108 protein-coding genes, 7 tRNA genes and 1 riboswitch (1 of these 116 only partly in view) are annotated in these 113726 nt (G+C 65.8%); of the genes, 69 read left to right on the forward strand and 46 right to left on the reverse strand.

The genetic code is table 11. The annotated features are described in order from the left end of the window. Both ACZY1F_RS16575 and ACZY1F_RS16580 read left to right on the forward strand, forming a co-directional pair. On the forward strand, positions 1-284 hold the final stretch of the coding sequence (locus ACZY1F_RS16575; RefSeq protein WP_463943128.1) for a DUF4192 domain-containing protein. Its footprint begins 943 nt before the window's first position; only the last 284 of its 1227 coding nucleotides appear in the window; its start codon lies beyond the left edge, outside the window; the stop codon is at positions 282-284. A 274-nt stretch (positions 285-558) separates the two neighbouring features. Then, positions 559-1845: an RNA polymerase sigma factor gene (locus tag ACZY1F_RS16580; RefSeq protein ID WP_463943131.1), complete on the forward strand. Its 1287-nt coding sequence runs from the start codon at positions 559-561 to the stop codon at positions 1843-1845. Positions 1846-2021: 176 nt separating this feature from the next. On the opposite strand, the gene ACZY1F_RS16585 is transcribed toward ACZY1F_RS16580, so the two are convergent. After that, positions 2022-2243: a DUF7455 domain-containing protein gene (locus ACZY1F_RS16585; RefSeq protein WP_463913381.1), complete on the reverse strand. Its 222-nt coding sequence runs from the start codon at positions 2241-2243 to the stop codon at positions 2022-2024. A 256-nt stretch (positions 2244-2499) separates the two neighbouring features. Here ACZY1F_RS16585 and ACZY1F_RS16590 point away from each other — a divergent pair, with 256 nt between their 5' ends. Beyond that, the gene (locus ACZY1F_RS16590; RefSeq protein WP_463913384.1) at positions 2500-4608 is read left to right on the forward strand and encodes a DNA gyrase/topoisomerase IV subunit B; all 2109 of its coding nucleotides are present in this window, start codon (positions 2500-2502) and stop codon (positions 4606-4608) included. Positions 4609-4722: 114 nt separating this feature from the next. Here ACZY1F_RS16590 and ACZY1F_RS16595 read toward each other — a convergent pair whose 3' ends face one another. Together ACZY1F_RS16595 and ACZY1F_RS16600 are read right to left on the reverse strand one after the other, a co-directional pair. After that, the gene (locus tag ACZY1F_RS16595; RefSeq protein WP_463943133.1) at positions 4723-5745 is read right to left on the reverse strand and encodes a M56 family metallopeptidase; all 1023 of its coding nucleotides are present in this window, start codon (positions 5743-5745) and stop codon (positions 4723-4725) included. Between the two features lie 6 nt (positions 5746-5751). Further along, positions 5752-6138: a BlaI/MecI/CopY family transcriptional regulator gene (locus ACZY1F_RS16600; protein ID WP_463943135.1), complete on the reverse strand. Its 387-nt coding sequence runs from the start codon at positions 6136-6138 to the stop codon at positions 5752-5754. A 264-nt stretch (positions 6139-6402) separates the two neighbouring features. Here ACZY1F_RS16600 and ACZY1F_RS16605 point away from each other — a divergent pair, with 264 nt between their 5' ends. Genes ACZY1F_RS16605 through cydD form a run of 3 tightly spaced genes read left to right on the forward strand, consistent with a single transcriptional unit; the run spans position 6403 to position 12592 of the window. After that, positions 6403-8004: a cytochrome ubiquinol oxidase subunit I gene (locus ACZY1F_RS16605; RefSeq protein ID WP_463943137.1), complete on the forward strand. Its 1602-nt coding sequence runs from the start codon at positions 6403-6405 to the stop codon at positions 8002-8004. Between the two features lie 22 nt (positions 8005-8026). After that, a complete protein-coding gene (gene cydB, locus ACZY1F_RS16610) occupies positions 8027-9076 on the forward strand; it encodes a cytochrome d ubiquinol oxidase subunit II (protein WP_463943139.1) in 1050 nt (349 codons plus the stop codon). A 6-nt stretch (positions 9077-9082) separates the two neighbouring features. After that, complete coding sequence (gene cydD, locus ACZY1F_RS16615) at positions 9083-12592, forward strand: thiol reductant ABC exporter subunit CydD (RefSeq protein ID WP_463943140.1); 3510 nt, start codon at positions 9083-9085, stop codon at positions 12590-12592. Positions 12593-12668: 76 nt separating this feature from the next. Here cydD and ACZY1F_RS16620 read toward each other — a convergent pair whose 3' ends face one another. Together ACZY1F_RS16620 and ACZY1F_RS16625 are read right to left on the reverse strand one after the other, a co-directional pair. After that, positions 12669-13187, reverse strand: a complete 519-nt coding sequence (locus ACZY1F_RS16620; RefSeq protein WP_463943142.1) for a DinB family protein — start codon at positions 13185-13187, stop codon at positions 12669-12671. Between the two features lie 9 nt (positions 13188-13196). Then, positions 13197-15707, reverse strand: a complete 2511-nt coding sequence (locus ACZY1F_RS16625) for a DNA gyrase/topoisomerase IV subunit A (RefSeq protein WP_463943144.1) — start codon at positions 15705-15707, stop codon at positions 13197-13199. Positions 15708-15820: 113 nt separating this feature from the next. On the opposite strand from ACZY1F_RS16625, the gene ACZY1F_RS16630 reads away from it, so the two are divergent. The 3 genes from ACZY1F_RS16630 to ACZY1F_RS16640 are packed head-to-tail and all read left to right on the forward strand — an operon-like array spanning position 15821 to position 20540. Next, entirely contained in the window at positions 15821-18505 is a 2685-nt protein-coding gene (locus ACZY1F_RS16630; protein WP_463943146.1) for a bifunctional acetate--CoA ligase family protein/GNAT family N-acetyltransferase, read from the forward strand. A gap of 42 nt (positions 18506-18547) precedes the next feature. Continuing rightward, positions 18548-19294, forward strand: a complete 747-nt coding sequence (locus ACZY1F_RS16635; RefSeq protein WP_463943148.1) for a DUF5998 family protein — start codon at positions 18548-18550, stop codon at positions 19292-19294. 1 nt (position 19295) lies between these two features. Further along, entirely contained in the window at positions 19296-20540 is a 1245-nt protein-coding gene (locus ACZY1F_RS16640; RefSeq protein ID WP_463943150.1) for an alkaline phosphatase family protein, read from the forward strand. A 4-nt stretch (positions 20541-20544) separates the two neighbouring features. Here the strand turns inward: ACZY1F_RS16640 and sepH are convergent, their stop codons facing one another. Next, entirely contained in the window at positions 20545-21921 is a 1377-nt protein-coding gene (gene sepH, locus ACZY1F_RS16645) for a septation protein SepH (protein WP_463943151.1), read from the reverse strand. A gap of 331 nt (positions 21922-22252) precedes the next feature. Then, positions 22253-22741 carry a DUF3093 domain-containing protein gene (locus tag ACZY1F_RS16650; protein WP_463943152.1) on the reverse strand — a complete coding sequence of 163 codons (489 nt, stop codon included), beginning with the start codon at positions 22739-22741 and terminating at the stop codon, positions 22253-22255. A gap of 113 nt (positions 22742-22854) precedes the next feature. On the opposite strand from ACZY1F_RS16650, the gene dut reads away from it, so the two are divergent. The 4 genes from dut to ACZY1F_RS16670 all read left to right on the forward strand — a co-directional run bounded on the left by dut (position 22855) and on the right by ACZY1F_RS16670 (position 25344). Then, on the forward strand, positions 22855-23397 hold the full coding sequence (gene dut, locus ACZY1F_RS16655; protein ID WP_463943154.1) for a dUTP diphosphatase: 543 nt from the start codon (positions 22855-22857) through the stop codon (positions 23395-23397). 105 nt (positions 23398-23502) lie between these two features. Next, positions 23503-24240: a DUF3710 domain-containing protein gene (locus tag ACZY1F_RS16660; protein ID WP_463943155.1), complete on the forward strand. Its 738-nt coding sequence runs from the start codon at positions 23503-23505 to the stop codon at positions 24238-24240. Positions 24241-24280: 40 nt separating this feature from the next. After that, entirely contained in the window at positions 24281-24595 is a 315-nt protein-coding gene (locus ACZY1F_RS16665; RefSeq protein ID WP_463943156.1) for a single stranded DNA-binding domain-containing protein, read from the forward strand. Next, positions 24592-25344, forward strand: a complete 753-nt coding sequence (locus tag ACZY1F_RS16670; RefSeq protein WP_463943158.1) for a DUF3159 domain-containing protein — start codon at positions 24592-24594, stop codon at positions 25342-25344. Before ACZY1F_RS16665 ends, ACZY1F_RS16670 begins: the two co-directional genes overlap by 4 nt. Here the strand turns inward: ACZY1F_RS16670 and ACZY1F_RS16675 are convergent. Together ACZY1F_RS16675 and ACZY1F_RS16680 are read right to left on the reverse strand one after the other, a co-directional pair. Beyond that, positions 25311-26063 carry a potassium channel family protein gene (locus ACZY1F_RS16675; RefSeq protein ID WP_463943160.1) on the reverse strand — a complete coding sequence of 251 codons (753 nt, stop codon included), beginning with the start codon at positions 26061-26063 and terminating at the stop codon, positions 25311-25313. The two genes, ACZY1F_RS16670 and ACZY1F_RS16675, sit on opposite strands and share 34 nt — an antisense overlap. Further along, positions 26063-26734, reverse strand: coding sequence for a potassium channel family protein (locus tag ACZY1F_RS16680; protein WP_252569179.1), 672 nt, complete (start codon positions 26732-26734; stop codon positions 26063-26065). Before ACZY1F_RS16680 ends, ACZY1F_RS16675 begins: the two co-directional genes overlap by 1 nt. A gap of 118 nt (positions 26735-26852) precedes the next feature. Between ACZY1F_RS16680 and ACZY1F_RS16685 the strand changes: the two genes are divergently transcribed. The 8 genes from ACZY1F_RS16685 (at position 26853) to ACZY1F_RS16720 (ending at position 38529) form a co-directional block, all read left to right on the forward strand. After that, positions 26853-28829 (forward strand): APC family permease, encoded by a 1977-nt coding sequence (locus tag ACZY1F_RS16685; protein WP_463943162.1) that lies wholly within the window; start codon positions 26853-26855, stop codon positions 28827-28829. Next, on the forward strand, positions 28826-30253 hold the full coding sequence (locus ACZY1F_RS16690; RefSeq protein WP_463943164.1) for a class I SAM-dependent RNA methyltransferase: 1428 nt from the start codon (positions 28826-28828) through the stop codon (positions 30251-30253). The genes ACZY1F_RS16685 and ACZY1F_RS16690 overlap by 4 nt, the downstream gene beginning before the upstream one ends. 166 nt (positions 30254-30419) lie before the next feature. Then, positions 30420-33230 (forward strand): aconitate hydratase AcnA, encoded by a 2811-nt coding sequence (acnA, locus tag ACZY1F_RS16695; protein WP_463943166.1) that lies wholly within the window; start codon positions 30420-30422, stop codon positions 33228-33230. Between the two features lie 129 nt (positions 33231-33359). Further along, positions 33360-35333: a 1-deoxy-D-xylulose-5-phosphate synthase gene (gene dxs / locus ACZY1F_RS16700; protein WP_463943168.1), complete on the forward strand. Its 1974-nt coding sequence runs from the start codon at positions 33360-33362 to the stop codon at positions 35331-35333. Continuing rightward, positions 35330-35947 carry a DUF402 domain-containing protein gene (locus ACZY1F_RS16705; protein ID WP_463943169.1) on the forward strand — a complete coding sequence of 206 codons (618 nt, stop codon included), beginning with the start codon at positions 35330-35332 and terminating at the stop codon, positions 35945-35947. The genes dxs and ACZY1F_RS16705 overlap by 4 nt, the downstream gene beginning before the upstream one ends. Next, complete coding sequence (locus ACZY1F_RS16710) at positions 35944-36504, forward strand: hypothetical protein (protein ID WP_463943170.1); 561 nt, start codon at positions 35944-35946, stop codon at positions 36502-36504. Before ACZY1F_RS16705 ends, ACZY1F_RS16710 begins: the two co-directional genes overlap by 4 nt. Before the next feature lie 10 nt (positions 36505-36514). Beyond that, a complete protein-coding gene (locus ACZY1F_RS16715; protein WP_463943172.1) occupies positions 36515-37492 on the forward strand; it encodes an aldo/keto reductase in 978 nt (325 codons plus the stop codon). 11 nt (positions 37493-37503) lie between these two features. Further along, positions 37504-38529: a nucleoside hydrolase gene (locus tag ACZY1F_RS16720; RefSeq protein WP_463943173.1), complete on the forward strand. Its 1026-nt coding sequence runs from the start codon at positions 37504-37506 to the stop codon at positions 38527-38529. Between the two features lie 9 nt (positions 38530-38538). Here ACZY1F_RS16720 and ACZY1F_RS16725 read toward each other — a convergent pair whose 3' ends face one another. After that, a complete protein-coding gene (locus tag ACZY1F_RS16725; RefSeq protein WP_463943175.1) occupies positions 38539-39963 on the reverse strand; it encodes a mycothione reductase in 1425 nt (474 codons plus the stop codon). A gap of 277 nt (positions 39964-40240) precedes the next feature. Here ACZY1F_RS16725 and ACZY1F_RS16730 point away from each other — a divergent pair, with 277 nt between their 5' ends. Genes ACZY1F_RS16730 through ACZY1F_RS16740 form a run of 3 tightly spaced genes read left to right on the forward strand, consistent with a single transcriptional unit; the run spans position 40241 to position 43390 of the window. Further along, positions 40241-41107: an ECF transporter S component gene (locus ACZY1F_RS16730; protein WP_463943176.1), complete on the forward strand. Its 867-nt coding sequence runs from the start codon at positions 40241-40243 to the stop codon at positions 41105-41107. Between the two features lie 10 nt (positions 41108-41117). Further along, positions 41118-41861 (forward strand): energy-coupling factor transporter transmembrane component T, encoded by a 744-nt coding sequence (locus ACZY1F_RS16735; RefSeq protein WP_463943178.1) that lies wholly within the window; start codon positions 41118-41120, stop codon positions 41859-41861. Between the two features lie 2 nt (positions 41862-41863). Then, complete coding sequence (locus ACZY1F_RS16740) at positions 41864-43390, forward strand: ABC transporter ATP-binding protein (protein ID WP_463943180.1); 1527 nt, start codon at positions 41864-41866, stop codon at positions 43388-43390. Here the strand turns inward: ACZY1F_RS16740 and ACZY1F_RS16745 are convergent. The 9 genes from ACZY1F_RS16745 to ACZY1F_RS16785 all read right to left on the reverse strand — a co-directional run bounded on the left by ACZY1F_RS16745 (position 43376) and on the right by ACZY1F_RS16785 (position 53589). Next, positions 43376-45592 (reverse strand): 3-hydroxyacyl-CoA dehydrogenase NAD-binding domain-containing protein, encoded by a 2217-nt coding sequence (locus ACZY1F_RS16745; RefSeq protein ID WP_463943182.1) that lies wholly within the window; start codon positions 45590-45592, stop codon positions 43376-43378. The two genes, ACZY1F_RS16740 and ACZY1F_RS16745, sit on opposite strands and share 15 nt — an antisense overlap. Continuing rightward, complete coding sequence (locus tag ACZY1F_RS16750; RefSeq protein ID WP_463943184.1) at positions 45589-46893, reverse strand: thiolase family protein; 1305 nt, start codon at positions 46891-46893, stop codon at positions 45589-45591. The genes ACZY1F_RS16745 and ACZY1F_RS16750 overlap by 4 nt, the downstream gene beginning before the upstream one ends. A 121-nt stretch (positions 46894-47014) precedes the next feature. Next, positions 47015-48343, reverse strand: a complete 1329-nt coding sequence (locus ACZY1F_RS16755) for an HRDC domain-containing protein (RefSeq protein ID WP_463943186.1) — start codon at positions 48341-48343, stop codon at positions 47015-47017. 31 nt (positions 48344-48374) lie between these two features. Next, positions 48375-49025 carry a DUF3000 domain-containing protein gene (locus ACZY1F_RS16760; protein WP_463943188.1) on the reverse strand — a complete coding sequence of 217 codons (651 nt, stop codon included), beginning with the start codon at positions 49023-49025 and terminating at the stop codon, positions 48375-48377. Between the two features lie 61 nt (positions 49026-49086). Further along, the gene (locus tag ACZY1F_RS16765) at positions 49087-50202 is read right to left on the reverse strand and encodes a threonine aldolase family protein (RefSeq protein ID WP_463943295.1); all 1116 of its coding nucleotides are present in this window, start codon (positions 50200-50202) and stop codon (positions 49087-49089) included. A 91-nt stretch (positions 50203-50293) separates the two neighbouring features. Continuing rightward, complete coding sequence (locus ACZY1F_RS16770) at positions 50294-51055, reverse strand: SDR family oxidoreductase (RefSeq protein ID WP_463943189.1); 762 nt, start codon at positions 51053-51055, stop codon at positions 50294-50296. Beyond that, positions 51052-52419 carry a DUF6421 family protein gene (locus ACZY1F_RS16775; RefSeq protein WP_463943191.1) on the reverse strand — a complete coding sequence of 456 codons (1368 nt, stop codon included), beginning with the start codon at positions 52417-52419 and terminating at the stop codon, positions 51052-51054. The genes ACZY1F_RS16770 and ACZY1F_RS16775 overlap by 4 nt, the downstream gene beginning before the upstream one ends. A 154-nt stretch (positions 52420-52573) precedes the next feature. After that, entirely contained in the window at positions 52574-53083 is a 510-nt protein-coding gene (gene msrB, locus ACZY1F_RS16780; RefSeq protein ID WP_463943193.1) for a peptide-methionine (R)-S-oxide reductase MsrB, read from the reverse strand. Positions 53084-53097: 14 nt separating this feature from the next. Then, the gene (locus tag ACZY1F_RS16785) at positions 53098-53589 is read right to left on the reverse strand and encodes a hypothetical protein (protein ID WP_463943195.1); all 492 of its coding nucleotides are present in this window, start codon (positions 53587-53589) and stop codon (positions 53098-53100) included. Between the two features lie 154 nt (positions 53590-53743). Here ACZY1F_RS16785 and ACZY1F_RS16790 point away from each other — a divergent pair, with 154 nt between their 5' ends. Further along, positions 53744-55033: an alpha/beta hydrolase family protein gene (locus ACZY1F_RS16790; protein WP_463943197.1), complete on the forward strand. Its 1290-nt coding sequence runs from the start codon at positions 53744-53746 to the stop codon at positions 55031-55033. On the opposite strand, the gene ybaK is transcribed toward ACZY1F_RS16790, so the two are convergent. The 3 genes from ybaK to ACZY1F_RS16805 are packed head-to-tail and all read right to left on the reverse strand — an operon-like array spanning position 55034 to position 56946. Further along, positions 55034-55531, reverse strand: a complete 498-nt coding sequence (ybaK, locus tag ACZY1F_RS16795) for a Cys-tRNA(Pro) deacylase (protein ID WP_463943199.1) — start codon at positions 55529-55531, stop codon at positions 55034-55036. A 31-nt stretch (positions 55532-55562) separates the two neighbouring features. Next, positions 55563-56024 (reverse strand): SufE family protein, encoded by a 462-nt coding sequence (locus ACZY1F_RS16800; protein WP_463943200.1) that lies wholly within the window; start codon positions 56022-56024, stop codon positions 55563-55565. Between the two features lie 10 nt (positions 56025-56034). After that, a complete protein-coding gene (locus tag ACZY1F_RS16805; protein WP_463943201.1) occupies positions 56035-56946 on the reverse strand; it encodes a sulfurtransferase in 912 nt (303 codons plus the stop codon). A 216-nt stretch (positions 56947-57162) separates the two neighbouring features. On the opposite strand from ACZY1F_RS16805, the gene zapE reads away from it, so the two are divergent. Next, the gene (zapE, locus tag ACZY1F_RS16810) at positions 57163-58203 is read left to right on the forward strand and encodes a cell division protein ZapE (RefSeq protein ID WP_463943297.1); all 1041 of its coding nucleotides are present in this window, start codon (positions 57163-57165) and stop codon (positions 58201-58203) included. Positions 58204-58376: 173 nt separating this feature from the next. On the opposite strand, the gene ACZY1F_RS16815 is transcribed toward zapE, so the two are convergent. From ACZY1F_RS16815 to ACZY1F_RS16840, 6 genes are all read right to left on the reverse strand, one after another. Continuing rightward, entirely contained in the window at positions 58377-58634 is a 258-nt protein-coding gene (locus ACZY1F_RS16815; RefSeq protein ID WP_463943202.1) for an antitoxin, read from the reverse strand. Between the two features lie 171 nt (positions 58635-58805). Continuing rightward, positions 58806-58877 (reverse strand) — tRNA-Val (locus tag ACZY1F_RS16820). A 44-nt stretch (positions 58878-58921) separates the two neighbouring features. Next, a tRNA-Gly gene (locus ACZY1F_RS16825) sits at positions 58922-58994 on the reverse strand. Between the two features lie 58 nt (positions 58995-59052). Next, positions 59053-59127 (reverse strand) — tRNA-Val (locus tag ACZY1F_RS16830). A gap of 39 nt (positions 59128-59166) precedes the next feature. Continuing rightward, positions 59167-59237: transfer RNA gene (locus ACZY1F_RS16835), tRNA-Cys, on the reverse strand. Between the two features lie 47 nt (positions 59238-59284). Then, a tRNA-Gly gene (locus ACZY1F_RS16840) sits at positions 59285-59357 on the reverse strand. A gap of 228 nt (positions 59358-59585) precedes the next feature. On the opposite strand from ACZY1F_RS16840, the gene ACZY1F_RS16845 reads away from it, so the two are divergent. From ACZY1F_RS16845 to hisF, 14 genes are all read left to right on the forward strand, one after another. Then, a tRNA-Val gene (locus ACZY1F_RS16845) sits at positions 59586-59657 on the forward strand. Positions 59658-59751: 94 nt separating this feature from the next. After that, a complete protein-coding gene (locus ACZY1F_RS16850) occupies positions 59752-60612 on the forward strand; it encodes a cytochrome (protein WP_463943203.1) in 861 nt (286 codons plus the stop codon). 63 nt (positions 60613-60675) lie between these two features. Next, positions 60676-61284, forward strand: a complete 609-nt coding sequence (def, locus tag ACZY1F_RS16855; RefSeq protein WP_463943205.1) for a peptide deformylase — start codon at positions 60676-60678, stop codon at positions 61282-61284. Further along, on the forward strand, positions 61281-62201 hold the full coding sequence (gene fmt, locus ACZY1F_RS16860; protein ID WP_463943206.1) for a methionyl-tRNA formyltransferase: 921 nt from the start codon (positions 61281-61283) through the stop codon (positions 62199-62201). The genes def and fmt overlap by 4 nt, the downstream gene beginning before the upstream one ends. Further along, the gene (locus ACZY1F_RS16865; RefSeq protein ID WP_463943208.1) at positions 62198-63787 is read left to right on the forward strand and encodes an RsmB/NOP family class I SAM-dependent RNA methyltransferase; all 1590 of its coding nucleotides are present in this window, start codon (positions 62198-62200) and stop codon (positions 63785-63787) included. The genes fmt and ACZY1F_RS16865 overlap by 4 nt, the downstream gene beginning before the upstream one ends. Before the next feature lie 18 nt (positions 63788-63805). Further along, positions 63806-64486, forward strand: a complete 681-nt coding sequence (gene rpe / locus ACZY1F_RS16870) for a ribulose-phosphate 3-epimerase (protein ID WP_463943298.1) — start codon at positions 63806-63808, stop codon at positions 64484-64486. 40 nt (positions 64487-64526) lie between these two features. Further along, positions 64527-64680: riboswitch (FMN riboswitch) on the forward strand. Between the two features lie 174 nt (positions 64681-64854). Further along, the gene (ribD, locus tag ACZY1F_RS16875; protein ID WP_463943210.1) at positions 64855-65973 is read left to right on the forward strand and encodes a bifunctional diaminohydroxyphosphoribosylaminopyrimidine deaminase/5-amino-6-(5-phosphoribosylamino)uracil reductase RibD; all 1119 of its coding nucleotides are present in this window, start codon (positions 64855-64857) and stop codon (positions 65971-65973) included. Next, on the forward strand, positions 65973-66608 hold the full coding sequence (locus ACZY1F_RS16880) for a riboflavin synthase (protein WP_463943211.1): 636 nt from the start codon (positions 65973-65975) through the stop codon (positions 66606-66608). Before ribD ends, ACZY1F_RS16880 begins: the two co-directional genes overlap by 1 nt. Beyond that, positions 66605-67321: a 3,4-dihydroxy-2-butanone-4-phosphate synthase gene (gene ribB / locus ACZY1F_RS16885; RefSeq protein WP_463943213.1), complete on the forward strand. Its 717-nt coding sequence runs from the start codon at positions 66605-66607 to the stop codon at positions 67319-67321. The genes ACZY1F_RS16880 and ribB overlap by 4 nt, the downstream gene beginning before the upstream one ends. Positions 67322-67331: 10 nt before the next feature. Beyond that, the gene (ribA, locus tag ACZY1F_RS16890) at positions 67332-68063 is read left to right on the forward strand and encodes a GTP cyclohydrolase II (protein WP_463943214.1); all 732 of its coding nucleotides are present in this window, start codon (positions 67332-67334) and stop codon (positions 68061-68063) included. A 17-nt stretch (positions 68064-68080) separates the two neighbouring features. Beyond that, on the forward strand, positions 68081-68566 hold the full coding sequence (gene ribH / locus ACZY1F_RS16895) for a 6,7-dimethyl-8-ribityllumazine synthase (protein ID WP_463913522.1): 486 nt from the start codon (positions 68081-68083) through the stop codon (positions 68564-68566). A 112-nt stretch (positions 68567-68678) separates the two neighbouring features. Beyond that, a complete protein-coding gene (locus ACZY1F_RS16900) occupies positions 68679-68942 on the forward strand; it encodes a phosphoribosyl-ATP diphosphatase (protein WP_056345618.1) in 264 nt (87 codons plus the stop codon). Between the two features lie 93 nt (positions 68943-69035). After that, complete coding sequence (hisG, locus tag ACZY1F_RS16905) at positions 69036-69896, forward strand: ATP phosphoribosyltransferase (RefSeq protein ID WP_058929289.1); 861 nt, start codon at positions 69036-69038, stop codon at positions 69894-69896. A 58-nt stretch (positions 69897-69954) separates the two neighbouring features. Beyond that, on the forward strand, positions 69955-70731 hold the full coding sequence (gene hisF, locus ACZY1F_RS16910; protein ID WP_141140182.1) for an imidazole glycerol phosphate synthase subunit HisF: 777 nt from the start codon (positions 69955-69957) through the stop codon (positions 70729-70731). Positions 70732-70803: 72 nt separating this feature from the next. Here the strand turns inward: hisF and ACZY1F_RS16915 are convergent, their stop codons facing one another. After that, positions 70804-71448 carry a TIGR03085 family metal-binding protein gene (locus ACZY1F_RS16915; RefSeq protein ID WP_463862463.1) on the reverse strand — a complete coding sequence of 215 codons (645 nt, stop codon included), beginning with the start codon at positions 71446-71448 and terminating at the stop codon, positions 70804-70806. A gap of 136 nt (positions 71449-71584) precedes the next feature. Here ACZY1F_RS16915 and hisI point away from each other — a divergent pair, with 136 nt between their 5' ends. The 11 genes from hisI to pyk all read left to right on the forward strand — a co-directional run bounded on the left by hisI (position 71585) and on the right by pyk (position 86763). After that, positions 71585-71998 carry a phosphoribosyl-AMP cyclohydrolase gene (hisI, locus tag ACZY1F_RS16920; protein ID WP_463943216.1) on the forward strand — a complete coding sequence of 138 codons (414 nt, stop codon included), beginning with the start codon at positions 71585-71587 and terminating at the stop codon, positions 71996-71998. Between the two features lie 2 nt (positions 71999-72000). After that, the gene (locus ACZY1F_RS16925) at positions 72001-73605 is read left to right on the forward strand and encodes an anthranilate synthase component I (RefSeq protein ID WP_463943217.1); all 1605 of its coding nucleotides are present in this window, start codon (positions 72001-72003) and stop codon (positions 73603-73605) included. Next, positions 73602-74204 (forward strand): Trp biosynthesis-associated membrane protein, encoded by a 603-nt coding sequence (locus tag ACZY1F_RS16930; RefSeq protein WP_463943219.1) that lies wholly within the window; start codon positions 73602-73604, stop codon positions 74202-74204. The genes ACZY1F_RS16925 and ACZY1F_RS16930 overlap by 4 nt, the downstream gene beginning before the upstream one ends. A 119-nt stretch (positions 74205-74323) precedes the next feature. Beyond that, entirely contained in the window at positions 74324-74611 is a 288-nt protein-coding gene (locus ACZY1F_RS16935) for an HGxxPAAW family protein (RefSeq protein WP_463943221.1), read from the forward strand. Next, positions 74611-75432, forward strand: a complete 822-nt coding sequence (gene trpC, locus ACZY1F_RS16940) for an indole-3-glycerol phosphate synthase TrpC (RefSeq protein WP_463943223.1) — start codon at positions 74611-74613, stop codon at positions 75430-75432. Before ACZY1F_RS16935 ends, trpC begins: the two co-directional genes overlap by 1 nt. 75 nt (positions 75433-75507) lie before the next feature. Continuing rightward, positions 75508-76914 carry a tryptophan synthase subunit beta gene (trpB, locus tag ACZY1F_RS16945; RefSeq protein ID WP_463943225.1) on the forward strand — a complete coding sequence of 469 codons (1407 nt, stop codon included), beginning with the start codon at positions 75508-75510 and terminating at the stop codon, positions 76912-76914. Next, positions 76914-77720 (forward strand): tryptophan synthase subunit alpha, encoded by an 807-nt coding sequence (trpA, locus tag ACZY1F_RS16950; protein ID WP_463943226.1) that lies wholly within the window; start codon positions 76914-76916, stop codon positions 77718-77720. The genes trpB and trpA overlap by 1 nt, the downstream gene beginning before the upstream one ends. Before the next feature lie 5 nt (positions 77721-77725). After that, on the forward strand, positions 77726-78880 hold the full coding sequence (gene lgt, locus ACZY1F_RS16955; RefSeq protein ID WP_463943228.1) for a prolipoprotein diacylglyceryl transferase: 1155 nt from the start codon (positions 77726-77728) through the stop codon (positions 78878-78880). A 263-nt stretch (positions 78881-79143) separates the two neighbouring features. Next, the gene (gltB, locus tag ACZY1F_RS16960; protein ID WP_463943230.1) at positions 79144-83757 is read left to right on the forward strand and encodes a glutamate synthase large subunit; all 4614 of its coding nucleotides are present in this window, start codon (positions 79144-79146) and stop codon (positions 83755-83757) included. Then, positions 83750-85207, forward strand: a complete 1458-nt coding sequence (locus tag ACZY1F_RS16965) for a glutamate synthase subunit beta (RefSeq protein ID WP_463943232.1) — start codon at positions 83750-83752, stop codon at positions 85205-85207. Before gltB ends, ACZY1F_RS16965 begins: the two co-directional genes overlap by 8 nt. Positions 85208-85278: 71 nt before the next feature. Beyond that, the gene (gene pyk, locus ACZY1F_RS16970; RefSeq protein WP_463913554.1) at positions 85279-86763 is read left to right on the forward strand and encodes a pyruvate kinase; all 1485 of its coding nucleotides are present in this window, start codon (positions 85279-85281) and stop codon (positions 86761-86763) included. Positions 86764-86900: 137 nt separating this feature from the next. Here pyk and ACZY1F_RS16975 read toward each other — a convergent pair whose 3' ends face one another. Continuing rightward, a complete protein-coding gene (locus ACZY1F_RS16975; RefSeq protein ID WP_463913557.1) occupies positions 86901-87506 on the reverse strand; it encodes an ANTAR domain-containing response regulator in 606 nt (201 codons plus the stop codon). A gap of 204 nt (positions 87507-87710) precedes the next feature. Between ACZY1F_RS16975 and ACZY1F_RS16980 the strand changes: the two genes are divergently transcribed. Further along, a tRNA-Leu gene (locus ACZY1F_RS16980) sits at positions 87711-87792 on the forward strand. A 531-nt stretch (positions 87793-88323) separates the two neighbouring features. Here ACZY1F_RS16980 and ACZY1F_RS16985 read toward each other — a convergent pair. Continuing rightward, positions 88324-88839 (reverse strand): hypothetical protein, encoded by a 516-nt coding sequence (locus tag ACZY1F_RS16985; protein WP_463943234.1) that lies wholly within the window; start codon positions 88837-88839, stop codon positions 88324-88326. Between the two features lie 71 nt (positions 88840-88910). Further along, entirely contained in the window at positions 88911-89153 is a 243-nt protein-coding gene (locus ACZY1F_RS16990; protein WP_463943299.1) for an alpha/beta fold hydrolase, read from the reverse strand. A 622-nt stretch (positions 89154-89775) separates the two neighbouring features. Between ACZY1F_RS16990 and ACZY1F_RS16995 the strand changes: the two genes are divergently transcribed. Beyond that, complete coding sequence (locus tag ACZY1F_RS16995; RefSeq protein ID WP_463943235.1) at positions 89776-90000, forward strand: hypothetical protein; 225 nt, start codon at positions 89776-89778, stop codon at positions 89998-90000. A gap of 399 nt (positions 90001-90399) precedes the next feature. Then, positions 90400-91014, forward strand: a complete 615-nt coding sequence (locus tag ACZY1F_RS17000) for a carbonic anhydrase (protein ID WP_463943237.1) — start codon at positions 90400-90402, stop codon at positions 91012-91014. A 528-nt stretch (positions 91015-91542) separates the two neighbouring features. On the opposite strand, the gene ACZY1F_RS17005 is transcribed toward ACZY1F_RS17000, so the two are convergent. Further along, positions 91543-92481 (reverse strand): IclR family transcriptional regulator, encoded by a 939-nt coding sequence (locus ACZY1F_RS17005; RefSeq protein WP_463943238.1) that lies wholly within the window; start codon positions 92479-92481, stop codon positions 91543-91545. Positions 92482-92621: 140 nt separating this feature from the next. Between ACZY1F_RS17005 and ACZY1F_RS17010 the strand changes: the two genes are divergently transcribed. The 12 genes from ACZY1F_RS17010 (at position 92622) to ACZY1F_RS17065 (ending at position 104883) form a co-directional block, all read left to right on the forward strand. Further along, a complete protein-coding gene (locus tag ACZY1F_RS17010; protein ID WP_463943239.1) occupies positions 92622-93287 on the forward strand; it encodes an ABC transporter permease in 666 nt (221 codons plus the stop codon). Beyond that, complete coding sequence (locus ACZY1F_RS17015; RefSeq protein WP_463943241.1) at positions 93280-94317, forward strand: ABC transporter ATP-binding protein; 1038 nt, start codon at positions 93280-93282, stop codon at positions 94315-94317. Before ACZY1F_RS17010 ends, ACZY1F_RS17015 begins: the two co-directional genes overlap by 8 nt. After that, entirely contained in the window at positions 94314-95099 is a 786-nt protein-coding gene (locus ACZY1F_RS17020; protein ID WP_463943243.1) for an ABC transporter permease, read from the forward strand. Before ACZY1F_RS17015 ends, ACZY1F_RS17020 begins: the two co-directional genes overlap by 4 nt. A 32-nt stretch (positions 95100-95131) precedes the next feature. Continuing rightward, positions 95132-96067, forward strand: a complete 936-nt coding sequence (locus ACZY1F_RS17025; RefSeq protein ID WP_463943244.1) for a glycine betaine ABC transporter substrate-binding protein — start codon at positions 95132-95134, stop codon at positions 96065-96067. A 2-nt stretch (positions 96068-96069) separates the two neighbouring features. After that, complete coding sequence (gene fae / locus ACZY1F_RS17030) at positions 96070-96627, forward strand: formaldehyde-activating enzyme (protein WP_463943245.1); 558 nt, start codon at positions 96070-96072, stop codon at positions 96625-96627. A gap of 5 nt (positions 96628-96632) precedes the next feature. Further along, positions 96633-97736 (forward strand): mandelate racemase/muconate lactonizing enzyme family protein, encoded by a 1104-nt coding sequence (locus tag ACZY1F_RS17035; RefSeq protein WP_463943247.1) that lies wholly within the window; start codon positions 96633-96635, stop codon positions 97734-97736. A gap of 11 nt (positions 97737-97747) precedes the next feature. After that, entirely contained in the window at positions 97748-99268 is a 1521-nt protein-coding gene (locus tag ACZY1F_RS17040) for an aldehyde dehydrogenase (protein WP_463943249.1), read from the forward strand. A 24-nt stretch (positions 99269-99292) separates the two neighbouring features. Beyond that, positions 99293-100282, forward strand: a complete 990-nt coding sequence (locus ACZY1F_RS17045; protein ID WP_463943251.1) for an NAD(P)-dependent oxidoreductase — start codon at positions 99293-99295, stop codon at positions 100280-100282. Between the two features lies 1 nt (position 100283). After that, complete coding sequence (locus tag ACZY1F_RS17050; RefSeq protein WP_463943252.1) at positions 100284-101471, forward strand: iron-containing alcohol dehydrogenase family protein; 1188 nt, start codon at positions 100284-100286, stop codon at positions 101469-101471. A gap of 24 nt (positions 101472-101495) precedes the next feature. Beyond that, positions 101496-102977, forward strand: a complete 1482-nt coding sequence (locus ACZY1F_RS17055) for an NAD-dependent succinate-semialdehyde dehydrogenase (RefSeq protein WP_463943301.1) — start codon at positions 101496-101498, stop codon at positions 102975-102977. Continuing rightward, the gene (locus ACZY1F_RS17060; RefSeq protein ID WP_463943254.1) at positions 102977-103657 is read left to right on the forward strand and encodes an SDR family oxidoreductase; all 681 of its coding nucleotides are present in this window, start codon (positions 102977-102979) and stop codon (positions 103655-103657) included. The genes ACZY1F_RS17055 and ACZY1F_RS17060 overlap by 1 nt, the downstream gene beginning before the upstream one ends. Before the next feature lie 629 nt (positions 103658-104286). Then, positions 104287-104883 carry an NAD(P)-dependent oxidoreductase gene (locus ACZY1F_RS17065; RefSeq protein WP_463943256.1) on the forward strand — a complete coding sequence of 199 codons (597 nt, stop codon included), beginning with the start codon at positions 104287-104289 and terminating at the stop codon, positions 104881-104883. Positions 104884-105542: 659 nt separating this feature from the next. Here ACZY1F_RS17065 and ACZY1F_RS17070 read toward each other — a convergent pair. Then, a complete protein-coding gene (locus tag ACZY1F_RS17070) occupies positions 105543-105716 on the reverse strand; it encodes a CsbD family protein (protein WP_463943258.1) in 174 nt (57 codons plus the stop codon). Between the two features lie 152 nt (positions 105717-105868). Here ACZY1F_RS17070 and ACZY1F_RS17075 point away from each other — a divergent pair, with 152 nt between their 5' ends. The 3 genes from ACZY1F_RS17075 to ACZY1F_RS17085 all read left to right on the forward strand — a co-directional run bounded on the left by ACZY1F_RS17075 (position 105869) and on the right by ACZY1F_RS17085 (position 107967). Then, positions 105869-106132 carry a GlsB/YeaQ/YmgE family stress response membrane protein gene (locus ACZY1F_RS17075; RefSeq protein ID WP_463916005.1) on the forward strand — a complete coding sequence of 88 codons (264 nt, stop codon included), beginning with the start codon at positions 105869-105871 and terminating at the stop codon, positions 106130-106132. A gap of 242 nt (positions 106133-106374) precedes the next feature. Further along, positions 106375-106818, forward strand: a complete 444-nt coding sequence (locus tag ACZY1F_RS17080; RefSeq protein WP_463943260.1) for an Hsp20/alpha crystallin family protein — start codon at positions 106375-106377, stop codon at positions 106816-106818. Between the two features lie 810 nt (positions 106819-107628). Beyond that, positions 107629-107967 (forward strand): hypothetical protein, encoded by a 339-nt coding sequence (locus ACZY1F_RS17085; protein WP_463943262.1) that lies wholly within the window; start codon positions 107629-107631, stop codon positions 107965-107967. A gap of 189 nt (positions 107968-108156) precedes the next feature. Here ACZY1F_RS17085 and ACZY1F_RS17090 read toward each other — a convergent pair whose 3' ends face one another. The 12 genes from ACZY1F_RS17090 to ACZY1F_RS17145 form a co-directional block, all read right to left on the reverse strand. Continuing rightward, positions 108157-108477 carry a hypothetical protein gene (locus ACZY1F_RS17090; RefSeq protein WP_463943264.1) on the reverse strand — a complete coding sequence of 107 codons (321 nt, stop codon included), beginning with the start codon at positions 108475-108477 and terminating at the stop codon, positions 108157-108159. Positions 108478-108533: 56 nt separating this feature from the next. After that, positions 108534-108734, reverse strand: a complete 201-nt coding sequence (locus tag ACZY1F_RS17095; protein WP_463943265.1) for a hypothetical protein — start codon at positions 108732-108734, stop codon at positions 108534-108536. Positions 108735-108740: 6 nt separating this feature from the next. Continuing rightward, positions 108741-108941 carry an Lsr2 family DNA-binding protein gene (locus ACZY1F_RS17100; protein WP_463943267.1) on the reverse strand — a complete coding sequence of 67 codons (201 nt, stop codon included), beginning with the start codon at positions 108939-108941 and terminating at the stop codon, positions 108741-108743. A 198-nt stretch (positions 108942-109139) separates the two neighbouring features. Continuing rightward, positions 109140-109478: a hypothetical protein gene (locus tag ACZY1F_RS17105; protein WP_463943269.1), complete on the reverse strand. Its 339-nt coding sequence runs from the start codon at positions 109476-109478 to the stop codon at positions 109140-109142. Next, on the reverse strand, positions 109475-110068 hold the full coding sequence (locus tag ACZY1F_RS17110) for an Asp23/Gls24 family envelope stress response protein (RefSeq protein ID WP_463943270.1): 594 nt from the start codon (positions 110066-110068) through the stop codon (positions 109475-109477). Before ACZY1F_RS17110 ends, ACZY1F_RS17105 begins: the two co-directional genes overlap by 4 nt. Then, positions 110065-110634: an RNA polymerase sigma factor gene (locus ACZY1F_RS17115; RefSeq protein WP_463943271.1), complete on the reverse strand. Its 570-nt coding sequence runs from the start codon at positions 110632-110634 to the stop codon at positions 110065-110067. Before ACZY1F_RS17115 ends, ACZY1F_RS17110 begins: the two co-directional genes overlap by 4 nt. Before the next feature lie 110 nt (positions 110635-110744). After that, a complete protein-coding gene (locus tag ACZY1F_RS17120; RefSeq protein WP_463943272.1) occupies positions 110745-111017 on the reverse strand; it encodes a GlsB/YeaQ/YmgE family stress response membrane protein in 273 nt (90 codons plus the stop codon). 406 nt (positions 111018-111423) lie between these two features. Further along, positions 111424-112029, reverse strand: coding sequence for a hypothetical protein (locus ACZY1F_RS17125; protein ID WP_463943274.1), 606 nt, complete (start codon positions 112027-112029; stop codon positions 111424-111426). Next, the gene (locus ACZY1F_RS17130) at positions 112026-112607 is read right to left on the reverse strand and encodes a hypothetical protein (RefSeq protein ID WP_463943276.1); all 582 of its coding nucleotides are present in this window, start codon (positions 112605-112607) and stop codon (positions 112026-112028) included. The genes ACZY1F_RS17125 and ACZY1F_RS17130 overlap by 4 nt, the downstream gene beginning before the upstream one ends. After that, entirely contained in the window at positions 112604-113005 is a 402-nt protein-coding gene (locus ACZY1F_RS17135; protein WP_463943278.1) for a hypothetical protein, read from the reverse strand. The genes ACZY1F_RS17130 and ACZY1F_RS17135 overlap by 4 nt, the downstream gene beginning before the upstream one ends. Continuing rightward, the gene (locus tag ACZY1F_RS17140; protein WP_463943280.1) at positions 113002-113193 is read right to left on the reverse strand and encodes a DUF2273 domain-containing protein; all 192 of its coding nucleotides are present in this window, start codon (positions 113191-113193) and stop codon (positions 113002-113004) included. Before ACZY1F_RS17140 ends, ACZY1F_RS17135 begins: the two co-directional genes overlap by 4 nt. Then, the gene (locus ACZY1F_RS17145) at positions 113190-113711 is read right to left on the reverse strand and encodes an Asp23/Gls24 family envelope stress response protein (RefSeq protein ID WP_463943282.1); all 522 of its coding nucleotides are present in this window, start codon (positions 113709-113711) and stop codon (positions 113190-113192) included. The genes ACZY1F_RS17140 and ACZY1F_RS17145 overlap by 4 nt, the downstream gene beginning before the upstream one ends. Positions 113712-113726 lie beyond the last annotated feature (15 nt).

Here is a 113726-nt window from a genome sequence, read left to right on the forward strand (position 1 = left end):
CCTTGCCGGACTGGACCAGCATGAACAACCTGGACCGTGTCCTGGAGCTGTTGGCTGCCGGGGGAGGACAGGCCGCGGCAGCGGCGCTGTCTGGACGAGGCTGGATTTCGTGGTGCCGTGGACGTGGCTCGTATGCTGCAGCGCACCTGGGGCAGGCGCTGGACGAGGAACCTGGCTACCGGCTCGCCGAACTCCTGCTCGAACTTGTCCGGCGCGGCACCCTCTGCGGCTGGGCAGCACGCAAGGAAGCCGCCTGGCGGAAATTCGAACCGGATGCGGCCTGAGCAGTTGCAGCCTTACCAATGGGGGGACCGGGGATGGGGCAGCACTGAGGTCGGGTTTGGGAAAACCATGAGACAATGGTTGCCGAGACCCGGTTGGGTCCGTGAATCAAGTGCACGTAATGAGGCCCAGTCGGGAACATTATGGCCGCCCCGGCAGTTCTACTTGTAGACTCTGCCGGCCGTGGTTGCACCTGATATTCATCACGGACTTGACAGGGTCATAGTGGTGTTGCCCGTATGGTGATTCCACAGACCGCCGCTAGAAAGGTTTTCTGTGACCCCGTCTTCCGCGAAGAAGGATCCCGCCGCCCAGGACGATTTGTCCCCTGAGGCGAAGCAGGCTGCAACGAACGCCAAGCGAGCAGCGACGCGGGCAGCCAACAAAGCCATCAAGGATGCCACCGGCGACACCGGTTTGGACGGCAAGCCTGAGCCCAAGAAGCGCGGGCCCAAGCCCGGCGCCAAAGCCGCTGCCGAAGCAGCCGGAAACGATGATGAGGACGTTGAGGAGGACCTCGACGACATCAACATCGCCGATGACAGCGAGATCATCGCAGCCAAGGCCGCCTCAGCAGCCACGGGCAAGGGCTTTGTCTACTCGGATGCCGATGACGATGATGCCCCTGTCCAGCAGGTAATGTCGGCCGGCGCCACGGCTGACCCCGTCAAGGACTACCTGAAGCAGATCGGTAAGGTTGCGCTGCTCAATGCCGAGCAGGAAGTCGACCTCGCCCTCCGGATCGAAGCCGGCCTCTTCGCCGAAGAGAAGATCAACGCCGACGACGGCTCGATGGACCCCAAGTTCAAGCGTGAACTTGAGTTCGTCATCCACGACGGCAAGCGCGCCAAGAACCACCTGCTCGAAGCGAACCTCCGTCTGGTGGTCTCGCTGGCCAAGCGCTACACCGGACGCGGCATGCTGTTCCTGGACCTGATCCAGGAAGGCAACCTGGGCCTGATCCGCGCTGTCGAGAAGTTCGACTACACCAAGGGCTTCAAGTTCTCCACGTACGCCACGTGGTGGATCCGCCAGGCCATTACCCGCGCCATGGCAGACCAGGCCCGCACCATCCGTATCCCGGTGCACATGGTCGAAGTCATCAACAAGCTGGCCCGCGTGCAGCGCCAGATGCTTCAGGACCTGGGCCGCGAACCCACACCCGAAGAGCTGGCCCTCGAACTGGACATGACTCCTGAGAAGGTCGTTGAGGTCCAGAAGTATGGCCGCGAACCGATCTCCCTGCACACCCCGCTGGGTGAAGACGGCGACTCCGAGTTCGGCGACCTCATCGAGGACTCCGAGGCCGTCGTGCCCGCTGATGCGGTGAGCTTTACGCTCCTGCAGGAACAGCTGCACTCCGTCCTGGACACCCTGTCCGAGCGCGAAGCCGGCGTTGTGGCCATGCGTTTCGGCCTGACCGACGGCCAGCCGAAGACTTTAGACGAAATCGGCAAGGTCTACGGTGTTACGCGTGAGCGTATCCGCCAGATCGAATCCAAGACCATGTCCAAGCTCCGCCATCCGTCACGGTCCCAGGTACTGCGGGACTACCTGGACTAAGTCGGGACTCAGCAAGCGCGGGTCACCTTCCGCCCATTATCTTCGGATCGATGGATGGGAAGGGGGGCCCGCGTTTCCTGTTTGGGATTCAGCGCTAGGTCTTCATAACAAAGAAGAGGACCCCTCCGGCTGGAGGGGTCCTCTTCGAGGTGTATTAGGTTGCGCGATGCGCCTGGTTAGTCGACGGCTACGGGAGCCTTCTCGTGAAGCCTGCCAGTCTCGTCGTGCCAGTCGGAGCTCAACGGCCTCAGCTTAGCCTCGATTGCACGGGCATGGTGGCCGCAGAACAGCAGCTCACCGCCGGAGGACTCGAGTACAACGCGGACGTATGCCTGAGCTCCGCAGCGATCGCACCGGTCCAGTGCGTTGAGTGTGCGGTCTGCCACTGCTGTTGTCATGTCGGCCTCCTTAGTAGATCTGTATGTCTATATAACCAGCATTCGTACCAATCCCATCGCAAGGACGGGTCAAGTTCGCTGTCCGCGTAGCCACAAGAATTGATCAAGGTGCAGGTTTCCGTCACGGAAGGATAACGAGTGGCCCCGGCCACAGCCTCCGGCAGGTGTGGCAGCCACCCGTCAGCTGCCGCGCGGACTAGGCTTGATGGAGCGCCCGCAGCGCCAGCTGTTCCGTCACTGAAGGAGTTCACAACCCGTGGCACCAAGTTCTGATTACACCGCCCGGCACCTTTCTGTCCTGGAGGGCCTCGAAGCCGTCCGCAAGCGCCCCGGCATGTACATCGGTTCCACCGATTCGCGCGGGCTGATGCACTGCCTGTGGGAGATCATCGACAACTCGGTGGACGAAGCGCTTGCCGGATTTGGGCACGACATCAAGATCATCCTGCACGCGGACAACTCGGTGGAAATTCACGACGACGGCCGCGGCATCCCCGTGGACGTGGAACCCAAGACAGGCCTCACCGGCGTCGAGGTGGTCTTCACCAAACTCCATGCGGGCGGCAAGTTCGGCGGGGGGTCCTACACGGCCTCCGGCGGCCTGCACGGCGTGGGCGCCTCGGTGGTGAACGCCTTGTCGGCTCGCCTGGACGTGGAAGTGGACCGTGGCAGCAAGACCTACAAAATGTCATTCCGGCGCGGCGAGCCGGGACGCTTCAAGGACCAGGGATCCAAGCTGGACCCCTCGGCCGTGTTCGCCCCGTTTGTGGACGGCTCCGTGCTGGACGTGGTGGGCAAGGCGAAGCGTGGTGTGACCGGCACCCGGATCCGCTACTGGGCAGACCGCCAGATTTTCACACCGGACGCCAAGTTCTCCTATGACGAACTGGCCGCACGGGCACGGCAGACCTCCTTCCTGGTGCCCGGGCTTAAGCTCACCGTCCGCGATGAGCGCAGGCTGGCAGGGACCCCCGGTGAAGTGGCGGGCCACGAAGAGGTGTTCCACCACGACGGCGGTCTGTCAGAGTTCGTCGAGTTCCTCGCCGCCGATCCCGCCGTTACCGACGTCTGGCGGCTGCACGGCTCAGGCAAATTCAAGGAAACTGTGCCGGTGCTCGACGAACGCGGGCACAGCCAGCTCGCCGAGGTTGAACGCGACTGTGAAGTGGACGTGGCGCTCCGCTGGGGCATCGGCTATGACAGCACCGTCCGGAGCTTCGTGAACATCATCGCCACGCCCAAGGGCGGAACCCACCAGTCAGGCTTCGAACAGGCGCTGGTCAAAACGTTCCGGAAAGCAGTGGAGGCCAACGCCCGCAAGCTCAAGGCCGGCAACGACAAAATTGAGAAGGACGACATCTTCGCCGGGCTGACGGCTGTGCTGACGGTCCGGTTGGCCGAGCCGCAGTTCGAGGGCCAGACCAAGGAAATCCTGGGCACCTCCGCCGTCCGAGCCATCGTCGCGAAGGTGGTGGAGCAGGAGATCACCGCGAAGCTGAACTCAGCCAACCGGAACGACAAGGCGCACTCCGCGCTGCTGCTGGAAAAAATCGTCAGCGAAATGAAGTCCCGGATCTCCGCGCGGGTGCACAAGGAGACCCAGCGGCGCAAGAATGCCCTGGAAACTTCGTCCATGCCCACCAAGCTCGCCGACTGCCGGACGGACGACGTCGACCGTTCCGAACTGTTCATCGTGGAAGGCGACTCCGCACTGGGAACTGCCAAGCTGGCGCGCTCCTCCGACTTCCAGGCGCTGCTGCCCATCCGCGGCAAGATCCTGAACGTGCAGAAGGCGTCCGTGGGAGACATGCTGTCCAACGCGGAGTGCGCTGCGCTGATCCAGGTGGTTGGCGCCGGTTCGGGCCGCAGCTTCGACATCAACGCGGCCCGGTACGGCAAGGTCATCCTGATGACCGACGCCGACGTGGATGGCGCCCACATCCGGACGCTGCTGCTGACGCTGTTCTTCCGGTACATGCGCCCCATGATCGACGCCGGACGGGTCTATGCTGCCGTGCCGCCGTTGCACCGGGTGGAGGTCATCAACGCCGGCCAGAAGGCCAACGACATGATCTACACGTACTCGGAGGCGGAACTGCACGTGCTCCTGGCCCGGCTGGCCAAGGAAGGCAAGCGCTACAAGGAGCCGATCCAGCGGTACAAGGGCCTGGGCGAGATGGACGCCGGGCAGCTGGCAGAAACCACTATGGATCCGCGGCACCGGACACTGCGCAAGGTGGGCATCGAGAACGCCAAGCACGCGGAGGACACGTTCGACCTGCTGATGGGATCCGATGTTGCCCCCCGTAAAGATTTCATCATCGCCGGCGCCTCCAGCCTGGACCGGGAGCGGATCGACGCCTGACGTCCGGGGCGGCGCAGTCCGGTGACGGCTCGGCCCAGGACGGCACGGCCCACTGCCGGGACTCAGTCCGCGACGGCATTCAGGGACGCCGGGGCATCAGCGGACACACCGGCTTCAGCCCAGCAGGCCCGGCACGATCAGCAGGGCGGTGGGCAGGGCCAGGAGCAGGGCGCAGCCGGCAAGCACCATCCCGCGGGCGGCGGCAGGCAGCTGCGGCTGAGGGGAAAGCAGCCGGCTGACCCGGGACATAGTGGTCCGGGCAGAACCTGAGACGGTGCCGGCAGGCGCCTCGAGCCCGTCCAGGGCAAGGCCTGGGTGCGCGGATGGCACGGCGGCGGCCACGCTTCCGGCAAGGCCCGGCCCCCGGCCTGGCACCGTACCTCCGGTGGGGCCGCTGGCCACGATGGCTATCGCTTTGATGAGCGTGGCTTTGCTTTCGGTCTTCAGCGCAAAATCGTCCGCCAGCATTTCGATGAGCGAGTTCACCGCCTCCTGCGCGAGCCGGGTGGTGGGCAGCCAGGGGAGCGCCTGGCGCCACGCGGCAAACGCCCAGAGCAGGAGATGGTGGCGCTGGTTAAGGTGGGCATTCTCGTGGCTCAGGACGGCCCGTAGTTCAGCCGGCTCCAGGGCCGCCATCAGGCCGTCCGAGAGCACGGTGACGGAGCGGGCCCCGCCCGGCAGGCAATAGGCAACAGGTGAATCGTGGCTGATGACTACTGTGCGGGCCGCATCGACGGACGGGGCGGCCAACAGGGCCAGGAGCTCCCGGTGCCGACGCCGCTGCCGTTCGATCTTGTAGTACGTCAGCAAGAGGGTGAAGACCAGGTGGGCGGTGAGCAGCGTCGCGGCGGACAGGGCGAAAAGATGCCAGAAGCCCAGTGCCGTGGTGGGAGCGTTAAAGAGGACCATGGCCGCCAACCCGCGGAGCCCTGAGATGAGGTTGTCACCGATCGGTTCGAGCCCATAGACCAGCATCGCGCCGATCATGGACAGTCCGCCTGCAAGGGCTATTGCCTGCCACAGCAACATGGCCGTGAACGGTGACCGGGCAGGCCACGAGGCACGGGAAAGCAGGATAGGCACTGGCCATGCCAGGACTATCGCGAGGACCGCCAGCAGGTACGAGGTCCAGAACATGGTCCGCTAGATGTGGCCAAGGAGTTTGCGCAGTGTTTCCGCTTCACTGTCCGTCACGGAGCCGATGAACCGTGCCAGCACGGCTTCGCGGTCAGGCGCCGAGCCCAGCACTTCATGCATCAGCTCCGCCGTGTGGTCTTCCCGGCTCGAAACAGCCTGGTAGCGGTGCGGTCGCGTACCGCGTTCGCGCTCCACCAGGCCCTTCTTCTCAAGCCGTGAGAGGACGGTCAGGACTGTGGTGACGGCAAGCTCCTTGCCCTCATGCCCGGCGGCATCCCCGCTTGCCTCGGTGGTGGTTGCAAGTTTGTCGCGCAGGGTATTCGCGGTAGCTGCTTCGTGGCCCGCCCAGAGCAGATCCATCACTGCCCGTTCCAGTTCGCCAAGACTTGCCATTGCGATACATCCTTCGATTTCCCCGCACCGGGCCGTTGGCGGCCGCGGTGACTGCTCCAGCCATACATATATACAAGAACAAATTTACCTGTTTTTCGCCAGAGTTTCTACGTACGGTAGAACACTCGGCGCGCCGCGGCCTTGTGGGCGCCACTTTCACATGGAACTGTTGGTTTACAGTGCCCGCCGCATTGTTCTACACTCTGTAGAAGTCAAAGTTCTACGAATCGTAGAAAAGTTGCACCGCCAACCCGAGGGACTGCTGTGGAAGCTCTGGAAATCGCACGATGGCAATTCGGCATCACCACCGTTTATCACTTCATGATGGTGCCCCTCACCATCGGGCTGGGTCTGGTGGTGGCCGTGATGCAGACACTCTGGCACCGCACCGGCAAGGTGGAATACCTCCGGATGACCAAGTTCTGGGGCAAGCTCTTCCTGATCAACTTCATCATGGGCGTGGCCACCGGCATTGTGCAGGAATTCCAGTTCGGCATGGCCTGGAGCGAGTACAGCCGCTTTGTTGGAGACGTCTTCGGGGCGCCGCTGGCGCTGGAGTCGCTGCTGGCCTTCTTCGTTGAGTCCACGTTCCTGGGCCTGTGGATCTTCGGCTGGAAGCAGCTGAAGCCGGGCATCCACCTGGCCTGCCTCTGGGTGGCGGTGGTGGGATCGGTGTTCTCCGCGTACTTCATCATCGTGGCCAACAGCTGGATGCAGCATCCGGTGGGCGCGAAGATTATCGACGGCCGGCCGGTCATGACGGACGCCTGGGCCGTCTTCACCAATAACACCGCACTCGTGGCCTTCCCGCACACCCTGATGGGCGCACTGGCCGTTGCCGGCGGCTTCCTCCTCGGCATTGCCTGGTACCACCTCTGGCGCAGGCGGACCGACGGCATCGACACAATCGGCACCGACGGGAAGGTGATTCCCGGCGAAGCAGCCATCCCCGGCCGTGACCGGACCGATTACAAAGTCTGGATCCGCTCGTTACGGATCGGCGCCGTCGTCGCCATGATTTCGTTCGCCGGCACCGCCCTCACCGGCGACCTGCAGGGGAAGCTGATGTTTGAGCAGCAACCCATGAAGATGGCCGCCGCCGAGGCCGCCTGCCACGACGGCACCGGTTTCTCCGTGCTCAGTGTCGGGAACCTTGGCTCCAAGAACTGCGATGAGATTGTTGCCCTGATCGAGGTCCCGGGCATCCTCTCCTTCCTCGCCAAGGGAGATTTCACTACCGAAGTCAAGGGCGTCAACAGCCTCCTGGACCAGTACAAGGCCGACTACGGAACCCACCTCCCCGACAACCCGATCTACGGCGAGCGGGCCGGCCAGGAGATCCAGTACGTCCCGGTTATGGAAGTCACCTACTGGGGCTTCCGGATGATGATCGGCTTCGGCGGTGTTGCGGCGCTGGCTGCGCTTCTCGCGCTCTGGGTGACGCGGAAGGGCACCGTACCCGCGTCCCGCTGGCTGATGCGCCTCGCAGTGTTCGGCATCCTTGCCCCGTTCGGCGCCAACGCGGCCGGCTGGATCTTCACCGAGATGGGGCGGCAGCCCTTTGTGGTGGCCCCCAACCCTGACCTGAACGGCATCGACCAGGTGTTTATGTTCACGGCGGCCGCAGTCTCACCCGGAGTGTCGGCCGGTGAGCTGCTGACATCACTGATCGTCCTGACCGCCGTCTACGCCGTGCTGCTGGTGGTTGAGGTCAAACTCCTCGTCAAGTTCATCCGGGGCGGCGTGGTGTCCGCGATGCCGGAACTTGCCCACACCCCGGCCCAGGACAACGACGAGCACGGGGACGCCAACAAGGGCCCCGGCACTGGCAAGCCTGCCGACGACGTCCTGGCATTCGCCTACTAAGAAGAGCAGAGGATACTCGAGCATGGAACTGCTGCCCACCATCTGGTTCATCGTCATCGCCGTGCTTTGGACCGGTTACCTCTTCCTTGAAGGCTTTGACCTCGGCGTCGGAATGCTGATGAAGCTGTTTGCGCGGAACAACACCGAGCGCCGGTTGCTGTTGAGCACCGTTGGCCCGGTCTGGGACGGGAACGAAGTCTGGCTGATCACGGCCGGAGCCGCAACGTTCGCGGCGTTCCCACTGTGGTACGCCTCGCTGTTTTCCGCCCTTTACCTCCCGCTCCTGGTGGTGCTGGTGGCCCTCATCTTCCGCGCCGTGGCATTCGAATACCGCGGCAAGGGTGACACGGACAAATGGCGGGCGCGCTGGGACTGGGCCATCGCCCTGGGCTCCTTCTTTGCCGCTTTCGGCGTCGGCGCTGCCTTGGCCTTGACCACCACCGGCCTGCCGCTGAACGCGAACGGTGACCGCGAAGGCGGTGCGTTCGCGTGGTTCAGCGGCTACGCCGTGCTGGGCGGATTGGCAGTGGTGGGATTCTCCTTGCTGCACGCTCTGGCGTTCCTGGCACTGAAGACCGACGGCGACATCCGCCACCGTGCGCGCCGCTGGTTCGTCCGGCTGCTTCCGGTCCTGCTGCTGCCCCTGGCCGGCTGGGCACTGATCCTCCAGTTCCTGGAGGGCAAGCCGTGCACCTGGGCAGCGGTGATCGTGGCCGTGGTGGCCGCAGCAGCCGCATGGCTCCTTGCCCGGCGGGGATCCGAAGGCAAGGCGTTTATGGCAATGGGAGTCTTCCTCCTCCTCGGCAGCGCGTCAATCTTCGGTGCAGTGTTCCCGGTAGTGCTGCCCTCCACCCTGGACCCTGCGTTTGATCTCACGGTTGCCAACGCGTCCTCCTCCGATTACACGCTCGGGCTCATGAGTGTGGTGGCAGCCGTTGGCCTGCCCCTCGTGATCACCTACCAGGCGTGGACCTACTGGGTGTTCCGGCGCCGTGTCAGCGCGTCCCAGATCCCCGCGGCCCACAGCTTCCTGCCGGCCATTGCCGTCAGGGCGTTCACCACGAAGGGCTGACCGGCCGTGCGCCCGGATTTTCCGGCCGGACCGGCCACCCGCTCCGCCATTTACTGGCTTGGGCTGCTGGCAGCGATGAGGGCGCTGTCGCTGGTCCTGATGGGGCAGGCCGTGGCTGCCATGCTGGCGGGCCTGGCGACCGGGAACGGGTCCTGGCCCGAGCAATTGCCCTGGGGCCTGGCGGGCATTGTCCTGAGGTCCGCCACCGTGTGGGCCCAGGGCATCGCCGCGCGCCGCGCCGCACTGGGCATCAAGGAGGAGATCCGCTCCGAACTGCTGGCCCGGGCCCTGCGGAACGGTGCACGCAGCACCGGCCCGGCCGACGGCGGGCTGGCCGTGCTGGCCACGCGCGGACTGGATGCGCTGGACAGCTACTACACGCAGTTCCTGCCCGCCCTCGTGAACTGTGCCGTGATCCCGCTGCTGCTCGGCGCGCGCATCCTGTTCACCGACTGGGTCAGCGCGGTGGTGATTGTCCTGACGGTTCCGCTGGTCCCGCTGTTTATGGTGCTGATCGGCCGGTACACCGAGGACCATGTCCGTGAGGCCCAGGAGACCCTGACCCGGCTGTCCGCCCACATGCTGGAGCTGGCGAAGGGCCTGCCGGTCCTGGTGGGACTGGGCCGCGCCACCGCGCAGCGCAAGGCCCTTGAGGAGATTTCGGAGGAATACCGCGCCAGGACCATGGGGACATTGCGCACCGCATTCCTGTCCGCACTGGCGCTGGAACTGATCGCTACGATTTCCGTCGCAGTGGTTGCCGTGTTCATCGGCGTCCGCCTGGTGCACGGCGAGATGCCGCTCGAAGCAGGCCTCCTGGCCCTGATCCTCGCACCGGACTGCTACCTGCCGCTCCGGGAGCTGGGCACGGCCCATCACGCCAGTGATGACGGCCGGGCGGCCCTGGCCGCGACCAGGAATGTCACTGAAGCACACGAGCCGCAGCCGTTGCCCGCACCGCGACGCGAGGCTGCCGCGTCCGACGGCGGCAGCCGGGGTTCCGTGCCCGGGTCCGGGGGAGTGAGAGTCACCGGCCTCACCGTCACCTATTCCGGACGCTCCGCTCCCGCCGTCGGGCCCTTGACCTTCACTGCCCCGCACGGGCTGATCACCGCCCTGGACGGCCCCAGCGGCGCCGGCAAGAGCACTGTCCTTGGCGCGCTGGCCGGGACCGTCGGGGACGGCGGCGGAGCCACGGTGTCCGGCCGCCTCTCCGGACTGGAGCGCGACGCCATCGCCTGGGTTCCACAGCATCCGGTGATGGTGGCGGACTCCGTGCTCGACGAGGTCCTGCTGTACCTCAGCGGCGCAATGGACACTGACACTCAGGCGGCATCCGTTGCGGCAAGGGATTGCCTGGCCGCTGCTGCTGCCGGGCACCTCGCCAGCCACCATCCGGCCGAACTGAGCCCGGGCGAACTGCGGCGCGTTGCATTGGCGCGCGGCCTGGCCCGCATCAGGACCGGTGCCACCGTTCTGCTGCTCGACGAGCCCACAGCACACCTTGACGCGGTATCGGCGGCCCTCGTGCAGGACTCGATCCGTGCGCTCCGGGGCCAGGTGACCGTCATCCTGGTGGCCCACGACCAACAGACCCGGGAGCTGGCCGACCACCTGGTGCCTGTATCCGCCCGCGGCATCACCGCTCCGACGGACGCCTCAGCGGTGACTCGAACTGGCGCCGGGACCGAGGCTGTCATGAAGCCAGAGCATGCCCCGGAAACCGTCGGGCTTGATCCGGCGAGGACGCGCAAGTCCGCGGCCGGAGGTCGCCGGCCAAGCCGCACTGCCCGTCTCCTGGCCGGCCTGCTCTCACCAGTGGCCGGCCGGTTCACCGGGGCTGCGGTGGTGGGCACTTTTGCCGCCGTTTTCGCCGTGGCCCTGTCCGGCCTGTCCGGCTGGCTCATCATCCGGGCGAGCGAACAGCCGCCCATCCTGTACTTGCTCACCGCCATCGTCGGGGTGCGTTTCTTCGGTATCGGGCGCGCCGTCCTCCGCTACTGGGAACGGCTCCTGCTCCACGACGCCGTGTTCGGCGCCCTCACCCGGCTCCGCGGCCGGCTCTGGGAATCACTGAGCCGCAGGGCTCTTTCGCTTCGGCGGCTCCTGCAGGGCGGCAACATCCTCGGCACGGTGATTGACGACGTCGACACCGTCCGGGACCTGTTGCCGCGCGTTGTGCTGCCGCCCGTCACGGCGCTTGCCGTGGCCGCTTCGGCGCTGCTGGCAACCGGCCTGGTGGCGCCTGCCGCGCTGCCGGCCGTGGCCTTCGCAGCCGCGCTCAGCCTGCTCCTGGCTCCGGCTGCCGCCCTGTGGGGGGACCGCCGCTCAGCCACAGCCGAGCAGAGCCTGCGGGCAGGCGTCCTGCGGCGCGCGTCGGCGGCGCTGGATGCCCGGGCAGAGCTGCACGTGAACGGCATCGCGGGAACCGTCCTGGACGCGCTGCGCTCCGAGGACCGCCTGGCCACACGTGCATCGCAGCGTTCCGCGTGGGCCGAAGGCCTCGGCCAAGCCATTACCGTCGCTGCCTGCGGAAGCGCCGCCTTGGCCGCTGCCGTGCTGGCCGCACCCCAGGTGCTGGCAGGAACCCTGGCGCCTGCCACTGCCGCCGTTGTTGTGCTGCTGCAGCTGGCGCTCGTGGAACCGTACGCAGCAATGACGACGGCGGTGCGCCAGTACCCGGCACTTCGAAGCGTGATGCGCCGGATCAGTGAGTCTGGCGTGCTGGAGGGCGGCGCCACGGACATTGGGGACGGCGACGGGCTGCATGTTGTCCCCGCCCGTTCCGGAGGCGCCGCGGGCGTTGAACTGGAAAGCGTCGGGGCGGCGTGGCCCGGCGGGAAACCTGTGTTCTCCGAGGTTTCCGCAACGGCCGCACCGGGGACCTGGCTGGCGGTCACCGGACCGTCCGGCGCGGGGAAATCCACGTTGCTCGCCGTCCTGCTGGGATTCCTGCCGGCCGCCAGCGGCCGCGCAGCGCTGACCGGGACGGCGGCCTGGTGCCCACAGGAGGCCCACCTGTTCGATTCGACGCTGCGGGGCAACCTGATGCTGGGCGCACCCGCCGCCGAGGCGGTGCCGGGTGTTTCCGCTGCTCACGGCGATGGCGCGCCTGCCGTCGGTGAGCCGGCTGCCGCCCGTACGCCTGCCGCCGTTGACGCCGAGCTGCAAGCGGCACTGGCCGCCGTCGGCCTCAGCGCCCTGGTGTCGCGGTTACCGGCCGGGCTCGATACCCGGATCGGGCCGGGCGGTTCCTTCCTCAGCGGCGGCGAGCGGCAACGGCTGGCCGTGGCGCGGACCCTGCTGACGGGGGCCGAGGTCATCCTTCTCGACGAGCCCACGGCTCATCTGGACGCTCAGTCGGGACGGGAAATGCTGGCTGACCTCCGCACCGGCCTGAAGGACCGCACGGTGGTCATGGTCACCCACAATCCTGCGGACATCCAACCGGATGACGCCCGGCTGGAGCTCCCGGCAGCAGCCCGGGCGGGCACGGCTGCCTCGCTGGTGGGGTGAGTTTGGCACGTTCTCAGGCAGGCGTGCGCTGCGCGGAGGCCCCGGCCCAGGCGTGCCGGGCGCGGCCGCCTAGTACTTAGCCGTCCACATCGTGGAGGTGATGGACGACGTCGTGCAGGAAGTACTGGGCCAGCGTCAGGACGGTAAATTCGGAACCGTTGCTGCGCAGGCCCCGCCGCCCCCACTCTGCCTCCCGGACGCCGGCGAAGGACTCGGCGATCTGTTCACCCTCCGCCGTCAGTTCTGCACTGACCACGGCGGGATCGGTGTTGGCGTAGTCCTTTTCGACGGCGGTCCGGTCCTGGTCCCAGTTCTCAAACTGGGCGTCGTCGACGTCGAGCATGAGGTTCAGCCGCTGGTCGAACAGCGTAAAGACGTCACGGACGTGGCAGGCGTATTCCAGGGCCGACCACGTCCTGTCATCCGGGCGTTCGGCCACCTCGGGCCTGCGGAGGACGGCCCGCCAGCGCGGCAGCATGTTCTCCACAGTGCCCGGCACCGTGGCCGGTGTGGCGGTGGAAGCGTCGAAGGAACACTCGGGGCAGGGCCGGGACAGGACCCAGGTCCAGTCCTTTTCATCAGGAATGATAGGCATGGCAGCAGTCTAGGACGGATCGCTCCAGGCCATGGCCGGACCCACCGCGTCCACGGCCTGGGACAGGGGAATTCCCGAACCGTCCCGCCGGCCGTGCTCCTGCGGCAGCGACCTGGCAATGCCGGCCAGCGATGAGGCCTTCGCGGGTCCGTGCCCCGCCCAAGCCAGCAGCAGCGTGTCTTCGCCCTTGAGGAACCTGTGGGCGCGGACACCTGCTGTTGCACGGCCCTTGGCAGGGTATTCGGCGAAGGACGTCACCTTCGCCGCACCCGGCGCGGTGCCCGGCAGGGCGCCGTTGGTGCCGGCAATGGTGACCACCACGGCGGCGTCGTCGGCGGCGGTGACTGCCCCGAAGAACAGCACCTGGTCCCCGGCACCGAGTTTGATGCCCACCATGCCGCCGGCTGTCCTGCCTTGGGCCCGCACGGTGGCGGCGCTGAAACGGAGCAACTGAGCCTCACGGGTCAGAAACACCAAGTCGGTCTCCTCAGATCCGGCCGGCGCCACACCCACCACCTCGTCCTTGTCCTTGAGCGCAATGACTTCCCAGTCCTCGCGGTTCAGGGGGTAATCGGGCTGAACCCGCTTGACCACGCCCTGGGCGGTGCCGATGGCCAGGACTTCATCCAGCGGGGCGAACGCCACCAGCGCTTCGTTCTTCAGCAGCGTGATGAAGTCCTTGGCCGGGACACCGCCGGCGAGGTTGGGCAGTCCGGACATGGGCGGCAGTACCGGCATGTCCATGACCTGAAGCCGCAGCATCCGGCCCTGTGAAGTGACCGCGGCTATTTCCCCACGGGCCGAGGTCTTGACCACGGAACGGAAAACGTCGTGCTTGGCCCGCGGCCCGGATTCGGCGAGGGGTTCCTGGTTGGACGTGCGCGCGATCTGTCCCGACGCCGTCAGGATGGCCCAACAGGGATCATCCGAGATCTCCAGGGCCAGCGGCGCTGCCTTGCCTTTGCTGTTGGGGGCAGCAGCGAGGGCTGCAGCCACGGTGGGGGACACAGCCTCGGATTCGAGCAGGACGGTCCGCCGCGGCGTGCCGTATTTCTCGGCGATTTCGCCGAGTTCGGAGGACACGAGTCCGCGCAATCGCTCCTCGGAGCCGAGGATGGCTTCCAGCTCCGCAATTTCGCGGCGCAGCTCCTCCTGCTCCTTTTCAAGCTCGATCCGGGAGTACTTGGTCAGCTGCCGCAGCCGCAGTTCCAGGATGTAGTTGGCCTGGATCTCGGAAAGATCGTAGATGGACATCAGCCGGACCCTGGCCGCCGCCACTTCATCCGAGGAACGGATGATCTGGATGACCTCATCGATGTCCACGATGGCGATCAGCAGGCCCTCCACCAGGTGCAGGCGGTCCTTCTTCTTGCCCAGCCGGAACGAGGTCCGCCGGCGCACCACATCGATCCGGTGCTCCACGTAGACGGAGAGCAGCTTCACCAGGCCGAGGGTCTGCGGCTGGCCGTCCACCAGGGTCACGTTGTTGATGCCGAAGGAATCCTCCATCGGCGAGTAGCGGTAGAGCTGCTGGAGCACGGCGTTCGGGTTGAACCCGTTCTTGAGTTCGATGACCAGGCGCAGGCCATGCTGGCGGTCCGTCAGGTCGACGATGTCACTGATCCCGGTCAGTTTCTTGCTGTTGACCGCGTCCTTGATCTTCTCGATTACCTTTTCGGGGCCCACCATGTACGGCAGTTCGGTGACCACCAGGCCGGTGCGACGGGCCGAGAGCTGCTCGATCTCCACCTTCGCCCGGGTCTTGAAGGAACCGCGCCCGGTGGCGTAGGCGTCCCGGATGCCGTCCAGGCCCACGATCCGGCCGCCCGTGGGCAGGTCCGGCCCCGGCACAAAGCGCATCAGGTCATCGAGGGTGGCGTCCGGGTGGGCAATCAGGTGCCGCGCCGCGGAGATGACCTCCACCAGGTTATGCGGGGCCATGTTGGTGGCCATCCCGACGGCGATGCCCGTGGCGCCGTTGACCAGCAGATTGGGGAACGCGGCCGGCAGGACGTCCGGCTGAGTCAGCTGGTTGTCGTAGTTGGGGACAAAGTCCACCACGTCTTCGTCGAGGTGGTCGGTGAGCGTCAGGGCCGCCGCCGCGAGCCTTGCCTCCGTGTACCGGGGTGCCGCGGGACCGTCGTCGAGGGAGCCGAAGTTGCCGTGGCCGTCAATCAATGGCAGACGCAGCGAGAAGTCCTGGGCCATTCGGACCATGGCGTCGTAGATGGCGGTATCGCCGTGGGGGTGGAGCTTGCCCATGACCTCGCCCACTACGCGCGCGCTCTTGACGTGGCCGCGGTCCGGACGCAGGCCCATCTCGCTCATCATGTACAGGATCCGGCGCTGGACCGGCTTGAGCCCGTCCCGGGCATCCGGCAGGGCCCTGGAGTAGATCACCGAGTACGCATACTCCAGGAAGGAGCCTTCCATCTCGGACGTGACATCAATGTCCACGATGTTCTCGACGAAATCCTGGGGAGCGTCCCCGGCAGGGGCTGGGCTTTGGCGGCGGGCCATGGGGCTGGTGGATCCTTCTGCGTGACTGGTGTTGCTGTGGTCTGGGTGCAGGTGTGGAGGGATGATCTCCGGGCACACGGCCTGCGCGGTCAGTTTGTGGTTAGGCTAAGCCTATGGTGGATCAGCCCGGGGACGGCGAATATCCGGAACATTGGGAAGCCGATGTCGTGCTCCGCGACGGTGGCACCGCCCATTTGAGGCCCATCCACCCCAGCGATGCGGACGCGGTCCAGGCTTTCCACGTCGGGCAGTCGCAGAACTCAATCTACATGCGCTTCTTCGCGTTCAAGGCCCGGCTGTCCAGCAAGGAGCTCAAGCGCTTCACCGAAGTGGACTACAAGGACCGGGTTGCCCTGGTGATTACGTTCGGCGGCGAAATCCTGGGGATCGGCCGCTACGACAGGCTGGATGACCCCCTCGAGGCCGAAGTGGCGTTCAACATCGCCGACGCCCACCAGGGCAGGGGCATCGGCTCAATCCTGCTCGAACACCTCGCCACGGCGGCCCACGAAAACGGGATCCGCCGCTTCAGCGCCGAAGTGCTGCCCGAAAACCGCAAAATGCTGATGGTGTTCGCCGACGCCGGCTACGACGTCAAACGCCACTTCGACGACGGCGTGGTCAGCCTGGAGTTCAACATCGACCCCACCGAAAAGTCCCGGGCGGTGATGGAATCACGCGAGCACCGCGCCGAGGCGAGAAGCGTCCGGGACCTGCTGGCGCCGTCGTCCATTGCCGTTATCGGGGCGAGCCGCAAATGGGGGACCGTGGGGTACCAGCTCCTGGAACACATCATCGAAGGCAGCTTCTCCGGACAGGTCTACGCCATCAACCCGGAGGCGCTGGAGCTCGCCGGCATGTTGTCATTCGGCAGGATTTCCGAGGTTCCGGAGCCGGTGGGCCTCGCCGTGATCGCCGTTCCATATGAGGAAGTGGCCACAGTGGTTGACCAGTGCGCCGCGGCGGGGGTCAAGGGGCTGGTGATCGCCTCCGCAGGTTTCGCGGACGACGGCGAACGCGGCCTCGCCCGCCAGCGCAACCTCGTCCGCAAGGCCAGGGCCAACGGCATGAGGGTGATCGGCCCCGCATCCCTGGGGATCGTGAACACCCATCCCGACGTGAGGCTGAACGCCTCCATGGCGCCCTCACTGCCGCGCCGCGGTGGCCTGGGCCTGTTCAGCCAGTCCGCGGCGATCGGTGTTTCCCTCTACGCGGCGTCCCACCGCCGCCGGCTGGGCGTTTCCACGTTTCTGTCGGCCGGCAACCGCGCTGACGTCTCAGGTAACGACATGATGCAGTTCTGGGAGGACGACGCCGACACCACTGCGGTGGGCCTCTACCTGGAGTCGATCGGGAACCCCCGCAAATTCTCCCGGATCGCCCGGCGGCTTGCCCGCACCAAGCCCGTGGTGGTGGCCAAATCGGAAACCATGGGCCTGCGTCTGCCGCCTGGCCACGCCGTCCGGACCACCCAGGCGCCCGCCGGTGCACTGGACGCCATGATGCGCCAGGCCGGCGTCATCCGGGTCGAGACCATCGAACAGCTGATGGACATCACCCAGATAGTGTCCGGCCAGCCGCTCCCGGCGGGGCCCGGACTGGCCATCTTCAGCAACTCCCAGGCGCTGGGCAAAGTGGTGGCGGACAGCGCCGAGGCACACGGCCTGACCGTGGATGGCATCGTCACCGACGTGGATCTCGACGCCGGTATGTCCCTGGCGCTGCCGGCCCTCCGCCGCAGCCTCGAGCACGCCCTCGCGTCCGACGCCGTCCACTCCGTGGTGGCCGCCCTGCTGCCGGTGCGCGGCCTGACGGTGGACCACATCGCCGAGGTTCTGGCCGAATGCTCCGCCGCCGCCGGAAAACCGGTAGTCGCTGCCTTCACCGGCATCCTTGACCCCTCCATCTACGTGGAGGGCATGGTGGGGGCCCAGACGCAGACAGTGCCCTGCTTCTCGAACGCCGGCGCGGCTGTGGCTGCGCTCGCCGCCGTGGTGCGCTACGCGGAATGGGTGGGACGGGACCCAGGCCACTTTGTCCAGCCCGAAGGCTGCGATCCGGAAGGCGCACGGATCCTGCTGGATCAGCTTTTAGGCGATGTCCACGGGGAGCAACTCAAGACCCTGGAACCGGCGTACGCGGCAGAGCTGCTGGCGCACTACGGCATTGCGGTGCTGCCGTCCGCCGGGTTCGACTCAGAAGATGAGGCCGTTGCCGCCGCCGCCAGGCTGGGCTGGCCGGTCGCGCTGAAAACCACGGACCCGGCACTTCGCCACCGCCTCGACCTGGGCGGAGTCCGCCTCGACATCGAGGACCCGGATTCCCTGCGCCGCAACATCGTGCAGATGCGGCGCTCGCTGGCACCTTACGGTTCCCGGGCACTGGAGTTGCAGTCCATGGCTCCCGTGGGGCAGGCGTGCACGTTCCGGGCCATTGAGGATCCGCTGCTGGGGCCGGTGGTCTCCTTCGGCCTGGCCGGGGATGCCGTCAATCTGCTGGATGACTGGGCGCACAGGGTGCCTCCACTGTCCGCCGCCGACGTGAAGGACTTCATCCGTGGACCCCGTGCTGCCCGCAAACTTTTCGGCTACCAAGGCCTTCCCGCCGTGGATATTGACGCCTTGGAGGACGTCGCCGCGCGGCTGGCCTGGATGAAGGACAACCATCCGGAGATAGCGCTGGTGGAATTCAACCCTGTTCTCTGCGGAGTCCAGGGTGTGTCCATCCTGGCCGCAGATATCCGGATCGGCAACGCGGCCCAGCGCACGGACAGTGCCCGCAGGGCCATGCTCGGCTGAGCGCGGTTAGCATGTCCCCGGCCGATCTGTGAAAATGGGGGAATGAGCTCACAGCCTTCCCCGTCGACGCCTTCCCCCTCCGGCAGTGACAACCAGGCAACCCGCCCCCACAGCTCACACAGCCACACGCCCCAGGGCCAGAGCCTGGACGGTGCGCTCCAGAAGGCCGGTTTCTACCCGCGCCTGGTGGCCGACGTCGTTGACGATGCCCTGGACGGCCGCGAATGCATGGCCCACCTGGTGCACCTGGAAACCCACTTTGACCGGGCCGAGGTCCGCCGCCACATCACCGTGCTGGTCCTGACCGCGGACATGCTGGTGATCACCCACGTCGATGACCAGCAGCTGGATGACGCCGGCGAACAGATTGTGGCCCAGATTTCCACCGAATCCGTGCCCGTCGCTCAGATCCGCTCCGTGGTCCTGAGCTACATGTACTCCCAGCCGCAGGACTACAAGCCCTCGGATCCGGTCCGGGAAGTAACCCTCGCCATTGCCTGGTCCGGCGGCCAGCGGCTGGACATGGGGCCCGCGAGCTGCGGAGACCCGCAGTGCGAGGCAGACCACGGGTACAGCGGCACCATTGCCCAGGAGGACATCGTCCTCCGGATCAGCGCTGAAGCCGACGGTCCGCAGGCCGTCCAGGACGCCAAACTCTTCGCCCGCGCCCTGCGGGCCGTGAACACCGGCTCCACCGCTCCGGTGGCGCACGCCGGCCAGACGCTCCCGCCCCGGCCCCGGACAGGTGTGTTCGGAAACAGGCTTAGCCGCGGGCACCAGCAGCGCTGAAATGCCTGACCAAGGGAAAGCAACAGTCTCCTCGGCCGCTTCCGCAGCGGTTTCCCAAGGGGCCGCCGCGCAGCTGGGCATGCCGCCCGCGCCCGCCTTTGGCCGGCGGTCCATCGCGGACGTCCTCACCAGCGCGGCCGCAAGCCTCGGTGTAGAAGGTTTCACTAACACCCTGGGCCTTCCGCCGGCGTCACGCGTCTGCGTGGTCCTGGCCGACGGCCTGGGACGGAACCTGCTGAAACAGAAGTCCGCCCACACCCCGTTCCTGCGCTCCGTTATGCAGTCCGGTCAGGGCGAAGTTCCGGTATGGCTGGACTCCACGTTCCCCTCAACCACGGCCGCTGCCCTGGCCAGCTTCGGCACCGGCCTCCCGCCCGGCCAGCACGGAATGGTGGGCTACGACGTCCTGGACCCGGACCAGGACAAGGTGGTCAACATGCTCGGCAACTGGGATGCCAAGGTGGACCCCGCCGAGTGGCAGCCGTTCCCTACCGTCCTCGAACGGGCCGCCGAATCAGTCAATGTGACCACCGTCAGCCTGCCGCAGTTCGGCGACTCGCCCATGACCCAGGCGGCCCTACGCGGCGGAAATTTCATCCCGGGGGTGACCGCCCACGCCCGCACGGCAGCCGCCGCTGAAGCCATGGATACCGCCGGAAAGTCTCTGATGTACTTCTACGTCAACGAACTGGATAAGGCAGGCCACCGTCACGGCTGCCAGTCTGAACAGTGGGAACACCAGCTCGAAGAACTCGACGCAACCATCAAACGGCTCCACGCCTCGCTTCCGGCCGGGACCACAGTGCTGCTCACGGCGGACCATGGGATGCTCGACGTCCCCGAACAGCAGCGGATCGACTTCTCCGCGGACGCGTCGCTCGTTGACGGTGTGCGGCATACAGCGGGGGAGCCACGGATGGTCCACCTCTACCTCGAGGATCCGGCGGACACCGCAGGCCGGGAGCGCTTGTTGGGCGCGTGGCGTGCCCGTTTCGGCGACAGGATCTGGGCCTTTACCCGGGAGGATGCCATCGCCGCCGGACTGTTCGGAACGCTGCGCCCCGCCGTCGGTCCCCGGATTGGCGACATCATGATTGCCGCGCGAGATGCCCTGGCGCTCTACGACACCCGCCGCGGGCGCCCCGCCGCCATGGAAGTGGTGGGCCAGCACGGCTCGCTGACCAAAGCTGAACGCGAAGTGCCGCTGCTGTGCTTTGCGGCCGAAGGCAGGCCACGGCGACGCTGAGGCGTCAGTCCCGCTTGGTCCCGAAGACGATCTCGTCCCAGCTGGGAACAGTGGAGCGCTTCGGTTTCGCGGGCTGCCGTTCAGGCTGGTCCGCGTCATGGTCGTGGTGCTGGCCGGATCCTGCGTCATCGGGGCCGGCCGTGTAGGCTGCCCGGCGCGGGCTTCCGCCGCCCAGCAGTTCGTCAAGGCCAACGTTCGGCGCGGGACGCCCCGAACCGGACTCGCCGGGGGCACCCTGTCCTGCGGGACGGAGCGGGGACGCCACAATGGTGATTTCCCTCGTGTCGGTACTGACGCCGTCGTGCAGTTTCAGGACGTCATCATCGTCAGAGTCCCGGTGCGGCGGAATGAGGCTCAGCCGGGACAACATTGACGGCCGGGCGTCGCGCTTGCGGGTGAGGGGATCTGGAGTGGCGGCAGGCGCGGCGTCGTCCGGGGCGCTGGACTCGGCGGGAGCTGCCTCGCGGATTTCCGGCTCGCGGTATTTCTGGTCCCTGGATTCCGGTTCCACTTCCGAAGGGCGTGGATGGGCGGCCGGCACGCCGTGGGTCAGCAGCAGTGCCAGGGCGTCGTCCGCGTCTTCGTCGACTCCGAGGCGCTGGCCTCGGCGTGAACGGAGCATATCGAGGAGGCCGTCGGATTCCCTGGCCGGCGGTACGGCTTGCGGACCGGTCGAATTGCGGGCGGCCGCAGCTTCCGCATCGGTTTCGAAGTCGAATGGCCGGTCCGAGACCGCCGTGAGGCGGCGGGCCGGGACGGGACCGTCAAGCGGCTCCAGCTCACTGAGTTGCTGAGCCCAGCGGTTGGCGTTCTGCAGCGACTTGCGGACCGGACTGAACGTCCATTGCGCAGGAGGGTCCTCGCCGATGCCGGCGGTGCCGTCCCTTTTGGTTTCAAAACGGGCCACCACGGTCCAGTTGCCGTCCTGGCGGCGCCAGGAATCCCATTCCACGGTGGAAGGCTCAACCCCGTGGGCGGAGAGCCGGTGGTTGACCATGTCCTGGAGGGACGCCGGGTTGTCGCCAAAAACGGAGCGGTAGGTGTCATGGCCGGGAGAGGGCGAAGCGACTTCGACCTTCCGCGCCTGCTGCGCGACATACTCCCGCTCGGCAAGGACAGGGCCTTCATACCGCTCTACTTTTGCGAGGGGCAGCCCGGAAAGCTCAGCGACGTCCGCTGCGGTGGCGCCGCTGCGGATCCGTGCCTGGATGTCCCGCGGGGACATGGCAATGGGCGCGGCCGCGGAAGCGGTCTTCGCCGAAGACCGGCTGGCCGCCCGCAGTGCTTCATCGACTGGCAGCTGGAACATCTCGCCGCCGGCACCGCTCAACAGGAGATGCTCCCCGTCGTCGTGTACGCCTACAAGCCGTAGATCCTGCATACAAATCCTCCACCCTGGCATTACTATCAATCGAAACTCTGCCACTCGCCGGCACCTATTTGGGTTAGGAGCGAGGGCGCGCCGCGATATTCCGGCACTTTCGGACATCGTTGCGGCCAGCGGCACGCGTTTCAGGAGTACTGGCCGTCCGGACCCGCGCAGAAGTCTGGATATTGGTACCTGCCCGGCGAAAGTTGTGCCCCGCGCGGGCACAAGACCGCACCGAGGAGTCGCTGGAGAATCTGAAAGCCGGCAATCTGAGAACCCGACGGCCGCTACTACTGCAAGGAGTGCGAGGGCTGATCCTGGGCGCCTCTTTCCGCAGGGGTGCCTATTTCCGCGAAAGCGCGGCTGTGAGTTCCTCGGGCCGCTTGGACGACGTCAGCCAATAGGGGGTCCGGTCTGACGGGTCGGTAATTTCGATCCGCACCACCGGGTCGATCCAGCCGCGGATGCACAGATAGGCGAGGCCGTTGAGCCGGGTCCCCCGCTGGGCCGTGGCGTCCTTGCCGCGGAACGGCGCCACTTCGCCGACGAAGCGGCGCTCGATGGTGGCGCGTCCAACCGTCAAGGCGTCAGCGGTGACCAAAATGGTTGGGGTGGACAGCACCAGCAGGACAGCCATGATCGTGAACAGGACGCCGGCGGCCGTGTAGCCGGCAGCCATGCTGATCGGGGCGAAAACGAGGATCCCGGCACCGGAGATGCCCGCCGCGATAACCCAGATCCACACGTTCGGCCACAGCCTCTCCCGGAAAACAGCCGGGGTGCCGGCAGAGGGGGCGTCAGGGATGGGCGCGGTGGAGCTGGATTCGGGCATGCCACCAGCTTTCCACCTTTGGCTGGCTATTTCATCTTGGGCTCACCCTGCCTCGGCCTTCCGTCCCATTGAATCTAGGACGGAACTGCGGCTGGGCGTTAGAGTGAGTGACTGTGACTGACGAACTTGCCACTGTTGAAACCGTTCCTGACAATCAGCTGTCCGGCTCTGCGCCGGATACAGCCGCAGCCTACGGGTCCCCGACGCTTCAGGTGCAGCTGAAAATGCTCGACGTCGGGCTGGAGGCGCCGTCCTACGCCCACCCTGGCGATGCGGGGGCTGACCTGCGGGCCCGCGAAGATGTGGTCCTGGAACCGGGGGAGCGGAAGTTGGTGGCGACGGGCGTTTCCATCGCACTGCCGGACGGCTTTGTTGCCCTGATCCACCCGCGCTCCGGACTGGCCACGAAGCACGGGCTGACCATCGTCAATGCGCCGGGCACCGTGGATGCCGGCTATCGCGGGGAAATTTCCGTGACCCTCCTCAATACCGATTCCAGGAACGCCATCGAGCTCCGGCGCGGCGATAGAATTGCACAGATGGTGATCCAGCGGGTGGAATATGCGCAGTTTGTTCCCGTCAATGAATTGAGCGAATCGGTGCGGGGAGCCGGCGGATTCGGTTCCACCGGCGGCTTTGCCTCGCCAAACGCCTGACACCCGCCGACGACGGCAACCAGCGGTGGTTGCCCGTGGCAGCTACGACTTCCGACGGGACCTCCGGGCCGGCGAGTCACTTTCACAACTAAGGAGACAAACCCCATGGTTTTTGGGCTCGGCAGGAAATCCAAGAAGGACCAATCGGCCAGCCCGGACGAATCCAAGGCTGCGGCGGAATCAACGGATTCCGCTGACGTGGCCTCGGCGGACGCCGGGCGCCGGGCCGCAGGCCCCTTTGATGTTTCCGAGGTCTCCAGCCGCGACGGCTACGTTGACCTCGGTGCGCTGCTGATCACCCCGAGCGAGGGGCTCCAGCTCCGGCTCGAAGTTGAGGAAGCCACCCAGCGCGTGGTCGCCGTGACCATGGACCTGAACGGCTCGAGCCTTCAGCTGCAGGCGTTCGCTGCGCCCAAGACCGAGGGACTGTGGGACGAGATCCGCGAACAGATCGGTCAGTCCGTGGGAAGCCAGGGCGGACAGGTTGAAGAAGTCCAGGGTGGCTTCGGAACCGAACTGATCGCCAAACTGCCTGCCGGTGCGCAGGACGGCAGCCAGGGCTACCGGGTGGCGCGCTTCATCGGCATCGACGGTCCGCGATGGTTCCTGCGTGGCGTCCTGGGCGGCCCGGCAGCGATGGAGCGCGAGGCTGCGGCACCGCTTGAGTCACTGTTCCGCCAGATTGTGGTTATCCGGGGTGACAGCCCCATGCCGCCCCGGGACCTGCTGCAGCTGCGCCTGCCCAAGGACGCCAGCGTCACCCCGCCGCCTGGTGCCCCGGAATTCAATGCCCTCGAATTCAAGGGCCCCGAACGTGGTCCGGAAACCACCCAGATTGGCTGATTCCCGCCTAGGTCCTGCGGAGTCCTCCCCGGTCGGGGGGATGCCGGTCAGCAGACTGCCGGAACGGGGGAGGGTGGTGTGCCACGGGCACATCGAATCGGTCACCTACATGCCCGCGGACCAGAATGCGGCTTTCACCGCCATCGTCTCGGACCCCGACTTTCGCCAGTCCGGCGCCAAGCCGGCCCAGGGAAAAGGCGGCCGCCTGCGTGTTGTTTGGCTGGGGCGGCGAAGGGTGCCGGGCATCGAAGCCGGGACCGAAGTCCGCCTTGAGGGCATGCTGTCCCAAAGCCACGGCCTGCCCACCATGTTCAATCCACGCTATGAAATACTTTCCCGCCAGGAGCACGAATGACCTCGCCCCAGCAGCCTGAGCCTGCCAACCAGCCCGAGCCGTCCACCGTGAAGGGTTTCGCTGAGGGCTACGCGGCCAAAGCCGGCCTGCACCGCACCCATGACGGCCGGATCGATGTCCTCAAAAGCGCCGGCGGACTGCAGGGCATCGCCGAGAGCATTGTCCCCGGCCTGGTTTTCCTGATCGCGTTCACCATTACCCGGGACCTGACACCGTCGCTGGTGGCCGCGCTGGCCTCCGCCGCCGTCTTTACGGTGGTGCGCCTCGTCCAGCGGCGCCCGCTGACCCAGGCCCTCGCCGGAGTGGTGGGGGTGGGCATCTCGGCCTGGCTCGCCAACACCACGGGCAAGGCCGAGGATTTCTACCTCCCGGGCTTCTTCACCAACACTGCCTACATTCTCGCCATGGTCATTTCCATCGCGATCAAGTGGCCGGTGGCCGGCCTGCTGTTCGGGATCATCCGCAACGAAGGGTTGGACTGGCGCAAGGACCCCGCGCGGCTTAAAGCGTACCGCCTGGGCACGTGGGTCATCGTGGCGGTCCTGGTACTTCGGCTGATCGTCCAGGTTCCCCTGTACCTCATGGGCGAGGACGGACTGGCCGCCTTGGCCACCACCCGCCTGATCATGGGGGCGCCGCTGTACATTCTGGGCGTCTGGATCGCTTGGCTTGTCACCCGGCCCGAACCGGCGGACGCAACGGCCCCGCCGTCGGATCAGCCCTCGAAGCCGCCGTCCTCCGACGCCTGAGTTTCGGCAGGCTGCACGCCTTCGGACTCCCCGGCGCGTTCCTCCTCCGACTCCTCTGCTGATTCGGGTGAGAGTAGCGCACGCAACTCGTCCTCAGCCGCGATGGTGGTGACGAAGAACAGTTCGTCGCCGCCATCAATGACATCGTCACGGCTGGGAGTGATGGGCGCGTGGTCCCGGAGGATTGCCACCAGCGTGGCGTCCTCGGGCCAGTGGATGCCGCCGACCGTCACGCCGATGACGTGGGAATCGTGCGGGACCGTGAACTCCACCAGTGAAGCGACGCCGGTCTGCAGAGTCAGGAGCCGGACAAGGTCGCCGATCTCCACCGCTTCCTCCACAAGCGCCGTCATCAGCTGGGGGGTGTTGACAGCGACGTCCACGCCCCAGGAGTCATTGAACATCCAGTCGTTCTTGGGGTTGTTGACCCGGCCCACTGTACGGCCAACCCCGAATTCGGTCTTGGCCAGGAGCGAGACCACCAGGTTCACCTTGTCATCTCCCGTGGCTGAAACAACGACGTCGGCATCCTCCACTTTCGCTCCCTGCAGGGTGCTGAGTTCGCAGGCGTCGCCCACCAGCCAATGCGCGCCGCGCAGCCCGCTGCGGCCGATGACCTCAGGCTTGAGGTCGATCAGCAGGATTTCGTGCTTGTGGGCCAGCAGTTCCCGGGCGATCGATGACCCGACGCTGCCGGCGCCGACGATAACAACTTTCACTACAACTCCTTGGCAGGTGCTTTGGCCAGGATCTGGGCGACCTGGGAACTGCGGTCCACCGGCAGCATGGCATGGACGGTGTCGCCGTCCTGGTAGGAAGTCCCGGTTTCCGGAAGCATGCCTTCGCCGAACCGCGTGAGGTACGCCACCCGGATATCGGCAGCCTTTTCGACCGCGCTGATCCGGTGGCCGATCCAGCCTGCATCCAGGTCCACTTCGGCGAGGACCAGCCGGCCGGAAGGTTCACGGAAATCGCCGGCGAGGTGCTGTTCGGGCAGGATGCGGCGCAAGACCTGGTCCGCGCTCCACCGGACGGCTGCAACGGTGGGGATGCCGAGCCGCTGATAGATTTCTGCGCGGCCGGGGTCGTAGATCCGGGCCACAACGTGGGGGACATGGAACGTCTCGCGCGCCACACGGGTGGCCAGGATGTTGGAGTTATCACCGCTGGAAACGGCGGCGAAGGCGTAAGCCTCGGCCACGCCGGCCTGCTGGAGCGTGTCCCGGTCGAAGCCCACCCCGGTGACTTTGCGTCCGGTGAAGCCCTGCCGAAGCCGGCGGAACGCGCGGTCGTCCTGGTCGATGATGGCGACGGAATGACCGGCGTCCTCCAGCGTATGCGCCAGGGTGGCCCCCACCCGGCCACATCCCATGATCACGAAATGCGCCACCGTGTCTCCCTAACTTCCGTAGCCTGTTGCTGCTCCTAGAACTCTACCGGCAGCGCACGTGCTCCAGCCGCCCGGACGCCGTCATGACATGGGCGGGGAATCAGACTAGCTTTGTGGAGTGCTGACAATATTGAATGCCGTGAAACGGGTCCTGGTGGGCAGGCCCTTCAGGAATGACAGGCTCGCCCATACGCTGCTTCCCAAACGGATAGCACTTCCGGTCTTCGCCTCCGACGCACTGTCCTCCGTGGCCTACGCGCCCGATGAAATCCTGCTCACCCTGGCCCTGGCCGGCGTGAGTGCAGTGGCCTTTTCGCCGTGGGTGGGCCTGGCCGTCATGGTGGTCCTCCTCACGGTGGTGGCCTCTTACCGGCAGAACGTCCACGCATACCCTTCCGGCGGCGGAGACTACGAGATCGCCAACGAAAACCTGGGCAAGTTTTCCGGGCTGACTGTGGCCTCGGCGCTCCTGGTGGACTACGTCCTGACGGTGGCCGTCTCCATGTCCTCCGCGGCCACCTACCTCACCACGGCTGTGCCTGCCCTGCATGGGCAACAGGCCCTGTTCGCCACCATCGGCGTCGTGATCCTGGCCCTTGTTAACCTCCGAGGCATCAAGGAGGCCGGCAGTGTTTTCGCCGTCCCCACCTACATTTTTATGGCCGCGATCCTCGGGATGACACTGGTGGGCATCTTCCAGGCCGCCACCGGCCAGCTGGGCGAAGCGCCGTCGGCGGCCTTCGAGATTGTGCCGGCACCCGGTTTCGATGAAGGGCTGGTGGGCCTGGCCGGCGCCTTCCTCCTGTTGCGGGCGTTCTCCTCCGGCGCTGCCGCCCTGACGGGAGTTGAAGCCATCAGCAACGGTGTGCCCAACTTCAAGGTGCCCAAGAGCAAAAACGCAGCCACAACGCTGCTGCTGCTCGGCGTCATAGGAGCCACCATGCTGGCGGGCATTATGTACCTCGCCAACGCCACCAAGGTCCACATCGTGCTGGACCCGGCCACGGAATTTTTGATGGACGGGCTTCCGCTGCCCGAGGGCTACATCCAGAGCCCGGCCATCAGCCAGATCGCGCAGACTGTTTTCGGGCCGGGGTCCATCGCCTTCTTCATCGTGGTGGCCGCCACGGGTGTGATCCTGGTTTTTGCCTCGAACACCGCTTTCAACGGCTTTCCCGTACTCGGTTCCATCCTCGCCCAGGACGGCTACCTGCCGCGCCAGCTGCGGACCAGGGGGGACCGCCTGGCGTTCAGCAACGGTGTCCTGGCCTTGGCCGCCGGTGCGCTGGTGCTGATCCTCGCGTTCAACGCCGATGTCACCAAACTGATCCAGCTCTACATCGTGGGCGTCTTTATCTCCTTCACCCTCAGCCAGCTGGGCATGATCCGGCACTGGGGGAGGCACCTCAAGCTGGCCAAGGACAAAGCCACCCGACGCCGGATGGTCAAGTCCCGCACCATCAACACCATCGGGTTCGGCATGACGGCCCTCGTGCTGGTGATCGTCCTGATCACCAAGTTCCAGCAAGGCGCGTGGATTGCCCTGCTGGCCATGCTGGTGCTGTTCCTGATCATGTGGAGTATCCGGGCGCACTATGACAATGTGGCCAAGGAGCTGGCCGTGGACGAGGATTCGTCGCCGCGGGCCCTGCCCACCAGGGTGCACGCGGTATTGTTGGTGTCCCACGTGCGCAAGCCTGTGTTGCGGGCCTTGGCCTACGCGCGGGCCTCGCGGCCGTCGCGGCTGGACGCCATCACGGTGGACATCGACGCAGAGGAAACAGCGCACACGGTGGCCGACTGGGAAAAGCTGGAAATCCCCGTGCCGCTGACCGTGCTTGCCAGCCCCTACCGCGAAACCATTACACCCATCATGGAATACGTAAAGAACATGCGCCGTGATTCCCCCCGCGACCTGATCGTGGTCTATATCCCCGAATACGTGGTCGGCAAATGGTGGGAACAGCTGGTTCACAACCAGACAGCATTGCGCATCAAAACCCGGCTGCACTTTGAACCTGGCGTGATGGTGGCCAGTGTCCCGTGGCAGCTGAAATCGTCCGAAGAAGCCAAAAACATGCAGGATATCCGATGAACCCCCAGACCCAGACCCACTCCGCAGCTGCCACGCCAGCCCCCACCGAACTGGTGCTCGACGTCGGTCCGGTGGCCCACGGCGGCCATTGCGTGGCCCGCCACGAGGGCAGGGTGATCTTCGTCCGGCACGGCATCCCCGGCGAAAAAGTACGCGTCCGCCTCACTGACGCGGGGGAGTCGGCCAAGTTCTGGCGCGCCGACGTTGTTGAGGTGCTCGAGGCCTCCCCGGACCGGGTGGAGCACTTCTGGCGTCCGGCGGACTCCCTCCGCGCCTGGGCCCACGGGCATCCGCCGGTGGGCGGCGCCGAATTCGGCCACATCTCACTGACCCGCCAGCGCGCGCTCAAGTCGGCGGTACTGGCCGAACAGCTTCAGCGGCTCGCCGCCGTTGAACGCCTGCCCGGTGGACATGGCCACGGCCAGGACACAGTAAACCTCGTTGAGGCCGTGGACGGGAGCGGGGCGGATTCCGGCCAGGGGACGGAGTCAACTTACGACGCCGGCACTGGACTGGGGTGGCGGACGCGCGCCAGCTTCTCGGTGACCCCGGGCGGCAAGCTTGGCATGCATGCGCACCGATCAGACCACATTATTGCTGTCAGGGAGATGCCGCTCGCAACGGAGGGCATCAACAGGCTGCGCTTGTGGGACCTCGACCTGACAGGCATCGAGCGCGTGGAGGTAGCGGCGCCGTCGAACGGTTCACGCCCACTGGTGCTGCTGGCACCGGCGCCGGGCACCAAGCCCAAGCGGCTCAGCGCCATCGCGGCCCAGCTTCCGGACAACGTTTCGGTGGCCACTTTCGACCCCCTGACCGGGGAGGTTACGCAGCTGCGGGGCCGGACCTGGGTCCAGGAGACCGCGGCCGGCCACGACTACCGGGTCAGCGGCGCAGGTTTCTGGCAGATCCACCGCGACGCGCCCGGGACACTTGTGGGGGCCATCACAGAATTTCTCCACACCGGCGGATTCCTGGAGCCGGGTTCCGTCGTGGCGGACCTCTACGCCGGCGCAGGGCTCTTCACCGCTCCGCTGGCTGACGCGGTGGGGGAGACCGGGTCAGTTCTCTCGGTCGAAGGTGCGCCGGGAACCAGCCGGGACGCCCGCAAGAACCTTCACGGTGCGCCGCAGGTGGAGATCGAGCTCGGCCGGGTGGAACGTGTCCTCCGCCAAAAGCCGCGGAATTTCGACGCCATCGTGCTGGATCCGCCCCGCGCCGGCGCCGGGAAGCCCGTGGTCAGCCAGCTGATCGCGGCCGGCCCCCGCGCCATCGCCTACGTATCCTGTGATCCGGCATCGTTTGCCCGGGATGTTGGGTACTTCCAGCAGGCAGGCTGGTCCCTGGCGGGCCTGCGGGCCTTCGATCTCTATCCGCACACCCACCACTTGGAGACGGTGGCCTTGCTGACGCCGGGTCCGTGATGCTACTAGGATTGCGGTAGTAATCCCCCGTCGCGCACCGTACTCTCGGTTGAGTATTCACGGCTGACCTCCTGCAATTTTTGTGGCCAGCACTAATTAGGCCTGCCTAACTAGAAAGCGGTCTACCGCGCGACAAAGATGAAACTGTTGCGAGAGGAGTCCTGCGATGAGCACTGTGGACAGCTTCGGTTCAAAAGGCAAACTTAATGTAGCCGGAACCGAATACGAAATTTTCCGGTTGAACTCCGTTGAAGGTGCAGAAAACCTTCCGTTCAGCCTCAAGGTATTGCTTGAAAACCTGTTGAGGACCGAGGACGGCGCGAACATCACGGCCGATCACGTGCGTGCCTTGGCTGGCTGGGATCCTAATGCCCAGCCCGATACAGAAATCCAGTTCACGCCTGCCCGCGTGATCATGCAGGACTTCACCGGCGTGCCCTGCGTGGTGGACTTGGCGACAATGCGTGAAGCGGTCAAGGAACTCGGCGGTGACCCCAAGCGGGTTAACCCGCTGGCTCCGGCGGAAATGGTCATTGACCACTCCGTGCAGATCGACGCTTTCGGTAACTCCGGCGCACTGGAGCGCAACATGGAGATCGAATACCAGCGCAACGGCGAGCGATACCAGTTCCTGCGTTGGGGCCAGACCGCATTCGATGACTTCAAGGTTGTTCCTCCGGGAACCGGCATTGTGCACCAGGTCAACATCGAGTACCTGGCGCGCACGGTCATGACCCGTGAAATCGACGGCGTCCTCCGGGCCTACCCGGACACCTGCGTTGGCACCGACTCGCACACCACCATGGTCAACGGCCTGGGAGTCCTGGGCTGGGGCGTTGGCGGCATCGAAGCCGAAGCGGCCATGCTGGGACAGCCCGTTTCGATGCTCATCCCGCGTGTTGTGGGCTTCAAGCTGACCGGGTCCATCCCTGCCGGCGCCACCGCCACCGACGTGGTGCTGACCATCACCGAGCAGCTGCGCAAGCACGGTGTTGTGGGCAAGTTCGTCGAATTCTACGGCGAAGGCGTCGCGGCTGTGCCGCTGGCCAACCGCGCCACCATCGGCAACATGAGCCCGGAATTCGGCTCCACCGCCGCAATGTTCCCCATCGACGACGTCACATTGGACTACCTGCGCCTCACCGGCCGCTCGGACGAAAATGTGGCACTCGTGGAGTCCTACGCCAAGGAACAGGGCCTCTGGCACGATGCTTCCCGCGAGATCAAGTTCTCCGAGTACCTCGAGCTGGACCTGTCCACGGTTGTTCCCTCCATCTCTGGCCCCAAGCGTCCCCAGGACCGCATTGAGCTGACGGATGCCAAGGAACAGTTCCGCAAGGACATCCACAACTACGTCGCCATCGAAGACGGCAGTGTGGACGAGTCCCTGGACGAATCCTTCCCGGCATCGGACGCCCCGTCGTTCACGCACGCCGACTCGCACACCACCGAGACCAGCCGTATTGTGTCCGCAGCGAACGGCGCCCACGGGCGTCCGTCCAACCCGGTGCATATCAAGACTGAAGACGGCCGCGAGTTCGAACTGGACCACGGAGCGGTATCCATCGCCTCGATCACGTCCTGCACCAACACGTCCAACCCCTCGGTGATGCTGGCCGCAGCCCTGCTGGCCCGCAACGCCGTCGACAAGGGCCTGACCTCGAAGCCGTGGGTCAAGACCTCCGTGGCCCCCGGGTCCAAGGTTGTCACCGACTACTACAACAAGTCGGGTCTGACCCCGTACCTGGAGAAGCTTGGCTTCTACATCGTCGGCTACGGCTGCGCCACCTGCATCGGCAACTCCGGCCCGCTGGACGCCGAAATCTCCGAGGCCATCCAGGCCAACGACCTTTCCGTCACCGCGGTGCTTTCCGGTAACCGCAACTTCGAAGGCCGGATCAACCCGGACGTGAAGATGAACTACCTGGCCTCCCCGCCGCTGGTCATCGCTTACGCCCTGGCCGGTTCCATGGACTTCGACTTCGACACCGATTCCCTGGGCAAGGACGAAGCCGGCAACGACGTCTTCCTGAAGGACATCTGGCCCAACCCGGTTGAGGTCCAGCAGGTCATCGATTCCTCGATCGACAAGGACATGTTCGCCCGCGGCTACGAGGGCGTCTTTGAGGGCGACGCGCGCTGGAAGGCGCTCGACACCCCGGCTGGCGACACCTTCGCCTGGGATCCGAACTCCACTTACGTCCGGAAGCCCCCGTACTTCGATGGCATCAAGGCGCAGCCGGAACCCGTCCAGGACATCTCCGGCGCACGCGTGCTGCTGAAGCTGGGCGATTCGGTCACCACCGACCACATCTCCCCGGCCGGTTCCTTCAAGTCGGACACTCCCGCCGGCCAGTACCTGCTGGCCAACGGTGTGGAGCGCAAGGACTTCAACTCCTACGGCTCACGCCGTGGCAACCACGAAGTCATGATCCGCGGCACGTTCGCGAACATCCGCATCAAGAACCAGATCCTGGACGGCGTCGAAGGTGGCTTCACCCGCGACTTCACCCAGGCTGACGGCCCGCAGGCATATGTCTACGACGCCGCCCAGAACTACCAGGCAGCCGGCACCCCGCTGGTGGTCCTGGCGGGCAAGGAATACGGTTCCGGATCCTCGCGTGACTGGGCAGCGAAGGGCACCGCCCTCCTGGGCGTCAAGGCCGTCGTCGCCGAGAGCTACGAGCGTATCCACCGCTCCAACCTGATCGGCATGGGCGTCCTGCCCCTGCAGTTCCCGGCGGGAGAATCCGCGGCGACCCTGGGCCTGACCGGCACGGAAACCTTCGCGGTTGAGGGCGTCACTGCCCTGAACGAAGGCACCACGCCGAAGACCCTCAAGGTCACTGCCACAGCAGAAGACGGCTCCGCCAAGTCCTTCGATGCAGTACTCCGCATCGATACTCCGGGCGAAGCCGACTACTACCGCAACGGCGGCATCCTGCAGTACGTCCTGCGCCAGATCTCCGCTAACTAGCCGGAATCTGAACCCACGCAGCACTCTTTCGAAGCCCCGGCCGGTCACCAACCAGCCGGGGCTTCGGCTTTGCATTTTCTGCGAAGCGTTAGAGTTAACAGGCACGTCTACCACCCGAAGGAGGGGTCATTGGGAATCTTGGACACCATCCGGAATCCGCAGGACCTGAACCAGCTGACACAAGAGCAGCTCGAACAGCTGGCCGCTGAGGTCAGGAGTTTCCTGATCACCAACGTCTCCCAGACAGGTGGACACCTCGGCCCCAACCTCGGTGTTGTGGAACTGACCCTGGCCGTGCACCGCATCTTCGACTCGCCCCGGGACAGCATCGTGTTCGACACGGGCCACCAGTCCTACGTGCACAAGCTCCTCACCGGCCGGCAGGACTTCAGTACCCTGCGCCAGCAGGGCGGCATGTCCGGCTACCCGTCCCGCGCCGAGTCCGAGCACGACATTGTGGAAAGCTCCCATGCTTCCTCTTCCCTCTCCTGGGCGGACGGCATATCCCGCGCCAGGCAGCTCACCGGCGAGTCGGAGCGCTACACCGTCGCCGTCGTCGGAGATGGCGCGCTGACCGGCGGCATGGCCTGGGAAGCCATCAACAACATTGCAGCGGACAAGCGCCGCCGCGTGGTGATCGTTGTCAACGACAACGGCCGCTCCTACGCCCCCACAGTGGGGGGTTTCGCGGACTACCTGGCCTCACTGCGTCCCACCATCGACTCGTTCCGTGCAGCCCCTGCCTATGAGGGCACGCTGGACTGGTGGAAGAAGAAGCTCCAGAACAGCGGCCCCGTGGGCCAGTTCACCTACAAGAGCCTGCATGCCATGAAGAAGGGCATCAAGGACTGGTGGGCCCCGCAGGGCATGTTCGAAGACCTCGGCATGAAGTACATCGGCCCCGTCGACGGCCACAACCTGCAGGCCATGGAGCACGCCCTGTCCACGGCCAGGAACTACGCCGGACCGGTGATTGTCCACGCCATGACCGAAAAGGGCCACGGTTACGCCCCGGCCCGGGCCCATGAAGCGGACCAGTTCCACGCCGTGGGCATTATCGATCCGGAGACGGGTGAACCGACCGGAGTTTCCGGGGCACAGTCCTGGACGTCTGTTTTCGCTGACGAGATCGCGAAGATCGCCGATGAACGCCCCGACATCGTGGGCATTACCGGGGCCATGCTCATTCCCGTGGGCCTGCACAAGTTTGCGGCCAAGCACCCGGACCGGGTGATCGACGTCGGCATCGCCGAGCAGCATGCGCTGACGTCCGCCGCCGGCATGGCGTTCGGCGGGCTCCACCCCGTGGTGGCCGTGTATGCCACTTTCCTGAACCGCGCCTTTGACCAGCTCCTGATGGACGTGGCATTGCACAAAGCCGGCGTCACCATCGTGCTGGACCGAGCCGGCGTCACCGGCCCGGACGGGGCCAGCCACCACGGCATGTGGGACATGGCCATGGTCCAGATCGTGCCCGGACTCCACCTCGCCGCGCCCCGTGACGCCTCCCGGCTGCGCGAAGAACTCCGGGAGGCCGTGGCCATCAACGATGCCCCCACCGTGGTGCGCTTCTCCAAGGGCACCGTGGGCGCCGAAGTGGAAGCCATCGAACGGCTGGGCGACGGTGTTGACGTGCTGGCCCGCCGGCCGGCCGGGTCCACCGAAAACGATGTCCTGATCGTCAGCGTCGGAGCCATGTCCGAACTGGCGCTCGACGTCTCCAACCAACTGGGCGCCCAAGGCATCAGCACCACCGTGGTGGACCCGCGCTGGGTGCTGCCCGTACGGCGTTCCATCATTGCGCTTGCCTCCCACCACCGGCTGGTCATCTGCATCGAGGACGGTGTCCGGGCAGGCGGCGTCGGATCGCGCATCCGCCAGGAAATGCGGGCAGCCGGCGTTGACACCGCGCTGAACGAGGTGGGTCTCCCTGCAGAGTTCCTGGACCACGGCACGCGGAGCCAGGTGCTGGAGCGCGTCGGGCTGACGGCCCAGCAGATCACGCACGACGTCGTCGCCCAGGTTTTGGGCACAAAGGTCCCCTTCGCGCGCCCCCTGCCAGGCCAGGAGCACCCCACCACCGGCAGCCTGCCCATCCTGTGAGGGAAGAAGACGCACTGAAGTATCCGGCCGCCGTCGGGGATTCACACCCGGCGCGGCATACCAGCACCACCCGCGTCCCCGCGGAACTGCAGCCAGGCCAGCTGGTGGTGGCCCGGAACCGGAAATGGAACGGAAAAGCCCATTGGGTGGTCCCAGGCCGGTACCTCGGCGAGGACCGGCACGGCTGGTGGATTTTCCAGGGAACCAACGAATTCTGTTCGCGCCCCGGGGCTGCCTTCTACACCGCATCCGACGCCGTGCTGCTGGTACCGCGATCCGGAGACTGGGTGGCCACGTTCTACGACGACGCCCATCCGGCCGGGGTCAGGGTCTACGTTGACCTCGCCGTCGCCCACGAGTGGACGGACATCCGGCCCGCGGTCACCGAGTTCCACGTGATCGACATGGACCTGGACGTGATCCGCATGGCCGGCCGGGGCGTCTTCATCGATGACCAGGACGAGTTCGCCGAGCACCGCATCGCCATGAATTACCCGGACCGGCTGGTGGATGACATCCAGGCCGCCGCGGATGAGCTATATCAGGCCGTCAAGGCACAACACGCACCATTCGACGGAACAGACGTCGAATGGTTCACGAAGGGACGGTCATGAGCGGAATCATCAGGGTCTACAAACGGGACGACGAAGGAACACTGCACTTCCGTGAAGGCTGGTTCGACGAGGACTACAGCCAGTTTGTGATGAACTACGGCGTGGTGGGGCACCAGAGCAAAACCGAAGAGACCGATGTGGCCGATGCCGCCGCGGTGGAGGGCCTCATGGATGCCTTTGCCGTGCAGTGCGCGGAGGACGGCTTCGCCGAAATCCCCGACGAGGAGCAGTTCTGGGTAGTGGCGCAGTTCGCCCTCAAAACCAAGGAGGGCACCGACCGTGACCGCTACCTTGAGGAAAAGGCGAAAGACGCCCTCATCAGCCACTTGGCCTGGCGCGGCCTGGGAACCGTGGATCGCTCGGAGTTCAGCGACTACAAACTGAACATCTTCTGCCTCTGCCCCGACGTGAACAAGGCCGTCAGCGCCATCAAGGTCTGCAGCCGCGGCGAAGACCTCGACTTCACCAAGCTGAGCATCGGTGCCGCCTCCTACGGCGAACCGGACAACTTCAAGCTCAAGCACTCCGCGAAGCCTGCCAACACCTTCAGCCTCTAGAGGGGAAAACATGCCTGACTACCGACGCCTGGGAAACTCAGGGCTGACCGTCTCCGTCGTGGGGCTCGGCGGCAACAACCTGGGCCGCGCCAACACGGTGACCGAATCGCAGGCGGGGACTGACGCCGTCGTCCATGCCGCCCTCGACGCCGGCGTGACGCTTTTCGACGTCGCCGACAACTACGGGCGCGAGCCCGGACTCAGCGAGACGATGCTGGGCAAGGCGCTGGCCGGCAAGCGGGACGACGCGGTGGTAGCCACCAAATTCGGCATGGATGTCCGGGGTGCCAACGGCAACGACTTCGGAGCCAGAGGGTCCCGGCGCTACATTGTCCGGGCGGTGGAGGCCTCGCTGCGGCGGCTGGGCACGGACTGGATCGACCTTTACCAGTTCCACACGCCGGACTCCCTGACGCCCATCGAGGAGACGCTGAGCGCCCTTGATGACCTCGTCACGAGCGGCAAGGTCCGCTACATCGGACACTCCAACCGCGCCGGCTGGCAGATTGCCGAGGCCGAATTTGTTGCGCGGGCCGCCGGCGGCACGCGGTTCATCTCCACCCAGAACCACTACAACCTTCTGGACCGGCGCGCGGAGCAGGAGGTCACGCCGGCCGCCGAGGCGTACGGTATCGGTGTCCTGCCTTATTTCCCGCTGGCCAACGGCCTGCTGACGGGCAAGTATTCGCCGGGCACGGCTCCCGCCGGCTCGAGGTTGAGCCATACACGCACCAACATGGTGCACGACGCCGACTGGGACCAGCTCCAGCGCTTCAGTTCCTTCGCCGCAGAACGCGACCTGACCGAGATCCAGGTGGCCTTCTCCTGGCTCGCGGCCCAGGCTGCCGTCAGCAGCGTGATCGCCGGGGCCACCAGGCCGGAGCAGATCCGCCAAAATGCGGCTGCTGTCGCCTGGGTGCCGTCGCCGGCGGAGCTCGCGGAACTGGATGCGATCTTCCCGAAGGTCCCCCAAGTGGCTCTCTTCTAGGAACCCCGCCGATGACCAGGCTGCTGCTGGACGTGGATACCGGGATCGACGATGCCCTGGCCCTGGCCTATCTGGCGTCGTTGCCGGAGGTGGAATTCGTGGCCGTGACGGCGTCCCCGGGAAACGTGGATGCCCACCAGGTGGCGAGCAACACCCTCGCGTTGCTGGAGCTGTGCGGCAGGCCCAACGTGGAAGTCGCCGTCGGCGCCGTGGCCCCACTGGGCATCCCGCTGGTGACAACGCCGGAAACCCACGGCCCGCAGGGGCTGGGACATGCAGTCCTGCCTCCGCCGTCGGGTACGGTGTCGGCACGGCACGCCGCCGACGCCTGGGTGGACGCCGCCCGCGCCCATCCGGGGGAGCTCACAGCCCTGATCACGGCACCTCTGACCAATTTCGCCCTCGCCATCCGCCGCGAACCGCGGCTGCCTGAACTGCTGGGCAAGGTGGTCATCATGGGCGGCAGTTTCTTCCACCAGGGGAACACCACACCCACCGCAGAGTGGAACACGCACGTTGATCCGCATGCGGCCAAGGAAGTTTATGCCGCCTACCGGGGTCTTCCGGCGGACCGGCTTCCCATCGTCTGCTCCCTGGACACGACGGAGCGGATGGAGATGCGCCCGGAGCATGTGCGGCGGCTGGCCGCGGCGGCAGGCTGCGCCGTGGAGGAACTTGTGCTGCCGGAACAGGCCGAAGGGCTCAGGAGCGGATCCGATAACACCCTGGTGCGGCACCTGTCCGATGCGCTGCGCTTCTACTTCGAATTCCACCGGCGCTATGACCAGGGCTACCTGGCGCACGTCCACGACTACTTCGCCGCCGGCGTGGCAGCCGGCACCCTGGAATACAGCACCCGGCCGGCCACGGTGGACGTGGAGGTTGAGTCGGCCATGCTGATGGGGACCACCGTGGCGGACTACCGGAACCTGTGGAACCGGCCGCACAATGCCCGGATCGTCTCCGACAACAACCCGGCGCAGGCGTTCGACGAACTGGTGGGTTCCCTCGGGCGCCTGGCCCGGACGGTCGGCTGAGACCCAGCCCTACAGCGGCGCGTCTTCGGGCACCTCAACGTCCAGGGAAAGCAGGGCGTTCTCCACCACTTCGGTCAGGGCCGGGTGGATCCAGTAGGGGCCCCGCGCAAGCTGGTGGACAGACACGTCCGTTGCCATCGCCTGGACCAGCGGCTGGATCAGGAGCGAGGCCTCATGGCCCATGATGTGCGCGCCGAGCAGCCGGCCGGTGGACCGTTCCGCCACAAGCTTGACCACACCTTCGTCGTCCTCCATGGCCCAGCCGTACGCGGTGGAGCCGTAATCCTGGACGGCGGTGACAACGTCCGCCGCTGCTGCGGCCTTCTCCCTGGCTTCATCCTCGGTCAGGCCCACGGAGGCCACCTGGGGATTGCTGAAAACTGCGAACGGCACCGCTGTGTAGTCGATGGTCCGGAGCCGGTCCGGGTTTTCCAGGTTGTGCGCCACCACCCGGGCTTCCCGGTTGGCGACGTGTTTGAGCTGGTAGCTGTTGGCGATGTCGCCCAGGGCATAAACACCGTCAACGGGCCTGCCGCCGGCGAGGACCCTGAGGTTCGTGTCCACGGACAGGGTGTGGTCCTCATTCAGGTCAAAGCCGGCGGCGTCCACACTGAGCCGGTCCGTGTTCGGCACGCGCCCGGTGGCCATCAGGACGATGTCCGCCGCGATGCGCAGCTGTTTGCCGTCGCCGTCAGCGAAGACCACGGTGACGCTGCCGTCGGCGTTGTCCTCCACTGCCTTGAGCAAGTAGCCAAGCTTGAGCTTCCAGCGGCCAGCCGCCGCTGCGGCGAAGCGTCCGGCGATTTCGGCGTCGTTCCCCCGCAGCAGCCGCCGCGAACGGTTCACCTGGGTCACGTCGGCCCCGAAACCGTGGAACACGGCAGCGAACTCGGCGGCGATGTACCCGCCGCCAACCACCACCACCCGTTCGGGCGGACCATCGATGCGCATCACAGTGTCCGACGTGTGCACCTGCGGCAGGCCGATCCCGGGCACGTCGGGGAGCACAGCGCGGGAACCCGCGGCCACCACCACCCGGTCCGCGGTGAGCTCCACGCCCGAATCAGTGCTCAGCGACCGTGGACCGGTGAACCGGACGTGCTCCTGGTACAGGTCCACATGGGCCAGTTCATCGGCCCGGTACCGCCGGCCGGACTCGGAAATCGCGTCGATGCGGCCGAAAATCCTGTCCCGCAGTTCATTCCAGCGCACCTTGTCCAGGCTCAGGTCCACACCCAGCCGGGCGGCCTCCCGGGGCGCGGCGGCTAAGGACGCCGGGTAGACAAACATCTTTGTGGGGATACAGCCGGCGTTCAGGCACGTGCCGCCGAACACGCCGCCGTCGATCATGGCCACCTTCCTGTCGTCCCAGAACGGGGTGATCAGCGAATTGCCGGATCCGGATCCGATGATGGCCAGGTCGTAGTGGGGCATTTGTGCCTTTCGGGAAGTCCAGGCGGGCGGGCGGTCGGTTGACGAGCCCACTCCACATCGTACGACCGGGCTGCTGCCCGCGGATGCAGGGTGGTACCCAACATGTTGGCAGGGTTGCCGGCAAGGACGGGCACGGCGTGCGAACTCTCGGACGGTAGACTGGGCCGCGGACCCGGGCCGGCGCAGACGCCCCCGGCTGCCGCCGAGGTGACATAGGCGGCATTCCGCACCGCCCGGGCTACCGGGCGCCACTGCCTGCATCCCCAGAAGGAACGCCATGTCATCGCCCTCCCTCACGCTGCCGTCACATCCGCCGGCCACTGTCCGGAACCGCCGCCTGCTGGAAACCCTAGGAGCACTGGCCATCGCCGGCACCTATATTTACCTGGTCATGAACCAGCCTGCGGACATCACCGGTGGCCCGGGCAGCGCCTCGGCCCTGATCACCCTGTCGGGCTTCCTCGTGGGTGCGGTGCTGCTGATCCTCGGCGTGCTGCCAACGCTGCCAGTGTCCACGCTGGTGCTGATTCCGGTGGCATTGGTTCTGAATATTGTCCTGGGCCAGTTCGTCGGAAGCACGTTGGTCCCGTTCTACCTTGATGCCATCGGCACGGTCCTGATCGCCGTTCTGGCCGGGCCCGCCGCTGGAGCAGCCACGGGCGCCCTCAGCAGCATCGTCTGGTCATTCTTCAACCCCACCGTCCTGCCGTTCGCCGCCGGTGCCGCCCTGATCGGCTTCCTGGCCGGCATCGCCGCACGCCACGGCCTGTTCCGGCGCTTCTACCTGGCACCGGTGGCGGGCTTCGTGGCCGGCATCATCGGAGGTGTGGTCTCAGCTCCCGTTGCCGCGTTCGTCTTCGGCGGCACCTCCGGCCTGGCCACCGGGGCCATCGTCAGCGCCTTCCGCTCCATGGGTGACACCCTCCTGGCGGCAATCACCAAACAGGCCCTGATCTCGGACCCCATGGACAAGGCCATCGTCTTCACCCTTGTAGCCGTCCTTGTGTACGCACTGCCGCGCCGCACCCGCCTGCAGTTCCCCTTTGTCCGGCGGTACCGCGTGCTCGCGGGAACAGCCATCAGTCAGCCCGCCGGCGAGTCCATGGGCAAGTCCAGCCGCCATTCCATCAGCCAGGGCGCCTGACCCACCCCCGATGCGCCTTCACCCCTTCACCTCGCTGGCCGTTGCCGGCAGCACGGCAGTTATCACGACGGCGGCCGCCAGCTGGCCACTTTCCGTCACGGTGATCGCCGCGGCCGCGGGCTTGTCGGTCGCCGGGGGAGCGGCGCGCCGGATGCTGCCGGCCGCGGCGGTCATCCTGGTTCCGCTGGTGCTGTCGCTGCTTGCCCTGCACGGACTGTTCTTTCCTGAGGGCACCACCGTGCTGGCGCAGTGGGGACCGGCGCGCGTCACCGCCCAGGGCCTGCAGTTTGCGCTCGAGCGGGCGGCGCAGCTTTCCGCAGCCGTGCTCGTGCTGCTGCTGTATTCATTCACAGTCAGCGTTCCGGACCTGGTGGCTGCCCTGTCCACCTGCGGCGCCAACGCGCGGTTCGCGTTTGTCCTCGCCTCCACCCTGACGCTGCTGCCGGCCATCAGCTCACGGCTGGGGCGGATCCGGCAGGCCCAGGAAGCCCGTGGCCTGGTGATCAGGCCTGGAATAGCGGGGCGGGCCGCCGCATTCCGGTGGCAGGCGGTGCCCCTGGTGCTGTCCCTCGTGGAGGAAGCCGGTACCCGCGCGGCGGCCCTGCAGGCCCGCGGATTCGGTAGTGCCGGTCCAATCACCAGTTACCGTCAGGTGCAGGATTCTCCGGTGCAGCGGTGGGTGCGCCTGGTTCTGCTGCTCGCGGCGCTGGCGGCCATCGCCGCCCGCCTCTGGCAGCCGACGGCGGGTGCCTAGCAATGGTGCAGACCCCACCGGCGCTGGCTGCCGGCGTCGAAGAATTTGTCTTCCCCGGCGAAAACGAACCCGTCCTGGCGGGCATAGACCTGACCTTGGCTCCAGGATCACTGACAGCGGTCCTGGGCGGTTCCGGCAGCGGCAAATCAACATTGGGCCGCCTCCTCGCCGGTTGGTTGCTGCCCGGCGACGGCGGGACACTCACGGGTTTTCTTGAGCTTGCCGGCGCGCGCGTGCGGTTCGCCGGGACAGCTGCCGATCCGCGGATCGATGCCGGCAGCTGGGGCCGTCACGTGGGCTATGTGCCGCAGGACCCCGCCGCCGCCTTGTCCACGGTCCGGGCCACCGTAGCCGAGGAACTGGCTTTCGGGCTGGAAAACGCGGGGGTTGACCGTGAGAGTATGGCCGGCGCCGTCCGGCACTCAGCAGTGCTGACCGGCCTGGCCCATCTGCTGGACCGGGATCCTGCCACCCTTTCCGGTGGACAGCTGCGCCGCCTGGCCATCGGCTGCGCGGTCATTTCCCGCCCCGCAGTTATCATCATGGACGAGCCCTCAGCCTCCCTCGACCCGGCCGGAGCCGAAGACCTCGCTGCCCTGGTGCGGAACCTCGTACAGGACGGCACCGCCGTCGTGATCCTGAGCCAGCGGGCCGACGGTTTCCTGCACGACGCCGATACGTGGCTTGTCCTGACCGGCGGTACCGTGGCCGCGGCCGGTATGCCCGCAGAAATCCTGGCTGTCGGTGCCCTTGAACCGGCCGGCGTGGTCCGGCCCCGCCCGCTTACAGGTCGCCGGAGGCCGGCCGAAGCAGGCTACCCAGCCGCCGTCGACAGTCCGCCGGCATTGGAACTGCGTGACGTCTCGTTCGCTTTCCGGGGGACGCAGCCCATAGGTTGGTTCAGGGCACAACCGGGCCCACCGGCCGCCGCGGTACTGCACGGACTCAGCCTTACGCTCCACGCAGGCGAGATCCTGGCGGTGACAGGTCCCAACGGTGCCGGAAAGTCAACGCTGCTAAGGCACCTCAACGGCTTGCTCCAACCAACCGCGGGCAGCGTGCTGGTCAACGGGCGGAACATCGGCGGGCACCCGGCGGGACGAGTGGCCCGCGACGTTGGGCTCCTCTTCCAGCAGCCCCGGGACCAGCTGTTCGAGCGGACCGTGGAACGGGAAGTACGCTTCGGACTCGTCCGCCACGGGCCGGCAGCGGACCATGCGGTGCAGCACGCGCTCGCCGCCGTCGGCCTGGAGCACCTTGCCGGACGGCACCCGGCTGAACTGCCTGCGTCCCAGCAGCGGCTTCTGGCCCTGGCCACAGTGCTGGCCCGGCGTCCCTCAGTGCTTGCACTGGACGAGCCGACCGTTTCGCTGGACGGCCATGGACTGGCCGCGCTGGACCGGGTGGTACGCAGCACGACGGCGGGAGGCACCGCCGTCGTGCTGGTCACCCACGACCTGGACTACGCCCGGTCCATTGCACACCGGCTGCTGCGCCTCGAGGCCGGCCGCCTGCTACCCGCGGACTGATTCCGGGGTAGCTCCATCCGCGCTGACTGATTCGGACGACCCACCCGACAGGCCCGACGCAACACCGGGCGCGAGGAACCGCTTGCCGTTGACACGTTCCGCGGCGCCCACCCGGTCCAGGTACGGCGTGATGCCGCCCAGGAACATCGGCCAGCCGGCGCCGAGGATCATGCAAAGGTCGATGTCTTCAGGACCGGCCACGACGCCCTCATCCAGCATCAGCCCGATCTCCTCGGCCAGGGCATCCTGGACCCGGCGCAGCACCTGGTCGCCGGTGGACGGCGACGTGCCGAAGGACATCAGCGACAGCGTGGAGTCCGGGATCTCCTGGGAGCCGTCGGCGGCCGGGGCCCAGAGCGACTTCACGCCGTTCTCGATCAGTTTCTGCAGGTTTGTGGACACAGCGAAACGGTCCCCGAAGGCAGCGTGCAAGGACTCCTGGACGTGCTGGGCCACCGGCAGGCCCACCATGGCACCCAGCGTGAACGGGGTCATCGGCAGGCCCATGGGGCGCAGCGAGGTGTCGGCAACGTCCGCGGGGGTCCCTTCGTCGAAGGCGGCCGTCACTTCGCCCATCAGCCGCAGCAGGATCCGGTTGACCACAAAGGCCGGCGCATCCTTGACCAGGACCGCAGTCTTTTTCAGGCCCTTGGCGAGCTCAAAAGCGGTGGCCAGCACGGCGTCGTCGGTCTTGGGCGCGCGAACGATTTCGAGCAGCGGCATCAAGGCCACAGGGTTGAAGAAGTGGAAACCCACCAGCCGTTCCGGGTGCGCGAGGTCTTCGGCCATGGCCGTGACGGACAGCGAGGACGTGTTGGTGGCGAGGATGCAGTCCGGCGAGACGATTGCTTCCACCTCGGCGAACACCTGCTTCTTGACGTTCAGCTCCTCGAAGACAGCCTCGATGACAAAATCGGCGTCCGCGAACGCGTCCTTGGAGACCGATCCCGTGACCAGGGCCTTGGTGCGGTTGGCTGCGTCCGGGCTGATCCGTTTTTTGCCGAGGAGCTTGTCCACCTCGGCATGGACGTAGCCCACGCCCTTGTCCACACGGGCCTGGTCGATGTCCGTCATCACCACGGGAACCTTGAGCTGGCGGGCGAACAGGAGGGCAAGCTGGCTGGCCATGAGGCCCGCACCCACAACGCCGATCTTGGTGACCGGACGGGCCAGCTTGCGGTCGGGTGCGCCGGCAGGCCGCTTGGAACGCTTCTGGACCAGGTCCAGGAAGGCGTATACGGTGGCGCGGAACTCGTCTGTCTGCATCAGGCCGGCGAGGGTTTCGCACTCGAGCGCGGCCGATTCGGCCTGGGACATGGTCCGGTTGGCTTCGAGGATGTCCAGGACCTTGGCCGGCGCAGGGGAGGCGTTGGAGGTCTTGGCCTCCACAAAGGCCCGGCCTGCGGCGACCGCTGCAGACCAGCGCCCGGCAACGGCGGAATCAGCCGGGTCAACGGCGTTGGCCCGCTCCGGGACCGACTCGCCGGTGATGACAGTCGCCGCCCAAGCGAGGGACTGTTCCAGGAAGTCTGCCGGCTCGAACAGGGCGTCGGCGACGCCCAGCTCGAAGGCCTGTGGCCCGCTGAGCGTCCGGTTGTTGCTGAGCGGGTTCTCGATCATCACCTTGACCGCGTTCTCGGGTCCGATCAGGCGCGGCAGGATGTAGACGCCGCCCCAGCCGGGGACCAGGCCGATGAAAGCCTCGGGAAGCGCCAGCGCGCCGGCGCCGGTGGACACCGTGCGGTACGTGGACTGCAGGGCGATCTCCAGGCCGCCGCCGAGGGCAACGCCGTTGATGAACGCGAAGCTGGGGACGCCGAGGTTGGCCAGCGTGGCATAAACGTCATGCCCGAGCTGCGCCATCCACAGGCCATGATCACGGTTCTCCAGAGACTTCACCGCGGACAGGTCGGCGCCGGCCACGAGGAAGTACGGCTTGCCCGTCACGCCTACGCCAACGATCTCGCCGCGGGCCGCACGCTCCTTCAGGCTCTCGAGGACCGTGCCCAGTTCGACCAGGGTATTGGGGCCCAACGTGGTGGGTTTGGAATGGTCCAGGCCGTTGTCCAGGGTGATCAGCGCGAACACGCCCGGGCTCTGCTGGCCGGCGGCAGCTGGCAGCTTGATGTCCTGGACGTACGAGTGGGTCACGGTTTCGTCGGGGAAGAGCCCGGCAAGCTTGGTGAAATCAGCGGCGCTCATGCGGCGGCTCCTTCGGTGGTTGCAACTGTGACTGCTTCGGGACCGTCGGCTGCGACGGCACCGCTGTATTTCGAGTGATGCGGGTTTTCCCAGATGACGGTGGCGCCCATGCCCAAGCCTATGCACATGGTGGTGATCCCGTACCGGACGGAGGGGTCTTCTTCGAACTGCCGGGCAAGCTGGTTCATCAGCCTGACCCCGGAGGACGCGAGGGGGTGGCCCACGGCGATGGCGCCGCCGTAGCGGTTGACGCGGGGGTCGTCGTCGGAAATTCCGAAATGGTCCAGGAAACTCAAGACCTGCACGGCGAACGCTTCATTGATCTCGAACAGTCCGATGTCCTCAATGCTGAGGCCGGCGTTCTTCAGGGCCTTTTCGGTGGCGGGCACGGGGCCGATGCCCATGACCTCCGGTTCGACGCCTGCGTACGCAAAGCTGACCAGCCGCATCTTCACCGGCAGGCCCAGTTCGGCCGCAGCTTCCGAGGAAGCCAGGACGGCGGCCGTGGCGCCATCGTTCAGGCCGGCGGCATTGCCAGCCGTCACGCGCCCGTGGGCGCGGAAAGGAGTCCGCAGGGCCGCCAGGTCCTCGAGCGTGGTGCCCGGGCGGGGCGGCTCATCCACGCTGTTAACGGTCCAGCCCTGTCCCGGCTTCAGGGTGGCCACCGGAACAAGATCCGGCTGGATCTGGCCCTGTGCGTAGGCGGCCGCGAGTTTGTCCTGCGAGGCAACGGCGTAGGCGTCCGTCCGTTCCTTGGTGATGGCGGGAAAACGGTCATGCAGGTTTTCGGCGGTGTTACCCATGTTCAAGGCGGCTGGGTCAACCAGGCGCTCGGACATAAAACGCGGGTTCGGATCGGCTCCGGAGCCCATCGGGTGGTTGCCCATGTGCTCGACACCGCCGGCGATCACCACATCGTAGGCGCCGAAACCGATGCCGCTCGCCGTTGTGGTGACTGCCGTCATGGCGCCGGCGCACATGCGGTCGATGGCGAATCCGGGGACGGTGCGGGGGAGTCCGGCCAGGAGGGCAGCCGTGCGGCCGAGGGTCAGGCCCTGGTCGCCGGTCTGGGTGGTGGCGGCGACTGCGACTTCGTCGATCCTGGCTGGGGGCAGGGTGGGGTTGCGGCGCAGAAGTTCGCGGATGCACTTCACCATCAGGTCATCGGCGCGGGTTCCGGCGTAGATGCCTTTCTCGCCGGCCCGGCCGAAGGGTGTGCGGACGCCGTCAACAAAAACGACGTCGCGGACAGTTCGCGGGGATCCGCTGCTGTGTTCTCCGCTGTGGCGGGCTTGGCTCACGTTTACTCCTCATCGAGACGTTGGCGCCGTCCGGAGGCCAAAGGGCAGCACTCGGCGGGACGGCAGTGCACACTATGTTACTCGTCAGTAACTTAGTGTGCAAGGCTCGGTGGCAGGGCGTTTACTCGGTGGCTGCGCTGGCCTTGGTTTCCTTGGCCGGCAGCGGTTTCGGGTTGAGGAAAGCGTCAGTGATGAGCGGCGCGATCAGGCCGATCTGCCATTCGCGGGCACCGAGGGTGCGCAGCTCGGTAGCCACTGCTTCTTCGGTAACGTCCGACGGCGGACGCCACGCCACGCGGCGCAGGTAGTCCGGCGTCAGCAGGTTCTCCATGGGAAGGTTCAGTTCCTCCGCCTTCTCCTGCAGCAGCGGGCGGGCGGTGGACAGGCGTGCCGCGGCCTCGGGGTCGCGGTCGGACCACACCCGCGGCGGGGGCGGTGCGTTGGTGGGCAGGTGCAGCGGTGGAAGGTCCTCAAGGTCGCGGGCAGCGGCGATGCAGCGGAGCCACCGGGGTGCCTCACGCTGAGCCGCACGGCCGTGGAAGCCCTTGGTGCCAAGCAGCTGGGGAACGGTGGACGGCATGGCCTTGGCAGCGGACACCAGGGCGGAATCCGGGATCAGCCGACCCGGCGCCACATCGCGTTTCTGTGCCAGGGAATCGCGCTCCAGCCACATTTCGCGGACCGCGGCCAGCTGGCGCCGGTCGCGGATCTGGTGCAGGCCGGATGTCTTGCGCCAGGGGTCAACCCGGGGAGGGGCAACGCCGGCGGCAAGGATCGCGGCAAATTCCTGCTCGGCGTAGTCCAGCTTGCCGTCGGCCTGAAGCAGTTCGATGAGTTCTTCACGCAGTTCGGTCAGGACTTCCACGTCCAGGGCGGCGTAGCGCAGCCACGGCTCGGGCAGGGGCCGCGTGGACCAGTCGGCGGCTGAATGTTCCTTCGCCAGGCCAAAGCCGAGCAGTTGTTCGATGACGGCGGCCAGGCCAACGCGAGGCAGACCGGCCAACCGGGCGGCGAGTTCCGTGTCGAAGAGCTTGTCCGGCCACATGCCCAGCTCGAGCAGGCAGGGCAGGTCCTGGCTGGCTGCGTGCAGGATCCATTCCACCCCCTGGAGCGCTTCGTTGATGATGGACAGGTTCTCGAACGGTTCAGGATCGATCAGCCAGGTACCGGAGCCTTCGCGCCGGATCTGCACCAGGAACGCGCGCTGGCCGTACCGGAATCCTGAGGCCCGTTCTGCATCAACCCCTGCGGGCCCTGTTCCGGCGGCGATGGCGGCCGCACACCGCTCCAGCCCGGACTGCGATTCGATAACCAGCGGCACGCCGTCGCGCGGAGCATCGAGGTCAATGACTACGGGGACCTGGCTGTCGAAGCCTTCCACCGTGATGTGGGGAGTGGTATCAGCAGCCGGAGCGCCGGCCGTGGTGTTTTCCGGAATATGAGGGGTCATGATGCCTTCAGTTTACCGACAAGGGGCAGTCCTAGTTCCGGCGCCGGCGCGGAAGGGCCGCGACGCCGTCGGGCAGAGGGGGGAGGCCGGCGAACGTGCAGACCATGTCTGACCATGCCTCCAGATGGGCAGCGACGTCCGACGACGCCGGAGTCCAAGAGGCGCGAAGCTCGATATCGATCGACCCGGGCCGGTCAGAAAGTGTTCCAAAGCTCTCCGACAGCACGCGGGTGGCGGTCCCGCCGGCCGCCCGGTAGGGGGCCGCGTGATTCTCCAGTGCCTCCACCAGCCAGGTCCAGGCGACGGTGCCCAGCATTTCGTCGTTGCCCATTTCGGGTTCAAGCTGGGCCCGGATGTATGTGACAATCCGGAATTCGCCGTCCCAGACCGCTGAACCGTCGGGGTCATGCAGCAGGATGAAACGGCCAGTGGCGAGCTCGGTGTCGTCGTCGTCCTCGGTGCCGGACGCCGCGGCCAGGGCCATGGCCGCGGGCCCGTGGACGGGAGTGGTGCCGCTGCCCGTCCCGGACGCCATGACCTCTGCCCCGAGTGCCACCGCAAACGGTGCCAGGCGAGCCGGGGCGGGAATTTCCGCCAGGCGCAGCTCACTGCGGCATTGGGCCTTCCTGAGGGTTCCCAAGGCGTGGAGAAATTCCGGGGGAACCGCGGCTAGTGCGTTCACCTTCGCAGATTACGCAACAGCAGGGGGCGGGCAGTGCAGGCTCGCCGTCGGCCGGTCCATGCTATCCGGCTTGCGTGCCCGCGTGGTGGGCCGCAAGTTCCCGTCGGATCGCGGCCACAAAGGCGTCGACATCGTCTTCGCTTGTGTCGAAGGAGCACATCCAACGGACCTCGCGGGCGGCTTCATCCCAGTCGTAGAACCGGAAAGAGTCCCGCAGCCGGTCAGCTATGCCGGCGGGCAGGACGGCGAACACGCCGTTGGACTCGGTCTTCTGCGTGGGCTCCACACCCTCGATCGTGTCCACAGCGGCGCGGAGGCGGGCGGCCATGGCGTTGGCGTGCGACGCCGAACGGAGCCACAGATCGCCTTCCAGCAGGGCGATGAACTGGGCTGACAGGAAGCGCATTTTCGAGGCGAGCTGCATGTTCATCTTGCGCAGGAATTTCAGGCCGTGGGCCGCTTCAGGATTCAGGGCCACCACCACCTCGCCGTACAGCAGCCCGTTTTTGGTGCCGCCGAAGGAGAGGATGTCCACCCCGGCGTCGCGAGTGAAAGCCCGCAGCGGCACGTTCAGGTGCGCGGCGGCGTTGGCCAGCCGCGCGCCGTCCATGTGGAGTTTCATGCCCTTGGCGTGGGCATGCTCCGCAATGGCCCGGACCTCATCCGGGGTGTAGCACGTGCCAAGCTCGGTGGTCTGGGTAATGGACACGGCCAGCGGCTGGGCCCGGTGTTCATCGCCCCAGCCCCACGCCTCGCGGTCGATCAGTTCCGGCGTCAGCTTGCCGTCGGGGGTGGGGACGTGCAGGAGTTTGATGCCGCCGATCCGTTCCGGAGCGCCGTTTTCGTCCATGTTGATGTGCGCGGTCGAAGCGCACACCACAGCACCCCAGCGCGGGAGCAGCGACTGCAGGGACAGCACGTTGGCACCGGTGCCGTTGAATACGGGGAAGCACTCGATGCCGGCGCCGAAGTGCTCCTCCATCAGCACTTGCAGCCGTGCCGTGTAGTCGTCCTCGCCGTAGGACACCTGATGGCCCTCGTTGGCGGCCGCGAGGGCGGCCAGGACCTCGGGGTGCACACCGGAGTAGTTGTCCGAGGCGAAACCGCGGACGGACGCGTCATGCAGCCGGGCGGCGGGAGTTTCAAGCCGGGGGGCGGCATCTGCCGTTGTTGTCATTGCTTTGCTCACGTTCTCAGTCTAGGGAGGTCGGGTCCGGCCGGTCAGGTGGCCAGTCCGTCAGGGAAGGTGGTGGTCAGGGACTTTGCGGTCAGGGGGTCAGGAGCAGGCGCCGGCCGTTCAGTTCGGCTGCTGTGCGGCTGAACAGTCCGACGACGGCGGCGGCCAGGTCCTCGACGTCGGTGGCGCCGGGGAAGGTCCGTTCCGGGTGCGCCTTCCGGAGTCCCGCGTCCACCAGCGCTTTCACCACCAGGACGACGGCGGCGCCGCGCAAGGCGGTGCCCTCATCCGCGGCCCCGCGGGCCAGTCCCTCCGCCATGGCAAGTGTCCAGGTCTCGGCGGCGGCCTTCACCGCCACGTAGCTGGCCGTCGCGGCAGTGGGCTTGTCCACCGCGGTGGAGGAAACCATGGCAAACCGTCCGGTTCCGGCTGCGGCCAGGTCGGCGTAGAAGGCCCGTGAGACGTTCCTGAGCGTGGTGATGGCGCCGCGCTCCAGGAAGTCCCAGTCGGCGTCGCTCTGGTCCGTAATGCCCTTGGCCCCCCGCCAGCCACCCACGAGGTGGATAACTCCGTCGATCGTTCCGGCGGTGCCCGCCAGGGTTTTCCGGAGGGCCTGAACGTCAGCGGGATCCGTGAGATCGCACACCAGGGGAGTGACGCCGTCGCCCGCCTTGGTTGCGGCGGCTTCGATGCGCGTCCTGTCAGAGCCCACCGTGAACACCCGGAACCCCGCCTCGTGCAATGCCCGGGCCACCGCGACCCCGGACGGTCCGCTACCGCCCGTTACCAGGACCTTCAGTCCTAGGACGAAATCCGGAACAGGAACAGCGGGCGGGCCGCCGGGTTCGCTCACAGCGCGGACGCTCCGGTGATGCCGGCAGTGGATTCGATGACCGGTCGCATTTTCTTCTCCAAGGCTTCGTAGAACATGGACAGCGGAAATTCGTCATCCAGCACCTGGTCCGTCAGGCCGCGCGGCGGACCGGCAACGGGGAGCGCGTCGGGGCCTTTGGCCCAGGCTGATGCGGGGTTGGGCGTGACTGTGGCGGAGATCAGCTGGTACGCGGCAAGCCAATGGGCCATCTTCGGTCGGTCAATGGAGCGCCAGTAGAGCTCGTCGATCGATGCGCCGAGGGCGATCACCGCGTCCGCCACCTGGTCCCAGTCGATGCTGAGCCGGCTATCGGTCCAGTGCAGGACATGGTGCTGGTGCAGCCAGGCGAAGAGCAGCTGTCCGCCGAGGCCGTCGTAGTTGCGCACGCGGTTTCCGGTGATCGCGAAGCGGAAAATCCGGTCGAAGATGATGGCGTACTGGACCAGTTTCGCGTGCCGTCGTGCTTCGGGCCCGGCGTCTTCGTCCTGTTCGATCCGGACAGATTCCCGGAATGCTGTGAGGTCGCAGCGCAGTTCTTCCAGCGAATACAGGAAGTAAGGCATCCGCTGTTTGATCATAAACGGGTCAAAGGGCAGGTCGCCGCGCATGTGGGTCCGGTCATGGATCAGGTCCCACATCACAAACGTGGCCTCGGTCAGTTCCTGGTCGGCCAGGAGTTCCGCGGCACCCGCGGGCAGGTCCAGGGAGGTGATGTCCGCGGCCGCCCGCAGGACCCGGCGGAACCGGGCAGCTTCACGGTCCGCAAAAATGGCGCCCCACGTGAAGGTGGGTGTTTGCCGGACGGCCACGGTTTCGGGGAACAGCACCGCCGAGTTGGTGTTGTAGCCGCGGGTGAAGTCCAGGAACCGGATGGGAACAAAGAGCTTGTTGGAATACTCCCCGGCCTCAAGGCCGGCCACAAAATCGGGCCAGATGACCTCGATCAGTACGGCCTCCACCAGCCGGCTGCTGCTTCCGTTCTGCGTGTACATGGGGAAGATGACAACATGCTGCAGGCCATCCTGGCGCTGCAGCTGCGGCTGGAACGCCAGCAGGGACGCCAGGAAGTCTGGCACACCGAACCCCGCCTTGGCCCACGCCTGGAAATCAGCGACGACGGCGTCAAGGTAGGCCGCGTCGTGCGGGAACAGCGGTGCCAGTTCGGTGAGGGACTCCGTGATCTCGGCAACCGCGGTCGCTGCGGCTGCGTGGTGGCCCGCGTCAGGTACGGAGCCGTCCTGGATCTGCAGCTCCTGCAGGGACTCGGCGGCGCTGCGGAGGCGGAGCCAGGCGGAATTTTCGGCGGTGATCCTTGGTGGGGCGCCGGTCACGGTGACGGTCATGGTGCGACTGCCTTTCTTATTGCTCGGGGCATCTACGGCGAGCGTAGCAAGCAACCAGAGTCCCTAACTCAAATAGCGCCTGAGCATAAGAAACTCTCGGGCTCGAGGCGTCCCGTGGCTCTGCCAGACGTAGGCGGAGCCACGGCTGATGGACCTAGGACTCCGTGGATTCTTCCCCGGCAGCGCCGCGCGGCACCAGCTTCAGGGACACGGAATTTATGCAGAAGCGCTGGTCCGTGGGTGTGCCGTAGCCTTCACCCTCGAATACGTGGCCCAGATGCGAGTCACAGTGCGCGCACCGTACTTCCACCCTCTTCATGCCGAGCGTCCGGTCGTGGATGTAGCGGACGGTGCCTTCGGCGAGCGGTGCCCAGAAGGACGGCCACCCGCAATGCGAGTCGAATTTTTCGTTGCTCCTGAAGAGCTCGGTTCCGCAGGCACGGCATTGGTAGACACCCTCCGTATGGGTGTCCACGTACTCGCCGGTGAAGGGGCGCTCGGTACCCGCCTGCCGCAGCACGTGGTACTCCTCCGGCGTGAGTTCCTGCCGCCACTCGGCGTCGGATTTCCGGTATGCGGGTTCCGCAGCGGCGGCGTCGGCGGCCGGATCCGGGACCGAATCCGCGGCCTTGTTCTCGAAGATGCTCTTACCAAAGATGCTCATAGTCAGCTCAACGCTCAGGAGTCGCCGATAAATCCCGAACCGGCGTACAGGTGGAGAACGGGGAGCCCCAGCTGGTCCTGGGCTTTGTTGGCCCAGTCGGTGTGGAACGTATCCGCTACTGCGTGTGGCCGGGTGATCACCACTGCCTGGGCTGCGCCGAGCTCCTTGACCTTGGCCACGAGGCCTTTGACGGCGCCCCCGTCCACTACCTGGCCCGTGACTCCGGCGCCCAGGCCATCCAGGGCAGCCAGCGAGACGGCCAGTGTCTCTGCAGCCTCGGCCCGTTCAACGGAGGGGTCCGGTGAGTGGGCGGTCAGTTCGCGGAAGGCCTTAACTACGTCCAGGAGGGAGAGATTCTCAAGAAAATCCACCAGCAGATGCCGTTCAGTGTTCCCTGGGACCAGTAGGACAAGGGGCGTGTCCTGCCCGTCCACCAGGCGTTCTATGTTGACGCGGTCGTCCGCGCCCAGGGGTTCTTCGGTCAGGATGACGATTGGATCGCTCATTGCATCAGCCTAGTCGTGCGCACCGTCGCCTGCATCCATTTGGGCACCGCAGCGGTTGCGTCGCGGTGCGCGGTGTACTCGGGGCCGGCAGAATTCCGGCGCCACGTGCCGGACGGAATATGGTCAACCCGCCTGCGGCAGTAAGAATGGTTCCATGGCACCTTCCACGCGCACCCCCACGTTGACGGCGGCAGTTCCGATCCAGGCCGACGGCCGGATGTCGCTGCGCGCCAAATGGGCCCTCGGGGGCGTCATTGGCGGCGGGGCCCTTGCCGGCCTCCTGGCCACAGGCTCCTCCGCGCTGGCGCTGTACTTTGCCAGGCGCGTGATCACTCCCGTCCGGCAGCGGACGTCGGACCAGGAGGTCCTGGCTGTGCTCCGGGAAGGCGGCGGCCGGCAGGTCATCCTGAAAGCAACACCGGAGACCACGGTGGCAGGTGTCTATGGCTTGTTTTTCGACGGCGGCAAGGGGCACGCGCGGATCGGTCGGATCGTGTCCTATGCGCCCGCAGATGGCACTGTCCTGCGCGAAGTGGAAGCAGTCTATGCCGGCGATCTCGATACGGCCCGCCGCGGCTGGTGGAGCGGTGCGCTCTATCCGGATCCCGCCACCGCCGGCTTTGTGGCCGAGGACGTGCTGATCGACGTCGACGGCGGTACGGCACCGGCGTGGTTGGTCCGGGCCGGCGGTACGGCCCGGACCTGGGCAGTCATGGTTCACGGCCGCGGGGCAACCCGCCAGGAGGCTCTCCGGGCGGTCGGACCCGCCCTGGAACTGGGGCTCACCAGCCTGTTGGTTTCATACCGGAACGACGGGTTGGCGCCGTCGGCCGAAGATGGCCGGTACGGCCTGGGATCCACGGAATGGCATGACGTGGAGGCCGCCATCGAGTTCGCCCTGGCCAACGGCGCCGAGGAAATTGTCCTCTTCGGCTGGTCCATGGGCGGCGCCATCTGCCTGCAGACGGCCGATCTCTCGCCGCACCGACACCTGATCCGGGCCATGGTCCTGGACGCGCCCGTCATCAACTGGGTCAATGTCCTGGCCCACCATGCGCAGATCAACCGCATACCCTCCCTCGTGGGCCGCTACGGGCAACTGATGCTGGGCCACCCCGTGGGCCGCAGGCTCACCGGACTCGCCGCGCCCGTGGACCTCAAAGCCATGGACTGGGTGGCGCGCGCCGTGGAAGTCCGGACACCCACCCTGATCATCCACAGCGTTGATGACGAGTACGTTCCCTATGAACCATCCGCCCTGCTGGCGGAGCGGAATCCGGACATGGTCACCTTCGAAACGTTCCACCATGCCCGGCACACCAAGGAATGGAACGTGGATCCCGAGCGCTGGGAGAACCTGATCAAGGCCTGGCTCCGGCCCCAGTTGGCTCCGCGGCTTAACCCCGGCCAGAACCGCCCGGAGGAAACCCAGCCGTCGGGGTAACTAGCGTGTGCGTGTGCCGATCGCGGCCGTCACGGCTGCTGTCAGCCGGATGAGGTCGGCCGGCGCCAGCTCAACGTCCAGCCCGCGCTTGCCACCGGACACCAGCATGGTTCCCAGCTCCAGGGCGCTGCTGTCCACTACCGTGGGTGATGACTGGCGCTGGCCAAGCGGCGAGATTCCGCCAAGGACGTAGCCGGTGCGGCGTTCCGCGGCCACGGGCTCTGCCATCGAGGCCTTCTTGGCGCCCACGGCGGCGGCGAATGCCTTCAGGTCAAGGTTGCCGCTGACCGGCACCACCCCCACAGCCAGCCGTCCTTCCACTTCCACCATGAGGGTCTTGAAGACCTTCTCCGGAGCGATCCCCAAGGCTTCGGCCGCTTCGGTGCCGTAGCTGGCTGCCGAAGGATCGTGGGCATACGGATGCAGCACAAAAGAAACGCCGGCCGCAGCCAGTGCGGCTGTGGCCGGCGTTCCTGTTGAAGAACTCTTGCGTCCCAAAGGGCTCAGTTATCCGATCAGGGAGCGGGAATCAGGACGCGTGCCGGGACGTCGCGGCGACCTTGCGCTTGATCCGTCCCAGCATGGCGGTCATGCCACGCATCCGCAGTGGCGTGATGGCCCGAGTCAAGCCCAGCAGCTCCGGCATATCGTCCGGCACACCCAGGATTTCAGCGGCGCTGAGTCCGTCGAGTCCCTCATGCAGCACGCCGGCGAAACCCCGCGTGGTGGGGGCTTCCGGTGGCGCCTTAAAGTAGAGCCGGAACGCATCGGCCGTGCCGGCGTCGTTCTTTTCCGTCTCGATGGTCAGGAACAGCGGCGACTGGCACTCCACCACCTGCTCCAGGAGCTCGGGGTGGTCCTTCAGCCGGTCCGGCAATTCCGGTAGTTCGCGAGAGAACTCAAGCAGCAACTGAAGCCGGTCAGGTTCGGTCAGGGCCTGGAAGTCATCGACGATTTCCGCCAGCGCGGCGGGCAGGTCATGTGTAGTCATCTGTTCCAGTTTACGCCGGGACCGTGCCGCGTTCCGTGCCCTTGGCGATGGGAACCCGGACGGCGTTGCCCCATTCGGTCCAGGAGCCGTCGTAGTTCCGGACAGTTTCAAAGCCCAGCAGGTACTTGAGCGCGAACCAGGTGTGGCTGGAACGCTCCCCGATGCGGCAGTACGCCACCACGTCATCGCCAACGGTCAGGCCGGCCTCGCCCAGGTAAAGGGCCTCGAGCTCTTCCCGGCTGCGGTAGGTTCCGTCCGGCGCAGCAGCGCGTGCCCAGGGAATGGATGCTGCCGTGGGAATGTGGCCGCCGCGGAGTGCACCTTCTTCCGGGTAGGCCGGCATGTGGGTCCGCTGGCCGGTGTATTCCTCGGGGGAGCGTACGTCGATCAGCGGCTTGCCGAGGTGTGCCAGCACATCATCCTTGAACGCGCGGATGGGGGCGTCGTTGCGCTCCACCAGTGGGTAGTCGCCGGGCACCAGGGCAGTCCGGTCCGTGGTCAGGTCGCGGCCTTCGGCGATCCACTTGTCCCGGCCGCCGTCGAGCAGCCGGACATCCTCGTGCCCGAACAGCGTGAAGACCCAGAGGGCATAGGCGGCCCACCAGTTGGACTTGTCCCCGTAAATGACCACCGTGCTGTCGCGGGAGATGCCCTTGGCCGCTGCCAGGGCGGCGAAGGCCTCGCCGTTGACGTAATCGCGTGTCACTTCATCGTTAAGGTCCGTGTGCCAGTCAATTTTGACGGACCCGGGGATGTGGCCGGTCTCGTAAAGGAGGACGTCCTCGTCGGACTCGACCACCACCAGCTTTCCGTCCCCCAGTGCGCCGGTTTCAAGTGCGGCGGCAAGCCACTCTGTGGATACCAGACGCTCCGGGTTGGCGTAGGCGGCGAACTTCTCGTTTTGTTCAACTGCGTAGGACATGGTGTTGGCCTTTCACTGAGACACAGGGCGGATCTGCTGAAGAAGGAAAACCTGCCTCTCACCCTAGCCACGGCCAGCCGCCCTGTCCGCCTCCTTGTTAACAGTGGGAAATATGGCCTTCGTCACGCAATGGCCCGTGCCGGCTGGATGGCGGGGGAGGCCCGGGCCATTGCCGGTATTCTTTCTGGGGACAACCCACCAGCAGAACGGACCACCTTGGTACAGATCGAACAGCTTGCCGCCCGCACTCCGGCGGTTTCGGTGGATGAACTCCTCAAGGGTTTTTATCCGTCCCCACGGTTTGGCCAGGTTTCCTTTGCCAGCTACCGGCCGGACCCGAACCAGCCGTCCCAGGCAGCGGCGGTCAAGGCACTGGAAGCGTTCGCCGGAGGAGTTGGAGCCGGCGACGGCGACGGCCTGTTCAAGAAGCTCTTCACGAAGAAAAAAGTGGCTACCAGGGCGGGGATCTATCTCGACGGCGGATTCGGCGTCGGCAAAACCCACCTCCTGGCCTCGCTGTGGCATGCCGCGCCGGGCCCCAAAGCCTTCGGTACGTTTGTGGAGTACACCAACCTGGTGGGGGCACTGTCCTTCCGCAAGACAGTTGAGGCACTGAGCCACTACAAGCTGGTCTGCATTGACGAATTCGAACTGGATGATCCGGGCGACACCGTGCTGATGTCCCGTCTGATGCGTGAACTGGCCGACGCCGGCGTCAAGCTTGCTGCGACGTCCAACACCCTGCCGGGTTCGTTGGGTGACGGCCGCTTTGCCGCCGTCGACTTTGCCCGTGAAATCCAGGTCTTGGCGGACCAGTTCGATGTCATCAGGATCGACGGCGAGGATTTCCGCCACCGTGGCCTGCCCGCCGCCCCGGCACCGCTGAAGAACAGCCAGCTCGCTGCACAGATGAAGGCCGAGTTCGACGGCAAGACCGTGGCGGAGGACGAATTCAGTTCACTGATCGGCCACCTTGCCGGTGTCCATCCGAGCCGTTACCGGCAACTCATCGACGGCATCGACGGCGTTGTATGGCGCAACGTGGAGACCATCACCGAACAGGCCGTGGCACTTCGGTTCGTGGTGTTGGCGGACCGCCTGTACGACAAGGACGTGCCCATCCTGGCCAGCGGCGTCCCCTTCGACAAGCTCTTCACGGACGAGATGATGCACGGCGGCTACACCAAGAAGTATTTCCGTGCGGTGTCCCGCCTGACCGCGCTGGCCCGCGAGGGCCAGAACCACGAGCCGTCCTAGGCGCCTAACGCAACGCGGGGTCACATATTGCCCATCCGGAGGTTCCGGAGGGGCAATATGTGACCCCGCGTTTGTTCCTAGTGACGCTTTAAACGCCAAAGGTGCAGGTGCCGCCTCCCGGCGGGACCTGCACCCCCTTGACGTGCTAGGGCAATGCCCTGGCCAAATCCTTGTTACGGAGCCTTGTCAACCGGCGGAACCGGGTTGACTGGCGGAACCTGCCCGGTGGCAGGTGCCGCGCCGGGTGTTCCGTCGTTCTTGTCAACGAGCTTGGAAGCGCCCTCCTGGACTTTGTCCACGTGACCGGCGTACTTGCCGCCAGTCTTTGAGTCGACGAAATCGCCGGCTTTCGTGATGCCGTCCTTGATGGCCTGCTCGTTGCCGTGGATGAGACCCTGAGCCTTGCCCTTAAGATCGTCAATCAGTCCCACGAGCACCTCCCTTCAATCGCGGAGCCAGTTCGCTCCTCCGCAACCGATCCTAGCCCTGTCTGCCGGGCGTGCCAAGGTAATCGGAGGTTCTGCGCGTTCGCCAGCAGCGGATGAGCTAAACCCGATAACAACGCGGAAACAAAAAAGCAGCTCACGGGGAGCTGCTGTGTGTGGGCGATACTGGGATCGAACCAGTGACCTCTTCCGTGTCAGGGAAGCGCGCTACCGCTGCGCCAATCGCCCGGAACCGGAAGTCCGGCCATTTCGGATTTACTACTGGGGTAGAGAGCGGACGACGAGATTCGAACTCGCGACATCCACCTTGGCAAGGTGGTGCTCTACCAGCTGAGCTACGTCCGCGTATGAAGTACAACCTGGCCGGTGGCCTAGCGTACTGCATGAAGCAAGTTTCCTTGCTTGGTGGGCGATACTGGGATCGAACCAGTGACCTCTTCCGTGTCAGGGAAGCGCGCTACCGCTGCGCCAATCGCCCATTTCGTCCGGCGTGAACCGGCATCCATGGTTTTCACCGAGGTGGGTACGGGATTCGAACCCGTGTGAACGGCTTTGCAGGCCGCTGCCTCGCCTCTCGGCCAACCCACCGTGTAAGCTCCGATTTCGAAAAACCGTTGCCGTGACAGTGTCCTGCGAGCGGACGACGAGATTCGAACTCGCGACATCCACCTTGGCAAGGTGGTGCTCTACCAGCTGAGCTACGTCCGCATTTGGACCGCTGAATCCCTGCCGTTTCGGGCATTTCCTCGCGTTCCAACGAGTAAGAACTCTATAGGAGGTTCAGGGATTCTCCAAATCGAACGTGCTTCAACGGCGGCGATGCCCCTGCATCCCTGCAATCTAGGGGATTTTACTAATTACAAGCGTGTAATTTGAGCCTGGTCCCGGCTCGATTTCCATAAACCCCGCCGGGTCGGCTAGCATTCAAAGGCATCGGGGCGATTGGCGCAGTGGTAGCGCGCTTCGTTCACACCGAAGAGGTCACTGGTTCGAACCCAGTATCGCCCACCGAGGAATCTGGTCCGTTTCCGCTCAGCCGAGCGGAAACGGACCTTTTTTGTGTGCCCGTCATTCTGTCAGCCCCTTGTGAAAGAGTCTTTGTATGACTGATCCACTCCTTGCCCACGCCACGGAATACGGCCGCATGTATGCCCGGTCCACCTCCGAGCAGTTCTCCGTTCCGTCCATCACCACCGTCATAGGCCAGCAGCCGCACGGACTGGACGGCTGGTTCGGTTACATGGGCGCCAGCAGCCTGGCGAAGGATCCGCTGCTGGCCGATTCCCTGGGCAGCCCGGCGAAAATCCGGCAGGCCGTCAACCGGGCCTCAAAGGCAGCAGAACTGTACCGGGACGACGCCGCCAAGCGTGGTGACCGCGTCCATAATTACTGCGAGCAGGTCGCGCTCCGGGCCCTGGGCCGGCCGCACACCATGAAGGAAACCCGCGAGGCCCTGGCAGCCAACGGCGAGGAAGGCTTTGCCCTGCGGTTCGATGAGTGGTGGGAGCTCTACGGCGTGCAGCCCATCGCACCGGAAATCACTGTCTGGAACAAATCGGTTGGCTACGCCGGAACGCTGGACCTGGTGGCCAAAATCAACGGCCGGATTTGCATTATTGACTACAAGACCAAGGGCACCACGCGGGACGGCACCGTCAAGCCGCTGGACGACAAGGTGGTGATGCAACTGGTGGCCGGCATGAAGGCCGAAGAAAGCCTGGTGGATGCCGTTGCCGGGGAATGGGAGCCCTGGAAGTACGGTGAGGCCCCGCTCCTGCTGGCCGTGGCCATCGGGGAGACGGAAGTCCGTCCGGTCCGCGCCAACCCCGACGTCCTCAAGCACCACTGGTGGAAGTTCTGCGCCCTGCGCCGGGTCTGGGAACTGTCCGCCGATACGCTTGCCGCCGGTTCTGCGCTTCTTCCGGTTGCTCCGCCTGTCGCCTCGCAGGCCCGCAGCGCCTAGCGTGCCCCTGCACCTAAACTGGATAGGTTCCCCAATAACCCCCACCGTGAGGAAAGACAGCACATGGCCATTCTGAATATCCGCATCATCGGCGATCCTGTGCTCCGCACAGTGGCCGATCCCGTGACGGAATTCGGTCCTGAGCTCGCCAAGCTGATTGCGGACATGATGGAAACCATGGAGGACGTGGACGGCGCCGGCCTCGCAGCCCCCCAGATTGGTGTCAGCCAGCGGGTCTTCACCTACCGGATTGACGGCGTGGAGGGCCACATCATCAATCCGGTCCTGGAAAGCAGCGAGGACTACCAGGCGGACCAGGTTGAGGGTTGCCTGTCCATTCCTGGCCTCGCGTTCCCGGTCCGCCGTTTCCGCGCAACCCGCGCTACCGGCGTCGACCTTAACGGGAATCCTGTCGCTGTGGAGGGGGAAGGCATGCTGGCCCGTTGCTTCCAGCACGAGACGGACCACCTGGACGGCATCCTGTTCACCGACAGGCTGGAAGGCGAGGACCGGAAGACGGCCCTGCGCTCCATCCGCAATGCCAACTATGAGGCCATTACGGAACGCACGACGACGAAGCGCGCCAAGACGGTCGGGTCCAGTTTTGGGGGCGCGAGCTTTGGGGGCACAGGCACCGGGGGCGGCAGCTTCGGCGGCGGCGCCACCACATGAGGGTACTTTTTGCCGGCACCCCCGCCGTGGCCGTCCCGTCCCTTGATGCCCTCGTTGAGGCCGGTTTTGAGATCGTTGCTGTCCTGACCCGTCCCGACGCGCCGATTGGGCGCAAACGGGTGTTGACGCCGTCGCCCGTTGCCGCACGCGCCGCGGAGCTGGGGATCTACATCATCCACGCCACCCGCGTTAACGAGGCCGTGACGGCGAAAATCGCCGCGGCCACGCCGGACGTGGCCGCCATCGTGGCCTACGGCGGACTGATTCCGCGCGCCGCCCTGGATCTTCCCCCGCACGGTTGGATTAACCTGCACTTTTCCCTACTTCCCGCATGGCGTGGCGCTGCCCCCGTGCAGCGGGCCGTGATGGCCGGCGACGACGTCACCGGTGCTGTCACCTTCCTGTTGGAGGAAGGTTTGGACACCGGCCCGGTCTTCGGAACGCTGACCGAGGGCGTTGGCCCGGAAGACACCGCCGGAGCGCTGCTGGAGCGGCTGTCCCACAGCGGGGCTGTACTCCTTGCCCAGACGCTGTCCGCCGTTGAGGCCGGGAGGGCAGCCGCCCAGCCGCAGGTCGGCGATGTTTCGCTGGCCCCCAAGCTGACCATTGATGACGGCCGGCTCGACTGGAAGCAGCCCGCCCTGGCAATCGGCAGGCGCGCCCGTGGTGTAACCCCCGAGCCAGGTGCCTGGACCACCCTGGACGGACAGCGCGTCAAACTCGAACCCGTCCGCCTCCGGCCAGGTGACGCCGACCTGCAGCCCGGCGCGGTGTTCCTCGACGGGAAGAGCGTCCTGGTGGGCACCGGATCCCATGCTGTGGAGCTGACAAGGATCCAGCCTTCGGGCAAAAAGATGATGGCCGCCGCCGACTGGGCGCGTGGCATGGCAACACTGGAAAGCGTGGTCTTCGAATGAGCGAATCCGGCGGAAATGCAGGCGGCAGGGGCGGCAGCGGAAGCGGCGCCGCAGGCGGCGGACGGGGCAACAGCGGGCGGGGCAAGGGCGGGCCACGGGACTCCAGCCAGCGCAACGCCCAGGGACGCGAACGTAACCGCCCCTCCCAGCGGAGCTTCACCGAAAACGCCCCGGCGCAGCGGACCCGCCGGGCGGATCCAGCGCGGCTGGTGGCTTTTGAAGTCCTGCGCGCGGTAGCCGCCGAGGACGCCTATGCCAACCTGGTGCTCCCGTCCCGCATCCGCCATCACGGCCTGGACAAGCGCGACGCCGGCTTCGCCACCGAGCTCAGCTACGGGGCCTTGCGTGGCCAGGGCACTTACGATGCCATCCTGGCCCGCTGCGTTGACCGGCCGCTGGACCAGCTTGACCCGGCCATTCTCGACGCCCTGCGGATCGGCACCCATCAGCTGCTCGCCATGCGCGTCCCGGCCCACGCCGCCCTGGATCAGACGGTTGGCCTGGCCCGCGCCGTCATCGGTGCCGGACCCTCCGCCCTGATCAATGCGGTGCTGCGGAAGGTCACGGCGCACACGCTGGAGGAGTGGCTGGAGGTCCTCGTCGCCGGCGAAAGCGACGAAACCACCATCGCGTCCCTCCGCTACGCCCACCCCGAATGGATCGTGCGGGCGATGCGCCAGTCCCTGGTGGCCCACGGGCGGTCAGCCGCCGAAATCAACGACCTGCTGGAAGCCGATAACGAAGCTCCGGTGGTTAACCTCGTGGCGTTGCCCGGCTTGGGCAGCCTGGATGAAGCCCTGGAAGGCGGGGCCACTTTGGGTGAACTCGTTGAAGGTTCGGCGCTCTCCAGCGGCGGAGACCTGGGCCGCCTCGCCTCCATCCGGGAAGGCAGCACGCGCGTCCAGGATGTCGGCTCCCAGCTGGTGGCCCGTGCTATGGCGGCCGTGGACCTCGATCCCACCGACGGCACTGGAACAGGAAATCGGAACGAGACCTGGCTGGACCTGTGCGCCGGCCCCGGCGGCAAGGCCGCCCTGCTGGGCGCGCTGGCCAACGCCCACGGTGCCACGCTGCTCGCCAATGAACCTGCCCCGCACCGTGCAAAACTCGTGAGCCAGGCCCTTTCCGCCGTGCCCAGGGACGTCTGGCGCGTCCGGACCGGCGACGGCCGAGACCTCGGCACAGAGCAGCCCGAGTCCTTTGACCGGGTCCTCGTGGATGTCCCCTGCAGCGGGCTTGGTGCCCTGCGCCGCAGGCCGGAGTCCCGCTGGCGGCGTACCCCCAAGGACCTCGCGGACCTGGGACCGCTGCAGCGTGCCCTGCTGAAATCGGCGCTGGACGCCGTCCGCCCCGGCGGCGTGGTTGCCTATGTCACCTGTTCGCCCCACCCGGCCGAAACCACGGCAGTGGTCAGCGATGCCCTCCGGAAGCGTGATGACCTGGAACTGCTCGACGCCGGTGCGGTGCTGGACAGCGTGAGCCTGACCGGGAACCTGGGTGCAGGCCACGATTCTACGGCGCAACTCTGGCCGCACATCCACAGCACCGATGCCATGTTCCTGGCCCTCATCCGGAAGAAAGCCTGACCCGTGAAAGGTTCCCCCATGCCGCAATGCTGCATCAACCCCAGCATCCTGTCCGCCGACTTCGTCAACCTCGAAGCCGAACTGCAGCGCATCAGCAACGCTGACGCCGTGCACGTGGATGTTATGGACAACCACTTTGTCCCCAACCTCACCTTGGGCTTGCCCGTGGTCCAGCGGATTCAGGCGGTCAGCCCCATCCCGCTGGACGCCCACCTGATGATCTCCGACGCCGACCGCTGGGCGCCGGGGTTCGCCGACGCCGGGCTGGCCTCCGTGACCTTCCACGCTGAAGCCTCGATTGCACCGGTCAAACTGGCCCGCGAACTGAGGGCCCGCGGCTCCAAAGCCGGCATGGCGTTGCGCCCTGCCACGGCCGTGGAACCCTACCTGGACATGCTCGAGGAACTGGACATGCTCCTGATCATGACCGTCGAGCCGGGCTTCGGCGGCCAGGCGTTCCTGGACTTCACCCTGCCCAAGATCCGCAGGGCCCGGGCAGCCATTGACGGCTCCGGAATCAATGTCGCCATTCAGGTGGACGGCGGCATTACCGAGGAAACCATTCTGCGGGCGGCCGAGGCAGGCGCGAACGTCTTTGTCGCGGGTTCGGCTGTCTACGGCGCGGAAGACCCGGCTGCAGCCATCGGACGGCTCCGCGAAGCCGGCAGCATAAAGTTACGTGCTGCGTCCGCGGAATAGTCTGGGCCCCCTTGTGGTTATGGCACAATAGCAACACACAATACGTGCTCCGGGGTCGGTGTAAGTCCGAACCGGCGGTGATAGTCCGCGACCCGCGAGCCGGCGCTTTCCCCTTCGGGGAAGGAACCGGCGGACGGTTGAACTGGTGAAATTCCGGTACCGACAGTTAAAGTCTGGATGAGAGAAGCACGTACAGCTGTATCTGCGGCGCCCTTTGGCGCTGTGGTCTTCTGCTGTCGTATACCCCCGGAGCCATCGCGGTTCTAGAGGGAAGGAACGACAACACACATGAACCCTTTGCGATGGCTCTTTGAAGCCAGGATTTCCCATGGTCCGGGAACCGAAGCAGCCCAACCGGTGGCTGCCCCATGACCCGGATCGAAAACGTCACGGCGTTCAGCGCCGCCGAAACCGCCGCCATGGAGGCAGCGCTCGAGGCAGCCCTGCAGGGCCCGCGCGGAGCGAATCCGCTGGTGGGCGCCGTCGTCATCGATGCTGCCGGCCACCAGCTGGTGACCGGCTACCACCGCGGCGCCGGCACACCCCACGCGGAAGCGGACGCCATCGCGCAGGCTGAGGCCGCCGGGCTGGACCTGGGCGGCTGCACAATGGTGATCACGCTGGAACCCTGTGACCACAGCGGCCGCACGGGGCCCTGCACCCAGGCGATCATTCGTGCCGGAATCACGGACGTGGTTTACGCCGTCGACGATCCGCATGACCCTGCGGCGGGCGGCGCTGCCACCCTCCGGAACGCAGGAGTGCAGGTCCGCAGCGGGCTCGCTGCCGGTGAGTCGTTCGAGTTGAACCGTCAGTGGTTCCTGGGAGTGGCCGCACAGCGCCCGTTTGTGACGCTGCACATCGCCCAGACGCTGGACAGCCGGATCGCCGCCGAGGACGGCACGAGCCAGTGGATCTCCTCGCCCGAATCGCTTGCTGACAACCACGGGCTCAGGCGGCGGATTGACGCCATCCTCGTGGGGACCCAGACCGTACTGGTGGATAACCCCCGGCTGTCAGCCCGGGACGAGTCCGGTGCGGCATCGGGCAAGCAGCCGCTGCGGGCCGTCATGGGCCTGCGCGACATTCCAGCTGACGCCGCCGTCCGGGGTGATGACGGTAACGTGCTCCACCTCGCCACGCGGGATCCGCGGGAGGCGCTCTCGATCCTTTACGCGGAGGGAGTCCGCCACGTCATGGTGGAAGGCGGCTCACGCATCCTCAGTTCATTCCTGGCCGCCGGGCTTGTGGACGAACTCATTGTCTACGTTGCCCCCACCCTGCTGGGCTCCGGAACCCCCGCCCTCAACGGACTCGGAATCACCACCCTCGCGGATGCCCGGCACTGGGACTGGGACCCCTCCGACGGCGGCGCCGTCCTGACCCTGGGCCGGGACCTGAGGCTGCACCTCCGACCAGAACCAACCGAAACTCTTGAACCACAACTATCCCGCACTGCCGCGGAACCAGCCATGGGAGGCTACTGATGTTTACCGGAATTATTGCCGAGCAGGGACAGGTCCTGTCCGTGGAGCGGGACGGCGATGCCAGCGCAACACTCCGCCTCCGCGCGCCCGGCACCACCGAAGGTCTCGGACTGGGCGGCTCCATCGCCGTCAACGGAGTCTGCCTGACGGCCACCGCAATAGAGGGCAAAGAATTCAGTGTTGATGTGATGGGCGAAACCCTCGTCCGCAGCACCATCGGCGAACTTGCCGCCGGGGACGCGGTGAACCTTGAGCGTTGCGTCCCCGCCGGCGGCCGGCTGGACGGCCACGTCGTCCAGGGCCACGTCGACGGCGTCGGGCAGCTGCTGGAGCGCGAGGCTCTCGGCAACTGGGAGCGGCTCCGCTTCGGTGTGCCGGCCAACCTCGCCCGCTATATCGCAGAGAAGGGCTCCATCGCGATCGACGGCGTCTCGCTCACAGTCACGGCAGTCAGCCCCGCCGCGGAGCTGCTGCCCTGGTTCGAAGTGGGGCTGATCCCCACCACACTGGCCGAGACCGGCCTGGGGGCCAAGACAACCAGCAGCAGGGTCAACCTGGAAGTCGACGTGCTGGCCAAATACACCGAACGCTTGCTGGCATTCAGCACCGGCGCAACCACCGGGGGCGAACGATGAACGCCATCGTCCGGCTGGAACCCGCCGCGGAGGCCGGTCCGGTGCCTGACGCAACCTTCGAACTTGACCCCGTGGAAGATGCCATCCGCGCAATGGCCGCCGGCCGCCCTGTGCTGGTGGTGGACAACGAGGACCGCGAAAACGAGGGCGACATTATCTTCGCCGCACAGCATGCCACCCCCGCGCTCATGGGATGGACCATCCGCTACAGCTCCGGCGTCATCTGCGTCCCCCTGACGGGGGAGCGTGCCGATGCCCTGGCACTGCCGCCCATGGTGGCAGTGAACCAGGACGCGAAAGGTACGGCGTACACCGTTTCCTGCGACGCGGCGGTGGGTGTCAGCACCGGAATCTCCGCGACGGACCGGGCTCTCACGGTCCGCGTCCTTGCAGACCCCGGCGCCGGACCGGCGGCCGTGACCCGCCCCGGGCATATTTTCCCGCTCCGGGCAGTTAACGGAGGAGTGCGTGAACGCCCCGGCCATACCGAAGCAGCCGTGGACCTCTGCCGGCTCGCCGGATTGGAGCCCGTGGGCGTGATCGCCGAGGTTGTGTACGACGACGGTGAAATGATGCGGCTCGACGGGCTGCGGGGATTCGCTGCTGAACACGGGTGCCCCCTGATCTCGATTGAGGATCTGGTGGCCTACCTTGAAGCAGGAGCCGGGACGCCCGCCGACAGTGACACCGGGCCGGACGCCCGGGCGGAGTAGAGGAGTAATGATGACGGCTTCCGGAGTTTCGGACCACAGCCACCAGAATGGCCACCATCAGGGGGCGGCCGGCAACGGCCGGGCCCACCACCCCGTGAGCGGCGGTCCGATTGTGCAGCTGCCCACGGCATTTGGCGATTTCGTTACCCAAGCGTGGACAGACCTGGTCACGGGCGTCGAGCACCTGGCGGTGAGCTCGCCCAACCCGCCCAAGGAGGGTGTTGCTCCGCTGGTCAGGCTGCATTCCGAGTGCCTGACCGGCGATGTCTTCGGCTCCTACCGCTGCGACTGCGGCGAACAGCTGGCCTATGCCCTGGAGCTGATCAACGAGTTCGGCGGCACGCTGCTGTACCTGCGCGGGCAGGAAGGCCGGGGGATCGGGCTGGCCAACAAAATCAAGGCCTACGCCCTCCAGGAAGCGGGCTTTGACACCGTGGAGGCCAACGAACAGCTGGGACTGCCGGTGGACGCCCGCTGCTACAAGGCGGCCGCCCAGATCCTGGCCGAGATGGGCCTCCACGAGATCCGGCTGCTGAGCAACAACCCGGACAAAAAGAACAGGCTCGCCAAAGCCGGCGTGAAGGTGGTGGAAATGGTGCCCACCGAGGTGCCGTCCCGCGACCAGAACATTCGCTACCTTCAGACCAAAAAGGACCGCATGGAGCACCGGCTGACGCTGGACTCACATGTTGTCACGGTGCCAAGCGGCGCCGCCGACGATTTCGACCACGACCAAAACTGAACGGACCAGATTCACGCATGAGCGGACACGGCGCACCAGATATTGACCTCACCACCCTCAACCCGGCGGAAACATCGCAGCTGCGGTTGGCCATTGTCGCAGCCAGCTGGCACACGCAGATCATGGACGGACTCCTGGACGGTGCCCTGCGCGCCGCCAAAGACGCGGGCATCAGCGAACCTACCGTACTGCGCGTTCCCGGCGCCTTTGAGCTCCCCGTCGCTGCCGCGCGGCTGGCACCGCACTTTGACGCAGTGGTGGCGCTCGGCGTCGTGATCCGTGGCGGCACACCGCACTTTGAATACGTCTGCCAGGCGGCGACGTCGGGACTGACGGACGTCAGTGTCTCCACCGGCGTGCCGGTGGGCTTCGGCGTGCTGACCTGCGATACGGAGCAGCAGGGACTGGACCGTGCGGGCCTGCCGGGCTCCAGCGAGGACAAGGGCCACGAAGCAGTGACGGCAGCCTTGGCCACCGCGGTGCTCCTCAAGCCGTACAAGTAGCAGCCGATCCGGGCAGCAAGCCGCCGGGAGCGGTGTGTGTTCGATCACATCGCGCCCGTCATGCAGCGGCCCGAAAGGCGCCCCCGGGCCAGCAGCAAGTAGGCTGTAGGGCGTGAAGAATTTCGAGACGCTGTTCGCTGAACTGAGTGAGAAGGCAGCCACCCGCCCGGCAGGCTCCCGCACCGTCGCTGAATTGGAGTCCGGAGTCCACGGCATTGGCAAGAAAGTCGTGGAGGAAGCAGCCGAAGTCTGGATGGCCGCTGAGTACGAATCCGATGAGGCCACGGCCGAGGAAATCTCCCAGCTGCTCTACCACCTGCAGGTTCTGATGCTCGCTAAAGGCCTGACCCTGGAAGACGTCTACAAGCATCTGTAGCCACTTCGGCACCCGGCGGCCAACAATTGCCCGCCCGTGCCCTGCGTGGCCCGTTTGCCTGATCCATAGACCTCCCAACCAAGAAAGACCCCCATGCTGCGAGTAGCCGTACCCAACAAGGGCTCCCTGTCCGAAGCCGCCTCCGCCATGCTGTCCGAAGCGGGGTACCGCCAACGCCGCGACACCCGCGAACTGGTCATGATGGACCCGGACAACGACATTGAATTCTTCTTCCTCCGCCCGCGCGACATCGCCGTGTATGTCGGACGCGGAACCCTCGACGTCGGCATCACCGGACGCGACCTGCTGCTGGACGCCGAGGTGGAGGCCGAGGAACTGCTGCCCCTGGGCTTCGCTGCGTCCACGTTCCGCTTCGCCGGACCAGTGGGTGACTTCGCCGCGGCAGAAGAGCTGGAAGGCAAGCGCCTCGCCACAAGCTACGACGGCCTGCTCCGCGGCTACCTCGCCGAGCGGGGCATCAACGCCAAGGTGGTCCGGCTCGACGGCGCCGTGGAGTCTTCCGTGCGGCTCGGCGTGGCTGATGCCATCGCCGACGTTGTGGAAACCGGCAACACCCTCAAGGCCGCCGGAATGGAAATCTTCGGCGAGCCGATCCTCAAGTCGGAAGCTGTCCTGATCCGCCGCACCGGCGACGGCGGAGCCGCGAACGGCACCGCCAAGGAGATTGAAGTCCTGATCCGCCGGCTGCAGGGCGTCCTCGTGGCGCGCCAGTACGTGCTGATGGACTACGACATCCGCAAGGAACTCGTGGAACAGGCCGCCGCTCTGACTCCCGGCCTGGAATCACCCACGGTCTCGCCGCTGCGCGACTCCGACTGGGTGGCCGTCCGGTCCATGGTTCCGAAGAAGGAAACCAACCGGATCATGGATGAGCTCTACGACCTCGGCGCCCGCGCCATCCTGGTCAGCAGCATCCACGCCTGCCGTATCTGAGCGTCCCGCCCGGTTCACGCCGCGGCGCAGAATCCACCCGAGAATTCCAGGAGTCCCCATGGCTGTAGCTGTACGAGTCATCCCCTGCCTCGATGTCGACGCCGGCCGCGTTGTGAAGGGCATCAACTTCGAGGGGCTCCGCGACGCGGGGGACCCGGTGGAGCTGGCCCACCGCTACGACAACGCGGGAGCTGACGAACTGACGTTCCTGGATGTCACGGCGTCCTCGGGCAACCGTGAAACCACCTTCGACGTGGTCCGCCGCACCGCCGAGGAAGTTTTCATTCCCCTGACCGTGGGCGGCGGTGTCCGCGGTGTTGCCGAGGTGGACAAGCTCCTGCGGTTCGGCGCGGACAAAGCTTCCATCAACACGGCCGCCGTTGCCCGGCCGGACGTCATCAACGAGATCAGCCGGCACTTCGGTTCGCAGGTGTTGGTCCTGTCCGTGGACGCCCGCCGGACCCGCCCCGGGTCCCAGCCCACGCCGTCGGGGTTTGAAGTGACCACCCACGGTGGCCGTACGGGTACCGGGATCGACGCCATCGAGTGGGCCAGGGAAGCCGCCGACCGTGGCATCGGTGAAATCCTGCTCAACTCCATCGACGCCGACGGCACCAAGGACGGCTTCGACCTGGAACTGATCCGGCTGGTCCGGGCCGCGGTGAAAGTGCCGATCATCGCCTCAGGCGGCGCCGGGGAACCGGCTCATTTCCCGCCGGCCGTTGCCGCAGGAGCGGACGCCGTGCTGGCGGCGTCGATCTTCCACTGGGGACCGGACAACATGATGTCCCAGGTCAAGCAGGCAATCCGCGACGCAGGCTTCGAAGTCCGCTAACGTCCTGGTTTCGAGTTCGGTGGTTGAGCTTGTCGAAACCTGGTTTCGACAAGCTCAACCACCGGAAATGCCCTAGAGGCCGACTTCGGCTGACTGGAGCAGGGCGACGGCGTCGGGCTGGCCTTCAAAGGTGACCAGGGCGTGGCGGGTCCGGCCGTGGGCGTGCATCAGCAGCTCACCCGGCTCACCAACGATCGCCACCGAGACGGGTGCCCGCTTGGCGACGTGCCGCGGTCCGGATGGGCGCACCAGCACAATTCCAAGGTCGACACCGCGGTAAAGTATGGCTGCCCGTTTGATCAGCTCGTCCCAGAGGGCGTCCGAGTAGGCCTCGTCGAGGGCGCGCGGCGCCCAGCGGTCCACGGCCCGGCGGATGTCCTCCGTGTGGACGAAATATTCGATCAGGTTGGAGCTCTCGTCCAATGCCTTGATGTTCATGGGGGAGAGCGCCGGGGGACCGCCGCGGAAAGTGTTCACCAGACCGGTGTAGTCGTCCGCGGTCTTCAGCTTCGCCGCGAGCTTGGCGGTGGCCTTGTCCGAGGCCTTGGAAAGGCTCTTGATGATGAGGCCCAGCCCCACGGCGGCCTTGCGTTCGCGCAGGTAAAGGTGCGCGGCAAGGTCCCTGGTGCGCCAGCCTCTGCAGAGGGTAGGGGCATCAGGACCGGCCGCCAGCAGGGTTTCGGCCAGGACTTCTCGGGACGGTTCGACGAAATGCATCACTTGTGAAACTAGCACGAGAGCAGCGAAGTTGGGCAGCAGAACCGCCAGCCGAAGGGTGCCCTTGTTCACACACTGGTTGTATGCCTGCTAGTGCATATTCGGGGGCCGTTGATCAGGCACTAGACTTGGTCTGATGTCTGAGCAGCCCGCCTCCGCCCCCGTAATTTTCCCGGCCCCCGCCACAAGCCCGCTTCCAGCCGCCGTCGCGGATGCACTGAAGCGTGACGGCGCCGGGCTCGTAGCCGCCGTTGTGCAGCAGTTCGATACGAACGAGGTGCTGATGCTCGGCTGGATGGACGACGAAGCGCTGCACCGCACCATGACCAGCGGCCGCGTCACATTCTATTCGCGCTCCCGCCAGGAGTATTGGCGCAAGGGGGACACCTCCGGCCATGTCCAGTGGGTCAAATCCGTTGCCATGGACTGCGACGGCGATGCCCTCCTGGTCCGCGTGGACCAGGTCGGCGCGGCATGCCACACCGGCACCCGGACCTGCTTCGACGGCAGGAACCTGGAAATCAGCGTAGGAACAGGCGGCGAAGCATAGCCATGCAGGACCTTGGAATCATCAGCCCGGGCCTCGACGAGTTCCGCGAACTCGCCGGCAACAGCCGGGTCATCCCCGTCACGCTCAAAGTGCTGGCGGACGCGGAGACTCCTATCGGCCTCTACCGGAAGCTTGCCCAGGGCCAGCCCGGCACGTTCCTGATGGAGTCCGCGGCAGTTGGCGGCACGTGGTCGCGCTATTCCTTCATCGGCGCGAAGTCCCGTGCAACCCTGACCACCAAGGACGGCCAGGCGCACTGGCTGGGCCAGCCCCCGGCCGGCGTGCCCCTGGACGGCAACCCCGTGGACGCCATCCGCGACACGATCGAAGCTCTGCGCACCAGCAGGTTTGACGGCCTGCCGCCCTTCACCTCAGGACTCGTCGGCTTCCTCGGCTGGGAGACTGTCCGCCACTGGGAACGGCTGACCAGCCCGCCGGAGGATGACCTCCACCTGCCCGAGATGGCGCTGAACCTGGTCACCGACATGGCCGTCCACGACAACCATGACGGCACGGTGCTGCTGATCGCCAACGCCATCAACTTCGACGGCAGCTCCGACCGCGTGGACGAGGCCTGGGAAGATGCCGTGGCACGGGTCAAGGCCCTCCTCACCCGGATCAGCACGCCCGTGGCCCAGCCAGTTTCCGTGCTGGAACCCGCCGCCCTGGATTTCGCCTCCAGCGTTGAGGAACGGTGGGACGAACCCTCCTACCTGGCCGCGCTGGACCGCGGCAAGGAAGCCATCGTGGACGGCGAAGTGTTCCAGGTGGTGATTTCACGCCGCTTCGAGATGGAGTGTGGGGCCTCACCGCTTGACGTGTACCGCGTCCTGCGCAACACCAACCCCAGCCCGTACATGTACATCTTCAGCCTGGAGGACGCCGACGGCCGGGAGTACTCGATCGTGGGGTCCTCGCCCGAGGCCCTGGTGACGGTCACCGGTGAGGAAGTCATCACCCACCCGATCGCCGGTTCACGGCCCCGCGGCAAGACCGTGGAGGGAGACAAAGCCCTCGCCGAGGAACTGCTGGCGGACCAGAAGGAACGCGCCGAGCACCTGATGCTGGTGGACCTGTCCCGCAACGATCTGTCCAAGGTCTGCGTGGCGGGAACCGTGGACGTCACCCAGTTCATGGAGGTTGAGCGGTTCAGCCACATCATGCACTTGGTCTCCACTGTGGTGGGCAAGCTGTCCCCGGACGCCAATGCCTACGACGTCCTGAAAGCAACCTTCCCCGCGGGAACCCTGTCCGGTGCCCCGAAGCCCCGGGCGTTGCGCCTGCTGGACGAGCTTGAACCGCACCGGCGCGGCATCTACGGCGGTGTGGTGGGCTACCTCGACTTCGCCGGCGACATGGATATGGCGATTGCCATCCGCTCGGCCCTCCTCCGCGAAGGACGCGCCTATGTCCAGGCCGGCGGAGGCATCGTGGCGGACTCGGTGAACCCCACTGAAGCGCTGGAGACCGTGAACAAGGCGGCCGCTCCACTCCGGGCCGTGCACACCGCCGGATCACTGCATAACATTGCGGCGGAATCGTTCCCCGGCACCTCTCCGATCAGCGACGCCGGCGTCCCCGCCGTTGAAAGCCAGGGCGCCGAATGACGCCGGCCTGGGCCAGGAAATCCACGCTGGTACTGCTGATCGCCATCCTTGCACTGGCCGTCTTCGGCGCCACCACCCAGACCTGGATCACTGTCAGCCTGGACGCCAACCAGGTGGGCCAGGCCGCGGGGGACCAGAACACCCTCCCGGTCCAGGGCAGCAAAGCCGCCACTGCAGTGACGGCCCTGGCCGTCGTGGCACTGTCGGGCGGACTGGCAGCATCCATCGCGGGAAAGTTCGCGCGGTGGGTCATCACAGCCCTCATCATGTTGGCCTCCGTGGGCATCATTGCCGCGGCCGCCACAGTGCTGGCTGACCCGCTGGGTGCCGCGCAGGGCACCATCGCCGGTGCCACCGGAGTCACCGGAGGGAACGCGGAAGTTACTGTTACTCCTTTCCCTGTCCTCGCCGTCGTCGCCGGTGCCCTGCTGGCGCTGGCCGCCCTGCTGATCATCCCCGCGGGCCGGTATTGGAAGGTGCGGACCAAATATGACGCGGCCGCGTACGGGGCATCATCCGGCAGCGCGACAGCCGCCACCGGGCCTGTGGACGAGATCGACAGCTGGGACCGGCTCTCGCGCGGCGACGACCCCACGTGAACCCCCGCGCGCAGCCAAACCCCGAGCAGCCCGCTAAAACCTGAGCCCGGTTTGCCGATGGGCAGGTCCTGGCCAAAAAATGGCAGAATGTAAGCAGTATTCATCCCGAGGAGATTCACATGAGCAAAGCACCCGCTTCCGTATCGAAATCAGGCACCCGCACCGTTGCCCCCGGCGCCGTTGACCACAGCCAGGAACTTGGCCACGGCAACAGCCCCGCGGCCTGGACCTGCGTGATCGTTATGCTGGTCGGCGCCCTCATCGCGTCCATCGCCTTTGTCATCGCCAACACCCCCATCTTCATCGCCGGCGCGGCCGTGATGGTCCTTGGCCTCATCCTTGGCTTCATCATGCGCAAGGCAGGCTACGGCGTCGAAGGCAGCAAGCTGAAGAGCTCCGGCCACTGATGGCGACTGTTCTCGATGACATCAATGCCGGTGTCAGGGAGGATATGGAGGCCAGGAGGCGTCTCGTTTCGCTGGCGGAACTGAAGGACCTGGCCGCGGCCGCGGTACCTGCCCGGGACGCCTGGTCGGCCCTCGGCGGCACCTCCGTGCAGCGGGGCCAGCTGAAGGTCATCGCGGAAATCAAGCGGCGCAGCCCGTCCAAGGGTGACCTCGCCACCATCGTGGATCCGGCATCGCTGGCAGAGCAGTATGCCGACGGCGGCGCGGCCGTGATCAGCGTCCTCACCGAAAAGCGGCGGTTCAACGGCTCCCTTGCGGACCTGGACGCCGTGCGTGCCCGCGTGGACATTCCGTTGCTCCGCAAGGACTTCACGCTCGACGAGTACCAGATCTGGGAGGCCCGCGCCCACGGCGCGGACCTGATCCTGCTCATCGTGGCGTCGCTTTCCGACAGCGAGCTCCGGGACTTCAGCGCGCTCAGCCGCGAACTCGGCATGAACGTGCTTGTGGAGACGCACACGGAAGAGGAAATCGAACGCGCAGTGGCGGCTGAGGCGCGCATCATCGGCGTCAACGTGCGCAACCTGAAGACGCTCGACGTCGACCGTTCAGTTTTCGCCTCCCTCGCCGGACTGATTCCGGCCGAAGCGCTGGTCATCGCCGAATCCGGTGTTCGCGGCGTGGACGACGTGACGCACTACGCCGCCAACGGTGCCAACGCCATCCTGGTGGGCGAGGCCCTGGTCAGCCACTCAACGCCGCGTGACCGGATCGCCGAATTCTCGGCGGCCGGCGCTGCTGCCATCGCGGCCCGGGCCTAGCCCGGGCACCCGCCGGCCCTGGTGCCGGCGGCACAACACTTCCGAACGATCAACTGGAACAGGACGGTGAGACTGATGGTTGACGCACCCTCAGAAAACGCTGACAACAACGCTGCGGACGCTTTCCTGCAGGGTGGCTCGCTGAAGCACGCCCCGGGGCCATACTTCGGCGGCTACGGCGGGCGCTGGATGCCGGAATCGCTGATCGCCGCACTGGACGAGCTCGAAGACACCTTTGAGAAGGCCAAGGCAGACCCCGAATTCCTGGCCCAGCTCTCCGACCTGAACAAGAACTACTCCGGCCGTCCGTCGCTGCTGACCGAAGCCAAGCGGTTCTCCGAGCACGCTGGTGGAGCCCGGATTTTCCTCAAGCGCGAGGACCTCAACCACACCGGATCCCACAAGATCAACAATGTCCTGGGGCAGGCCCTGCTGGCCAAGCGCATGGGTAAGACCCGCGTTATCGCCGAAACCGGCGCCGGCCAGCACGGCGTTGCCAGCGCCACCGCCGCCGCGCTCCTGGGCCTGGAATGCGTTGTGTACATGGGCGCTGAAGACTGCCGCCGGCAGGCGCTGAATGTCGCCCGGATGCAGCTGCTCGGCGCCACCGTGGTTCCCGTGGTGAACGGCTCCCAGACCCTCAAGGACGCCATCAACGATGCCCTCCGGGACTGGGTCAGCAACGTGGACAACACCCACTACCTGCTGGGCACCGCGGCCGGGGCGCACCCGTTCCCTGCCATGGTCCGTTTCTTCCACGAGGTCATCGGCGAGGAAGCCCGCGCCCAGATCCTGGAGCAGACCGGCAAACTGCCCGACGCCGTCTGCGCCTGCATCGGCGGCGGTTCCAACGCGATCGGCATCTTCCACGGATTCCTGGATGACCCGTCCGTGAAGATCTACGGCTTTGAAGCCGGCGGCGACGGCGTGGACACCGGCCGGCACGCAGCCACCATCACCTTGGGCAAGCCAGGCGTCCTGCACGGCGCACGGTCCTACCTCATGCAGGACGACGACGGTCAGACCATCGAATCGCACTCGATTTCCGCGGGCCTGGACTACCCGGGCGTTGGCCCGGAGCACGCCTACCTGGCCGACATCGGACGCGTCACCTACGAGCCCATCACCGACAGCGAAGCAATGGATGCGTTCAAGCTGCTGTGCCGGACAGAAGGCATCATCCCCGCCATCGAGTCCTCACATGCCCTCGCGGGTGCCATCAAGGTTGGCAAGCGCCTCACCGAAGGTACTGCCGACCCGTCCGAAACGGTGATCATCGTGAACCTTTCTGGCCGCGGCGACAAGGACGTTGAGACCGCCGCGGAATGGTTCGACATGCTCGATGAGGAGGGCAAGGTCAAGGGCACCAACCTGTCCACCCGCAAGCCCAAGGGCCCTGCCGACCGGGCAGAAACTGAAGCCGTTCCCGCCTCAACTGCCCCTGCCGGCGGCGTCGCGGACAACAACGAGGACCAGAACTGATGACTGAACAGACGGCCAGTAAGTCCGCCGCCGCCATCGACCGTGCACGGGATGCCGGGCGCTCAGCGCTCGTCTGCTACCTGCCTGCCGGGTACCCGGACGTCCAGGCCACCATCGACGCCGGGATTGCCATGGCGAAGAACGGTGCCGACCTGATTGAAATCGGCATTCCCTACTCGGATCCGGTCATGGACGGTCCGGTCATCCAGGCCGCCACCACCGAAGCGATCGCCAACGGATTCCGGGTCGAGAGCGTCTTTGACGTGGTCGCCGGCATCACGGCAGCCACAGACGTCGCCGTGCTGGTGATGACCTACTGGAACCCCGTGGTCCGGATGGGCGTGGACGAGTTCTCCCGCCGGCTGGCCGAGGCCGGGGGAGCCGGGCTCATCACGCCCGACCTCATCCCGGACGAAGCATCGGAATGGTTCGCTGCCTCGGACAAGTACGGACTGGACCGCGTGTTCCTCGTGGCGCCGTCCTCCACCCCCGAGCGCCTGGCCATGACGGTCAAGGCAAGCAGGGGCTTTGTGTACGCGGTTTCCATCATGGGCGTGACCGGTACCCGCCAGGCCGTCAGCAGCAGCGCCGAGAAGCTCGTTGCCGACACACATGCCGCCGGTGCCGAACGCGTGTGCGTGGGACTCGGTGTCTCCAACGCCAGCCACGTCCGCGAGATCGCAGCGTACGCAGACGGTGTCATCGTTGGCACCGCGCTCGTTGCCGCCATCCGCGACGGGGGAGTCAATGCCGTCGCGGACCTCACCCGGGACCTGAGCGCCGGACTCGTCAGGGAAGAAGCCTAACCACCATGCAGATCCTCCTTCAGGCCGCCGCCCTGGTGCCGGCCAGCATCCCCAGCCCGGACTGGTCCGGCTTCGATATCCCGCTGCCGTGGGGGACTCTGCGGATCCACGCCTACGCCCTGTGCATTCTCGCCGGGATCATCGCGGGCCTGTGGCTCACGTCCGTCAGGTGGGCCCGCCGCGGTGCGCCTGAAGGCAGTGTTTGGGACATCGTCATTTGGGCTATTCCTTTCGGCATCATCGGCGGCCGCCTCTACCACGTGGTTTCTTCCCCGGACGCCTACTTCGGGCCCGGCTTCGACGGGACCGGGGACCTGGGGCTCATTCCTCAGATCCAGCGCGGCGGCCTCGGAATCTGGGGTGCCGTGGTGCTGGGCGTCCTGGGCGCCTGGATCGGCTGCCGCCGGTCCGGCGTGAAACTCACAGCCTTCCTGGACGCCGCGGCGCCCGGACTGCTGCTGGCCCAGGCTATTGGCCGGTGGGGAAACTACTTCAACCAGGAACTCTTCGGCGGGCCCACCACCCTGCCGTGGGGCCTGCAGATTGATGCGGACAATCCCAACTTCCCCGCCGGCATGCCGGTGGACACCCTCTTCCACCCCACCTTCCTCTATGAGTCGCTCTGGAACATCGCCGGTGTGCTCATCCTGCTGGCACTGGACCGCCGATTCCACTTCCGCCGTGCCCGGCTCTTCTGGCTCTACGCCATGTATTACACCCTGGGCCGGGTCTGGATCGAAGCGATGCGGATCGACGACGCCGAACAGATCAACCTCTTCGGCATCACCACCAGGCTCAACGTCTGGACCAGCATCTTTGTCTTTGTGGCAGCACTTATCGTGTTCGTCCTCCTGGGATTGAAAGGCCGCCCGGAACCGGACACACCGTTCCTGGCGGGCCATGAACCGGCAGCAGACGATGCCATGGACGCCTCTGGAGCAGACAAGGCACCGGTCCGCGATGCGGACTCTTCTGTCTCAGATAGTGAATCGCGTGATAATCTCCCAGATAACCAAAATGGTGCCCGGGTCCCTTCCACTCCAACGGAAGAGGAACCGGCATTCCGGGACGGCGACAAGCCAAATCCGGAGTTGCCGGTAACCGGAACTTCCGGCCACAAGGCAACGGAATCCGCGCCGGAGGCTGGCACGAGCAAGTAGTACGTCAGCACGGCAGGGTAGCAGAGTCAACACTCGGAGCGCCCACACACCACAGCGTCGTGGCAACAGGGCCCATCCGGTCGGCAGACAGCAGCTGGCCGGTCAAGCCCGGGTCAGGGACCTGCGTAACTGTTCAGTCAGCAGGCCGGTCTGGCCTACAATTTCCTGTAAATAACACTTTGTTGTGCCCATCACAGAGGCGCTGACGAGTGGGGCCAACGGTGTCCCTTCCATACGCACGATCAGGAGGAAGGACGTCTCCCATGAGCCAAACTCTTCACACTCCCAGCTGGTCCGAACCGGACCAGCCTGAGGCTGCTATGTCCCCGTTCAAGCGCTTTGCCGCGCTGCCCGAGGCCCGGGGTCTATACAACCCAGAGAACGAAAAAGACGCGTGCGGCCTGGCGATCATCGCCACGCTCCGCGGCGAGCCCGGCTACGACATCGTCGACGCCGCGCTGACCGCGCTCCGCAACCTGGAGCACCGCGGTGCCGTTGGCGCCGACGAGGGAACCGGTGACGGCGCCGGCCTGCTGATGCAGATCCCGGACGAGTTCTTCCGCGCCGTCACAGAATTCGAACTCCCCGCACCGGGCCAGTTCGTTGCCGGTACAGCGTTCCTCCCTGCCGAGCAACGCGAAGCCGACGCCGCCAAGGCCGGCATTGAAGGCCTCGCCGCCGATGAAGGCCTGACAGTGCTCGGCTGGCGCGAAGTGCCCATCGTCGCGGACCTCGTCGGTGCCATGGCCCGCGCCTGCATGCCCTACTTCTCACAGCCTTTCCTTGCCTCGGCAACCGGCGAGGAACTGGACCGCAATGAGCTGGACTCACGTGCCTGGCGGATCCGCAAGCGTGCCCAGAACAAGTTCGGCGTGTACTTCCCGTCGCTGTCCTCGCGCACCATCGTCTACAAGGGCATGCTCACCACGGCGCAGCTGGAGCCCTTCTACCCTGATCTCTCGGACAAGCGTTTCAAGACCAAGCTGGCGATCGTCCACTCGCGCTTCTCCACCAACACGTTCCCGTCCTGGCCGTTGGCCCAGCCCTTCCGCACCATCGCCCACAACGGTGAAATCAACACCGTCAAGGGCAACCGGAACTGGATGCGCGCCCGCCAGTCCCAGCTCGCCAACCCGCTGTTGGGCGACTCGCCGGAAGAGCTATACCCCATCTGCACCCCTGGTGCGTCAGACTCCGCGTCCTTCGACGAAGTCGCCGAGCTGCTTTGGCTCTCCGGCCGCCCCATCACGCACTCGATCATGATGATGATCCCTGAGGCCTGGGAAAACCACGCCACCATGGATCCGGCACGGCGTGCGTTCTACGAGTACCACTCCCTGCTTATGGAGCCGTGGGACGGCCCCGCGGCTGTCTCCTTCACCGATGGCAACCTTGTCGGCGCCACCCTGGACCGCAACGGCCTGCGCCCCGGACGCTACTGGATCACCGAAGACGGGCTGATCATCTTCGCCTCCGAGGTGGGCGTGATCGACGTCGAACCTTCCAAGGTGGTCAAAAAGGGCCGGGTTTCCCCGGGCAAGATGTTCCTGGTGGACACCGAGGCCGGGCGCATCATCGACGACGAAGAGGTCAAGGCCGAGGTTGCTGCCGCGAACCCGTGGTCCGAGTGGGTCAAGGACAACCTGATTGACCTCAAGGACCTCCCCGAGCGCGAGCACGTGGTCCACACCGCCGCGTCCGTGAACATTCGCCAGCGGACCTTCGGGTACACCACCGAAGAACTCAAGATCCTGCTCGGCCCGATGGCCCGCACCGGCGCCGAGCCGCTGGGTGCCATGGGTTCGGACACCCCGATTGCAGTGCTCTCCAAGCGTCCCCGGCTGCTGTTCGACTACTTTGTGCAGTCCTTCGCGCAGGTCACCAACCCGCCGCTGGACGCCATCCGTGAAGAGCTGGTCACGTCACTGACCTGCGCCATCGGCCCGAACGGCAACCTGCTGGACACCAAGCAGGTCCGCCAGCCGCAGGTCATGCTGCCGTTCCCGGTGATCAACAACGACCAGCTCGCCAAGATCGCCAACATCGAAACGCCCGACGGCGACCGCGTGGCCATGAAGGTCCGCGGCCTTTACCGCCCCGAAGGCGGCGAGAACGCGCTGCGTGCCCGGCTCACCGAGATCTGCGAGCAGGTGTCCGGCGCGATCAACCGCGGCGTGCAGTATGTTGTGCTGTCCGACCGTGACTCGAACGCGCAGTGGGCTCCGATTCCTTCCCTGCTGCTGGTCAGCGCCGTGCACCACCACCTGCTGCGCAGCGCCAACCGCACCAAGACCGCCCTGGTGGTCGAGGCCGGCGACGTCCGCGAGACGCACCACGTGGCAGTCCTGATCGGCTACGGTGCTTCTGCCGTGAACCCGTACCTGGCCATGGAGTCCGTGGAGCAGCTCATCACCGCCGGTGACGTTGTTGGGGTCACGCCCCAGGATGGCGTCTACAACCTGATTAAGGGCCTGGGCAAGGGCGTCCTGAAGATCATGTCCAAGATGGGCATTTCCACCGTGGCGTCCTACACCGGCGCGCAGACGTTCGAGGCACTGGGTCTCGGACAGGAACTGGTGGACGAGTTCTTCGCCGGCACGCATTCCCAACTGGGCGGCGTGGGCCTGGACGTTATCGCCGCCGAAGTTTCGGCGCGGCACCAGATGGCCTACCCCGAAGGTGGCATCGAAATGCCCCACCGCCCGCTCCTGGGCGGCGGCGAATACCAGTGGCGCCGCGACGGCGAGCCGCACCTGTTCAACCCGGAGACTGTCTTCCGGCTGCAGCATGCTACGCGTGAGCGCCGCTACGACATTTTCAAGTCCTACACCAAGGGCGTGGATGACCAGTCGGAGAACCTGATGACCCTGCGTGGTCTTCTCAAGTTCAAGAACGACCGTCCGGCTGTCCCGTTGGAGGAAGTGGAGCCCGTCTCCAGCGTTGTGAAGCGCTTCTCCACCGGCGCCATGAGCTACGGCTCCATCTCCAAGGAAGCCCACGAGACCCTCGCGATCGCCATGAACCAGTTGGGCGGCAAGTCCAACACCGGTGAAGGCGGCGAGGACGTGGACCGCCTCCTGGACCCGAAGCGCCGGTCTGCGGTCAAGCAGATTGCGTCGGGCCGGTTCGGTGTCACGAGTCTCTACCTGACCAACGCTGATGACATCCAGATCAAGATGGCGCAGGGTGCCAAGCCCGGCGAAGGCGGCCAGCTGATGGCGCAGAAGGTATACCCCTGGGTTGCCCGGACGCGACACTCGACGCCCGGCGTCGGCCTGATTTCGCCGCCGCCGCACCACGACATCTACTCCATCGAGGACCTCGCGCAGCTCATCTACGATGCAAAGCGCGCCAACCCCTCGGCCCGTGTGCACGTCAAGCTCGTCTCCGAAGTGGGGATCGGCACTGTGGCCTCGGGTGTCACGAAGGCGAAGGCCGACGTCGTACTCGTTTCCGGACACGACGGCGGAACCGGCGCATCCCCGCTGAACTCGCTCAAGCATGCGGGTGTGCCGTGGGAGCTGGGGCTTGCTGAGACCCAGCAGACCCTGATGCTTAACGGCCTGCGTGACCGTGTGGTGGTCCAGGTGGACGGCCAGCTCAAGACCGGCCGCGACGTTGTTATTGCCGCGCTGCTCGGCGGCGAGGAGTTTGGTTTCGCTACCGCCCCGCTGGTGGTGGAAGGCTGCATCATGATGCGCGTCTGCCACCTCGACACTTGCCCGGTGGGCGTCGCAACGCAGAACCCCGAACTGCGGGCCCGCTTCACCGGCAAGCCCGAATTTGTGGTCAACTTCTTCGAATTCCTGGCCGAGGAAGTCCGCGAGATCCTCGCGGAACTCGGCTTCCGGAGCATCGAAGAGGCGATCGGCCACGCCGAGGTGCTGGATGCCCGCGAAGCGATCAACCACTGGAAGGCCGACGGCCTGGACCTGGACCCGATCCTGCACGGGCTCGAGTTCGACGACGACGCTCCGCTGCGCAACATGACCTCGCAGAACCACGAGCTGGACAAGCACTTTGACCAGCGACTGATCACCATGGCCACGGAGGCCCTGACTGACCGCAGCCCGGTGAAGATCGCGGTGGACGTCATCAACACCGACCGCTCGGTGGGCACCATGCTGGGCCACACAGTGACGAAGACGTTCAGCACGGACGTGCTGGCGCCGGACACCATCGACATCACCCTGACCGGTACCGCGGGACAGTCGCTGGGCGCATTCCTGCCTGCCGGCATCACGCTGCGCCTCTTCGGTGACTCGAACGACTACGTGGGCAAGGGCCTTTCCGGCGGGCGGATCATCGTCCGGCCGGACCGCACCAACGTGTTCAAGGCCGAAAGCAACGTCATTGCCGGTAACGTGATCGGCTACGGCGCCACGAGCGGCGAGATGTTCCTGCGTGGACAGGTGGGCGAACGCTTCCTGGTCCGTAACTCCGGGGCCACCGCCGTTGTCGAAGGCATCGGCGACCACGGCTGCGAGTATATGACCGGCGGGCAGACACTGATCATCGGCCGCACCGGACGCAACTTCGGTGCCGGCATGTCCGGCGGCACCGCCTATGTGCTGGACCTGCAGACCACGCAGGTCAACAAGGACGCCCTGCAGTCCGGCGAACTCCAGCTCGTTGAACTTGACGCCGAAGACCGGGACATTGTCCACGGCCTGTTGGTGAAGCATGTCGAGGAAACGGAATCGCTGCATGCTGCCCGGTTGTTGGAGAACTTCGACGACACCGCTGCCCGCATAACCAAAGTGCTGCCGCGCGATTACGCGGCAGTCCTGCAAACCCGACTGGACGCCATCGAAGAGGGCCTCGACCCCGACGGCGAAGAAGTATGGGCTCGAATCCTGGAGGTAACCGGTGGCTGATCCACGCGGATTTCTTAAAGTACGCCAGCGTGAAACCCAGCCACGCCGTCCCGTTCCCGTCCGCATCATGGACTGGAAGGAAGTCTACGAGGCCCAGGAAAAGGGTGTCCTGAAGGCCCAGGCCGGCCGCTGTATGGACTGTGGCGTGCCGTTCTGCCACCAGGGCTGCCCGCTGGGCAACCTGATCCCGGAGTGGAACGACCTCACCTGGCGGGACAAAGGCGAGGAAGCGATTGAGCGGCTGCATGCCACCAACAACTTCCCCGAGTGGACCGGCCGGCTTTGCCCGGCACCCTGTGAGGCGTCCTGCGTGCTGGGGATCAACCAGCCAGCGGTGACCATCAAGCAGGTTGAAGTCTCCATCATCGACGAAGCGTTCGAAAACGGCTGGGTCAACCCCCTGCCTCCGACGCGCCTGACCGGAAAGACCGTTGCCGTCGTCGGCTCCGGCCCTGCCGGCCTGGCCGTGGCGCAGCAGCTGACCCGGGTGGGCCACACCGTTGCGGTGTACGAGCGTGACGACAAGATTGGCGGCCTCCTCCGCTACGGCATCCCCGACTTCAAGATGGAGAAGGAGCAGGTGGACCGCCGCGTCGAGCAGATGAAGGCTGAAGGCACCCGCTTCCGCACCGGCGTCGCCGTGGGCACCGACGTGACGTGGGAGCAGCTGCGACGCCGCTATGACGCCGTTGTGGTTGCCACCGGCGCCACCGTCCCGCGGGACCTGCCCATCCCGGGGCGTGACTTTGAGGGCGTGCACTACGCCATGGATTACCTAGTGTCGGCCAACCGCGTTGTCGCGGGGGAGACTGTGGAGAACCAGATCCATGCGAAGGGCAAGCACGTGGTGATCCTCGGCGGCGGCGATACCGGTGCTGACTGCCTCGGTACTGCGCACCGCCATGGGGCAGCATCGGTGACCACCCTGGCCATCGGCAAGCAGCCGCCGGCCGAACGTGCCGGGCACCAGCCCTGGCCCACGTTCCCCACCCTCTTCGAAATGGCCAGCGCCCACGAGGAAGGCGGCGAACGCACATACCTCGCCTCCACCGTGGAGTTTGTCGGCGAGAACGGCAAGCTCACCGGCGTCAAGGTTGCCGAAACGGAATTCGTTGACGGCAAGCGGCTCCCCAAGGCCGGCACCGAACGGATCGTCCCGGCGGACCTGGTCTTCCTGTCGCTGGGCTTCACCGGAGCGGAGCCTGCGGGCATCACCGAGCAGGTCAGCGCCGAATTCGATGGGCGCGGCAACGTGACCCGCGACGGGTACTACATGACCAACACGGAGGGCATCTTTGTGGCCGGTGACGCCGGCCGCGGGCAGTCGCTCATTGTGTGGGCCATTGCTGAAGGCCGGGCCTGCGCCGCCGCCGTGGACAAGTTCCTCATGGGCAGCACCATCCTGCCGGCGCCGGTGGCTCCGACGGACCGGGCCATCACGGTTCTCTGACACCTGTCAGTTCGCCGCGGATTCACCTCCACAACAACTTAACCAATGCAGGACACTACTAGGGTAGGTATATGAGACGCGCTAAGATTGTGGCCACTTTTGGCCCGGCAATTGCCAGCTTTGAGAACACGCTCGCGGTGTTGGAAGCCGGTGTGGATGTTGCCCGGATGAACATGAGTCACGGTGACTACGCCGTGCACGACAACACCTACGAGAATGTCCGCAAGGCAGCAGCCCAGCTGAGCAAGCCTGTGGCAATCATGGCTGACCTGCAGGGCCCCAAGATCCGTCTTGGTCGTTTTGTGGACGGCCCCCACGCACTGGCCGAAGGTGATGTCTTCACGATCACCACGGAGGACGTTCCGGGCACCAAGGACATCTGCTCCACCACTCTGAAGAGCCTCACCGAGGACGTCAACGTGGGGGATGCGCTGCTGATCGACGACGGCAAGGTGGCCCTGCGGGCGACCGAGGTCGACGACGTCAAGGTTGTCACCGTGGTAACCGTGGGCGGAATGGTGTCCAACAACAAGGGCATCAACCTTCCCGGCGTTGCGGTCAACGTGCCGGCACTGAGCGAAAAGGACGAGGACGATCTCCGCTGGGCCATGCGCCGCGGTGTTGACCTGGTTGCCCTGTCGTTCGTGCGTGACGCCTCCGACATCGTCCGCGTGCACGAGATCATGGACGAAGAAGGCCGCCGCGTGCCCGTCATCGCCAAGATCGAAAAGCCGCAGGCCGTGGAGCAGTTGCACGAAATCATCGACGCCTTCGACGCCATCATGGTGGCCCGTGGCGACCTCGGTGTGGAACTTCCGCTGGAGGAAGTGCCGATCGTGCAGAAGCGCGCCATCGAACTGGCGCGCCGCTGGGCGAAGCCGGTCATCGTGGCCACGCAGGTCCTCGAATCAATGATCGACAACCCGCGCCCCACCCGTGCAGAGGCATCTGACTGCGCCAACGCTGTGCTCGACGGTGCAGATGCCGTTATGCTGTCCGGCGAGACCAGCGTGGGCAAGTACCCGATCGAGACCGTCAAGGTCATGGCCCGGATCATCGAATCCACCGAGGTCCACGGCCTGGAACGCGTTCCGCCGCTGGGCACCAAGCCCAAGACCCGTGGCGGCGCCATCACCCGCGCCGCCGTCGAAATCGCCGACCAGCTGGAAGCAAAGTACATCTGTACTTTCACCCAGTCCGGTGATTCCGCACGCCGCCTGTCACGCCTGCGTCCCATTCGGCCGGTGTTCGCTTTCACTCCGGTGGAGCACGTGTGGAACCAGCTGGCACTGACCTGGGGCATCCAGCCGGTGTTGGTCCCCATGGTGGGCCACACCGACGAGATGACCGCGCAGGTTGACCGTAGCCTGCTCGAAATGAAGCTCGTCGAGGACGGTGACCTGGTGATCATTGCCGCCGGGTCCCCTCCCGGAAAGGCCGGTTCCACCAACTCGCTGAAGGCGCACAGGGTGGGCGACTTTGCAGACGCCGGCAGCCTGGGCGACGCCAGCGAAGGTGCTCCCAGGGAGAAGCTCGGTCCCTGGCCGACGGCATAGCAACTTAAGACGAAGGACCCCTGCCAACTGGCAGGGGTCCTTTTTCGTCCGGTGGTTGGGCTTGTCGCCCGGCTGGTTGAGCTTGCCGTCCGGTGGTTGAGCTTGTCGAAACCTCGACAAGCTCAACCTAGAATCTTCTAGTTGACCTGGTTGATGATGGTCTCGGCAACCTCGCGCATGCTGAGGCGGCGGTCCATGGAGGTCTTCTGGATCCAGCGGAAAGCCTCAGGCTCCGTCAGGCCCATCTTGGTGGTCAGCAGGCTCTTGGCGCGCTCGACGAGCTTGCGGGTGGCGAACTGCTCCTGCAGGTCCGACACTTCGCTTTCGAGGGCCTTGATTTCCTCGTGGCGGGAGAGCGCAATCTCCAGGGCCGGGATGAGGTCAGCCGGGGTGAACGGCTTGACCACGTAGGCCATGGCGCCGGCGTCGCGGGCGCGCTCCACAAGTTCCTTCTGGCTGAAAGCAGTCAACAGCACGACGGGGGCGATACGGGCCTTGACGATCTTCTCGGCCGCGGTGATGCCGTCCATGATGGGCATCTTGACGTCCATCAGGACCAGGTCCGGCTTGAGTTCCTCGGCCAACTGCACGGCCTTCTCGCCGTTGTCGGCTTCGCCCACCACGTCATAACCTTCGCCGCGCAGGATCTCAATGATGTCGAGGCGGATGAGGGTTTCATCCTCGGCCACAATGACGCGGCGCGCCGGCTGGGACGTGGGGTTTGACTCCGTTTGTTCAGTCACGGGATCTCCTTGGAAATGTACGGCGAGGACATCACCATCTTAGGTGCGCCCCCGGCCGTACTTTGATCTGCATGGTCTATTGCGGCGTCAGTGGCGCGATTCTGGAATTCAGCCTATCTGCATGTAGAGTAATTCCGCGTACGTGAAGCGATCGCGTTGCTCACAATCAGCTGTGGGCGTACCGGTTTGCACCACGTATTCCGCGCCCGAGTGGCGGAATTGGCAGACGCGCCGCACTCAAAATGCGGTATCGAAAGGTGTGTGGGTTCGAGTCCCACCTCGGGCACGTTTTCCCACGTCAGAGGCGTTTTTTGCTTCTGATGTGTGTACATTTATCCTCCGGCGGCCCCTTGAGGCCGGCCGCGGACCGTGCCTGGCGGCGCATTCGCCTATGAAATTATGTGGGTGGCGGGTCGGAGCCCTGGCGGGTAGGGCCTCAGTTTGCTGGGATGTGGGGGCTTTTGTGTCTCCTTTCCGGTTGATGTGGAGGCCGTAGTTGGTCTGTCACCTATTCATGTCTCGTGGTTGCGCTGATGACATGACCTGGACGAGATTCCTTGAGATCCTCTCGCTATTTTCGCTCCACCTTGGAGTCTGAGGGAGCGGGAATGTGGCCGGTTGTCCGGCCAAAGGGGTGTGGACAGTGTCCACACCCTGTCCACGGGCGGTCGTTCACGTTGGATTTCCGTCCGTCCTGTAGGTTCTGCCGGCACCACTTCATGCGTCCGGGCGTTCCATGCGACGTGACCTGGAGGAACAGTCCGTGACCCTGGAGTGGCGACTTCGAGGCAACGGGCGAGGTCGGTTTTTCGACAGGTCAGTGCTGCAGGACGTGGTGGCGCCAGCCAGTTGAACGCCCAGCCACACAGGCGCCGGCCACGCCGGCCTGCCCGGTGGGACGTGTGGTTAGGTTGTTGATTGCCCGCACACGCGTGCCAGCCATTCGACCACGAGTGCGCGCACCAGGCCGGGTTGCTCGTGCAGCAGCGCATGGCTGGCGATCGAGCATGGCAAAGGTAGCGCGGGGGTAGTGGTCAAGTAGTTCCAAGGGGCCTGTGTACCCGGCCGTTTCATCCTGGGGTCCCGCAAGGATTAGAACTGGATGGGGATAGGATTTCGCGGCAGCCGGCTCGTCCGCCAGCTCCCAGTGCGAAAAGATCCGCATCAGGCCGTCTTCGTCAACGAGGGACGCAGAGGGAGCCACATCCTCCTGAAACCGGCGCAGTGTTTCCGCCGTTTGCACCACGAAGTAGCTGCGGTACGTGGCTTCGAGATCCGGGTCCAGTTCGCCGGCCGGATCAGCCAACGAAACGAGTTCTTGGTGCTGGGGCACGTCACGCGTATGCGCGCCAACGGGGCAGATGAGCGCGAGCCCGATGGCCCGGCCGTGTCTCCGGTTGGCGATCACTCGGCCAGGTACCCAGCGTATGAATGACCCAATACAAGAAACGGCTCATCACCGATGGTGCTGTCGATCAGGCTCAGCAGAGCGTCCAGCACGTCATTGTTGCTCTTGACCGTCCGTGCGCGGGGGGTGCGGCCCATCCCCGGCAGTTCCGGATACAAGCGCCGAAACCCGGGAATCCTGGTGAATATCGGTTCAAGGGCGTCGGCGACCTCGCGATGATCCACGCCGGCCCCGTGCAGGGCGACAACCGGTGTGCCGCTGCCGTACTCGGCTTAATGCACAGGCACTTCGCTGGCCGTCACCTTCATCCTGACAGTGTAGGCCTCGTCGCCGCCCACCTGCACTCACCCCGCAAGACGCTATTGACCGGCGCCATATTCCCGGCCAATCCCGAGACACGTTTCTGGGTGAGGGCATAAATGGGCGATTCTGATTGAGCTCGGCTGAGCAGATCATGAGATTGCCGTAGAGGTGCGGTCGCTGTGAGGAGATTGGATGCCGGCCGGGTTCTTGTGGGCAGGAGGTGCTGCCTCCGGGCGCGCCTGCTGTCCGATGGTGCAGGTCCGGCTGGAGCCTCGGACTCTTTGTCAGCACAGCAAAGAACCGCACGTCCCATGTGAGGTGCGGTCGGTGGTAGGAAACCTTGAACCGGCCCGATTTGGGTGTCGGACTGCGTCATACGGGCACAGGCACGTAGCGAGCTGTCACAGGCGAAAGCTCGACGGGATCAGAAGTTCCCGGATCTCTCCGAGTCAAACGCCTTCATGCCAGCAAAAGGTTTGCAGGCGAAGTCGCCAAGGCTGCTTTGGAAGGCCTGATCCCTGTGGGCCAGAAGCTCCATCGTTGTCCTCACGGTTCTGATTGGACGTATTGGGCGTGGATTTGGCGGCTCATTCCTCGCGAAGAGCGGCGAAAGCCTTCTTCGTGGTCGCGGTACCAACCCATGCCCTTGATCGGATTCTTCCAGCGGCCCTTCATCGCATCACGGGCCTCTTGATGCGCTGGGTCACCAGCCTGGACGGCTTCCTTGAGGTGCTGGTCCTGTGCGTTGATGATCTCGTCCCGCTGTATTTCCCCGGAATGTGAGGTCGCAGGGGCCACCGAGTTGCTTGCAGGTCATGCTTTTCATGGCTGTTTGCTCTTTAGTCACGCATCGAATTGTGGAGACTCTATGCGGCGAACCTTCCTGACGTGCAAGCTCAACCTTTCGACCGAGGTCCCGGCGTGACTTATCGGAACGGCTCGTACGGCGTGTGGCCCGGATTCGGTGGCTGTCCGGCATAGTCCGCTGGATGACGTCCCGGATCTGCTTGCAGAATGAATGCAAGCGGGCTGACGACCCCGTTTTCGCACCTGAGGGTGCTGACCAGAACAAGCCGCTTGATGGCCATTGGTGGCGTTCCGCGCGCCCGACGAGCGCGTTGTTCGGCTGTCGCCTAAGTGTTCTTTTCTTCGCGCGTCGCTGCGCCCCCTTACAGTAAGGAGGTGAGTAGCAGAATCAGCACATACGAGGCGTGGCATCGCCTGCTTGACGGCAACGAGCGATTCGTGTCGGGAGATTCGCTGCACCCGAACCAGAACGCCTCCCGGCGCAGCGAGCTGGTGAACACCCAAAGTCCGTTCGCAGTCATCTTTGGTTGCGCGGACTCCCGTCTCGCCGCGGAGATCATCTTCGACGTCGGCCTGGGCGACGTCTTCGTGGTGCGCACAGCCGGGCACGTGATCGACGACGCCGTTCTCGGTTCGCTCGAGTACGCGGTCGCGGTGCTCCACGTCCCGTTGATCGTTGTTCTCGGACACGACAATTGCGGCGCCGTCACTGCCGCGAAAGACGCCATGGAAAGCGGGGAGTTGCCCCAGGGCCACATCCGCGATCTGGTTGAACGGATCACGCCATCGGTGCTGAGATCGCTGCGTGAGGGAAAGACGGACGTCAACGACATGGTTGTCGAACACGTCAAGCAGACCGTGCTCCGGCTGCTGGACAGTTCACGGGTGATTTTCGAGGCGGTGGACGGTTACTCCGCCGCGGTGGTCGGCGTTGGTTACCGGCTCGAAGAGGGCCGGGCCCAGCTCGTCTCCACCGCTGGCGTCCTGTAGAACCGAGACATGCGCACCCCTGCGGCCGGATCTGAGGGTCCCGCCGCCCAGGCACCGCGGGGCCCTCAGCGCTAACCGCGATGGCGCGTCCGGCTGCTGCATAGCTGTTGTGCGTTAGGACAGGCTGCTGGCGACTCTGAGTCAGCTATCGGAAGGCCGCGTAGCGCCTTTTGGCTTGGTCACGTGGGTGCCTGCCTTTCCACCGGGCGACAGGGCCCAGAGCGGTCAGGGGGCTGCGGCATGTGTCGGTGCCGCGACTGTATAGGGCTGCCGCGGGAGTCCTTCTGCGTTGTCTATCCGGACCCACCCGTTGCGGTGTCGGATTCGCCGAACAGGAGGAATTCCATGGGAACGTCCAGTTTTGGCGCTCGGCTCCAATTTGCAAACCAGGGGTGGACCTCTCCCAGGTCTCGCTCTGCAGCCACTGAATGGTGCGGTGCGGAGCTAGTGACTTCACACGGACACATCATTAGCGGTGGCGTACCCGGCGACGTAGCCGGTGGCGTCCGATTGCTCCCTGCGCGGCAACTACGGCTTCGGCTGCTGGGAGGTGGTTCTGGCTCCTGGATCAATGGCTGCGCCGAGCGCTACAGAGAACTCCATCGCGACCTTGGCCGCAAGGACCCCGGCCTGTTCGAGGTGCCGGCCGAAGCGTTGCTTTGGTGCGCTGACGTTGAAGGCGGCGACGATTCGTTGTTTGAAGTCGTATACGGGTGCGGATACGCCGACGACGCCCAGTTCAAACTCCTCGTCCACGACGGCATATCCGCGCCGCCGGATAAGTGCGATTTCCTCGCAGAGGTCGTCGAATGTCTTGATCTTAGACGGGATGTGTCCGACTGCCGCTGGGGTTTGGCCGGATTCCAGGGCCAGCGGAGACAACTCCTGCCTTCCCGGCGGCTGGTTCACCGATGTCTCCGCGGCATGGCCGTCGTACCAATCCCGCAGGGCCGGCTTGTCCCAGTCGCTGACCAGGACCCTTCCCGCTGACGTTCCCCATGCGTCCACGCTCACGCCCTCCCACCCCAGCGCCCGGTAGGTGTGGTTGGACATCTCGCTCTTGAGTGTCAGCACCGTTCCACCGCGCAGCACGCAAAGGTGTGTCGTTTCATGTGTCGCGGCCGATACACGTTTCAGGAAGGGGGCTGCGGCGGCCACCATGCGAGCTTCGGCCGTCCTGGCGGCCAAGGCATAGAGCCCGTATCCGAGGCTGTAGAGAAGGCTCTCTGGATCACGATTCACCAAGCCGGCTTCAGCAAGTGTGGCCAAGGTGCGGGAAACCTGGGCCTTGTCCCGGCCGGCAATGTCGGCGACCTTGCTCACACCCAGGCCCGAGGCGGCGGCGGCCTCGGGTGAACCGAGGATTTCCAGCAGTTCCAGGTCGCGCCTGAGTCCGGAAGAGTTGCGGCGCGCGGGGCGGGCAGTCGTTTCAGGGGCGGCGTTTGCGCCGTTCAGAGAGTCAGTCACATGATGACCATAACAACAGTGCGTTGACATATCAACAACTTGCATTGCGCAAAAGGGAACGGCGGATCTACGGTTGTGGCACGGCTCACGCAGATGTGGGCCACGATCCTTGACCCGACGAAGTGAAAAGGAGGATCACGTTGAACGACTCGTTCTTCTCGGACTTCGGTACGTTCCTCACGAAGAGATCGGCAGACATCGCCGAATCCGCCACCGAGCACCTTGTGGTTGTATTGGTTTCCCTGCTGATCGCCACGGTGGTCGGCGTCGGCATCGGAGTTCTTGTCTGGGACAAGCCCATCAGCCGCTCGGTCGCCATCGCCGGCGCCGGCGTGGGCCTGACCATCCCGTCCATGGCCCTGCTGGCACTCCTCATCCCTGTCCTTGGACTCGGCTCGACCCCCACGGTGGTGGGCCTGGCGTTCTACGCGCTGCTGCCCATCATCCGCAACACCGTGGTGGGCCTGCAAGAGGTACCGGCCGCCGTCTCCGAATCCGCACTCGGCATGGGCATGGGCAGGGTCAAAACCCTCGTCCGCGTCCAGCTGCCGATGGCCTGGCCTGTCGTCCTGACCGGTGTGCGCGTCTCGGCCCAGCTTTCCATGGGCATCGCCGCCATCGCCGCCTACGTGGGCGGCCCGGGTCTTGGCGGAATGATCTTCAAGGGCCTGTCCAGCCTGGGCTCCAAGAATGCCATCAGCTTCGCGATCGTCGGCACCGTCGGCGTGATCATCCTTGCCCTCCTGCTGGATGGAGCGTTCGTGCTCATCCGCCGCCTCACTACCTCAAGGGGACTTCGTGTCTGAACCAATCTCCCGTCCGGCCGCAGGCGCCCGGATCATCCTGAACGACATTACCAAGACGTACCCCGGCCAGGCCGGCCCCGCCGTCGACTCCTTCTCCATGGACATCGCCCCCGGCGAACTGATCATGTTCGTGGGACCATCAGGCTGCGGAAAAACCACCACCATGAAGATGATCAACCGCATCATCGAACCGACGTCCGGATCCATCACCATCGACGGGGAAGACATCCTGTCCCTGAACCCGAACGAACTCCGACGCCAGATCGGCTACGTGATCCAGCAGATCGGGCTGTTCCCCCACATGACCATCGCCGAGAACATCTCCGTGGTCCCCAAACTCCTCGGCTGGGACAGGAACAAAACCCAGGCCCGCGTTGAAGAACTCCTCTCAGTGGTCGAACTCGATCCCAAATCGTACGCATCCCGCTACCCCCGGCAGCTCTCCGGCGGCCAGCAGCAGCGCGTCGGAGTGGCGCGCGCCCTCGCCGCCGATCCTCCCGTCATGCTTATGGACGAGCCCTTCGGCGCCACGGACCCCATCACCCGGGAAAAGCTGCAGACCGAATTCCTCCGCCTGCAGGAAAAACTGAGCAAAACCATCGTCTTCGTCACCCACGATTTCGACGAAGCGGTCCGGCTCGGAGACCGCATCGCAGTGCTGTCCGAACGCTCCCAGATCGAGCAGTTCGACACACCGGCGAACATCCTTGCCAACCCGGCCAACGATTACGTCTCCCAGTTCGTGGGCCACGGCGCCGCCCTGAAGCGCCTCGGCCTTATCCCCGTCCATCAGGCAGCCCTGGGACCCAACGTCCCCGTCCGCGGAGCCATCGAAGTCAGCATCAACGATTCCCTCCGCGACGCCCTGGACTCCCTGGTGCTCTCCGGCGGAACCTCGGTGGCCGTGGTTAACGGGCAGGGCCGGGTGGTGGGCTCGATCGACATCGAAAAGATCTCCGCAGTCCTGGGCGCAGAGATCCTTCCGCCGGCACTTGGCGCGGGCGCCCTTGCCGGGGGAGTCCGGCCATGACAGCCCAGGCCACCCGCGACCTTTCCACGGCCTTTGGAACAGCGTCCAACCGCCGCGGGAAGTACTTCTCCTTCAAACGGTTCGGCACCCCGATCGTCATAGCCCTGGCCCTGCTCGCCCTGTTCCTGTGGATCTCTTCGCTCTCCCTGGACTCGATCGAGCTGCGAACCTTGAACTGGCAGTACCTGCAGGACCGGACCTTTGAGCACCTGCGGCTGACGGTGGTGGCTTCGGCGATAGTGGCGGCCATCGCCATCCCTGCCGGCATCGCGCTCAGCCGGATCCACTCCAAAGCCGTCCATGCCGTGGTCTTCGGCATCGCGAATGTGGGACAGTCCACGCCGGCCATCGGCCTGGTGATCCTGTTGGCGATCGTCTGGAAACTCGGTTTCGAAGTGGCCCTCGTGGGACTGGTGGCCTACTCCATCTTGCCCGTGCTGCGGAACACCCTGGTGGGCCTGGAACAGGTCGATTCAAGCCTCACCGAAGCCGCCCGGGGAATGGGCATGCGCCCACTGCAGGTCCTCACCCGGATCGAACTGCCGCTGGCCATCCCCGTGATCGTGGCCGGGCTGCGCACCGCCCTGGTCTTCTGCGTAGGCGTTGCCACCGTTGCCACCTTCATCAACGCCGGCGGCCTGGGCGACATGATCGTCAACGGCCTCAAGCTCCAGCGGTGGCCTGTCCTGATCACCGGAGCCGTGGTGGTCTCCTGCATTGCCCTCACCATCGACTGGCTTGCCGGCCTCGCCGAGGACCTCCTCAAGCCCAAAGGCATCTGACATTGCTTCCCATCACCCTAAAGGACCCCATCATGAAGAAACCCGTTCTCGCCCTCTTGGCCACCGGCGTCGTTGCCGCCATGAGCCTTACCGCCTGCGGCGGTTCCGCGACATCGTCGACCAGCGAGGCGAAAGGGAACGAACTCGAAGGACTGACCGGCGTCTTCGGTGCCAAGGACTTCTCCGAGCAGTTCATCCTCTCCCACATCACCAGCCAGATGCTCAACGCCCACGGCGCCGAAACAACCACCAACACCAGCGTGGTGGGCTCCGCCAATGTCCGCACGGCCTTCGAAACCGGGCAGTTTGCCGGCTACTGGGAGTACACGGGAACGTCCTGGATCACTTACAACAAGCAGACCACGCCACTGAAGGACAAAGCCGAAATGTTCCAGGCCGTGAAGGACGCCGACGCCAAGAAAGGCATCGCTTGGCTGGACCCGGCCCCGCTGAACAACACCTACGCCTTTGCCGTCCGCGAGGACAAAGCCAAGGAACTGAACATCAAGTCCCTCTCCGACGTAGCCAGCCTCCCAGCGAAGGAGCAGACCTTCTGCATGGAGAGTGAATTTTCAACCCGCGACGACGGCTGGCCCGGACTGCAGAAGCAGTACGGACTGAGCCCGGAGGCGAAGGTCTCCATGCTGGACACCGGAGTCATTTACACCGCGACCCAGAAGGGACAGGACTGCAACTTCGGCGAAGTCTTCGAAACGGACGGGCGGATCGCTGCCCTGAAACTCAAGGTCATGGAGGATGACAAGCAGTTCTTCCCCATCTACCAGGGCGCCCTCACCATCAAGGCCGACATCCTCGCAAAGTACCCCGCCATCGCCGACATCATGGCCAAGGTCTCACCGAAACTCACCACCGAGGTCATGCAGCAACTCAACGCCAAAGCCGACGTCGACGGAGACGATCCGGACGAAATCGCTAAGGAATGGCTCGAATCCGAAGGACTGATCTAACCATGACCACTCAAACACAGACCGCCCACGAGGTTCAGGTGCTGCCCGAGGAGCAGGCAGATGTCCAGATCGGCGAATCGTTCATCGGCGACGGCGTCAACGCAGCTCACGTGAACACCGTCCTGGGCCACCGGAATGGTCCCGCCGGCACGGCGTGGGCCACAGCACTGGCCACACCCAGCGAAGGCCACGTCCCCTTCGTCACCGTGCTCCGCCCCTCGCTTCCGGTCAAGCCGCTGACCCTTTTCGTCACCAAAGCGGCTCCCGCCAGCGACCGGCACGGGATCCTGATCTGGGGCGCGGCGCAGGCAGGCATCGCCGCTGGCGTCGCGGACGCCCTGCACAACGGAACCGTCACCGAAGAACAGGCCGACTCACACGTGGTGATCGCAGCCGTGTGGGTCAACCCTGACGCCGATGACGAAGACATCGTCTACCGCAACAACCGCGAATCCGTCCGCACCGCACTCGCCAACGGAGCACACCGGCTGCCCGCAACCGCGGCCGTGATCGACGCACGCAACTCCCCGTCCAACCCCTTCTTCACCCCGCGAGGCTGACAACAATGAAGATCACCGCAATCCGGCTGACCCGCATGGTCCTGCCCCTTGACCCTCCCTTCAGCGCCGCCTGGGATCCGGTACCCCGGACGTCGTTCCCGGCCACTCTGGTGGAGGTGGACACCGACGAAGGCATCACTGGCGTAGGCTCCGGGGACACCATGGACGGCTTCGAAGCCTACGAGCACCTCTTCATCGGCACCGACCCGATGGCCATCCTCAACCAGGTCCGCCGGATCGAAACGATCAACTTCCACGGCGGCCGGTACTGGCCCCTCGAAGCCGCGCTCTGGGACATCATCGGCAAAGTGGCCGGACTCCCGGTTGCAACCCTGTTCGGCGGGGCCCGGGACAAGCTGCTGGCCTACGCCTCTTCCGGGGAACTGAAGGCACCGGCCGCCCGGGCAGAATCCGCACTGGCCGCCAAAGACCGTGGCTTCAAGGCCATGAAGATCCGCATCGCCCGGGACCGGCTCGAGGAAGGCGTGGAATCCGTCCGTGCCGCCCGCGAAGCCGTGGGCAGCGACTTTGACCTGATGGTGGACCTGAACCAGATGTGGCGCATGAGCGGTGACATCGAACCCGCCCTGGAACTGTCCAAAGTGCACAAGCTCGCCTCCCAACTGGCCGAACTGGACGTCCGCTGGCTGGAAGAACCCCTCCCGCAGGCCGACATCAGAGGTGCACAGCGCGTCCGCGAACAGACGGGAATCCAGGTCTCCGGCGGCGAAATGGTTCGCAGCATGGCCGAGATGATGGCACTGATCGAAGCGGACGCCTACGACATCTACCAGCCCGACGTCGCCCTCGCCGTCGGCATGTACCGGGCACGCCAGGTGGCCGAAACCGCCAACCTGAAACACCGCTTCTTCACCCCGCACACCTGGAGCAACGGCCTCGGACTGCTGGCAAACCTCCACGTCGCTGCCGGCGTCGACGCCGGCCCATACCTGGAGTTCCCCTACGACCCGCCGGGCTGGACCCCTGAACGCCGCGACTTCTTCATGGAGCCGCTGGACATCGACGAAGAAGGCGCCCTCCGCGTACCGGACTTGCCGGGCCTGGGCGCCGTCATCGACTACGACGCCGTCAAGAAGTACTCGGTCTAAGGAACAGGGACATGACTGCAACAAAGAACGACTGGATCGCCCGGGCCGCCGCCCAGCGCCCGGCCACGGGCCTGTTCATCAACGGCAGTTTCCGGACCGCCCGCAACGCCGGGACCTTCCCCACAGTGTCGCCGCGGGACGGTTCACTGACCGCCCACGTGGCGGCGGCAGCGGAGCAGGACGTCGACGACGCGGTGCAGGCAGCCCACCGGGCCTTCGAATCCGGGGCATGGTCGAGGACCGACCGGCGCCATCGCCAGCAGGTCCTCACCCGGCTCGCCGACCTGATCCTCGAAAACCTCGAGGAACTGGCATTGTTGGAATCCACGGACAGCGGCCACCCGATCAATGACGCCCTCGGCGTCGACGTCCCCAGCTGCGCCCGCACCTTCCGCTGGTACGCCGAAGCCCTGGACAAGGTCTACGACGACGTCGCACCCACCCCGCGAGACGCCCTCGCCATCATTTCCCGGGAACCGCTCGGCGTCATCGGCGCCGTGGTGCCCTGGAACTACCCACTGATCATCACCGCCTGGAAAGTCGCCCCCGCCCTCGCCGCCGGCAACTCCGTGGTCCTCAAGCCATCCGAGCAGACCAGCCTCAGCGCCCTCCGCCTCGCCGAACTCGCCACTGAGGCCGGCGTCCCCGACGGCGTCTTCAACGTCACCCCCGGCCTCGGCGAAGTGGCCGGCGCCGCCCTGGGCCGCCACCCGCTGGTAGACAAGATCACCTTCACCGGGTCCCCGGAGGTGGGCCGGTACTTCCAGCGCTACGCCTCCGAATCCAACGGCAAGCAAGTGGCCCTGGAACTCGGCGGCAAGTCGCCCCAGGTGGTGCTGCACGACGTCGGCGACATCGCCGCGTGCGCGTCCGCCGTCGCCTGGGGCATCTTCTACAACGCCGGCCAGACCTGCCACGGCGGCTCCCGGCTGCTGGTGGACGAACGCGTCCACGACGAACTGCTCGAAGAGGTCATCAAGGTGGGCCGCTCGCTCCAGCTCGGCGACCCGCTGGACCCTGCCACCCAGATCGGCGCCATCATCGACGACAAACAGCTGGACAGCATCCTGGGCTACTACAAAATCGCCGACGCTGAAGGCATCAGTTTCGCTTCCGGCGGCACCCAAATCCGGCCGGCCGGCGTCGAGAACGGCTACTACCTCGAGCCCACAATCCTGGACCACGTCAATAACGCCGGACGCATCGGCCAGGAGGAAATCTTCGGCCCGGTCCTGGCCGTCAGCACATTCCGCGGTGCCGCCGAGGGGGTCCGGATGGCCAACGACACCAAATACGGGCTCGCCGCGAGCGTCTGGACCCAGGACATCACCAAGGCCCACACCGTGGCCAGGGAACTGCGAGCCGGCACCGTCTGGGTGAATACCTTCGACGTCGCGGACATCATTACACCGTTCGGCGGCTTCAAGGACTCCGGCTTCGGCAGGGACCGCTCCCTGCATGCACTGGATGCCTACTCCGCCCTCAAAACCACGTGGATCAACCTGGGCGACGCAGCCCTGGACGATGCCTGACTCCCCGGAAACGAGACCTCAACCATGACCGCAACAACTCACGCATCCTCCGTCGGCGCGGCCCCATCGCAAGCGCCCCTGCTTCCCGGAACGGCACGCATCGGCTTCATAGGCCTGGGCAACATGGGCTCCGGCATGACCCGGAACCTGCAGGCCGCCGGCTTCCAGCTGATCGTCAACGACGTCCGCAAGGAATCGGCTGCGGAGCTCCTCAACAACGGCGCCGAGTGGGCGGACAGCGCCGCGGCCGTCGCCGCCGGCTCCGACGTCGTCATCACTATGCTGCCCACACCCAAACACGTCGATACGGTGGCCATGGCGCCCGGCGGCATCCTGGACGGACTGCCCGACGGCGGCACCTGGGTGGACATGTCCACGTCGGTCCCAGACGTGGCCAACAGGGTCCGCGAGGCCGGCGCCACCCGTGGCATCCGCGTCCTGGACGCCCCCGTCAGCGGCATGTCCGTCGGCGCCGCCAGCGGGATGCTGCAGATCTTCATCGGCGGCGAGCGTGCCGACGTCGAACGGCTCCGCCCGGTGTTCGAAGCCATGGGCGACCCCGAACGGATACTGCACGTGGGCGGCCACGGTACCGGCTACGCCGTAAAACTGATGATCAACCAACTGTGGTTCTCCCACCTCGTGGCCACCGCCGAGGTCCTGAGCACCGGCGTCAAAGCCGGCGTGGACCTCGAGGTCCTGCGCCAGGCCCTCATCGCCAGCCCGGCCAACTCCAACTTCGTCCAGAACGACGTCCTGTCCATCCTCAATCACGGCGACTACGACGAGGGCTTCGCCATCGCCCTGGCCTGCAAAGACCTCGGACTGTCGGTGGACCTGGCCCGTTCAGTCGGCGTCCCCGTGGAACTGTCCTCCCTCGTGGAACAGCTCTACCGCCGCGCCAAGGCCCTCTACGGCGACAAAGCAGGCGAAATGACCCCCGTGAAACTCTACGAAGACGCCATCGGCATACAGCTGCGCACCAGCACCGGTGCCGCAGCGGAAGGAGCCTGACATGCACACCCGAATGCAGATCCACGCGGAGCTCGCCTCCACCGAACTGACCCTGGACCCCAAACCCACCGCGTACTTCGGCCGCGGCAGAGTGGCCGAAGTGGGCGGGATTGTTGCCTCGCTCGGCGGAAAGTCCGCACTCATCGTCACGGACCAGTTCCTCGCCACCACGGACGTCGTGGCGGCCGTCCGCACCTCACTCGAGGCCGCGGGACTCTCGGTCACCGTGTTCGACGGCGTCACCCCCAACCCCACCACCACGTGCGTGGACGCCGGCTCCGACCTGGCCGCGGGATCCGGCGTGGACGTCCTGGTGCCGGTGGGCGGCGGCTCCTCCATGGATGCGGCGAAGGGGATCTCCCTGGGCGCCGTGAACCCGGCCCGCGGGGCCGGCCTGGACTACAGCAACCACTTCGCCAACCCGGCGCTGCCCATCGTGGCGGTCCCGACCACGGCCGGCACCGGCGCCGAGGTCAACGCCTTCGGTGTGGTCACCGACGTCGAGGCCCACCGCAAGTTCTACGTGGGCCACGAATCCGCGCTGCCCAAGGCCGCGGTCCTGGACCCGGAACTGACCCTGGGCCTGCCGCCGAAAGCCACGGCCGCCACCGGCATGGATGCCCTGACGCACGCGATCGAGTCCTACTCGTCCATCCGGCAGAACCCCTACTCCGACGGCATCGCCCTGCAGGTGGTGTCCATGGTGGCCGAGTTCCTGCCCCGCGCCGTGGCCGACGGCACCGACATCGAAGCCCGGTCCCAGCTGCTTCTGGCCTCGCACATTGCCGGCGTCGGCTTCTCCCACACCGGCCTGGGCCTGGTGCACGCGATCGCCCACCCGCTGGGCGGCCGCTTCAACATCCCGCACGGACTGGCCCTCTGCCTGGTGATCGAGGACGTGCTGCGGCTGAACCTCCGCAACCGCCTGGACCGGACCGCCCGCCTCGCCTTCGCGCTTGGCGTGGGGGACACCGGAGCCACTACGGGGACGAACGCGGAGGCAGCCGTCACCGCCGTCGCCGGCCTGGCCCGCGAAGTGGGCATGACCGCACGGCTGGCCGATTTCGGCGTCACGGCAGCGGACCTCGACTCGCTCGTGGAGGACACACTGGCCGACGCCGTCATCAACAACACCCCGGTGCCGCCCACCGCCGTCGAAATCCGCACGATCCTCGAGAAAGCGCTCTAAGTGGAAAACACCCTAGCCCCCGCCCTGGCCGAAACGTCCGTGACCGACAAAGAGCGCTCCTTCCTCGCGACCCTCCCGACGCAGCTGTTCATCGACGGAGAATGGACGGACGCATCCGACGGTGCCACGTCCGCCGTCGAGGATCCCTCCACCGGCGTCACTTTGGCATGGATCGCGGACGCTTCACCGGCCGACGGCGGCCGTGCCCTCGCCGCCGCGGCCCGGGTCCAGGACTCCTGGGCGGCGACGCCGCCGCGCGAACGCGGTGAGATACTGCGCCGTGCTTTCGAACTGGTCACGTCCAGGGCCGAGGATTTTGCCCTCGCCATGACCCTGGAAATGGGAAAACCACTGGCCGAATCCCGCGGCGAAGTGGCCTACGGGGCCGAGTTTCTGCGTTGGTTTTCCGAGGAAGCCGTTCGTATTTCCGGCCGCTACTCCACGGCACCGGACGGCAAATCGCGGCTGCTGGTCACCAAGCGCCCCGTGGGCCCGTGCCTGTTCATCACGCCGTGGAACTTCCCGCTGGCCATGGCCACGCGCAAGATCGCCCCGGCCATCGCGGCCGGCTGCACCATGATGCTCAAGCCCGCCAACCTGACCCCGCTGACGGCGCTCCTGCTCACTGAAGTCTTCCGGGAAGCCGGCCTGCCTTCCGGCGTCCTGAACGTCATCCCCACCACGCGCCCGGGCGAGGTGACGGGACCCCTGATTCGGGACAGCCGCCTCCGCAAGCTCTCCTTCACGGGGTCCACCGGCGTGGGCCGTCAACTCATCGCCGACTCCGCCCACCAAGTGCTGCGGACCTCCATGGAACTTGGCGGGAACGCGCCGTTCCTGGTGTTCGAGGACGCCGACCTGGATGCCGCCCTGGACGGCGCCATGCTGGCCAAGCTGCGGAACATGGGCGAGGCCTGCACGGCCGCCAACCGCTTCATCGTGCACGAATCGCTGCTCGGCGAGTTCAGCCGTCGCCTCGCGGAACGAATGGCGTCCCTGAAGCTGGGCCGCGGCTCGGTGGAAGGCACCAACATAGGGCCGCTGATCGATGCCAAGAGCCTGGCCAAGGTGGACGAACTGGTCCGCGACGCCGTCGCCGGGGGAGCCATTGCCCTCACCGGCGGAACGCCGTCGGACGGTGGGGGCTACTTCTACCCGCCCACGGTCCTGAGCAACGTGCCCGGCACCGCGCGCATCCTGCAGGAGGAGGTCTTTGGTCCCGTGGCGCCGGTCGTCGGCTTCTGGACCGAAGCCGAGGCGATCGCCTTGGCTAACGACACAGAGTTCGGCCTGGTGGCCTACGCCTACACCCGCGACCTCAACCGCGGGCTGCGGCTCTCGGAAAAGGTGGACGTGGGGATGTTCGGCCTGAACACTGGCATCGTGTCCAACCCGGCGGCTCCGTTCGGCGGCGTCAAGCAGTCCGGCCTGGGCCGCGAAGGCGGGACGGAGGGCATCGAGGAATACCTTGAGACGCGCTACATCGGCATCGCGGACCCGTCCTGATGCTTCGCATACTTGTCACGGGCGGCACCAGCGGGATCGGTGCCGCCCTGGTCCGCGAGTCCCTCCGCGCCGGGCACACCGTGTTCACGACCGGGCGTGAAGCCGGGCGACTGGCGGAGTTCGTCGAGTCGTGTTCGGCTCTGGGGAACGTCGTGGGTGTTGCGGCGGACGCGGGGGACTGGGAGCAGACCCACGGCGTTGTTGCCGATGCCGTCGAGGCGATGGGAGGGCTGGACGTGGCGGTGGCCAATGCCGGCTTCTCGGCTCCCGGCGACCTGGCCGACGGGGACCCGGGACGGTGGCGGGACATGGTGCTCACCAACGTCTACGGCCCGGCAATCCTGGCGAAGGCTGCGCTGCCGGAGCTCACCGCCAACCGCGGCCACTTCGTGCTGATGGGCAGCACGGCCGGCCGCAAGGTGTATCCGGGCAATCTATACACGGCCACGAAGTGGGCGGTGACAGGTTACGCTGAATCGCTCCGCCAGCAGCTCGTGGGCACCGGTGTCCGGGTGCTGCACCTCGCTCCGGGCCACGTGGATACACCCCTGTGGAACGAAGCACCAGACGCCGCTATTGCACCTGAAGCCGTCGCGGAGGCGTTCCTGTGGGCTTTGTCCCAGCCCGCCGGCGTCGACGTCTCAGAAGTGGCGATCCGGGCCACGGGTCAGGCCTTTTAGCTGATCATCAGTAGGATCTGAGCTTCGACATTTTAGCAGACGACGGACTAACGAGATCCGGCGCTGGCGGAGCGGGTGACGGCGCAGCTCTCGTTGTTGGACAGATCGCGGCGGCCGAAGTGCTCCGGCGGCCGGAGCTTGCGAGCAAGCCGATCATAGTCGGCGGTCGGGGCGCCCCCATGGGGGATTGGCACTGACTCATTGACGGTTTCAGTCATGCTTGGACGTCTTTTGTAGATGGTTCGCTCAGCCTTTCACATGCTTCAGGTGCAGCTCAGGAGGCAGCGGCCGCTGCCAGCCTGCTCTGGCGAAGTGTTGTGCGAACCCGCTGCTAGCCCGCTGTCTGCCCGGCACAGCTCAGGGGCGCCAGCTGCTCCTGAAGCGCTTTCCGCGCGGCCTGGGTGGCGCGTGCGGCTGCTGCCTAACTCGGGTGATAGTAGATCGCTGTGGCGCTGTTCGGGTCCAGATCGTTGATGAGGGGGTCAGGTTGCCGATGGGGTTGCTGATCTTCCTGGGATCTTCCAGCACCTAACGGTCACTGTGCTTCACGCAGAAGACATCAACTGCAGTTGGTGGTTCCGCCCAGGAGGCCGCGAAGCGTCACTACCCCTTGGGCTGGGAAGAATCTCATGTCACGCCCCTTGAGCGGCGGGACCATAGGTGCCGAGGAAGGCTGGCTGAGCATCATGGTCGGCGGTCCCCGGGACGCGGTGGAACGCGTGACACCGGCCTTCGAGCTCTACAGCTCCACAGCGATGTGGTACGGCGGAACCGGTGCCGGGTCAACCGTAAAAGCATGCAACCAGATTGTCGTCGCCGCCACAGTGACAGCCGTGGCTGAGGCAATGGTCCTCGCGGCCACAACAGGACTGGACCTGGAGAAAGTCCAGGCAGTGCTGGCCGGCGGCCTGGCGAACTCCGAAGTCCTCGCGCAAAAGGGAAGGCGCTGGATCGACCGGGACTTCGAAGGCGGCGGATCAGCCAAAAACCAACTGAAGGACCTCCGGTTCATCGCCGAAATTGCCGGGCACATAGGGCTGAGGCTCCCGCTGGCGGCGTGCCTTCTAAAACGCGTTCGAAGACATGGTCGCGGCAGGTGTCGGCGACCTGGACCACACAGGGATCTACCGCACCATCCGCACCTAATCTGCATGTGCGACAGTTCTGCGCTGAGATCTCAGCGCAGAACTGTCGCACATCGGTTCTCATCGTCCTTGTTTCGGTAATGCTCTGGGTCGCAATCACCTCGAGCATGCTTGGCCTTCTCGGGCGCGCTGAACGTCGCTCCGGGCTCAGATATCCCTGTAAGGGTCCCGCCGGTCCAAATGGTCGGCATGGGAGTATGAGCCCCAGGAAAGGGAACATACTCAGCGGGCGCCAGCCTCGGCGGGTAGCCCTGCACCGCTAAAAGAGGTACCCGCTACTCGTGTGCGCGCCGCGGGCGGCCGCCTACCGTGAAGACCGGGGCCGGCGGCGAGTGGTGCGGGCATGAGACCGTTCGCACCACCCCCCAGCCGCCGTCGGCCCCCTTTCTTCTGCCGCCTCCAAGCGGAATCCTGACCGGGTAATTCATGAATCGGATGTTGGTCGCCATCGAAAGGGCCGGCGGACCGCCCGCCCGTCGGCCGGCTACCCTGGAGCGCTGACATGAATGATCCGATAGCCGCACCCTGGCCACCTCGGTATCTGATCCCGCTGTTACGTCTGGCATCCATCCCCTCTTTCCAGCGGGTGGACGCCGACATCAGGGACTCCAGCTCCTGGAGCTCGAACACATCAGCAGCTGTCGTCCCGTTCATTCCTGCGCTGCTGCCCGATATGGTCCGGACACGGAGGAAGGGTGCAACCCGCGTTCGGGCTGCACCCTTCCTTTCTCATGGCCGGATCAGTGTTTGAAGGCGTCCTTGACCTTCTCGCCGGCCTGCTTCAGATCAGCTTTGGCCTGGTCGCCCTGGCCTTCGGCTTTCAGGCCCGGATCGCCTTTGGCTTCTCCGGCGGCTTCCTTGCCCTTGCCGCCCAGTTTCTCGGCGGTGTTTTTGATCTTGTCATCCAAACCCACAGTGACACTTCCTCTCGTTGGTTGCCGCCGGCGATCCGCCCGCGGCTCACTCCTCCATCGTAAAACGATCCTTGCCAGTTGATAAGCATGCTGATTAAATCATGCACATAGCGTCATTCCGGCGCTGATGGTCCCTTGGAAGGAAGTGCGTCATGGGAATTCTCGGATTTCTTCTGCTTGGCCTGATTGCGGGAGCCATCGCCAAGGCCATACTGCCCGGCCGGCAGGGCGGGGGCTGGTTGGTCACCCTGGTTCTGGGCGTCGTCGGGGCGATTCTTGGCGGATGGATCGGCTCACTGATCTTCGGCGGGGGCCTTGCCGACTTTTTTGACCTCAGGACTTGGCTGCTGGCCATTCTTGGCGCCGTGATCGTGCTGGGGATCTTCGGGGCCGTGACCCGCAGGAGCCGGGTCTGACGCCGGTCACTTCATGCTCGGGTTCACCTACCTTCCCTCGTTGTCCGGGGCCTCTGACCGCTTACCGGCCGCGGACAGCGGCGGCTTTCCGCCCCGGACGGGATTTATGTCTGCGGCCACGTCCCTGGCGTGGCGGCCGACACCGTTCCAGGCCAGGCTGGGGCCGTACTATCTGGGCCGAGGACAGGCAGACACCGTCACTTCCTCGGGCCCGCACTGGCAAATTCAGCAAGGAGAAAGACATGGAAAACTTCTTCCGCCGCAGTGGCATCGACGTGCCCGAACCAGTCCGGCGCTTCCTTCAGGGTGAGACGGACGATTGGCTGCGAATCGAGGAATTCCGGGACGGAAACACCTTGGTCGTCAGAACCGACCTCCCCGGCATCGACCCCGACACTGACATCGACATCAACGTCTCAGAGGACACCTTGCAGATTACGGCCCGCCGCGCAGAGCCGGCCAGCAAAGATCAGCCGGGCTACCGGAGCGAATTGCGCTACGGCGAATTTTCGCGCAACGTCCCGATACCCCGTGGGCCCAATCCTGACACTGTCGAGGCCAGCTACATCGACGGCGTCCTCGAAATCCGCGTCCAGCTACCGGAGAAATCCGGAACATCCGCCACGAAAGTCCACGTCACCCGCGGCGGCAACCAGTCACCGGATGCACCCACCTATGACGTCTGAAAGCTCCATGCCGGTCAGAATCAAAGGAGATGCCATGACCATCCCTCCGGAGCGCGAACCCGCACCGTTCCCACCCAGCCCTGTCCCCCCGCCCGGTTCCCCGGACCCGACATCCCCATCTCCGACCAGTCCCTTTCCGGACCCGGATCCAGGTCCTGGCTCTCCCGATCCGACGTCCCCCGTTCCACCCCCTCCGGATCCGACCCCGAATCCGATGCCCCTTCCTGATCCCGGATCACCGAACGAGGATCCGACCCGCAGGTCCTGACGCCGACGCCCACCCCTGCTGGAGTCAGGCGAGCTGGGGCACCCATCACTGCGCGTACCTGGACACCCCCGCAGACCATCCGGCAACCCTGAGCGTGGCGACGGTTGAACAGAGAACAGGACAGCCAAGACGCGGAGCCCCTCGGCCAGGCCGGACGCAGGGACATGACATCCTCAACACAGGGAACAACAGACCGTGAGCACAGAACCATTTACAAACCCTGACCCCGACGATGGCCAAGGTCCCGGCAGCCGCAATGCACCAACGTCCGAGATACCAATGTCCGAGGTAGCCTGCACGAGGCTGGTGGTTAGGCGCAGGGCGGGCTCCTTTGTAGCACTCGGTTGCCTTTAGATTTGAGGCGCTAATACCTGACTTCGACATCGAAGTCATTTCTTTGCGCGGATGCGTGCATCCATACCCCACTTTAGAAAACTGCTCGCTGGCACACACACGGGGCAGGGTGATTTCCTGCTGTCTGCCTGATGATCCTTTCCTGGCTTGGTCTTTCTGGAGGGCAGGTCCGGTGAGACGATGCCCTTATGAGCGATAGACGCAAAGGAATGCGGGATGGCCTGCACCAGCATGCCCATGGTGCGGTGCCGACCCCTCAGCAGACCAGGACCGTCGGACAACGCCGACGGGACGCGGAGGTGAAGCTGGAGCATCACCTGGACGAAGCGCGCCACAAAGACGACGACCCTCACATCACCGACCAGGAAACGGGGACGGCCGGCAGTGAGGAAGTGGATGGCGGGGACGTTGCCGCTATCCAGAACGATGACCAGCTTACTGCCGCCGACCGCGTGGACCTGATCGCCAATCAGGTCATCCCCGAACAGGACGACAACGACACACGGCATCCCAACAGCACGCCCTGAACCGGGGTGTAATAAGGATCCTTTACCGGGCACCCTACCGGGCAGCTCGAGCCGTGCCGCACCACATAAGATGCGCGGCCACCTGGCGTACACCATGGCGATTTTTGCACTGGGACCCGATGATCAGCAACTACGAACCGGCCAGAAATCACGACTGGGCAGACGTGGACGCTTGCCTTGTAGGTTCCTTTAACCAGGGGTTTTATCCGGCGGCCGGTCTCCGGGAATGCGCTCGGGGTGCTTGGGGTCCCGGCCCCGCTCGCGCCAGTACTCGTCGCGCTGCCAGAGGGAGAACCTGATGACGGCGACACCGTAGACAATGAGGAAGACAATCTCGACAGCCACCTTCGCAACCACCCAGGGCATCGGTATGTTCGGGAAGAAGTTCAGGACCCCGAAGGTGATCACGAACGGGAGCGACCAGTAAGTAAGGCGGGTGATCTTCCGCCTGGCCGCCTCCTTGGACGCGGGAGGCTGGGCAGCCTTTGGTTCCTCCGCGGATCGTGGCATGACAGAACTGAACCACCACGCCGGGGTTCCACGCAAGGAGCTTGACGGAAATCTTTTCAGGGCGAAGACTCCGGACTCGCGGATTTTCTACGACCTGTCACTACGAACTTGGCGAGCCTGTCCAGTGACTCCGGGCTCACGGCGAGTTCCACCTTGCCCCCGTCCGTCAGTAAGGTCACGGCTTGGAACCCGTATGCCGGCATGTATTTACGCTCCTTGCCGCTGACCTTCCGGCGCTCCGGAAGAACTTCCTGCACTTCAACTCAGTCGGCCGCCCCGACGTCTCCAGGTTGTCGTAGACCGCGGGCTGGATAACTGTAGCCCCGCCAGGGAACCGCGCCGCGATGGGGCTGCGGGTCCTCGCCTCGGGTGTTGGCCGCTTGGAATGCCTCTCTGATGCTGACCGGGATCTTGCCGTAGGAGCTGACTTGATACCCGTTTGCGATAGCCCACGCGCGGATCACGCCGGGCGCCGGAACCCTGTTCGGCAGCCATGCCGCCGGACTTCCTTGCAGCGGCGCGGGCGGTCCCGGTGCTCTTCCGGCCGGCGGCGATGTAGTGCCCAGCAGCGACCTCAGCGAGGAGGCGCTGACCGCTTCTGTTTTCCCTGTCGTCTTGGCGCTCCGGCGGCCATCCCGGGCGGAGGGGCTGCGGGGGCTTGGCTAATGGTGGTGACTGATCAGGCTGATCCGGACGGATATCTCAATGGTGCCTGGGACCGTGGTTGCGGGTGGTGTGGTGGCGAGGTCGTGCCGGATCGCGGCGGCGACCCGGCGTGCCGTGTCCGGTGCCGGGCGGGTGGTGTCGACCCCGACCCGGACGTGGACGCGGGTGGCGCCGTCGGTTGTCCGGACCGCAACGGAGGGGTCCGGAGGGCTTGTTCCGGTCAGGGTGTCGGCGATGCCTGTGGCGGCCTGTTGCCAGGGTGGGTCTGCCGGGTAGAGCGTTGTGACCCCTGGGATGTCCAGGATCAGCCGGTGCAGTCGTTCGGCGGTGCTCATATGCCGGTCCTTTCCGGTTGGCCGGGCCTGATTCGCAGGTCGGAGACTGTGATGTTGATGCTGCGGATCCTCAGTTCGGTGTGGGTGGTAAGCGCTGCTTCGAGTTGGGTGCGCAGCGTCTCCGCCATGGTGTGGAGGCCATAGCCGTAGAAGGCCGAGACGCGGATGTCCAGATCCACCGGGGCTCCGGGCACGGTGAGGTCCCCGTGCAGGCGGCACCTGCCGATGGTGGCTCCTTCGATGGTGTCCCCGATGTTCCGGATCAGTGCGGTGACTGATCCTTCGGTCTCCCAGAGGCTGTCCCCGGGGTGTTCCGTTGCTATCGGGACGGCCCTCCCGGCCCGGGTTTCCAGGCGCAGGTTGGTCAGGATCTCCCGGAGCCAGGGTTCTTCCGGTTGGCTGGCCATCCGGATGTCGTGTGCCAGGAGCTCCCCCGTGAGCTGGCGCAGGCGCGTCAGTGCGGCGAGGCCGGCCTGACACTCTGGGCAGGAGGTAATGTGGGCTGCGTCCGCGGATTGGCCGGTCTCGAGGTAGTCGTTGAGTTCTTCGATGCTGCGTCCGCAGCCCGGGTCGCCTGTCGGGGCGCTCATTGCCAGGGCCTCATGGTCTTGAGCAGGGCTGTCCTGGCGCGGGCCAGTTTTCCTCTGACGCTGGTCGGGGTGGTCCCGAGTTCGTGGGCGATCTCCTGGTAGGACATGCCGCCGATCTCCTTCAGTGCCCAGCACTTGCGCTGGTCTTCGGGCAGGATGGCCAGGGCAATGGACAGCGCGGACATGCCGGCGTTCGTCATGGCTGCCTCCTCGGGTCCGGTCGCGGGATCATATGTCTCCATCTGTGCTGAGCTGAAGGGATAGTATTTTCTGCGCCGGAGGCAGTCGATGCCGCGGCGGCCAGTGATTCGCATCAGCCAGGCCCGGACCGCGCTTTTGTCCCGGAGGGTGTCCAGCTGTTGCCAGGCCTGCAGCAGGGATTCCTGGACCACGTCGTCGGCGTCGGCCATGGATCCGGTGAGCCGCCGGGCGTAGGCCCGCATGACCGTGCCGTATCGGGTGGCCAGGACTTCGAAGGCTGCCACGTCCCCGTCGGCGGCGCGCTCGGCCAGCAGCCCATCCTCCGCGAGCCAGAGCCCGGGGCCCTCACGGGCAGGGTTCATCATGGCCACACCCTACCGCGTCCGCGGAATGAGACGGCCCTGGAATGGACGATGCCCGTAACCGGTGGCCGCACGTGCCAGGATGTACTTCTGCCTATGTGTGCCACGTCGGGTCAGCGGCGCGTTTTGCGCCTGCGGCCCTTCACCGCGCCGTACACGAGAGTGACGATGAATCCGCCGACGATGGCCAGAAGCCAGGTCCGCATTTCAAAGAACGTGCCCAGGCCGACGCCGAGCAATGCCGAGCCGAGCAAGCCGCCCAGGATCGCTCCGAGAACGCCCAGGACCAGGTTGGGTGGCCAGCCCCCGCCGACGCTGCCGGGCAGGACGGCCTTGACAAGGGCCCCGACGATCAGGCCGAGCACGATGAAACCCAGGATACCCATGGGATGCTCCCTAGGAGTTCAGAGTCACTTATTGGGAAACGCGGTTGCGACGCCTCCGGCCCGGGTCGGTGCGCCGTGCCTGCCGGAGGACGGTGCGTTTGTTTATTTGTTGCTGAAGCCTTCCTTGAGTTTGGTTGCTGCGTGTTTGATGTTCGCCCCGATGTCCCCGGCGGCGTCTTCAGCGAGGCTTTTGCCTGGTCCTTTTGACCTCTATGCTCCAGGTCCTGGTCTCCGGTGAGTTTCCCGGCGGGATCCAGCGGCGGTACCGGCCTTGTCCTCGACTGCGTTCCGCGGCTTGTCATTGTTTCCCGTGGTGGTTGTCCTTTCCTGGTTTGTTGATGTTGTGTTGCCGCCGGGGGCGGCCTTGGTTGTTTTCTCCCCGGGTCCGTGCCCCCGCGGAGGATGCCTAGTGGACCCGTTCGGGGTGGGCGAAGCGGGTCCGTGGGCCGGCGCCGATGCGGACGAGGACGGGTATCTGTTCGCCAAGCACGATGTCCAGTCCGGTGATGATCTCTTCGATGGCGGAGGTGATGTCTGCGGGGGAGGCGCCTTTTCGGGTCTGGAGGCTGAGCTTGAGAGTATGGGCGCCTTTGACGTTCCAGGCCGAGACCGCGGTGGAGAGGAGCTGGCGGTTTTCCGCGGTGGCGTCCCTGATGGACTGGGCAGCGAAGGAGGCCTCCACGGTGGTGGTGCCGTGGCTGGCATCCTCGTGTGCGCCGAGGTCGCCGGTGCGCCCTCGGCCCTGGGATGCGATCCAGCACACTAGCAAAATGACGGTCACGATCAGGAGCAGCAGGGCTGCGGCCGTCGACCAGCTGGTACTGGTCCCGGGGATGGGTGCTGCGTTCAGCTGCTGTTGGGTCCGGTCCAGGATGTCCTGGCCGGTGCGGGTCCATTGCCGCGCCATCTTCGGCGCGGCCCCGGCCCACACGGTCAGGGCGCCGGCGGCGAGGAGAACGGCGCCGATCAGGAACAGCAGGAACCGGTTCAATCCGCGGTGGGTGCTGTTCATGCCCCCACGGCTCCCTGGCCGCTGATCCGAAGAGAGAGCCGTGCCGCGGGCACCAGTGCGTACCGTGCCAGTTCGGCTTCGACGGCCTCTCGTACCCCGGCCTCGTCCACGGGCACCCCGGAGGTGGGGCGGATCAGGAGCTCGATCCTGCGCCGTCCCACGATGGTGGTGACCTGCTCCGGGACCAGGCGTGCCTGCTGCTGGGCGACCCGGGAAAGGGATGAGGCGATGACGTCGTCATCGACGATCACCGCAGCCCGGCCACCGGGGATGCGGTGCCGGGATCTGCCGCCCGGAAGCAGCGCCAACCCAATCAGCACCAGCCCAAGCAATGCCAGCACTGCGCCCCCCGCGACCAGCACCGCCGGGGTGGTGGCGGCCGCCACGTGTGCGGCCCAGTTGGCCATGGACAGCGGCGTGGCCAGCAGTGGCTGCCGCCCGGCTGCGGCCACCGCTATTTCTGCGGCCACCCAGATCGCGAGGAGGATCAACGCGGCGGCGATCAGGACGGAGGCGGCAGCGCGCGAGGAATGCATTTCCCGTCGGCCCATTCTGGAAACATACTGGTTTGCGCTCATCTGACCCTGCCCTCCGCCGGCCGGTGAATGCCGGTCACCCGAATGTCGACCCGGTCCACCTCGGTACCCGCTATCAGGCGTGCCCGGGCGATGATCTCGGTCCGGGCCCGTGACGCGCGCTCATAGACGCTTTCCGCCCGGTCTGCGCGGGAATCCCCGCGCGCCGCCTGCAGGAGTGAGGGGGCCGGAACCGAGATCCTGGCCGTGATGCCAAGGCGTCCCCGGACGTCATGGAGAGCAACCGTGACCGTGTCCAACGGGGTCCCGAACGCGTCGGCCGTGATCGCCTCTACGACGCGGGTCAGGGCCCGGGTGGTGATGCGTGTGTGGCCGGCCCGGCGGTCCGGGACGTCCAGCACGTGCCGCGGTGTCAGCGTGGTAGCCGGGTGGGGGTTCATGAGGAGGAAGTCTTTCCGCGCAGGGCGTTCATGACGCCGCCCAGGTCGAGTCGGCCCTCGGCGGCCCGGCCCAGGACGGCCCCGACGGCCACGAAGAGGGCGACGAAGATGAAGCCCCAGAATCCGAAGATCAGCGCGGTAATCGCCAGGGTCGCTCCCACGGCCATGCCACTGACTGTCGGACTCATGACACCCGGCCCTCCCGTGGAACCGGCGATGCCTGTTCGCCACGGTCCTCATCTTCGGTGTGGGTGTGGATGTCGGTGATGGTGACGTTCACTTCGGTCACTTCCATGCCCGCAAGGTCCTCCACGGCCCGGTACACGGCATCGCGGCAGGCTTCCGCAACGTCCTGGAGCGGGTGGGGATATTCGGCAACGATGGTCAGATCCACGGCCACCTGGGTCTGGCCGACTTCGACGCTGACGCCCTGGGTCAGGTCCTTCTGGCCCACGGCCTCACGGATCGAGCCCATCGCGCGGGCAGCCCCGCCACCGAGGGCATAGACACCGGGAATATCCGCGATCGCGATTCCCGCGAGTTTGGCTATCACGCTGTCAACAATGGTTGTTGTTCCACGGCCGCTGCGGTCGGCCGCAGTCCCGGCGCTGCCCCCGGACGCGCGGGACACCGGGCGCTGGTCCGTGTCCGGGTCATTGAACGGTGAGGGGATTCGCGCCGGTGTTCCCTGAGGCTGAGTCGTCAAAGCAATCACTCCTAA

It is taken from the genome of Pseudarthrobacter xylosi, from assembly GCF_055412765.1.

Bases quoted from the DNA above. Each gene is read 5' to 3' on its own strand.
- ACZY1F_RS17060 (WP_463943254.1), top strand. From the start codon at position 102,977: ATGCTTCGCATACTTGTCACGGGCGGCACCAGCGGGATCGGTGCCGCC.
- ACZY1F_RS17025 (WP_463943244.1), top strand. From the start codon at position 95,132: ATGAAGAAACCCGTTCTCGCCCTCTTGGCCACCGGCGTCGTTGCCGCC.
- ACZY1F_RS16930 (WP_463943219.1), top strand. From the start codon at position 73,602: ATGACGCCGGCCTGGGCCAGGAAATCCACGCTGGTACTGCTGATCGCC.
- hisG (WP_058929289.1), top strand. From the start codon at position 69,036: ATGCTGCGAGTAGCCGTACCCAACAAGGGCTCCCTGTCCGAAGCCGCC.
- ACZY1F_RS16635 (WP_463943148.1), top strand. From the start codon at position 18,548: ATGAGCTCACAGCCTTCCCCGTCGACGCCTTCCCCCTCCGGCAGTGAC.
- ribA (WP_463943214.1), top strand. From the start codon at position 67,332: ATGACGGCTTCCGGAGTTTCGGACCACAGCCACCAGAATGGCCACCAT.
- ribH (WP_463913522.1), top strand. From the start codon at position 68,081: ATGAGCGGACACGGCGCACCAGATATTGACCTCACCACCCTCAACCCG.
- ACZY1F_RS16775 (WP_463943191.1), bottom strand. From the start codon at position 52,419: ATGACCGTCACCGTGACCGGCGCCCCACCAAGGATCACCGCCGAAAAT.
- ACZY1F_RS16650 (WP_463943152.1), bottom strand. From the start codon at position 22,741: ATGCCCGAATCCAGCTCCACCGCGCCCATCCCTGACGCCCCCTCTGCC.
- pyk (WP_463913554.1), top strand. From the start codon at position 85,279: ATGAGACGCGCTAAGATTGTGGCCACTTTTGGCCCGGCAATTGCCAGC.
- hisF (WP_141140182.1), top strand. From the start codon at position 69,955: ATGGCTGTAGCTGTACGAGTCATCCCCTGCCTCGATGTCGACGCCGGC.
- ACZY1F_RS17105 (WP_463943269.1), bottom strand. From the start codon at position 109,478: ATGAGCACCGCCGAACGACTGCACCGGCTGATCCTGGACATCCCAGGG.
- ACZY1F_RS16730 (WP_463943176.1), top strand. From the start codon at position 40,241: ATGTCATCGCCCTCCCTCACGCTGCCGTCACATCCGCCGGCCACTGTC.
- ACZY1F_RS16745 (WP_463943182.1), bottom strand. From the start codon at position 45,592: ATGAGCGCCGCTGATTTCACCAAGCTTGCCGGGCTCTTCCCCGACGAA.
- ACZY1F_RS17035 (WP_463943247.1), top strand. From the start codon at position 96,633: ATGAAGATCACCGCAATCCGGCTGACCCGCATGGTCCTGCCCCTTGAC.
- msrB (WP_463943193.1), bottom strand. From the start codon at position 53,083: ATGAGCATCTTTGGTAAGAGCATCTTCGAGAACAAGGCCGCGGATTCG.
- ACZY1F_RS17125 (WP_463943274.1), bottom strand. From the start codon at position 112,029: ATGAACAGCACCCACCGCGGATTGAACCGGTTCCTGCTGTTCCTGATC.
- ACZY1F_RS16765 (WP_463943295.1), bottom strand. From the start codon at position 50,202: ATGACAACAACGGCAGATGCCGCCCCCCGGCTTGAAACTCCCGCCGCC.
- ACZY1F_RS17090 (WP_463943264.1), bottom strand. From the start codon at position 108,477: ATGCCACGATCCGCGGAGGAACCAAAGGCTGCCCAGCCTCCCGCGTCC.
- acnA (WP_463943166.1), top strand. From the start codon at position 30,420: ATGAGCACTGTGGACAGCTTCGGTTCAAAAGGCAAACTTAATGTAGCC.
- lgt (WP_463943228.1), top strand. From the start codon at position 77,726: ATGCAGATCCTCCTTCAGGCCGCCGCCCTGGTGCCGGCCAGCATCCCC.
- ACZY1F_RS17020 (WP_463943243.1), top strand. From the start codon at position 94,314: ATGACAGCCCAGGCCACCCGCGACCTTTCCACGGCCTTTGGAACAGCG.
- ACZY1F_RS17120 (WP_463943272.1), bottom strand. From the start codon at position 111,017: ATGGGTATCCTGGGTTTCATCGTGCTCGGCCTGATCGTCGGGGCCCTT.
- ACZY1F_RS16785 (WP_463943195.1), bottom strand. From the start codon at position 53,589: ATGAGCGATCCAATCGTCATCCTGACCGAAGAACCCCTGGGCGCGGAC.
- hisI (WP_463943216.1), top strand. From the start codon at position 71,585: ATGTCTGAGCAGCCCGCCTCCGCCCCCGTAATTTTCCCGGCCCCCGCC.
- trpB (WP_463943225.1), top strand. From the start codon at position 75,508: ATGGTTGACGCACCCTCAGAAAACGCTGACAACAACGCTGCGGACGCT.
- ribB (WP_463943213.1), top strand. From the start codon at position 66,605: ATGAACGCCATCGTCCGGCTGGAACCCGCCGCGGAGGCCGGTCCGGTG.
- ACZY1F_RS16715 (WP_463943172.1), top strand. From the start codon at position 36,515: ATGCCTGACTACCGACGCCTGGGAAACTCAGGGCTGACCGTCTCCGTC.
- ACZY1F_RS16670 (WP_463943158.1), top strand. From the start codon at position 24,592: ATGACCTCGCCCCAGCAGCCTGAGCCTGCCAACCAGCCCGAGCCGTCC.
- ACZY1F_RS17115 (WP_463943271.1), bottom strand. From the start codon at position 110,634: ATGATGAACCCTGCCCGTGAGGGCCCCGGGCTCTGGCTCGCGGAGGAT.
- gltB (WP_463943230.1), top strand. From the start codon at position 79,144: ATGAGCCAAACTCTTCACACTCCCAGCTGGTCCGAACCGGACCAGCCT.
- ACZY1F_RS17065 (WP_463943256.1), top strand. From the start codon at position 104,287: ATGTCACGCCCCTTGAGCGGCGGGACCATAGGTGCCGAGGAAGGCTGG.
- trpC (WP_463943223.1), top strand. From the start codon at position 74,611: ATGGCGACTGTTCTCGATGACATCAATGCCGGTGTCAGGGAGGATATG.
- ACZY1F_RS17110 (WP_463943270.1), bottom strand. From the start codon at position 110,068: ATGAGCGCCCCGACAGGCGACCCGGGCTGCGGACGCAGCATCGAAGAA.
- ACZY1F_RS16740 (WP_463943180.1), top strand. From the start codon at position 41,864: ATGGTGCAGACCCCACCGGCGCTGGCTGCCGGCGTCGAAGAATTTGTC.
- ACZY1F_RS16735 (WP_463943178.1), top strand. From the start codon at position 41,118: ATGCGCCTTCACCCCTTCACCTCGCTGGCCGTTGCCGGCAGCACGGCA.
- ACZY1F_RS16710 (WP_463943170.1), top strand. From the start codon at position 35,944: ATGAGCGGAATCATCAGGGTCTACAAACGGGACGACGAAGGAACACTG.
- ACZY1F_RS17130 (WP_463943276.1), bottom strand. From the start codon at position 112,607: ATGAGCGCAAACCAGTATGTTTCCAGAATGGGCCGACGGGAAATGCAT.
- sepH (WP_463943151.1), bottom strand. From the start codon at position 21,921: ATGCAGGATCTACGGCTTGTAGGCGTACACGACGACGGGGAGCATCTC.
- trpA (WP_463943226.1), top strand. From the start codon at position 76,914: ATGACTGAACAGACGGCCAGTAAGTCCGCCGCCGCCATCGACCGTGCA.
- ACZY1F_RS16640 (WP_463943150.1), top strand. From the start codon at position 19,296: ATGCCTGACCAAGGGAAAGCAACAGTCTCCTCGGCCGCTTCCGCAGCG.
- ACZY1F_RS16800 (WP_463943200.1), bottom strand. From the start codon at position 56,024: ATGACTACACATGACCTGCCCGCCGCGCTGGCGGAAATCGTCGATGAC.
- ACZY1F_RS17080 (WP_463943260.1), top strand. From the start codon at position 106,375: ATGGAAAACTTCTTCCGCCGCAGTGGCATCGACGTGCCCGAACCAGTC.
- ACZY1F_RS16725 (WP_463943175.1), bottom strand. From the start codon at position 39,963: ATGCCCCACTACGACCTGGCCATCATCGGATCCGGATCCGGCAATTCG.
- ACZY1F_RS16935 (WP_463943221.1), top strand. From the start codon at position 74,324: ATGAGCAAAGCACCCGCTTCCGTATCGAAATCAGGCACCCGCACCGTT.
- ACZY1F_RS16665 (WP_463943156.1), top strand. From the start codon at position 24,281: ATGCCGGTCAGCAGACTGCCGGAACGGGGGAGGGTGGTGTGCCACGGG.
- fmt (WP_463943206.1), top strand. From the start codon at position 61,281: ATGAGGGTACTTTTTGCCGGCACCCCCGCCGTGGCCGTCCCGTCCCTT.
- ACZY1F_RS16595 (WP_463943133.1), bottom strand. From the start codon at position 5,745: ATGTTCTGGACCTCGTACCTGCTGGCGGTCCTCGCGATAGTCCTGGCA.
- ACZY1F_RS16600 (WP_463943135.1), bottom strand. From the start codon at position 6,138: ATGGCAAGTCTTGGCGAACTGGAACGGGCAGTGATGGATCTGCTCTGG.
- ACZY1F_RS16805 (WP_463943201.1), bottom strand. From the start codon at position 56,946: ATGTCCTACGCAGTTGAACAAAACGAGAAGTTCGCCGCCTACGCCAAC.
- ACZY1F_RS16585 (WP_463913381.1), bottom strand. From the start codon at position 2,243: ATGACAACAGCAGTGGCAGACCGCACACTCAACGCACTGGACCGGTGC.
- ACZY1F_RS17135 (WP_463943278.1), bottom strand. From the start codon at position 113,005: ATGAACCCCCACCCGGCTACCACGCTGACACCGCGGCACGTGCTGGAC.
- ACZY1F_RS16620 (WP_463943142.1), bottom strand. From the start codon at position 13,187: ATGCCTATCATTCCTGATGAAAAGGACTGGACCTGGGTCCTGTCCCGG.
- ACZY1F_RS17045 (WP_463943251.1), top strand. From the start codon at position 99,293: ATGACCGCAACAACTCACGCATCCTCCGTCGGCGCGGCCCCATCGCAA.
- ACZY1F_RS16880 (WP_463943211.1), top strand. From the start codon at position 65,973: ATGTTTACCGGAATTATTGCCGAGCAGGGACAGGTCCTGTCCGTGGAG.
- fae (WP_463943245.1), top strand. From the start codon at position 96,070: ATGACCACTCAAACACAGACCGCCCACGAGGTTCAGGTGCTGCCCGAG.
- ACZY1F_RS16720 (WP_463943173.1), top strand. From the start codon at position 37,504: ATGACCAGGCTGCTGCTGGACGTGGATACCGGGATCGACGATGCCCTG.
- ACZY1F_RS17075 (WP_463916005.1), top strand. From the start codon at position 105,869: ATGGGAATTCTCGGATTTCTTCTGCTTGGCCTGATTGCGGGAGCCATC.
- ACZY1F_RS16630 (WP_463943146.1), top strand. From the start codon at position 15,821: ATGGTGGATCAGCCCGGGGACGGCGAATATCCGGAACATTGGGAAGCC.
- cydB (WP_463943139.1), top strand. From the start codon at position 8,027: ATGGAACTGCTGCCCACCATCTGGTTCATCGTCATCGCCGTGCTTTGG.
- ACZY1F_RS16755 (WP_463943186.1), bottom strand. From the start codon at position 48,343: ATGACCCCTCATATTCCGGAAAACACCACGGCCGGCGCTCCGGCTGCT.
- ACZY1F_RS16690 (WP_463943164.1), top strand. From the start codon at position 28,826: ATGAACCCCCAGACCCAGACCCACTCCGCAGCTGCCACGCCAGCCCCC.
- ACZY1F_RS16850 (WP_463943203.1), top strand. From the start codon at position 59,752: ATGACTGATCCACTCCTTGCCCACGCCACGGAATACGGCCGCATGTAT.
- ACZY1F_RS16625 (WP_463943144.1), bottom strand. From the start codon at position 15,707: ATGGCCCGCCGCCAAAGCCCAGCCCCTGCCGGGGACGCTCCCCAGGAT.
- ACZY1F_RS16790 (WP_463943197.1), top strand. From the start codon at position 53,744: ATGGCACCTTCCACGCGCACCCCCACGTTGACGGCGGCAGTTCCGATC.
- ACZY1F_RS16865 (WP_463943208.1), top strand. From the start codon at position 62,198: ATGAGCGAATCCGGCGGAAATGCAGGCGGCAGGGGCGGCAGCGGAAGC.
- ACZY1F_RS16915 (WP_463862463.1), bottom strand. From the start codon at position 71,448: ATGCATTTCGTCGAACCGTCCCGAGAAGTCCTGGCCGAAACCCTGCTG.
- def (WP_463943205.1), top strand. From the start codon at position 60,676: ATGGCCATTCTGAATATCCGCATCATCGGCGATCCTGTGCTCCGCACA.
- ACZY1F_RS17140 (WP_463943280.1), bottom strand. From the start codon at position 113,193: ATGAGTCCGACAGTCAGTGGCATGGCCGTGGGAGCGACCCTGGCGATT.
- ACZY1F_RS16660 (WP_463943155.1), top strand. From the start codon at position 23,503: ATGGTTTTTGGGCTCGGCAGGAAATCCAAGAAGGACCAATCGGCCAGC.
- ribD (WP_463943210.1), top strand. From the start codon at position 64,855: ATGACCCGGATCGAAAACGTCACGGCGTTCAGCGCCGCCGAAACCGCC.
- ACZY1F_RS17040 (WP_463943249.1), top strand. From the start codon at position 97,748: ATGACTGCAACAAAGAACGACTGGATCGCCCGGGCCGCCGCCCAGCGC.
- ACZY1F_RS16925 (WP_463943217.1), top strand. From the start codon at position 72,001: ATGCAGGACCTTGGAATCATCAGCCCGGGCCTCGACGAGTTCCGCGAA.
- ACZY1F_RS17050 (WP_463943252.1), top strand. From the start codon at position 100,284: ATGCACACCCGAATGCAGATCCACGCGGAGCTCGCCTCCACCGAACTG.
- ACZY1F_RS17085 (WP_463943262.1), top strand. From the start codon at position 107,629: ATGAGCGATAGACGCAAAGGAATGCGGGATGGCCTGCACCAGCATGCC.
- rpe (WP_463943298.1), top strand. From the start codon at position 63,806: ATGCCGCAATGCTGCATCAACCCCAGCATCCTGTCCGCCGACTTCGTC.